This is a genomic window from Bradyrhizobium forestalis (assembly GCF_002795245.1).
GTDB classification, from domain to species: Bacteria; Pseudomonadota; Alphaproteobacteria; order Rhizobiales; family Xanthobacteraceae; genus Bradyrhizobium; species Bradyrhizobium forestalis.
On sequence record NZ_PGVG01000015.1, the window covers coordinates 57,672 to 169,127 of the forward strand.

The following is a 111,456-nucleotide window of genomic DNA, read 5'->3' on the forward strand; positions in this document are numbered from 1 at the left end:
GCCGGGACGGTGGCTTCCGGGAGGATCTCGGCAGGAGACGAGATCGTTGTCGCCGCGTCGGGACGGACCACGCGCATCAAGCGGATCGTGACCCACGATGGCGACCTTGTCGGCGCCGAAGCCGGCGATGCGGTTACCATTACACTGGAAGATGAAATCGATATCGGCCGTGGCGACATTCTGTCGCGACCGGACGACCGACCGAAGGTCGCCGGCCAGTTCGCCGCTTATGTGATCTGGATGGACAAGGAGCCGCTCGCTCCTGGACGCAATTACGTCCTGCGGATTGGATCGCAGACGATTACCGGCAGCATTTCCGCAATTAGGCATCGGATCGACGTCAACACCTGTGAGCATCTGGCCGCCGGGATGCTTTCCCTCAACGAGATCGCCTTCTGCGATGTTGCAACCGCAATGCCCGCAGTATTCGATCCTTACGACCTCAATCGAAAGACCGGATCATTTATCTTCATCGATCATTACACGAATCGTACGGTCGGGGCTGGCATGATCGCCTTTCCGCTACGGCGGGACACCAATATTGCTAGGCAAGCGCTATCCGTGGACAGGAGGGAGCGCGCCGCGCTCAAGAATCAGAAGCCTTGCGTCATCTGGTTCACCGGCCTGTCTGGCGCGGGAAAGACGACGATTGCCAACCTGGTTGATCAAAAGCTGTGTGGCATGTCGCGGCATGCCATGCTGCTGGATGGCGACAACCTCCGGCACGGATTAAACGCGGACCTCGGCTTCTCGGAGACGGACCGCGTGGAGAACATTCGGCGGGTCGCTGAAGTTGCCAAGTTGATGGCGGACAGCGGCTTGATCGTGATCTGCTCGTTCATCTCGCCCTCTAGGGCCGAACGGGACAGGGTGCGCGGCCTGGTTGGCAAGGAAGAGTTCATAGAAGTCTTTGTCGATACGCCGATCGAGGAATGCGCGCGGCGAGACCCAAAAGGCCTGTATTCAAAAGTGAAATCCGGCAAGATCAAGAACTTCACCGGAATCGATTCGTGCTACGAAGCACCAACAACACCGGATGTTCATCTCAGGACCATGGAGCAGACCCTAGAGCATTCAGCGGAAGCGGTAGTGGATGTCTTGATGGCGCGCTCAATTCTTGATGGTTAGATGTCCCTCGCATCGCACCATCGATTCGCAGCAATATCCTGCTGGCCCGGCCAAGGCGATGCGGCTCAGGCGGGCCCGCGGTCGGACTTTTCGCTCTAAAGGAACAAAATGGTCGCCCCCATTCCTTGACTGCCCGCTTCCGGTTACGTGCTCGAAGTGGATGGTCAATTCAAGACCGAGTACGCGAGCAGAGATGGAGCATGGGCGGCAGCGGAGGAGCTCAAGAAGCGCCCTTCCATGCTCCAGATCAGAATCTACGACGCCATGACAAAGGCCAGAGAAAGTCCGAATCCCAGTAGGTTGAGTTTCGCTTAGCGCTTCTTGCTACGCGTGCGGCCAGCGACATGCCGAGGTCCCATAAAGCCGAGCCAGGCAGCGTCTCGGCCGGCATCGATCTTTCGCGCAGCAAGAGGGGTCGGGCCTGGGTTTTCCGAGCCTTGCCGCATCCAGCGAGCGGGCGCTTGCTTCAGTATATTGACCAATCCGAACTTAGCAGTGGGCCACGACTCCCTCCTGTCGCGACCGTGCCAGCTTTCGGAAGCTTGCCATGCTTAGGGTTCTGCTCCGTTCCGCCTGCCGCCGTTGATCGCCATGAAGCCGGCGATGGGCGCGGCCGAAAAGGCAAGGGAGTTCGTCCAAGGCAAGCGACAAGGACGATGTCTTGATGATCCGCTCTGGTCAACCGTCAACCTATTCGACCGCGCGGTAGACCGCGTCGAACGCGAGCTCGCCATCAACGAGCAGGCGCTGCAGAGGAGCCAACGCGAGCAGATGGGCTCGGAGGTGCGATCCGTCCAACCAGAGCGCCTCACGGCCGAGGTACTTGCGCTCATTGAGTGCGGCGACGCGATGGAACTCCGGCTCACCTCGGGCCTCACGCGTTGGACCAACCGTCGACCACGGCACGCTCACAAACCGATGATTGATCCGTAAGACGTTCTCGCCGCGAAGGGGCGTACAAAACCGAGAGATGCCACCAGCCTAGCGACTGCTCGCAGAGAGGACACGTGCCACTCATCTGGAGTCGGCTCGACGTAGTCCTAGCAAAGCAGGATGAGATGTTCTGCTTCACGGCGACTCGCCGAAAGGTGTCGAACTGATCGTTGCTAAACGGCCAGCGATCCAAGGTCGCCCAATTGTCTTCGACCCGGGCTCGACCACAGCCTGGCAAGGCCGCTCCATTCAAGCGCAACGACGTGATACCGACAGTCATCTGCGACGAGGGCATACACTTTCCAGGCACCACCATGCAGGGGGATCTCGCCGGTACGGCGGAGAAACACGTACTCCATCTGGGGGTATGGCGAGGATTGTACGTGAACGGGAAGATTGGGCCATCACTTACCTGCAGGTATCGCGCTTGCAGGCGGAATGCCGACGGTCCTGAGGTCGAACTCTCAAATTATTCTACCTCGCTGTGAATCTCCGCACTTTGCTACCTTCGGCTTGTCGCCGCCAGATGGGGGTACGTCAGGAAAAATTCACGCGAGAAAATCCGCGAGAGGGTTGAAACGCCCCTAACGTCAAGTTGTACGATCTCGAAATGGACAACGACAGTCATCGGCGTCACAAACCCTCCAACGAGCGACGGAGTGCGAATGCACCAAGTCTTGAGCCCATGCATCAGACTCCCGCTGCGAACGACGATCATCAAGTGTGCCATGCCTTGATCTGCATTCGGGCGCGATGATCCGACTGCATCGTTCCCCACCGTCAAGTTTGCCTGAATGGCGCAGGTTCACACGCGTAAGTCGGTCGGCCAACCTGCCGCTTCGTGATGGCAGGATAAGAGCGCGCGTGGGCGCCACTTGCGTTCGAGCGCGCGCTCGCAAAGCCAATTTCTGAGAGGTGTGAATGGTATCGGTGAGGAGCTTTGCGAAAGATCGCTGTGCATCTGCGATGAGATATGGAGGCTTGCCATCCGGCAGGCTTTTCGGACGCCGACCCGAAACGCGGCCGCGATCTATTGCGTTTGACCGAAGAAGTCGACGCTCGCCATAGGGCCTCCCTGGGTGGGGTGGGCATACTCCGGATCTATTGACGACTACAATCTGAGGAGGAATGGTTTGACAAGACAGCGCTCTTTGCTGACGCCTGGTCCATTGTCGTTATCGCTGGCAGTCAGAAGCCAGATGCAGCTTGATCTCGCATCCCGCGATTGCGAGTTCAAGGAAGTGACCGCCTGCATGAGGCGGCTGATGCTCAGCTTGCTGGGAAATGCTGAAGACTATTCGGTGGTGCCTATTCAGGGAGGTGGCTCCTTTGCAATGGAAGCTGCTCTCTCTTCATTTGTGTCCCGAGCCGACAGGCCGCTCGTCTGCATAAACGGCATCTATGGCGAGCGCATTTTCCGAATGTTGCAGCTGTGGGGCGTCGAAGCACTGAAGCTTGTCAAGCGAGCGACCGATCCTTTGGATCCTCAAGAAATTGGCGAACATCTGAGCCGAAATCCTGGCGTTACGCACCTGTGTTTCGTGCATTGTGAGACGACAACCGGAATCGTCAATCCGCTGGACGCGATCGTTGAAGAGGCGAGGCGACGTGGCGTAAAGACCATCATCGATGGGATGAGTTCTTTCGGCGCCCTTAATATTGATCTGAGCCCGCGTGGACCTGACGTCCTGGTCACCTCGGGCAACAAGTGCATAGAGGGCCCGCCGGGAGTAGCGTTTGTCATCGCGTCTCGCGAGCTGCTGGAGAATGCGGTTCAAGAACCGAGGTCGTTTGTGCTCGACGTGAGAGATCAATGGCTCTCGCTCGAGCGCACGGGTGAGTGGCGATCGACCCCTCCCACACACATCGTTCAGGCAACGACAAAGGCCCTGGAGATTCTACACGAGGAGGGCATTGATGCCAGGCGCTGCAGGTATGAGAAGGTCAGGGACGATCTCGTCAAAGAACTCGAAGGTGTGGTGTCTCCGGTGCTGCCCACGGAGTTGCAGTCGCCGGTCTGCGTCGCGTTCAGTGCGCCATCCGGAATCGTGGACCAAGCAGGATTCGATGGGCTGTATCGCCACTTGGCGGCCCACAACCTTTACGTCTACTCGAAGCTGCATCTTGCGACGCGGAGCTTCCGCGTCGGTTGTATTGGGGAAATTCAATCCAGCTGGATCGAGCAGTTAGGCTGCGCTTTTCGTACATATTTCCGGTCCGGTCAGGCTCGGTCAGCGGCGCCGATGTCGGCCCAAGAGTCATGCGGGGCTCGCGTAACGATGCCGGCGCGAGCGGCTGGGGACTGGCAGCTGCCGTTTTCGGCCGAGACTGCTGTTCTGCATGCGGGCTATCGCCGTGACGTAGCAACGAAAGCTGTCGCAGTGCCGATTTACCAGAATACAGCTTATGAACTCGATGGCGATCTAAACCACATTGCCGACGTCTACAACGTCAAGGCCGATGGGTTCACCTACACTAGGATCATCAATCCAACGACGCGCGCGCTGGAAAGGCGCTACGCCGCCGTCGATATGGGAAGGGACGCGCTCGCCGTTGCGTCAGGTCAAGCAGCGACGTTCCTTGCTATCGTCAACCTGTCAAGTGGCGAAGTGGGGGACAATGTCGTCGCTTCTCCGTATCTATATGGCAATACCTGGAACCTGCTCCACAACACCTTGAAGCGTCTTGGGATCAGCGTGAGGACGGCCGATCCTCGAAGGCCAGAGACGTTTGAACGTGCCATTGATGATCGCACGATATGCCTGTTCGGAGAGGTGATTTCGAATCCTTGTCTGATTCCGCTCCCCGTCAAACAGCTGGCCGAGATCGGCCGAAAGTACGGCGTGCCTTTGGTCGTGGACAATACGACGACGCCACTGGTATGCCGGCCGTCAGATCTCGGCGCTGCTATTACGACGTACTCCGCAACGAAATATATATGCGGCCATGGCACGACGCTCGGTGGACTGATCGTTGACAACGGCGAGTTTAGCTACCGGGGAGCCTCTCGCTTTCCCTTGTTTAACCGTCCCGACGATGCGCATGGCGGAATTGTTTGGCATAACGCGGTGCGCGATGTCGACGATCTAGGAAAGAGCGAGTTTCTTCTCAAGGCTCGCATGACCTGGTTGCGCGATACCGGCGCGGCCATCGCTCCGTTTGCGAGCTTTCAACTGATCCAAGGGCTTGAAACGCTGCCACTTCGTATGAAGCAGCACTGCGCGAATGCCACGATCGTGGCCGACGTTCTCAAGGAGCATCCAAAAGTACGCCGTGTGTTCTACCCGGGGCTCTTTGAAGGCGCCGATCGGGAAATCGTCGACCAGACACTCAGTGCTGCATACGGCCACGGGGCGATGGTCATGTTCGAAGTAGAGGACGAACAAGCCGGGCGAAAGTTCATCCAGAACGTCGACTTGATGTATCACGTTTCGAATGTAGGCGATGCCCGCACGCTCGTGACCCATCCCGTCTCGACGACCCACACCACCGTCCCGCGGGAAAAGCGCGAAGCCGCCGGCATATTTGGCGGCTCGATCCGACTTTGCGTCGGCATCGAAGATGTGAACGACATCCTGCGCGATCTGGATAAGGCGCTTTCCGCAATCTGACAACCTGCAAGGCAATCAGGAGGAGGTTCTCATGAATCAGGCAGATGCTTGGAAATTGAGGTCATCACGCTATGAGGCCGTACAATTCAGCCGGGAAATCAATAGGCAGCTCTCCGAGCTGAGGCCCGACAACATAACGGGAGCGGCTTATATTGCCAAAGATTACGCTGTCATCACAGCGTGCACGCTCGCCACTGTGTCGGTCTCATGGTGGCTCTACCCGCTGGCGGTCCTTCTGATTGGTGCCTATCAGCGCGGCTTGACAACCATCGCTCATGATGCGGCCCACCGTACGCTCGCGAAGAACACGACCTGGAACTACGTCCTGGGCATTCTGTTCGCTTCCTATCCCTTGTTCCAGCGCCATTGGGCCTACCGGATCTCGCACGTCTATTTGCATCATCCCTACCTCGGAGACCCGGACAAGGATCCCGACCTGAAGTTCTTCCTGGCCAGCGGCGTTTACGACGTGCAGCCTCCGGACCGGTACGCTTTCAACATGATCTGGAAGCCGATCTTCGGCGGCGCGACAGTAGCGTATCTGAAGTATCTTTGGACCAATCGATTTTCGATCACAGATGCCGAGGATCAGAGCCGCTCAAGCATACTTATCGACAAGTATGGCTTCTATCTCTTCTGGATCAGCATCCTGGCCGGGTCATATGCTGTTGGGCTGCTCCATATCGTCGTCCTGTTTTGGATCGTGCCCTATCTCACCACGTTTCAGGTCCTCGGCTGGTTTATCGAGCTAGCCGAGCACTCACCTATGTGCGAAACCGAGACGCAGAACGTCTATCTCACCAGGAATCGGAAAGGAAATTTCCTCGAGCGGGCCATCCTCGGGCAGAATCTGGATGAGTACCACCTTGAGCATCACCTTTCGCCGGGTATCCCGTTTTGGCTGTTACGCAAAGCTCAGAAAATCCGAATGCAGGATCCCAACTATGCGAAGGTTGCCGCGACCTGGGGCGGACTCTTTGTCAAGGGGCCTCAAGGCCAACCTAGCGTCATAGGTCAGTTAAAGGAGCGGAATCGACGCTTGTATGAGCAGTCTGTTGCCGAGATTCGCTCGCGAGGGCAGGTCGCGTGACGTTGCTACGGCCAGAGAGCACCCGAGCCGTGGTCGGCGTCACTTCGAACCGTGTTCTGGTCGATGGTGTGCATCGCGACTGGTTGCGGCGCAAGTACTTGCAGGCACTTCATCGTCATGCGGGAGTGGCTTGCGTCATATTGCCGACGGTCGACGCCGAAGAAGCTAGGGAGGAGGTCGCACCGGCGATCATGAGCCGGCTCGACGGCCTGGTGTTGACAGGTGATGAATCGAACATCGACCCCGCCGTCCTGAGAGCGCCTGCGTCCCTGACGGAGGCTGATCGGCAGGACGTTGAGGTTGGGATCCTTGACCGTCCGCGGGACAGGCTCTCTGCCGTAACTATAGAGAGCGCCATCGCGCTCGGAATGCCTATTCTGGGCATCTGCCGTGGGCTTCAGGAGCTCAACGTCTATTTCGGCGGCACGCTCCGCTCATCGCTTGCGGAGTGGAGGCCGGAAAGTGGCGCGATGCATGCCGAGAAGCCAGATCGTCCAAGAGACCGTCAGTACGACGCCGCGCACAGCGTCAGAATATGTTCCGATGGCGCGCTCTTTCCAATCGCGCGGACGATCGAAGCGCAAGTCAACTCGCTGCACAATCAAGGAATCGAGGCGCTGGCGCCGGCGCTGAGGCGGGAGGCGTGGGCGCCTGACGGTTTGGTCGAGGCGGCTTCGGTCATTGGCGCCCCGACGCTGCAAATCGGTGTGCAATGGCACCCTGAATGGCACGTCTCAACCGATCTCCTCAGCAAGCAACTGTTCAAGGCATTTGGAGAGGCGTGTGTTGGATACTACCGAACTAAGAAGAACTAGAGGCTGATTGTGACATTTCGAACCAAACGTGGTCCGTGTACGTCGAAAGGACACTTCCTCGGAGCCGACGCACGCGTCCGGCCCTGCGAGGGACGTGCGCCGCCTCGTGGGCAAAGGAAGACTGGACGATTGGCGAATCGCTTCGCTCTGGGAGTTTTCTTTGTGGCGCTTTATGTCGTGGTGAGCGCGGCAGGCGAGGTCTATGCGGCGTCGTATTTTCAGCAAGCGGATGTGTTCGTCGCGCTCCTGCTGTCCTTCGCTGTGGTTTGTCTGATGTTCAATCTCCTGGCTCGCCACGAGGGAGCCGGGGCAACGGTGGCGAAATGGTCGCTCCTGGTCTTCGTCGCGCTCAATGTTGTGACAGCAATCAGCTGGATCGGCTTATTTGTCGGACTGAAATACGCAGAACCCGCGATCGTCGTCGCCTTCATGGTGGCGCTGGGGCCTACCGCAACAGTGTGGTTAAACGCGCTGATCAGGCGCCAGGGTGCCCCTCCAGCATCCGATATTGTCGTGAGCGTTACGATCGCAACGATCGGAACTTACATGATTTGGATCTCGGCCAGCGGCAACGCGGGCGTGGAGTGGGGGGCTCGATCGTCCTTTGGCATCGTCTTGGCAATCGTGGCCGGCCTATCGCTGGCCCTTACAAATATACTTGTCAAACTGCTCTTCGACCGTGGGTTTTCCGGCCGACAAGTCCTGGCGCATCGCTTTTATGGAACGATTCTCTTGCTGCTGGGACTGGTCGATCATTCATCTATCTTGCCTGAGATCTCGCAGCATTGGTTTGCGATCGCAGCAATTGGGCTGTCGACGATCCTTATTCCTTTGCTCTTGATCCAGCAGGGCATTCGGCACGTTGAGCCCTTCACCGTCAACATGGTCCTGTCCACCGCCCCTATCATCACCTTCCTGTTCCAGTACTTCGATTCTCGCATCGTGCCTTCGTCACATACGTTCATTGGAAATGTTCTCATTACGGCTGTTGCTGTCGGCAACATCTACTTGCAGTATCGGAGGTCCGCATGAAAGAACGGAACTGTGTAATCGTAGACGCATACTCTACCGGCCGATACCTACCGGAAGAGTTCAAGCGCTATGGAATTGGAACGGTGCATGTGATGTCGGCTGCACAGATTCCGCCCATATTCCAATCGCATTTCAATGCGGATCTGTATGATGAAGTCATTCGCCCCAGCGAGGGCATGGGGTATGACGACATCGTTGAATATCAGCTTCAGGCTCTCCATGGCCGGGAATTGGAGTTCGTTATCGCGGGCTGCGAGACCGGAGTTGAACTCGCTGATTCTCTGTCGGAGCGGCTTGGCTTACCATCAAATGGGACCGCGCTATCCGCTGCTCGGCGTGACAAAGCGCGATTGTCTTGCGCGCTGACCTTTGCCGGCGTGCGAGCGATCAGACAAGTCGTGTCCGACAGTCCTGTAGAGATCGCGAGCTGGAAGCGTGAAGCGAAGTACGATCAAATCGTGATCAAGCCTCTGAACAGTACGGGTACCGAAGATGTATTCTTTTGCTCGACAGAGGCTGATATTCAGCGGGCGCTAAGCGTAATTGTCGGGAAGACGAACCGCGTCGGAGCGTTGAATCGTTTTGCCCTTGGGCAAGAAAAAATAAACGGCCAGCAATACACGGTAAATGCCGTCTCGATCGACGGGGAAGCCTTCGTTACGGAGGCCTGGACCTATGACACGGTTCCTATTGAGAGGGCATCATCGGTCTGCTCGCTTGAGAGATTGTTGGACGGCAGCGAACCAATCGTTCAGGAACTGTCCGACTACTTGGTGCGCGCATTGAAGGCACTACAGATCGTCGACGGACCGGCTCACGCTGAGATCATCGTCGATGATCGGGGACCGGTTCTGGTGGACTTCGGAGCGAGGCTTCAAGGGACCATGTCGGCAAAAGCACGAACGATGGCGTTGGGGCACAACCATATGACCCTGACGGCCTGGCGTTACGCAGATCCCAAGGGCTTTAGTGAACATATGAGGCTGCGCGGGCCCTACAAGCGGCAGGCTCACGCACTTTGCGTCTCGCTCATCTCAGATATGGGCGGTGTCGTTGCCGGTTACCCGGGACTCGAAGCAATCCGCAAGCTCCCGAGCTTCGCGGATGCCATTGCATTCGTTCCGATTGGTCAAGAGCTAGTTCCCACGATCGACTTGGCGTCCACACCAGGCATCGTTTATCTCGTGAATAGCGACTTGACTCAGCTTGAGAATGACTATCGCAAGTTGCGAGCAATGCGGATGGACCAGGTGTTCGATTTAGTGATGCAGGACCGCGACTAATGCCAACTGATCCCAGGTTGACCGGAGCGAATTCAGCCCGCGCGGCGATGGTCGGCGTAAGCGACTTCGATGGCGTTCTGCGAGGCAAACACGTCTTGGGTGAAGATCTCTCGGATGGAGATAAAGTTATCAAGTTCTCTGAAGCGGTGCTGGCGTGGGATTGCACGGACCGAGTCATTCCAGCCAGTTTCACGCAAAAGCCGTTATCAGCGTTCGGAGATGCTGACCTGCGTATTCTGTCAGGCACCGGCCGTTCGGTGTCTCATCTCGGCGATCAATATCTCTACCTCGCGGAATTCACGGGCGCACATGAGAACATCTGCCCGCGCGGTGTTCTGCGTAAGGTTCTGCGAAGGGCTGCTGAACACGGATACGACTGCACTGCCGGGTTCGAGTTTGAATTCATGCTGTTTAAGGAGAACGCAGACACGATTGAAGAAAAGCCGTTCGGCGAATGGGCTCCTTTAACTCGCGGCCCGTTCGGCTACTCAATTGCGCGCTCTGTCGCGCAACATGAGCTGTTTGATGAGATATTGGCGCTTTGTGACAAGGCTAAAATACCTCTCAGCGGACTGCACTTTGAAACGGGACCGGGCGTGGTCGAAGCGTCACTTCGTCATTGTGACGCGCTGGAAGCTGCCGATCGAGCAACCATATTCAAGTCGATGATAAAGGCCTGGGCGCAAACGCGAGGCATGATGGCTACATTTATGGCCAAGGTTTCCGAGGAATGGCCCGGCCAGTCCGGGCATATTCACATTTCGATGTCCTCGGATAGTCAGAATGCGTTTTACGACAATGATGCGTTCGGCAACGTCTCGAAGCTTATGAGGCAATTCATCGCCGGACAACTAGAATATATGAATGAGTTCTGCGTGCTCGCTGCGCCGAACTTCAACAGCTACAAGAGATTGGTACCTGGCTGCTGGGCACCAATCTGTCCAACCTGGGGAGTTGACAACCGCTCCTGCGCGGTTCGCGTCATTCCGGGAGAGCCATCTGCCCATCGCCTGGAGTATAGGCTGCCTGGCGCAGACCTGAACCCATATCTCGCGCTCGCATGTGCGATTGGTTCGGGAATATTGGGTGTCGAGACAGGCCCGGCACTACCGGCTTCGATCGTCGGTGATGCAAGCGCGGAAATGTGTCGGCCGTCCGCGAGACTGCCTCAAAGCCTATCAGAGGCAACTTCTCGGTTTTCAGAGTCTGCAGCGGCAAGTGATGTCTTCGGAGAAAGGTTTGTTGACGCGTTTTCTTGCTCGCGCCGTTGGGAGTGGGAAGCCGTTCAACATCGGGTCACCGACTTTGAACGTCGGAGATACTTCGAGATCATTTAGCTTGAGCTCTTCGACAGTTCCGAACTTCATTCCTCTGGCCGGTGTCGGTCGCATTATTGCGGCTGCCTGTTCCGCTGATGCTGGACTTCATACAGAGCAAATGTGCGTTACTCGTTAAGTGAGGACCTCGGGAACGCTGAGGAGGTCTGCTGTTATCTGCTCTGTGGCAGCAATCGCGATTGCTACGTTGGGATGCTAGATTATATCTAACGTCCGGTCCTTTTCGTGAGCTTTACATCGGCAAGCAGATGGTGGAGCTCAAGCATGCGCCCGGTTGGCACCTATCCCTCGCAAGCCGTCCAGCGTGCGCGCGCTTGCCTGGGTTGGTCCCAAAGCGGCAAGACAAGCGCTGCGGTCCGTCAGCCGGAAACTCACTCCGGCTGAAGTGAGCGAGCTGAAGTCCTTCGCCTCTTCGTCGCCAACTTGGCTTGCCAGACCGGTAAGCGAACTGTAAGCGTAGCTCTGCGGCCCTTTTGATGATTGATGCTTGACATCTATTTGAGCCGCGTGCCGCCACGCCGCGGCTTCCAAATCTTGGACAATGCGCTGACGGCGGCCTCGAGCGTCTTCGGGCCGTCGACGTTGGGATCGAACTGTGCGGGCCCCAAAGGCGCATATTTTCATGTTCCAGATGAGTAGGGTCGCCGCTGGCATCGAGGTATTCCGCTTAGCCGGGCACACCGCCGACGTCCTCGAGCAGGAGGGAAGTCCCTCTATCGTCGTGGTGTCGAACCGTTTTTCGAGTTTGATCACTTGGTCTCAGCTGTCACCGAAGTCATAGAGATAATGGATCGTCGTCGCGCCGGTCTCCTGAACGATTTTTGAAGAGCCGAGTCTTGCGATGCATCGATGGGCTGATTGCCAAAATGTCCTTCGGGACCAGATACCACGACGTCCTTCGCCGGCCAGGAGCTCGAAGAGATGGCTGTTCGTCCAGCCAAACGCCGCCTGAAGCGTCAGATGCAGCCGATCAAGGCGCAGCGTGAGCGGCACGACCAGGCATCGCGTCACCTCCGGTTTCACATCCTTGAGGTCACCTTGATCCGGACCGCGGTCGTGTTCAGGCTCATGCCGCCAGCCTCGGATCATGTGCATGCATCGTGTAGATCGACGGCCGAGCTGTCCAAGGCAGCCAGGAGATGCAGTCCATTGATTGGAAACCACCTTGATAGCGCTTTCGATACGTCAGGCGATGAGTTCAGCATTGAAGATTGAGCGGTTGGCGCCATTTTCTTTGGAGTAGCGCTTTCGCAGCGTTGATTGCCTCAAAGCAGTTTGGAAAGGCCGGCGGGGACCTGACAACGCTTTTGTCGATGTTTCTGCTGATACCATTCGGCGGTATCCTTCTCGTCTTCGGATATGCACTGGGATACATGCAGCTCGAAATTATCTGCATATCGCGATATCGTGGGAGCAATTGTGGTGGTGGAACCGATTCTCACGCTTCTGCTGTTTCGAGACGGGCCGACGGTAGGTTCGCCGATATCGGATTGGCGGTCGGCGTGCTTGGCACGCTCACTGCGCTGTTATTCCAAGTGCACTTAACTGGGCAACATCCTCAGCGAGGTCCTATTCTGAAAAAGACTTGCGCAACGTAGGTTCTGCTCCTCGAACGCGAGAAGAAGAGGGAGTCTTGACGGAACGTTCCACATCGAGCCAGATCTACGCATTGTTGATCCGAAACCCTTTGGTCGAACAATAGCATCTCCTCCCGGTAAGTAAGAGCTTTGCTGCTGCCGAAAGTCTGAAAATCGACCCTGCGGTTCGCCATGCTCGACGGCTTTCGGTATTTGGGAATGACTTTGGCAGGGCTATTTCTGGCAGCGCACATTTCCATACTGGTCACGGTGAGGCAACGGAATGCGGACAGGCGCTACAATCGACGATCCCGCACCATCCCATATTGCTGCCTCAGCACCACAACAGCTTCCATGAAATTGGAACTCGGACAGCGGGTTGAGCATCCGGAGAGCATCCTTCGTCAGCCAACCGTCAGCCAGGCGGCCTATCCAGGGACGCTGCGCATTGTTGACCGTAGGAGGATAGAACATGACGGGCATTGGCCGACCTGGCGAACCGCACGTTGGGGCTGCAGGAGCCGACAGCACGTCGGGATCGAGCAGTGCGCATTCGGAACCAAATTCTGTCCCTGCGGAAGGCCACCGAGTTTTCAACTCCGTCTTGGAGCGAATGTGCTTAGCGCCTGAAGATAGAATGGCGACGCTCGCGAGCGTGCCCTCAGGTTCGGGTGTGGCTGTCCCCATTTCCTCAAGCGGTGAGGGGATCAATGCAGCGAAACAAAATATGGACGGCCTACTTGAGGAACTTGATGCTTGCCACAGTGCTGCCATGGGCGCTCAGAGCTCGTCTGAGGCGCAAGAGCTGATCGATCAGGTTGTCAAAGCAGGCGCAGCAGTTCTGGACTACTACGCGAGCCTGTCTCCAGATGTGGCGCGCAGCATTCTGTCCGAAAATCAGGCTCGCCGAATTCGTGACCGGACTCTGGGTGCGGGGAACGAATGCAACGCGCTGGCCGAACCGACTATCTACGCCTTGGAGAAGAGTAGGGAGCATGCGGGAAAGATACTCGAGCGGATGCGCCAATCCAATGCTCCGCCCGACCAGCTGATCCGAGCGGCTTCCAGTGTGGCGAAACACTATTTGGCCTGCACGGAGTGGTGGGAAAAGAAGGCATTGCGCTCTGAACGGATGCAGTCCGTCTGCGCAGCCACTGCCAGCTTGCCAAGTGCAACGGCCGAAATGCAACAGACCGAACAGGCGACACTACGGCTGCATACCGGCTGGGCACTGAATACGAGGTGCGTGCATCTGCAATCGCAGGTCCTTCTCGCGCGGGTCATGATTGAGTCGCATGCGAGCAGGCTCGACCCGGCTGTCAGGCAAATCCTCTTGGATGAGAACGGTCGGGCACGTCTACTCGGAACCTTCATGGGCGATGTTGTTCCGGCATTCCTCTCAACGGGCGACGCTGTTCTGCACAGCAAAGGACAAGCCCTCGACGCAGAGCACTGCGCCGTTCTGGAAGGGGTCATGGAGCGGCTATCGGAATTTGCGTCGGCGTTGCCCAACATGGTTGCCGAGCTAAGGCATAAGGGAGCAAGTCCCGAGCTTCCGTTGGATCTGTTGGATCAGATCGTGGAAGGAGCGTGGGTCACTGCCCATGAGGTCATGCGCCTCCTAGCAGTGCAGCCGAAGACACCAGCCATCATTGCCGCGCCAACGGAGGCTGCCCTTGCGTTGCCGGCCGACGCTGCCGGCAAGGACCCGGTGGCCGAAGGCAGTCCAACGCGCAGGAAAGGGAAGGGCAAGCGGGGGCAGGCCGGAGGTGCGGGGAGTTCGGCCGCCGGGCAGCCCGAGCCGCAGCTCGCTAGGCCCGAAGCCGACACGGCTCGAACCACCAAGGTTATTGTGCTCTCGGATCTGGGCACGAAGAAACTCGCGAGCGCGGAAGAGGCGCATACGAGGATGTCATCGTCGGCGAGGGAACACTTGGCAATATGGCAGGCTCCGCCATCGAAGGAGACACTGACGCGCCTGCTCGCGCGATTGGACGAACTCTTGCAATTCGATCTGCGCAGCGAGCAAAGAGCCATTTCGCAAGCGCGCCACATGAAGCCCGAAGATGCCGACCACGTCGTGGATATCGTGGTTGAGCGGCTGCAGAGCCAATCTGCGGAGATTGAGGCCTGCGTAGCCGCGCTGGACGAACCTCGCCGACGCGGCCTACTCACGCCTATGCAACTGCCCGAAGTGCACGACAAAATAGTCCGCCTCAAGGCGATGTTGTCGGAGGTTCAGGGGCAGGCACATGCTTGGAAGGCGCGAAAGGCTTCGATCGAGATCGATTGCATGAAGACTTATGCGTTTCCCTCGCAGAAGTACCTCGAACGGTTGCAGGCGGCCGAGGAGTTGGCTCCCTTGGAGTCACCGCGCGCGTTGAAGGGCGAGCCAGGAACGCTGTTCGAGATCAAGCTGCAGCCTACGCCACTGCGCAATGGTACGGTGAATCCGATGTGGGTGCACATCCATACGAAGCGGCCGGTCTATGCGTGGCAGTTAACGACATTGGATGACGCCGAATTCGCCGCTTGCCACGTGAAATCCAACGAACAGCGCGGCTACAACCGCCTCTGGCAGAACGCTCGAGCTGCAACGGGTCACGAAAACGTCGTGATCCATCGCGGCAAGCTCACGCCTGCGTTCTGCAAGTCCCTGTTAGGTTCTTCTTTTAGCGGCTATCCAGGGCATCCGTTTGCCGGAGCGGAGCGCGGGGCGCGCAGGTGACTCGATACGAGACTAGTTAAACGACACGATAGAGTGCCGCTTGTGGTACGGCATCGGTCTTCTTCGCATCCGGATCCAGTGGCCGAATGAACCGCACCTTGGGCTCCACAGGCTCCAACTCCTGAGTTAAGAAGCCGGATTGAGCTGTATTGGAGTGGCAAGCGTTCGCTATTAGCAACTCCAGGAAGAGGCCCAAGAGTTCTTGAGCCAGGCGAGGTGCGTCGGAAGTTGTGGCCGACGGCTGAGAGGACGACATTGGCGGCGTCGCCGGCGCGGCCTTTAGAGGTAGCCGCGGCGGAAGTCGCCTTCGGCCTTCATGTGCCCGATGATGGGCTCGATGGCAGAGCGACGGCGCAGCTCGCGCTTGATGACAGCGAAGACGCTGCGCTTCTGGCGGGAGATGAAGACGCGACGGTGAGTTTGGGCATCGTGGCCGCGGTACCCCTTGTCGACATAGGCCCGCTCGATCGGACAGCCGGTGAGCGTCTCGGTGCGCTCGATGACTCCCGCAGGGGGGCGCCATCATACGGATTGTCGGGCATTGCGCTCGCGTGCAGCACGAACAGGCCGCCCGGAGCGCGGCGATTGTTGGTGACGACGGAGGCCTTCACATCTATGGACCACGCCCGCGTTGCAAGAGGAATCGACAAAGGGATGAAGCGGTTTGCGCCAATCTATCCGGCTTCACTTTGGGGCTGTTGCCCCGAGCCATCATGGATATCCGCCCACTTCTGTCCTCAATAACTCGCCGGCCTCAAGAAGGGCCATGGAGTCGAACCAGGCTTCAGAAGTGTCGGTGGAACCGTTTCTCCGTTCGTCCTTTCCGTCTCGCAAACCTCGGCGGGTTATTGTGCCTTCCGACCGGACCTTGGATCTTCCTTTCCGGCCCTGTTTCTCATGCGCTGCGGCCCAAGAGGCTGGCGTCGTAGTCACGGCCCTTTGTGAGCATGCTCCAGGCCATGCGCGCGAGTTTTGCGGCTAGGGCAACAACCAAGACATTAGAGTGGAGCCGCTTGGACGCTGCCTCCAACCAGGCTCCGAAGCCATGCCGCGGCCAACTCTGACGCTGCAGAAGTACGGCTCTGGCACCTTGAATGAACAGCGTCCGCAGGTACCGATTACCGCGCCTCGATATGCGCCCGAGGATGGTTCACCGGTCGAGATTTGCTTCGGTACCAGACCAAGCCATGCGGCAAAGTCCCGGCCCTTATGGAAGGCATCACCGGTTCCGATGGCGGCGACCATCGCGCTTGAGATGATCGGCCCGACGCCGGGCGCACTCATTAAGCGGCGACAGTGTGGATCTCGATCAGCGAGTTCGTCGATTTCGTTCGTCATTGACGCGACCCGTCGGTCGAGATAGCGCCAGTCCTCGGCCAAGTCTTGAATTAGCTGGATCACTCGAGGTGATAAGTTATCTTTTGGCGCTGAGAGAATCTGAGGAAGTGCCAATCGGAGCGCTGCCGCTCCTTGTCGGACCGGCAGCCCTCGCTCAAGCAAAAAACCTCTGATTTGATTGATGACCGCGGTTCTTTGCGTCACCAATCGACTGCGAACTCTGTGCAGCGCCTGCAAATCCAGTTGTTCGGCCGATTTCAACGGGACAAAGCGCATGGTCGGGCGCTGAACGGCCTCGGCAATGGCTTCGGCATCACGGAAGTCATTCTTGTGGCCTTTGAGATATGGCTTCACATACTGTGCCGGCAAGAGCCGTGCTTGATGGCCTATCTTCTCCAGCTTGCGCCCCAGGTGGCGTGCTCCTGCACAAGCCTCCATTCCGATCAGGCAGGCCGGAACATTCGCCAGCGACTGCTCAAGCTGATTTCTCGATTGCTTCTTGCGTAGGATAATTGCACCCGTGGTATCAAATCCCACCACATGGAATGTGTTCTTGCCCAGGTCGATACCGATCGTGACAATGTTCGTATGGGACGTGGTTTGCGCTCCTCTTGCTGTGGCTCTACCTTGCCGCTGAGAGCGGGCGTGGTCCATGCCATTAACTCGTAAGGCGCGGCGGCCTTGGCTTTGCCGATGCACTCCACCTCCGGATCATGGAAGGAATAAAGCTTCCAGCCGCGCTGGCGCTGCTGCGAACGAATCTGCGCGGCCCGGCCGAGCGGAAGGGCGAAGGCCTCCTCCAGTGCCGGCTGGCCCTCGATGTTGCGGGGGATGTCGCGAATGATCCGGCCGAGCCTGCTACGCAGGATGCGCAACTGTTGCTGATGCCGCCTGAACTGTTTGGCGTGAGCGTAGCGGGAAGCCATCATCGCGGCGGCCTTGTCCACGCGAGCATAGGATTGCCGGAGCCTGACCCCGTGCCTTCTCGCCAGGCGATTGAGGCCTTTGACGGCCGCATGCAGCAGCTCGGCATCGGTCGGAAAGGTGATGGGCTTCGGCTGCACCGTGGTATGTGCGCCATGACGGCGCGAAGCAGGAGGTTGAGTATGTAGACCATCTTCCGAGCAGCCTTGCTGCGCAAGAGATGAGGGCAGACCCCTCGGACTCGGATTGCAGGATCGGAGTCCAAACCGCCACAAGAAAATCGCAAGGTTTGTCGGACTTGAGCTCCAAATCCTTGCAATCTCAAACGCCCACTCGGCCGAAAAACAGACTCCCGCTCAATCGCTTAAACCCTTGTTCACGAACGACTAGGTAATGCTAGCAACGAACGGCACCATTTCCATTCGCACTAATGACTTCTTCAAGAGGGAGGGCAAAGTTGAGTATGCTCAGAAGGACGGGCCGAAGAGGTCCGTGATGCGCGACGCTGTAGCCGAGCCGCGGAGCCACGCAGGACGCGAGGCGCAGCATCAATGGGGGCAGCGCGACCAGACGATGGCTTAGCCGCCGCCGCCAAGACGAGGATGGCGTAGATCGGTGCTGACTAGTACGCGGTTCGCACGCCGCTCTGAATGCCGCCAGGGAAGAGGTCCCAATCACCTTGGGTCCATTAATTTCATGAGAGAGCGAGAAATGCGGCGCTCGCGGCGATGCGAAAAGGATTGCCCTCAAGCCGCACGACCTCATCGCGCAGAACCGTCCTCGGGATATCGTGCGGAATGCGAGTGTACAAAGCATCTACCACTGATTTTGTTAAATCATGATTGTCGAGAATTAGTGGGAGGTGTTTTGCGGCCGACCTAAGTTTGGCAGTTCGTCTAGGAACTGCCGAGTGCATCCTCCGGAATAGCCTTAAGCCGCGCTACTCCCTTACCAGCTCGCGATCCAGGTCCGCTTTGATGGCTACGGCATAATAGTTGCCGAACTCTACGGCGTGGCCCGAATCGTTGTGGTCCAGCGTTCCTGCGGGCAGGAGCTGATAGACTCTTATACCCAGGGCGTGCGTATCGTTCGCGCAAGCAGCAACTCGTGCTTCATCATAGGGCGGGGCTTCGACTGTCGGCAGCAGATCGGCATCCAGCGCATCAGTTTAACTCCCCCACGAATACGCCTCGAGATCGACCAGAGAGTCCTCACACATGCTGTGGAATGTCGGCGCGCGGGTATATGACGTGCCGTCGGATCGCTTCGCGTGCAAGATGACATGCAGTTTGCTAACCGCCTTGATCGCCGTTATGTTCGCTTGCGTGCAACGCTGCTCCAAGTCCCCAGCCAGATGGACAACGAGCTTCAGAGCGCGCAACCTTCTTCCTCAGAGCGCGAATTGTCTTTGAGGATCGCAATCGCCGCCGGAAGACCGTCGAGGATCCAAGTTCCCTGGTCGTGTTTATCCTTGCAATCAAGAGCGACGTCATATATCGGCCGCTCGATGTCGATGTCGACGAAATGCCAGCGGTAGGTGTCCTTTCGTCCGAAGTTGAACTTATAGTCGTCCGCCCAGTTTGAGATGGTGGCCAGCGAAGTGTGGCGATCGGCTCCGTGAGCTTGGGCCTGCGCTGCCGGACTTAAGTGCCGCTACGCCAGTTCCGCAATGACAGAATGACGTGGCTGTCCCCGCCCTAGGGCGGAAGATGTGCTGCCTACAGCAGCGGTGCAGATCGCAAGTATGGGTCTGAGTGGTTGCCCAATGAAGTGCGAGTCGTTTGCGGACAGAGGCAGGTGCCTGGGTTACGGCACGTCGACCAGGGGCATGGATGCCGTCGGGCGTGGCACGAAGCCATTTTGGCGCCGGTCACGTGCCGCCAACATGATCGTAAAAGCCGCGAGGAGGATTAGGAGAACGCGCATGCAACAAGGATTACTCGAAACGATATATCGCAAATATGAAACGGCTCACATCCTGTGCCTTGGAGGAGGGGCGGCTCTTACGGGGCATCTCACGGCCTATTGGCCAGCAAACACCTCACAAAGTTTGATGCTCGTTCGTTCTCGCCGGCAGCCGCCGAACAGCGGGACGATTGCGCTTAAAAAAAGCATTTTCTCTTGCAGACTGCAGGAATAGTGCAGCCAATTTGAGTAGTAATCTGGTGATTGGCTATTCACCACGAAGGCAGCCGCCCGCTCGTGCTGCTTCCGGGCGCCATGAGGGACGGTTCATGCGCAATCATGACATGGTGTCCGGCAGCCTGTTGGCCCTGACCGCCGCTGGCCTTGCGCTGCTTTGCTCTAGCCTGCTTGCATTTGCGTTCATTTAGATCCCGTGGTCGACCTTTGACGCGCTAGGATCTCTACAAGACCTCACGCAAATACGTACGCAGCCGGACAGGGACGTTGGTATGGTTTTCCACAAACGGAGGCCCGGCGGTTGCAGATGATCTGCTCAGGCATCCGTAGGGATCCCCTTCCTCGAACCGCTTCGTTTTCGCATAGTGCCGGTGTTTCTGAACGGCCGACCTGATCTCCTGGCTGGGCTTCGTGCAGTTGCCCACTAACAACGCAAGTCCCCCTCCATCGAACGTTATAGTTAGTCTTACGGTTGGGCTCGCATCACGCGCTTCTTGCATGGGTTGCGCAGCATTTTTGCGCCAAAGTCAACGTGCCCAGCCTTTCGGTGAGGCGGCCCTCTCTAGAGCAAGCAGGCATGAATGTGCTTCACGGGTAATGCCCTCTACCGGCCCTTATTATTTACCTGCGTTGCTCGTAAAAACCCTGACGCGATCAAGTCCCGGCTTTGGGGACAACATTGCTGAAAATGATGCAGCGGGGCTTGCGGCTCGCGGCAGCTCTTGACCATCTTCTGCTATCGCGGCAACGAAAACAACCAAAGCAGATCGAGATGATGAGAGCGGGGTGTGGCTGTGACGGATCAATCCCAAGCATCTGAGTTGCCGCCGGTCCTGCAGAGACCGTCGAAAGGCTTTCGGTGGATCTTTGCTCTTCTAGCCGTATTGCTCGTTCTTTGCGCCGGAGGAGTCTATTTTTGGGCGAATATCGAAACGTTTGCTGAGGCGCCGTCGGCGCATCAAGTCGTGCCTCCGACGCTTGGCTTGTCACCTGAAGATAGGGACGTCCTTTTAGGGATCCAATCGGGGCAGCAGAAGACAGCCGATGAAATTGCCGAGCTCATTCGCAACGTCGGTGCGCAGCAAGCCGAGGTAAAGCGGATCTCGGATCAGATCGCAGCCCTGACCCAAAGAATCGAGCAGTTGCAGAATCCGGCGCTTGTTGCTTCTCCTGCTCCTGCTGCTTCTTCGCCATCGGTGCGCACCACATCCAAGCCGGCCAAGAGAGACGTCCGGCCCTTGAAACCGCAAGGTCCGATTTCTGTCGGAGGCGCGCCGCTAACTGCGGAGCCGAGCACGGAACAGCGCTGATTGCCACAAAATGCCTGCCATATGCCGCTGCGCCTTCCAACCAAGTCGGAAACCAACGGTCCACCATCTTGATGGGCAAGCCGAGCCTCTCATTGCTCCGCGTGGCTTCGGAAATGCTCTGTCAGTCGCAAGAAGTTCATAAGCAGGACGTGCCCCTGTGAGGTAAGGATCGACTCCGGATGGAACTGGACCCCATACGTGGGATAATAGCCGTGAGTGAGGGCCATGATCTCGCCTTCCTCCGAACGCGCTGTCACTATGAGGTTCTGCGCACATGACTGATCAAGCTCGACGATGAGAGAATGGTAGCGTCCGACGTCAAGCGGGGTTGGCAGTCCCTTGAATAACCCTCGGCCGTCATGCGCAACGGATGAGCGCCGTCCGTGCATGGGCCGTTGCGCGCGCGCCACCCGTCCTCCGAAAACGCTCCCAATACACTGATGTCCAAGGCAGATGCCGAGAATTGGTACGCGTCCTGAAAGTTCGCGGACCACTGCTGTCGATATTCCTGCCTCAGTTGGGGTGCAGGGGCCGGGCGATATCACCACCGCGCGCGGTTTGAGACCAACGAGCTCGCTGGTGCTGATAGCGTCGTTTCGGATCACTTCCGTTGCTTCACCGAGCTTGTGGAAATAGCGGGCAATGTTGAAAACGAAGGAATCGTAATTATCGATGATGATAATCAAAAAGCACCGGCTGGTTCACAACCAAATGCATCAAAGATTCGCTCTGCCTTGGCGAGCGTTTCTTCGTATTCGGCTTCGGGCTCCGACAGGGCCGTTATACCACCGCCCGCATGAAACAAAGCCAGGTCGCCATCGATCGTGACAGTGCGGATCGCAATACTCGTGTCCATGTGCCCGTTGAAGCCGATGAAGCCGATCGCCCCGCAATAGACCTCTCGCGCTATGCGCTCGATTTCTGTAATAATTTCCATCGACCGCAGCTTTGGCGCTCCCGTAATGGAGCCACCGGGAAAGCAAGCACGGAGCAGGCTAACGGCGTCTTCCTCTCCGGCAAGTGTCCCCGTAACGATCGACACGAGATGGTGCACCGAGGCATAGGACTCGAGATTGCACAGGGCCGGAACCTCGACCGAATGGGCAGTGCAAACGCGTGACAGATCGTTACGCAAAAGGTCGACAATCATCGTGTTCTCGGCATGATCCTTCTCGGAAGCGAGGAGAACAGCCGCACGGCGGTGGTCTTCCTTGGAATCAGGCGAACGCGCGATCGTGCCCTTGATCGGTCGTGTCTCGACTTGTCGCCCCTCAAGCTTCAGGAATCGTTCCGGCGAGCTTGATGCGATGGTCAGCTTTCCCCATCGCAGCAGGGCCGCAAAAGGCGCCGGATTCAATGATCGTAGCTGGCAATAGAAGGCGAGCGGATCAAACGAGGTCGACAGGCGGGCACTGAAACGCTGCGCAATATTCGTCTGGAACACGTCACCCGCCAGGATTAAGTCGATCACGCGTTGTACCGCCGCAATGTAGCCCTCGCGGCTGAAGTTCGAGCGCCATGCGCCCGCTTTGCTGGGACAACCCTTCTGTGGCGCCTTTGGGCCGGCAAGCAATGCTGCAAACTCGTCGGCTCGACGACGCGCTCGTTCGCTCCGTCGCACGCGATCCTGCTCCGGCCACCCGGTCGAGACGATCCAGCATTTGTTATCCCGGCGGTCGAAGCTGATGACCACGTCGTAGAAATGCAGGATGGACTGGGGCAAACCCAAACCGGCATTTGCCGGCGCAGACAATCGCTCCAATGTTCTGTTCATGTCGTAGGCAAAGTAGCCTGCCGCTCCTCCCTGGAACGGTGGGAGATCGGGACAGTCCTCTTGCGGGTACTTCGCGAGTAGCATGCGAAGGACCTTCCATGGATCGGCCTCGAGAGTCAGTCCGTTCCAACTGGCTTGGCCGTTCGCGACCCTGTAGGTGCCGAACGGGTCGCACGTTAGATATGAGTAGCGCCCAAGCAGCTCGTGCCTTGCTGCGCTATCGAGAAACGTGAGATGCGATCGATGCCCAAGATGTCGCATCGCTGTGACAGGTTCGAGCCACTGCAACTCGCGAACGTACATCGGGTTATCGGTCACCGGCGGCTGACGTCGTAAGAGTGCTGTACCATCTGTTGCCCCAGCCGATGAGAATGACGCTTGTCTGCGATGGCCCGAAACTTGAGGTCCATTGCCAAGTTAACCCGGCGCTGGACGTTTTGCTGCGCGGCATCACCTGGATCATCCTGCCGTGGAGGCGAAAGGGGTATCTATTGATACATTGTAGTCGGCCGCAAACCGCAGCTCGCGGAGAGGTCGGACCAGTTTAATCGATTCCTGGTAGAGATCGTGCGCTTTGTACGCTGCGAGCTCCGCCTCGCTGTCGAACTCACCATAGACCACGATGTCGATATCGTTGCCGAGTTGATCGGTCTTGCGGTTGCGGGCAACCTCAAGCCGGCGCGCATGTGGTATCGTGGTGAGAAGCGAAAGACCTTCGATGATCTGATCGACATGCGCCTCGTCCTTGGCGCTGAAGAAGACGATGTGACGAATCATGGCCGTCCGTGGAGATGTCGCTAGCGGGGTGGCATAACTATCTGGGAATAGAGTGCGTTGCAATGAGGCTCGTCGCTTGCGGCATGATCGTCGCTTGCGATCGTCGGCGATCCGCAATGAAGCTTGCCAGATTTGCTTAGGACGCCGGAAGGGTAAGGCGCTCAATGGTTTGAATGTGCCGCGTAAGCAGGTTACAGGCTTGATCGATGTTGCGCGTTCGCAAGGCTTGCAGAATCAGGCGGTGATCTTGATTGGAGCGCGGTCGCCAGCCCACCGTTCGCGCCATCGCGAACACCAATCGAGAATTGGCAAGCTGCAGTCCATCGAGGCTCGCGAGCAGACGCGGCATTCCACACGGCGCGACCAAGGCTTGGTGAAAGGCGCGGTTGGCCGTCTCAAACTCCTCGATCGTCTTTGCATTGTCTCCTTCGATCAAGGCGAGCTCGATCCGAGCCAAATGAGCTGTCGTGAGCCTTGGCGCCGAATGGCGCAATGCCACCACTTCGAGCGCGGCGCGCATTTCGGCGATCTCCTTCACTGAACGGGTATCGAGCGGGGCAACCCGAACACCGCGACGCGGCACAGCGACAACAAGATGTTGTGCCTGCAACTGCCGAAAGGCCTCGCGCACGGGGACGTGGCTGGAATTGAATTCTCGTGCAACGTGATCCTGACGGAGTGGCGCGCCTGGCTCTAAGGCGCCGCTGATAATGCGCTCAGCGATTGAGTCCGCGATGCGCGCCACCGTCGTAACGTTGTCAGCAGTGATCATAGATTATCTACCGCAATAACCGGTGCATTTGCGAGGCAGCTCGATTAGCATCTCTTCGAGAGTAATGACTATAGATAATTCACGCGATTATCTACAATTGCACGGGGTTGGGTTATGGATGCTGCGGCGCAAGTCCAGCGGAAGGAAGCAAGCAACGGGGCGCAGGTTCGTAACAATTGGAACGTCGAAGAGGCTAAGGCGCTCTACGACCTTCCTTTTGCCGACCTGATGCTTCAGGCGCAGCGCGCTCATCGCAAGAACTTCGATCCAAACCACGTCGAAACCGCGAGCCTGCTCAGCATCAAGACCGGCGGCTGTCCGGAAGACTGCGGCTACTGCTCGCAAAGCGCGTATTACGAGACCGGCCTGAAAGCCACCCGTCTGATGCGTTGCCCAGATGTGATTGCGATTGCGCAGCGCGCGAAGGATGCCGGCGCCACGCGCTTCTGCATGGCCGCGGCCTGGCGCACGCCAAAAGATCGCGATCTTGATTCCGTCTGCGACATGGTCAACGCGGTCAAAGGACTCGGCATGGAAACGTGCGTCACGCTGGGCATGCTGACGCCGAAGCAGGCCGCGCGCCTCGCCGAGGCCGGCCTTGACTTCTACAATCACAACGTCGACACATCGCCCGAGTTTTACAGCAAGATCATCACCACCCGCAGCCTGCAGGACCGCATCGATACGCTGGCGCATGTGCGCGATGCCGGCATTAAGATCTGCTGCGGCGGGATTATCGGGATGGGCGAGCGCGTCGAGGACCGCCTAGGTATGCTCGTGCTGCTCGCCAACCTTCCCAGCCATCCCGAAAGTGTGCCGATCAACCTGTGGAACAAGATCGAGGGCGTGCCGGTGGAAGACACCGCGGAGCCTCCCGATCCGATCGCGCTGGTCCGGCTGCTGGCGACCGCGCGGATCATGATGCCGAGGAGTGTGGTTCGCTTGTCCGCCGGGCGGCAATACATGACCGATGAATTGCAGGCGCTTTGCTTCTTGGCCGGCGCAAATTCAATATTCATCGGCGATGTGCTCTTGACCACCAAAAACCCGAAAGTTGATCGCGATGCGGATCTGCTGGCTCGGCTCGGCATCACGTCCGGGCTCGCCTGACGAAAGCAGTGCGCGCAATATGTTGCCCTACATCCAGCCTAGGTGAGAAATGCAGATAACTTTGATGAAGGGCAAAATCCATCGCGCCTCAGTGACCGAAGCTGACCTGCACTATGAAGGCTCGATCTCGATAGATCGTGCGCTCCTGGAGGCAGCGGGAATGGTGATCAACGAGCGCGTCGAAATCTACAATGTCGAAACAGGAGCGCGCTTTGCCACCTACGTGATCGAGGCGCCGCCGAGGTCTGGAACGATAAGCCTGAACGGTGCGGCCGCACGGCTGGCGATGCCCGGAGACAAGATCATCATCGTTGCATATGCCTCATTCGACGAGGCCGAAGCAAAGATATTCAAGCCACGCATTGTGCGTGTGGACGGAGACAATCGCATCCTGGCAAGTTGAACCTAACGGGCCATCCTTCCTTCTTAAACGGCCAACGCATTTTCTGCGTAATTTCATGCGATCGGTGGGAGTGGTGAATGCGGTCAATCGAAACAGCTAGACTTAGTCCCTACGTCGCAGCGTTGAATGGCTTGAACGAAGATAAACGGCTGCGCTGCCTCAAGCCGCGCGTGGGGATCGATTTCGCATCCAACGACTATCTCGCACTCGGGAGCGACCCGCGCATCAAAAAGGCGGTGATCGCCGCGCTCGAGGCGGGCACTCCGGTTGGAGCCGGCGGGTCGCGGCTGCTGCGCGGCAATTGCGAGGAGCATGAAGGGCTCGAAACGGAAGCGGCTCAGTTCTTTGGCGCGGAGGCCGCCCTTTTCTTTGGAGGCGGCTATATCGCAAATTTTGCCCTCCTGACAACGCTGCCGCAGCGCGGCGATCTGCTGGTTCTCGATTCGCTCGTGCACGCTAGTATTCACGAGGGGGCGCGGGCCGGCCGCGCAGAGTGTCGAATTCACGCGCACAATGATCCCCAGTCGGTCGAAGACGCAATTCGCGACTGGCGAACCAAAGGTGGGGCGGGCCGCGTCTGGATTGTGGCGGAAAGTCTCTACAGTATGGATGGCGACTTCGCTCCACTCGAAGAGCTGGTGGCAACCGCCGATCGCCAAGACGCGTTTCTGATCGTGGATGAGGCTCATGCCACAGGCGCTTACGGGCATCAGGGACGAGGGCTCACGGCCCCTTATGACAGGCGTGAAAATCTGATCGTCGTTCATACCTGCGGCAAAGCGCTCGGTGCGGCGGGTGCACTTGTTACGGCCTCCGGCATCTTGCGCGATTTCATGGTCAACCGCTGCCGTCCGTTTATTTTTGCCACCGCTCCATCACCATTGATGGCGGTTGCCGTTCGAGAGGCACTCCTCGTCCTGCAGAAAGAGCCGGAGCGGCAGCGACGGCTGGCCAAACTCGTCTCGTTTGCGCATCGGGAGATCACCTCGCTCGGTTTGCGCACACCATCGACCTCTCAGATCGTGCCGTACATCGTAGGTGACAATGCTCATGCAATGCGACTTGCCTCTGCTCTGCAGGCGCGCGGCTTCGATATCCGCGGAATTCGGCCGCCAACCGTCCCTGCAGGCACTGCCCGCTTGCGAATTTCGTTGACACTCAATGTCGGGGAAGCGGACGTGCGCGCAATGCTCGATGCGCTGGTTGAGGTGACGAGGGGCTCATTTTAATGAATAAGCGGATCGTCGTGACTGGTACGGACACCGGGGTCGGCAAAACGGTATTTTCCGCAGGGCTCGCCGGCCTTCTCGGCGCGAATTACTGGAAGCCGGTCCAGGCTGGACTCGAACAAGAGACCGACTCCGAGTGCGTCCGTCGCCTTGGCGGCCTCTCGTCCGATCGCATTGTCCCCGAGCTCTATCGACTTCGGACGCCTGCGTCGCCCCATTACTCTGCGGAGATCGACGGCATTCGCGTAGATACAGAGACGCTTCGACTGCCGGACAGCGGCGAACGGCAACTCGTAATCGAGGGCGCCGGCGGACTCATGGTGCCGCTGACAGCGCGCACTCTTTACATCGACATTTTCGAGCGCTGGCAGCTTCCCGTCGTGCTTTGCGCAAGGACGGGACTGGGCACAATCAATCACTCCCTGCTCTCCATAGAGGCACTGCGGAAGCGTCAGATTCGAATCCTTGGAATTGCGTTCATTGGCGAAAGAAACGCCGAAACTGAAAGCGCGATTTGCGAGATGGGGAGAGTGCGTTGGTTGGGACGGCTCCCGTGGCTTGTTCCCCTCACGGACGAAAGGCTGCAGGCCGCTTTCAAGGACTCCTTTGTTAGCAGTGATTTCCTGAACCTATGAAGATAGCGAAGAGGTCGCCGATCTGGCACCCGTTCACGCAACATGCTCTACAGCGGGACATGACGAAGGTGCTGCGGGGGGAGGGGGCTTATCTCTACACCGAAGATGGCCGACGCCTTATCGATGCAATCTCTTCCTGGTGGGTCGTGACCCACGGCCATTGCCATCCATGCATCGTGAACGCGATTCGGGAACAAGCAGGCAAGCTCGATCAGGTCATCTTCGCCGGATACACTCACGATCCGGCTGAGCAAGTCGCGACGGAACTATTGAAGGTCACCTCCCCGGCGCTGGAGCATGTGTTCTTCTCCGATAGCGGGTCGACCAGCGTCGAAGTCGCGCTGAAAATGGCGCTCGGCTACTGGCACAACACCGGAAGACAGCGAACCCAAATTGTGGTGATGCAGCACTCGTACCATGGCGACACGATCGGGGCGATGTCGGTAGGTAGCCGTGGCGTCTTCAATGCGGCCTACGGGGCGCTGATGTTCGAGGTGACCTCGATTCCGTTCCCGGCAAGAGATCGTGAGCAAACAACGCTCGATGCGCTTGAAAACGCGTGCCGAAACGAACATCCCGCAGCCTTTATCGTGGAGCCCCTGATATTGGGCGCCGGTGGAATGCTGATGTATCCTCCCTCGGTGCTAAGAGAGATGAAGCGGATCTGCGAAGCCTTCGACGTCCTGTTCATTGCGGACGAGGTCATGACCGGGTGGGGCCGGACGGGTACCTTGTTTGCGTGTGAGCAGGCCGGTGTCACGCCCGATATTGCCTGCTATTCGAAAGGCCTCACGGCTGGGGCGCTGCCGCTCGCCGTCACACTCTGTCGTGCCGATATTTTTGATGCGCATTATTCTGAAGATCGCACGCGTACGTTTTTTCATTCGAGCTCATATACAGCCAATCCAGTGGCTTGTGCCGCCGCCAAGGCAAATCTGGAGCTGTGGCAGGACGAGGAATATCGCCGGCGGCTGGCATCCTTGGCCAGCATGCAAGAACAGGCACTCGCGCCATTCCGCACCGATTCACGGTTCGCAAACGTCCGACGCACAGGAACAGTCACAGCGCTTGAACTCAGCACGAGCGATGCTGGCTATCTGGCGGACATCGGGCTGAAGCTTTTGGCTTTCTTCCAAGCGCGGAATCTGCTGTTACGCCCACTCGGTAACACGATCTATGTAATGCCGCCTTACTGCGTTACGGCCGCCGACCTTGATGAGATCTATGCTGCAATACGTGACGCTGCTGACTTGCTGATGTGAGCTGCATCAGAGTGTGCAATCGTCTGCAGTGAGAGGATCATGCAAGACAAAATGTCCGTATTGCTGCCGCCTGATAGTGCAACGAGGATGCAGCACGCTCGGCTCGCAGGCTGATCGTGCTTTAAGCACTTGCTTTAAGCGCTCCCGATCCGGCTGGCGCAGCAATCCTGCGGGCTAGCCAAGGAAAGCGCAGCATTTGACCAAAATGTCGAGCGAATTGCGTTAATCACGATTAGAGAAATCCATTATTTTGAGCAAATTCTCAGCGAGGCTTTCTGCGGAAAGTAATGCTTCGCGAGGCAGTCGCACATCAGTCACTTGATGGCTGCAAGCACCAGGAAGACGGGCCGCCGGAAGACCGCACCGTTGGTGCGGGCGTAGTGCCGTGGTCAGAGGGCAGCAGGGCTTCCAAATTAAATGTCTGACAGGAGGCGAGAATGCACATTGGCTTCCGTAATTCCCTCGACCATTCAGCCACATGCTGTGCGGTATGCGGCGGAAAGTTTGGGCTGATCCGCCATTACTGCTGGCGGACCGCCCTTTGCTCCAAGAAATGCGTCAACCGCTTCAAGGCTCGGCGGGAGGCCGATCAGAAATGGCTCCGATGGCGGAGAGCGGCTTAGGAATGGACTGAGTTGTGACGGTACGGTCCTGGTCGAGAATTCGAGTGGGCCCTCTAAAGCGCGTGGAAATCAAGTGACAGAAACATCGGCAAAAATAATTGACTTCAGGGCCTACAGGGCCGGCAGGCTGGCTCGGTCTGAGCGCCTTCGCGACGACGTCTACTCGACCGCGGCTCTCGATGCGCTCGCAGCCGCCTGTCACCTTTGGACGTTCCTGGCCTGCCATCCGTTCGCTTTGCTCGGCGCGCCAGCGCCGAAGCAGGAGCCTCACGAGTACCGCTAGGGGCAGGCACGGAGGTGTGCCCTAAAGACGGAGTCCCCACTGCGCGCATCTCCAGCTCGGTCCGGTCGAGCCGTCACCGTTTGAAGAGACTGCAATCAGCCCAGAAACGCGTGCAGATGGTGGCTCGTCACGAGCGCCGCTCCTCGATCGAGGCTTCGGCCGGCATAGTCGCGGAAACTGTAGGGGAAGACGAGCCATGGGGTGGTGAAATCGCGATGAGAAAGATCTTGGCTCATGGTTGCGCGGCCATTGGACTGTTTTTGCGATGTTCTCCAGTTCTAGAGAACTGGGATCTCCATCCTCATTGCCATTGACAGGTTTCTCCCGCGTTCTCTAGGAAGCGCCGACGGTGTGTGGGGAGCGGGTCCAATATGAGCCACAATTCAGAGCAGCCTCTAGAGCGTGTCACGATTCCGGCATTGCAGCAGTGGAAAGATAAAGGCCGGCGTGTCGTGATGACCACCGCCTACGATGCGGTTGCGGCGCGCATCGCGGATCCCATTGTCGACATCATCCTGGTCGGCGATAGTGTTGGAAACGTCTGCCTGGGATTCGACAACACGCTGCCCGTCAGCGTGGCCATGATGAATCATCACCTGGAGGCCGTTGCGCGCACGAGGCCTCATGCCCTGCTTGTGGCCGACATGCCCTTTCTAAGCTTTCATGTCGGTTCTGAAGATACGATTCGCAATGCCGGAGGTTTCCTGCAGCGTGGCGCCGATGCTGTGAAACTCGAGGGGGGCGCCAAACGCATCGAGATGGTACGCGCCTTGGTCGATTGCGAAATTCCTGTGATGGGACATCTCGGTCTGACCCCGCAAAGCGTCAACGTCATGGGTGGATTCAAGGTGCAGGGACGGACAACGGACACCGCCTTGCGGCTGCTCGATGACGCGCACCGTCTGCAGGAAGCCGGCTGCTTCGCGCTGGTCCTGGAGGGCATTCCTGCCGAGCTCGCGGCGCGAGCGACCGAATTTCTCACGATACCTACCATCGGGATCGGAGCAGGACCCGATTGCTCGGGCCAAGTGCTCGTATTTCATGATGTCTTGGGGCTGACCGAAGGCCATCGCCCCAAATTCGTTCGTACCTATGCAAATGGATTCCAGCTGTTCCAGGAGGCGCTGTCGCGCTGGGCTGCCGATATCCGCAAAGGTGCATTCCCAGGCTCAGAGGAGTGCTATCGGCTTCCTGATCAGCTTCGGCATGCCGTCGCCAACTGGGCGCCCTCCAATTCAACCACAAGGTAAGATATGCAAGTAATTACGAACGTCGCTGAGCTGCGTCGCGCCCTTGCAGATGTTCGCAATGCCGATAAGCGCATCGGATTCGTTCCGACGATGGGGTACCTGCACGACGGCCACCTGGCCCTGATCTCGGCTAGCCGGGGACACTGTGACGTGACTGTCGTCAGCATCTTCGTCAACCCTACTCAGTTCGGCCCAAATGAGGATCTCAGCAAGTACCCTCGCGACTTCGCGCGCGATGAAGCGTTGTGCCGCAGTGCCGGGGTCTCCATCATCTTCGCACCCAGTGCAGAGGAGATCTATCCGGCTCAGTTTAAGAGCTTTGTCGAGCCGGGCGAACTCGCAAAACCGCTCTGCGGAGCCTTCAGGCCTGGGCATTTTCGCGGTGTAGCGACTGTCGTCTGCAAGCTATTCAATATGGTGCAGCCGGACGTCGCGTACTTTGGACAGAAGGATTTTCAGCAATGCGCTGTGATACGCCGGATGACGGTTGATCTGAATCTTCCGATCGAGATTGTCACTGTGCCAACCGTGCGGGAGCCAGATGGGCTGGCAATGAGCAGTCGCAACCGTTATCTCAGCCCGGAAGAACGTGGTCGGAGCCTTGCGATCAGCCGTGGCTTGTTCGCCGCAGCGCAAGAGTTTGCCTCAGGGGAGCGCGACGCGGCAACGCTGATTGCGCTTGCGAGAAAGCATTTCGGAAGGGTCGATCGACTGCAGTACCTTGAGCTTGTCGACACTGGGACCCTAAGGGTTATCGAGAGCCCTCTGCGCTCTCCGGCGGTGCTCTGTGTCGCAGCGTACGTCGGCTCGACTCGGTTGATCGACAATGTAGTCCTGTCCTGGTCGCCATCGTAGCCAGATCCGCAAGTGATTGCGCTCAGAAGCAGTCGAACCGGATAGGTTGGCCCTGAATCCTCGACATCCCGGAAGAACTCTCGAAGGCGATCTGGAACTGCCCTTTGCGTGCTGAACAACCGCCTCATGCTCGAGCTCATGATGTCGGTTGGAGATTGGCTCTGCCGCTGACGGGGTGGAGCGATGCGGGACCGCTCCCACGCTGCCGAGAGCAGCCAAGTGCGAGTTCGCTTTCCTTATTATGACTTCGGAGGCTCGCTCAGACCCTCCGGGATATTCCGGCCGCTTTGCGCACTCTGTACGACGTGGCGCAAAACAATTTCAGAAAGACCTACAACCAGCTGTTTGAGGTGCGCAATCTCCTGCCTGCAGCGCTCCAGCTCGTGCTGTTCCTCTGTCATCACAGATGTTGTGCGACGATGGCTGCTGCCGAGATGATTCATGTAGCCTCTGCTCAGTTGCAGTAATGGCCCCAACAATGTGGCCGCGGAATATGCCGCCCTCGCGCTGCATGTGATTGCTCTGGGCGGAGATTGTAACAAAAATGGCAATATCGATCAATGCAACGAGCGGCGCTCTCGCGCTCAAATCCTGCATTACCGCAGCGCTCCCGATGAATTTTCACGCGACGTTCGCGCGTCCGTGCTGGGGTCCTTCAGCTACAGCAGGCTTCTGTGCCAAAAAGGCAAGTCGCTATCGAGATCATCCACCTGCAAGCGGGCATTGCCGGAGGTTCGCTCAAAGTCGTGTGCTGCCAATACGTGCGATTATAGATCAATAACCACGCGCCCATGACCATGAAATTACTTCACGATTGCGCAGACGACCTCTTTAACCTGCATAAAGCCGAAGTTCCTCGAGAGAGGCCGGGGCAGCGAGCCAAGGGGCACTGAGCGCGTGCGCCGGTGGCCCGATTCCGTCGCCAGGCGTGGGGCGGGCGCTGGTTTTTAAGGCAAAGATATGCTTCATCGCAAGAATTTATCGCGATGTCCCTCTACAGTGCAGGATGCGAAGCGCTCGGGTATTAGCGCCGATAGGTGCCGTGTTGTGAAACGACATCTGAGTAGGGCAGTGGCGAGCGATCTCTACCAACTCCATCTGGGCAGGTATGCCGAAGGCATTGGTTGGACGCAGCAGGCGCGATAAACGGCAAGTTATCTAGCGGCAATTGAACCTCATATGCGCGCAAGTACGAGCATGCCGTACATAATCGCAGAGCATGATCGCAGGACGTCACATTCGCAAGCCGAGGCGTCCAACGAGAAAACAAAAGCAGGCCGATCAGGCGAGCTGCCGCAATGGATCAGCGATCGCAGAGATGCTGGACATTGCGCCGCGCTGCAAATCGGCTGACCGGCAGTCGCGGAGGCATACGATCTGATGTACTTGGGTTGCAGTCGACCAAATGCCCATTATCTTTGTCGCTGGTATGAGGGAGATCTCCGAATGCTGGACGGCGCCACGACCGCGCTTCTGCGGACGATCCTGGATGAAGTCTACGAGAGCGTCCCACCGTATGATGCGGGCGTCCGCGCCTACGTTGCGTCCACAATCCTGGACGCCGCCATCAGAGGTGAGACGCGCCCCCGATCTGCTTAAACAGATCGGTCAGGAAGCTCTTTCCAGAGCACCAACGATGTGGCGATAGATCTAGGGCATGGCTTGTCATTGAGGTGAATTTCCAAGTCACAGTGCTGAAGATCCTGTCCTGCTATCCATGTTCGCGCGCGCCGTCGCGTCGCCTACGGCATAGCGATCCGGCCAGTTCGCAGAGGTGTATCGTGGTCGCAAATCGATGGCGGCCTAACGTCACCGAAGACGCGGCGTTATCAGATGTGAATCGGTTGGCGCGTTGCTCGCTGCGAGGCCGATCGTTGAAACGAAAAGAGTAGCTCGCACAACGGGCAGCGCATCCAAGCCTTGGCGCACTACCCTTGCGCGCCACGATGCCGGTGAGGCATCGCGCTAATTACCTTCGTCCGGAAGCGAGGGGCGAACTCAGTGTTCGGCGCCGGAGCGCAGTCAACTCACGCGAGCCGGTGCGCCGTTGCTGCTTACTCCTGCGGGAGCGCCGCAAGCGCCCTTTCGATCACTGTGATGTCTTGACTGACCTGAGCGATCGCTGGCTTCGGATCAACTCCAGTAACGCAGTTCAATTGCTGCAGTAGCTCCCGCCGATGCACCAGAAGGTTCTCCAGCGCGCTGCGGTTGTTTAGTTTCACATAGCCGTCGACAATCAATCCAATCGAAAGGGACATCGAAACTCTCAAACAAAGCTGTTCTCAACTAAGATGCGTATAGCACATCGACAAACGATGTTCAGCTCGTCGGGAGAGAATACTGGCGGGCTAGCTTGTCAGCGACAGGCGTCCGGCGCCGCGGGTGTGACCGACTATTCCTTGCGCCTTACAACCGTCCAGCTCTGTTTGAAGGACTAACCGTGCAGAAAGACGGCGTATGGCGAGCCAAAAACGCTGCGGATCGTCGCCATGGAAAGGCTAGGCTAGGTGAACTAATGATATCACGAACTGCCATGGTCCTTATCCGCCTGCCGAATGGCTTCCGAGGTGCGATGACAGGCGGCGCGTTGATTGACGACATGCTCGCCTGAATATCTCTTCGTAGAGATTGCGACGACCTCAGGAGCGTCCAGGATGCTCGATGAATATTTGGCCCGCATTCGTGCTCACCGCAACAACATCCACCGCTATCGTCGCCTGCTGAAGTCGAACCTGTCGGACGTCGAACGTCAGTTCATCGAAGAACGCCTCACCGAAGAGCGGACCGCGCTGGAGTCTCTTTCGGACGAGACCTTCCCGCTCGCGTTTAGCCTTCGGAAGGCGGCGGACATACCGGCGAGCTAGGCGCGGAGCCGCGAACGACGCGCGCATTTGGGACTACGCGATTTCTCGCCGGCGGCATCATCATGAGTTCGCGACCTGGCAAATAATCGATGATATCCGCCCGCTGTTGGCCTAGTCCCGAAGACCTGATCTGCTGACCTGCACGTGAGTTCATTCGGCTCGCGTATCAGGTGCTCAATCTATATCGGCATTAGCCCATAGCGGATTAAAAAGCAGCGCTGTTCGATCGGTCCTCGCTCGCGGACCTGTTTGTATTCGGCCATATCCTCGGCAGTTTGTTAGATTGGCTACACTCCCAGCCAAATCGTTCTCAGTCGCTAGCCAGCTGAGACAGCCACAACTTCATCTTTTCATCGGTCTGCGACCACGGCATGAGATTTGCTCTACTAGCTGAGACGCTGCGGAACCATATTCGCGGCGAGAGGCAGAGCAAGGAAGGAAACGACTTGCCAAATCTGCGACTGGAGACAGTTTACGACGCCGGCAATATCTCCAGCAGCATTCTGGGGAATATAAAGGTGAGCGGCGGCGCCACGCGAAAGGTGGAACATCAAGTTGGTGCGCGCCGATCGGGCTCGCCTGCGAAATACCCTCGCGCCGATATTTTCACTAGTCGCCGGGCAAATGGAAGGCCTTTTGCGTGTAGCCGATCCCATAGGCCTACTGCACAGGCTCTCGGCGACCGACGGTTGGTTGTTTCGACGGAGATCGCAGTTCGGCCGAGCGACAGGGAAGTCGCAGTTCCCTGGCAGAACAACGGTCTCCAGCTTTTGGATCAATCACGTCAGCCTGCACCGGGCAATCCAACACTATGATTGTGCGCAGCCTGTACGACGTCGAAGCAACCGATCACTTCGTCGATTGGGGCAATGGTACCAGCCACCGCCTTCTAACGGATAAGGACGGCATGGGTTTTAGTATCTGCCACACCGTGGTGCGCGCTAACACCGTTTCTCTTCTGCAATACCGGAATCATCTCGAGGCCTGCTACTGCATCGGCGGAGAGGGCGAGGTCGAGGACATGGACGGCAATGTCTTTCCCATTCGCAAGGGTGACATGTATGTGCTTGACAAGCATGACAAGCATTTCCTGCGCGGGGGACGAAACAACGACATGATCCTCGTTAGCATCTTCAACCCGCCCCTCACCGGAACCGAGCGCCACAAGCTCGACGACCCGGCAGGTTCCACATATTGAGGGATGCGAAGAAACGCCAATTCCAACATGACTGCCGTTAATTGCGAGAAACATTTACTCGAGCGATCCAGCACTGCCTCGTATCGCACGCACGGACCTTAGAAAAAGTGTTTGTCCCGGTTGTACTAAAGGCGCACGCGATGCGCTTCGGCTGAGCTGACAAATTACTTTGGTATTCCGGGTCCCTTTTTCCTTGTCGGGAAGACCGGGCGGGCGAAGGCTTGTGCCGATTGATAGCGCGCTCAGTTGTACGATGTCTGGCGACGCTGTTGGATAGCTGACATAGCACCGCTGTGGCTATCGCATTGATTGCACCCGATTTCACCTTTGGCACGATACATGCGTAATCCTCTAAAGAGTGCCATAGAGGAGAAGTCGGTCGATGCGAACGCTTACCAGAACTCTGACGCGGTCGAGTGGCAGCTGCGATACCGCCTGCATCATTTTTGGTGATGCGGAAGGTTGGCAGGAAAATTGAGTGATCTGCTTCGGCCGGTCTCGCCACATCAATGCAGACCAGCCTAAGCCCCAAAACAGATTCGAACGTGTGAGCGATTTGCGTGAATCAAGGAAGTCGCCTTCCGAACTTGAGCGATGAACAAGTGCACAGCATATCTGCCGCACATGAACTCCTGGCGCGAGGGGAGGAGTTTTGGCGACGGCGGCTCGAACAGTTTAGAAGATTGCATCCTCCTTTCGTGTCATCGTCCGTGGCTGCGGCGCCTTCTCGATGGCAGTCGAGTTCGTGGTGTAGCCCAAGCGCTTTGGCTAAACTTTCCCCACAAGATCGGTTGGAATATCTGGTAACGGCTTGGCTGATCTATCTCGCTCGGATGACGGGGGAAACCGAATTTCAACTGGGATGGAAGCCTGCATGGGATGGATTGCAAACTGCCTGTAAACTCGTCGAGGCGTTAATCGCCTCTGTCGTGCCGATGGATGTTTGCATTGAGCTTGCTCTCGATTTTGAAGAAGTGCGCAAAACCGTAGCGGCGGAAGTCGCGCAGCTGAGGACGCACGCTAGCTATACTCGGGATCTTATCGCGCGCTGGCCGACATTGCGAAGTGTAGAGGCGCTACGGGCACGCCAGCCTTGGCCGATCGGCATTGCAATCACGAAAGAGAGCTGTTCCGCCGCCGACGAGCTGTCGACGAGCCACAAGGCTGGCCAAGCCTTATGCGGCGATTTGCTGACCTTTGAGGTTCGCGCTCTGGATGGGAGCTTCCGCTGGCATTTTGATGCCGCTCGATTAGCGCCCAAGCAGATCGACCGCATGACGCAGCATTTGCAAGCTTTGTTACGCGGCGTGATGGACGATGCGGGGCAGCCTGTCGGCCGAATCGGCATTCTGCCGACTGACGAGCGCGCGTATCTACTGGAGGAGTTGAATCGGACGGCGGCGCCTTGTTCGTATGAGCGATGTATCCATGAGCTGTTCGAGGCGCAGGTGCAAAAGGCGCCGGAAGCGGTGGCGGTGGTCCATGAGAAGGAGAGACTGAGCTATGGCGAACTCAATGCGCGGGCCAACGGGCTGGCGCATCATCTGATCGAGCTTGGGGTCAAGCCGGACCAGCCGGTGGCGATCTGCCTGGAACGCAGCCTAGCGATGGTGGTTGGTGTCTTGGCGATCATGAAGGCTGGCGGCGCCTATCTGCCGCTAGATCCGGCTTATCCGTCAGCGCGGCTGCGGCAGGTCGTCGACGACGCAAAACCGAAACTGCTGCTTTGTGATGTCGCCGGTCGAACCGCATTGGGCGCCGAAGCCGTGGCCGATGTGACGGTGGTCGATCTGGAGACGGCGATCCCGCCTTGGGCCGACGGGCCGGCTTCGAACCCGGACCCGGGCACGCTTGGCCTCACCTCGCGCCATCTTGCCTATGTCATCTATACTTCCGGCTCAACCGGAATCCCCAAGGGCGTTGAAATGTCCCATGGCGCGCTTATGAATTCGCTTGCGGGGATTGGCACATCAAAGCTGCGCACACTTCAATTCGCGACCCTGAACTTCGATGTGTCCTGTCAGGAATTGTTCATTTGTTGGAAGGACGGCGGAGCGCTTGTGCTCCTGCGGGAAGAGACCCGGAGGCGATTCTCCGACCTATTGGAATTTGTAGAGCGGGAGGCGATCGAGCGGCTTTTCCTCCCGTTCGTGGCATTGAATCATTTTGCGGAAGTCTGGAGCACCCAGCGCGTGCAACTGCCCTCTTTAAAAGAGCTTTATACAGCCGGCGAGCGATTGCAGGCCACTCCACTGCTTAGGGAGTTCTTCGAAGCACACCCGAACGCGAGATTGATCAATCAATATGGCTCCACGGAAATCAGCGTCATTTCCGAGCACCACCTTGCAGCTGATCCGTCATGTTGGCCCCCGATGCCTCACGTCGGGCGTCCAATCGCCAACACGCGGGTGTACCTGCTTGATGGCCATGGCGCGCCCGTGCCGTTCGGCGCGGTGGGCGAGCTGTACATTGGCGGGGCGGGGGTGGCACGGGGCTACCTGAACCGCCCTGAACTGACAGAGGAGCGGTTCATCGCCAGTCCCTTTGTCGAGGGCGATCGGCTGTACCGGACCGGCGACCTTGCACGTTATCTGCCGGACGGCAATCTTGAGTTCCTGGGCCGCAACGACGATCAGGTGAAGATCCGCGGCTATCGCATCGAGCCGGGCGAGATCGTCGCGCGGCTTTGCGAGCACGCCTGGGTGCGCGAGGCGGTGGTGGTGGCACGCCAGAACGGCGCCGGCGACAAGCATCTGATCGCCTATGTGGTCTGCGCGCCCGAGGCCGGCTCGGACGAGGGCGATGGAGGCGGGCTTGCGGGCGCCTTGCGGGCGCACTTAAGTGCGCGGCTGCCGGATTACATGGTGCCGAGTGCGTTCGTGCGGCTGGCGGCGCTTCCGCTGACGGTGAACGGCAAGCTCGATCGGAACGCGCTGCCGGCGCCGGCCGATCAGGCCTATGCGCTGGCGGCCTACCAGTCGCCGCAAGGTGCAGTCGAGACGGCGCTGGCGCGGATCTGGGCCGAACTCCTGGGTGTCGAGCGCATCGGGCGCAACGACCACTTCTTCGAACTGGGCGGCCACTCGCTCTTGGCCGTGCAGATGTCGAGCCGGCTGTCACAGGCTGTCGGGGTCGAACTGCCGCTGTCGACGCTGTTCGCAAGGCCAGTGCTGACTGATCTGGCGGCAAGCATCGTCGAGCTGTTGAGCCGCTCCGGTCCGCAAGAGCTGCCGTCGATTGCAGCCGTGTCGCGTCATGAGCCGCTTGTACTGTCGTTTGCCCAGCAGCGGCTATGGTTTTTGGCGCAGCTGAACGAAGGCAGCACGAACTATCACATTCCGCTGGCCTTGCGACTGCGCGGGATGCTCGACCACAGCGCCTGGCAGCGCAGCCTTGACCGTCTGTTTGCGCGTCATGAGGCGCTGCGCAGTGTCTTTGTCGCGACCCAGGGCAAGCCCCGGGTTGAGGTTCTGCCGCCGGATGCGGGTCTGCCGATAGTTGAGCACGATCTGCGGGAGAGATCGGATGCAGAAGCGGCACTTTTGGATCTGTGCCATGAAGAGGGCCACACGCCATTCGATCTTGCGCACGGTCCGCTGATCCGCGGGCGTCTGGTGCGGATGTCGGATAAGGAACACGTCTTTCTGCTGACCCAGCATCACATCGTCTCGGACGGCTGGTCGATGGGCGTGCTGCTGCGTGAACTTAGCCAGCTCTACCGGGCATTCGAGGCTGGGCAGGACGATCCTCTGCCGCCGCTTGCGATCCAGTATCCGGATTATGCCGCCTGGCAACGCCAATGGCTGTCGGGAGATCGGCTGCAGAAGCAGGCGCAGTATTGGCGCAGCGCCCTGGCAGGCGCGACCCGTCTTGTCTTGCCGCCGGACCATGCACGGCCTGCCCAGCAGTCGTTTGCCGCGGCGACGGTCCCGATCATCGTCGATGCGGATTTGACGCGGGAGCTGAAGCGGCTGAGCCTGCAGCATGGCACGACGTTGTTCATGACGGTGCTGGCGGCCTGGGCGGCGGTGCTGTCGCGTCTGTCGGGGCAGGACGATCTTGTGATTGGCGTGCCGAGCGCCAATCGGGGGCACCGCGAGATCGAAGAGCTGATCGGGTTCTTCGTCAACACCCTTGCGCTTCGGATGGACCTGTCCGGCAAGCCGCGCGTGTCGGAGCTTCTGGAGCGGACGCGGTGCACGGTGCTGGCTGCGCAGGAGCATCAGGACCTGCCGTTCGAGCAGGTGGTGGAGATCGTGCAGCCGCCTCGGGCTCTTGATCACACGCCATTGTTCCAGGTGATGCTGGCCTGGGAGAACAATGCGGTTGGATCATTGGACCTGCCGGGGCTGAGTGTCGAAGCTGCCGGGGAGGTGCTTGATCAGGTCGAGTTCGATCTGGAGCTGAGCTTTGGCGAGCATGGCGAGGAGATCGCCGGAACGCTGGGGTATGCCACGGCGCTGTTTGATCAGGCGACGATCGAGCGGCAGCGTGGTTATCTGCTGGCGCTGCTGCGGGCGATGGCTGCCGATGCGCAGCAAGAGGTCCACCGGATCGAGCTGCTGTCGACTGCCGAGCGCACGTATCTGCTGGACGAGCTGAACCGGACGGCGGCGCCGTACCCTGCGGAGCGGTGCATCCACGAGCTGTTCGAGGCGCAGGTGCACAAGGCGCCGGATGCAGTGGCGGTGGTCTGCGATGATGAGCGGCTGAGCTATGGCGAGCTCAATGCCCGGGCCAACCGCCTGGCGCATCACCTGATCGCCCTCGGGGTCAGGCCGGACCAGCCGGTTGCGATCTGCGTCGAGCGCAGTCCGATGATGGTGGTGGCGCTTTTGGCAATCTTGAAGGCCGGCGGGGCGTATATGCCGCTGGACCCGGCCTATCCGTCGGCGCGGCTGCATCAGGTACTCGACGATGCGGCGCCGCGGCTGCTGCTGGCCGATGTGGCCGGCCGTGCCGCCTTCGGCGCGGATGTGCCGGGAAATGTGAGCGTGGTGAAGCTCGATGCTGCGGCGCCGGCCTGGGCCAGCCTGCCGGAAGCGGACCCTGACCCGCGCGCGCTCAGCCTGAGCTCCCGCAATCTCGCCTATGTGATCTACACCTCGGGATCCACGGGCACGCCAAAAGGGGCACAGAACGAGCATCGGGCTATCGTTAATCGCCTGATCTGGATGCAGAACGCCTATGGTCTGAAGGCAACAGACGTCGTGTTGCAGAAGACGCCATTTAGCTTCGATGTCTCGGCTTGGGAGTTCTTTTGGACTTTGCTTGAAGGGGCAACGCTGGTCGTGGCGCCGCCCGGTGCGCACAGAGAACCCGATGCATTGGTCGACTTGATCGTCAGCCAGCGCATCACGACAGTTCACTTCGTGCCATCCATGCTGGTCAGCTTTTTGGATGCGAAGAGTGTTGACCGCTGCACATCGCTGCGGCGGGTTTTATGGAGCGGCGAGGCGCTCCCTGCCGCCAGTGTGCATAGGGTTCGGCGCGTATTGCCCTGGACGGCCCTGCACAATCTCTACGGTCCGACTGAGGCCGCGATCGACGTTACATCCTGGAGCTGCCCGGCTGGATTTGATGAGGCTATCGTCCCGATTGGTCGCCCTATTGCCAACACGCGGGTCTACTTGCTGGATGGTCATGGCGGGCTGGTGCCGTTCGGTGCGGTGGGCGAGCTCTGCATTGGCGGGGCGGGGGTGGCGCGGGGCTACTTGAATCGCCCTGAGCTGACAGCGGAGCGGTTCATCCCCAGCCCCTTTGTCGAGGGCGACCGGCTGTACCGGACCGGCGACCTTGCACGTTATCTGCCGGACGGCAATATTGAGTTCCTGGGCCGCAACGACGATCAGGTGAAGATCCGCGGCTTCCGAATCGAACCGGGCGAGATCGTCGCGCGGCTTTGCGGCCACGCCTGCGTGCGCGAGGCGGTGGTGGTCGCGCGCGAGGATGGTCGCGGCGAGCAGCGCCTCGTTGCGTATGTCGTTGCCGCCGAAGCTGAGGAATCTGATCTTGCCGGCGATTTGCGGGCGCATGTGAGTGCGGGGCTGCCGGACCACATGGTGCCGAGTGCGTTCGTGCGGCTGGCGGCGCTTCCGCTGACGCTGAACGGGAAGCTCGATCGAAACGCGCTGCCCGCCCCGGGCGACGAAGCTTATGCGCGCCGGACCTACGCGCCGCCACAGGGCGAGATGGAGACGGTGCTGGCGCAGATTTGGGCCGAGCTGCTGGGGCTGGAGCGGATCGGACGGAACGACAACTTCTTCGAACTGGGAGGGCACTCGCTCTTGGCGGTGCAGATGATCGAGCGTCTACGGCGGCGGTCACTGCGCATCGAGGTGCGCACCTTGTTCGTCAACCCGGTGCTGGCGGATCTGGCTGCAAGTCTGGGCCGCCATCACGAGGTGGCGGTCCCAGCCAACCTGATCACCGAGCGGAGTGCGGCGATCACGCCGCAGATGTTGCCGCTGATCGAGCTAGCGCAGGACGAGATTGACCGGATCATCGCCACGATACCCGGCGGGGTTTGCAACATCCAGGACATCTACGGCCTGTCGCCGCTGCAGGACGGCATCCTGTTCCATCATTTGCTAGCGGCAAAGGGCGATCCATACCTACTGGTGTCGCAGATGGCGTTTGCCGAGCGTGGGCTGCTCGATCGCTATCTTGCCGCGGTCCAGCGGGTGGTGGATCGGCATGACATCCTGCGTACCTCGTTTGTCTGGGAGGGATTGTCGCGGCCGGCCCAGGTGGTTTGGCGGCAGGCGCAACTGGAGGTGATCGAGGTCCAGCTGGATGGCGCTCATGGCACTGGAGCCGAGCAGCTCAGGCAGCAGTTTGACCCACGTCGGCACCGCATCGAGCTTGGCCGGGCGCCACTGCTGCGGTTTGTGATAGCGCGCGAGCCCCGCAGCCCGCGCTGGCTGCTGCTGGAGCTGCAGCATCATCTGATCGGAGATCACACGACGCGGGACGTGATGCATGCTGAGGTCCGGGCCGAGCTGGAGGGGCGCCAGCATGAGCTGACCGCGCCGCAGCCATTCCGCAATCTGGTGGCGCAGGCGCATCTGCGCCGTGATGCCAAGGCCGATGAAGCGTTCTTCCGGGAGCTGCTGGCCGACATCGACGAGCCGACCACGCCCTTCGACTTGAGCGAGGTGCGTGGCGACGGCGGCGGGGTTCGAGAGGCGCATCGGATGCTGCCGTCAGCGCTCCATGCGAGGCTGCGCGAACAGGCGCGGCGGCTGGGCGTGAGTCTGGCGAGCCTCTGCCATCTGGCGTGGGGACAGGTGGTGGCGCGCAGCAGCGGCCGCGAGCAGGTGGTGTTCGGCACGGTGCTGTTAGGCCGGCTGCAGGGCAGCGCTGGCGCCGACCGCGCCGTGGGGCTGTTCATCAACACCCTTCCGCTGCGGCTTGATCTCGATGACACCGCCGTCGAGGCGAGCGTGCGGATGACGCACGCCCGGCTGGCCGACCTGCTGGCACATGAGCATGCCTCGCTGGCGCTCGCACAGCGCTGCAGCGCTGTTGCGGCGTCGGCACCGCTGTTCAGCACACTGTTGAACTACCGTCACAACACGGCGCCGGCTGTGCCCGGCTCCGGGACGGATGATGTGTTGTCGGGCATGGAATGGCTGGGTGGGGAGGAACGCACCAACTATCCCCTGACTCTGTCGGTGGAGGATTTTGGCGAGGCGCTGGGCCTCACTGTGCAGGTGGCGGAACCGATCTCGGCGGATCGGATCTGCGGCTACATGCAGCGGGTGCTCGAGCAGCTGGCAAAGTCGCTGGAGCATGCCCCGGATACGCCGGTACGCGAGCTGGACATCTTGCCGGCTGAGGAGCGCACCTATCTGCTGGAGGATCTGAACCGGACGGCGGAGGCCTATCCATCGGACCGGTGCGTCCATGAGCTGTTCGAGGCGCAGGTGCAAAAGGCGCCGGAGGCGGTGGCGCTGGTCTGCGAAAACGAGCGGCTGAGCTATGGCGAGCTCAATGCGAAGGCCAACCGCCTGGCGCACCACCTGATCGCGCTCGGGGTCAAGCCGGACCAGCCGGTTGCGATCTGCCTCGAACGCAGTCCGGCGATGGTGGTTGGTGTCTTGGCGATCCTCAAGGCTGGCGGTGCCTATCTGCCGCTGGACCCAGCCTATCCCAGCCAGCGGCTGTATCAGGTTGTCGACGATGCCGCGCCGCGGCTGCTGCTTTGCGACGTCGTCGGTCGCGCAGCACTCGGCCCTGAGGTGCTGACCGATGTGACGGTTATCGATGTGGAGACGGCCACGCCCGCCTGGGCCGACCGGGCGGCTTCAAACCCTGACCCGCGCACGCTTGGCCTCACATCGGGCCATCTCGCTTATGTGATCTACACCTCAGGCTCAACCGGAACCCCAAAGGGGGTCATGGTCCAGCATCAGGGCTTGGTCAATCTGCTGTCGGCTCAGGTCGGCCTCTTTGGCGCTTCTTCCAACAGCCGCGTCGTGCAGTTTGCCTCCATTGCTTTTGATGCAAGCGCTTGGGAGCTTGTCATGGCGTTTGGCTCCGGAGCCGCTCTGCACTTGCCTGCGGAAGAGATCCGTCAAGCGAGTAGCAAGCTATCGGATTATCTGCAAAGCGAATCCATCACCCACGCGACATTACCCCCAGCGTTGCTTCAGACAAGCAAGGATCCGGAAGATTTGGCTGTGCAAGTTCTCATTCTTGCTGGAGAGCTGCCGAAGCCAGAACTCATGCGAAGTCTGGCCCCAGCATCAATTGCCAATGCTTACGGCCCGACCGAGGCAACAGTCTGTGCGACGATCTGGACTTGCCCGGCTGATTTCAATGGGTCGTTGGTCCCGATCGGGCGTCCAATCGCCAACACGCGGGTGTACTTGCTTGATGGCCATGGCGCGCCCGTGCCGTTCGGCGCGGTGGGCGAGCTTTACATTGGCGGGGCGGGGGTGGCACGGGGCTACCTGAACCGCCCTGAACTGACAGCCGAGCGGTTCGTCGCTAGTCCCTTTGTCGAGGGCGATCGGCTGTACCGGACCGGCGACCTTGCACGTTATCTGCCGGACGGCAATATTGAATTCCTGGGCCGCAACGACGATCAGGTGAAGATCCGCGGCTATCGCATCGAGCCGGGCGAGATCGTCGCGCGGCTTTGCGAGCACGCCTGGGTGCGCGAGGCGGTGGTGGTGGCACGCCAGAACGGCGCCGGCGACAAGCATCTGATCGCCTATGTGGTCTGCGCGCCCGAGGCCGGCTCGGACGAGGGCGATGGAGGCGGGCTTGCGGGCGCCTTGCGGGCGCACTTAAGTGCGCGGCTGCCGGATTACATGGTGCCGAGTGCGTTCGTGCGGCTGGCTGCGCTTCCGCTGACGGTGAACGGCAAGCTCGATCGGAACGCGCTGCCGGCGCCGGCCGATCAGGCCTATGCGCTGGCGGCCTACCAGTCGCCGCAAGGTGCAGTCGAGACGGCGCTGGCGCGAATTTGGGCCGAGCTCCTGGGTGTCGAGCGCATCGGGCGCAACGACCACTTCTTCGAACTTGGCGGCCACTCGCTCTTGGCCGTGCAGATGCTCAGTCGCGCATTAAAGCTTGGCCTGAGTTTTAGCGCCACCGACCTCTTCCGAGCCCCAGTTCTGAAGGAGCTTGCATCGAAGATTCGTTTGCAGGTGCAGCCCAGTAACACGGCGGTGATTCCCGTTCGACCGACCGGCTCGCAGCCACCTCTGTTCTTTGTCCCGACAGGTTTTGGGGATTGTTCGTATGTCCTCGGTTTGGCAGCGGAAATGGATGCAGACTGCTCGGTCTACGCTCTGCCATGGCCTCCTTTCGATGACGTTCGTCCACCGACTATTGAGGCAATAGCCGCAGAGGTGATTCTTGCAATTAAACAGATCCAGCCACGTGGCCCATACCGCTTTGCTGGATACTCATCAGGTGCAATCCTGGCTTATGCAATTGCCGAGCAGTTACTGAGTGTTGATGAAGTTGTATCATTCATGGCGTTCATCGATGTTAGTCTAGCTGCGGCTTCTTCAAAGGGATCACTGAAGAATTTGGCACGAGAATTTGTCTTGGATCGTTGTGGAATCTTGCGCGATGAGTATCACGAGGTTTTGGAACGCGACACCGAACAATGTTCCATCTCTGAGTTGTTTGAAAAGGCGCAGCAAACAGGAGCGTTAGCTCCAGATCACGATCTTCACAGTGACGTTTCGATGTACCAAAGAGCCGCGACATTTCACCGCGCGCTACAATCGTATCGCGTTCCGCCGCTCGCGATTGAAATACATCAGTTCTATGCGAGTGAGCCTCGCATCAGTCGTTGGGTACCACCTGACAAACAACCCAGTAGCGGCTTGCCAAACCAAGGGTGGGACCGGGTCGTGAATGCTGGGTCTCTTCGTGCCGTACCGGTTCCAGGCAACCACGTGACAATGGTGAGCAATCCAGAAAACCGCCGAGTTCTGGCTCGAGCCATTTCAACAGCCTTGATCGGCACTGTTGAATAGACCGAGAGAACTTTCTCCGAAAGCTGAGGGTTCGAAGGTTCGTCTCGAGCTCCGGCGCTGCCCGAGTCGACAGCTTCAGCACGAAAGCGGCGGCCGACTGGTCTGCCTATTCAGCGCGGTATGACCACTTGTGCTCGTACAGGTGCATAGACAGGAATACGAGATGGCCTGGAAAGCAGCTCCTGATGTGGCTGAGTATATCCTCAATCTCATTCGCATGAAATTTGGCTACCATCACATGGACGATGTCCGTGTTGGGAACGGGTTCATTTGGGAGACTTCTCAGGTTCGATTTTATTTCGATAAGGTTGGCTCGCCGAATGTTAGCCTTTCAAGCGGACCACGGGCGAGTCATCTTGATGATCGTTGGGCCAATCTATTTGATGATGACTTCAGCCCGGACGGGATCTACTCGCATAGCTTGGCGATGCGGATGGTGTCGGGGGACGATCCATCATCGCCTATCCTTGAACGTCTGCGCTACGCAAACGCGCTTATCGCAGAGGCGTTTAGTGAGCCACATGATCGAATTCGCCTCGTTCGCCTGGTGGCGGCGCTGGAGGCACTTGCCGTGCTGCCGCGCGAGGAGAAATCTGAAGGCCTCGCCGAACGGTGCGCATTTGCGGGCGGCTGACCAAAGCGACCTGAGATGTAGCCTGTCATTCTCAGTCCGGAGAGAGATATCGTGTGCCGGCTTATCCATGATCTGGAAAGCGGGTACTGTCCCGAATGTTTCGCACTTTTGATCAGGCGACGGCTCCGGTTTCAGAGAGTTGTAGCTGATAGAGCGGTCGCCGGCAAAGCCGAGCCAATCTGTCGGCTTGGGAGGTTCGGCCGCCAAGGTGAATGGCATGCCGAAATTAAGACAACAAGGATCGTGGCAAACACCAATATTGCGATCGGTGTCAGGCCGGGAAGATTATTAGAATTCATCGCTTTGCCGCAGTTGGATCAAAATGGCCTGCAAATGCGGTGCTCTTCCATTCCGCTTGGCCGGAGTGCGCCATGCCAACACGACTGTGCGAGCATCGATAGGCAGCTGGGCGAAATGCCCATAATCCACACGGAGTAGCAGACGCGCCGAGGCGCCCCCGGGAGGGGATGGATCCTATTTGTGACCTAATGCGCTAAGGAGTCCGATCGCAACGGGTATCAGGGCGACGCAAGCCCACAAAGGTGGCGAGCCAGAGTTTAGACCGGCAATGAATATCCCGATGCCAAATCCAACGATAAAGACCGAGATCGCATAGGCAACTACTGCGTCCATCAGTCGATCCACAAGCAACAGGATCGATGGCCTTAAGGACTCGCCGCAGTACAAAACGTTCCAGCGCACCGAAAACGTTAGCCGGCGACGAGACGGTGCGCACGGTGTTGTATGAAGCCGCCAACGTTCTGCTATCGCGTTCGCGGACCGGACCCAAATCATAAATGCGTGCTCTGGGCACGATGGGTGCATCTGGTTCTTCCGGCCCCGTCTCACCGACTGTTGCGCCATATTTTCCTTCGACCGACTACACCTGCGACGACCTCAGGCCCGCCAGGCTCACGCCTTGGCTGCGACCGGAGCCCTGTAATTCTCCTGCTTGACAAGTAGCGCCCAGACGATCGGCGCTATCTTGTTGGCGAGCGCGACCGTTACCAGCATGCGCGGTTGCAAGCCAGCATCTGTTCGAGCCAAGACCCCTTTGGCGCGCCGCGTTTGCTCGCCTGTTGCACGACGGCGCTGCTGCCGATGATCAGGAGGCGTCTGAGCGTGCGCTCGCCCATTTTGGATGTCGCGCCAAGCTTCTGTTTGCCACCCCTCGATCTTTGAAGGGGCGTGAGGTCCAGCCAGGCGGCAAAGTCGCGGCCCTTGGCGAAGGTCTCGACCGGCGGTGCTAAGGCGGCGATCGCGGTGGCGGAGACTGGGCCAGTACCGGGAACGGTCATCAGCCTGCGCGATACTTCATCCTTTCGTGCACGCCGTGCGATTTCTTTTCGAGATCTGCGATCTGGCTGTTGAGGCCGGCGAGCAGGTCTAACATCAATCGGAACATGGTGTGGGCCGCTTCGGGAAGCGAGCTGGCCATCGCTTCTTCGTCGATCAGGTCGGCAAGCATCGCCACATGCGACGGACCTTTGGGTGCGATCCAACCATATTCGGTGAGGTGTCCTCGGATCACGTTGATCAGCTGGGTTCGCCGCCGCACCAACAGATCACGGGTTCCGAACAGCAGACCCGCCGCCTGCTGCTCTTCGCTCTTCATGGCCACGAATCGCATGCTCGGCCGCTGCGCCGCTTCGCAAACCGGTTCGGCATCGATCGCATCGTTCTTTTGCCGCTTCACGAACGGTTTTACGTAGGCGGGCGGGATCAGCCGAACTTCATGGCCAAGCTGAGTCAGCTGACGAGCCCAGTGATGTGCTCCACCACATGCCTCCAGCGCCACCGTGCAACTCGCTGCGCCGCGAAGAAATCCAGCAGCTTTCCTCGGCTGATCCGCTTGCTGAACATGCTCGACCCCGCACATCCGCTCCCTGCGCGGTGCTTGGCGATATCCAGACCGATTGTGATAACTTCTGACACGGACGCCTCCTTAAGTGGTGCTCAACACCTCCACTTTGGCACATCGATGCCGTCGGGCGGGGCGTCCACATGGGGTAATCGCAGGAGCGAGCTGCCCTACAACCAATCACGAGCCTTGGAGGGCGGCTGTTTCCCGATCGGATGGAAATACGGGCTCACGACTGGACCCCGGGCCCAAGCATCGAATGGAGAACAGCGATGGACGAGTATATTGGTTTCGACGTGTCGATGAAAGAGACGGCAATCCGTCGAGCGGGTGAACGAATCTGGCGCGGCGAGTGCGCATCGGATCCCAGATCACCGAACTCATCCGCAAGCGTGCGCCGGCCGTGAAACGAGTGGTGTTCGGCGGCACTCGATATGGCGGCGAACAAGACGGACGCGAACGATGCCGATGGGTTGACCAGCTGGCGGAAGTCGGGTTCTTTCGTGAGGTGCGCGTGAAGGGATTCGACAGTATGCTGACCCGCACGCTTGTGGCGGCGCGCACGCGGCTCGTCCGAATCGCTACCGAGCTTTCCAACCAGATCCGCGGTGTCATGAAAAGCTTCGGTCGGGTCGTTCCAGCCGGAAAGGGAAGCACCTTCGAGAAGAACGTCCGGAGCCTTCTTGCCGATCAAGACGGACTTGCATCGATCGTGCTTCCGATGCTGGAAGCCTGGCGTGGCATTCGCATCGCGCTGCCGAACTCGGACGCCAGTCGGTCCGCGACGCCCGACAGAGTCAGGCTTGCCGCATCCTTGTCCATTCCCGGCATCGGTGTGATCACCGCAACCACCTTCCACGGCCATTGAGGAGCCGGACAACTTTAAGAAATCACTCTGTTGGTGCGTGGATCGGCCTGACGACGCGCCGCTATCAATCCGGAGAAGTCGATTATGACGGCCATATATCCCGACGTGGCGACCGTCATTTGCGAGGGCTTTTGTACGAAGCAGCGACGGTCATTCTCACGCTCAGCTCAAGCGAAAGCACGTTGCGCACGTGGGGTTTGCAGCTCCGGGAAAGAATCGGCTTCAAAAGAGCTGCCGTGGCTGTGGCGAGCAAGCTGGCAGTGATAATGCATACAATGCTTAAGACTGGCGAGCTGTTCAATCCGACAGCCGGAGCCATCGCATGAATCCGATTAGCGTTCTGAAGCTGAACGCTTGAGGTGTCCCTTGCCGGGACATGAGCCGAGCCATTCCGCTGATGGGGTTGCACCGCTGACTCAGCAAAGTGCGTCGTCCACATTGAAGGGCTCGTCCCGCGAAGCTCCATCATGCGGCGGCTACTGTCGACCGCGAAGACAACCGTGCACCCGGCAAGCACTTCAACAACATTATATGCTTGACCTTTCAGCAACCATTAGACAACCCCATCATAAACGGGATGGTGCGGGTCAGAGCCCGTTTAGGGATCAAGAGCGTCATCCTGCATCGGCGCTCGAAGTCGAGCGATAATTTCGCCTGCTCGCGTACCGTCCTTAGCGATAGTACTAAGTGCTCGCCGGGCTTCTTCCAGATCTGGCGGTTGAGTGCCCAACCAGTTTAAGGCGGCCTCTGCATTGAGAATCGCGGCTGTGAGCGCGTCGACGACAGCACTATAGGTGCGCACAACCTCTGCTGAGGTCTGCAATGGCGCTTCGCCCTTCGCCTTGCGCGGATTTCCTTTTGGTTCGCTGAACCGGCTGCGATGCACCTTGCGCCGCCTTAGGTGCAGAAGGGCGTTTGCAGCCTTGCGGATCAGATCGAGTACCAGGTCGGGCTGGGCCCGCTTGGGTACGCGGCGGCCGTCGATCTTAAAGACAGTCGAGCGTTTTGTGACAAGACATTGAAGGGCCGGTTGCACGATGCTGGCCTTGCCGCCCAAGATGTACCAACTCGGCTTCCACTTCCAGGACATAGCGCGCTCCTCTAGTGGGTCATGAGAACGCCTCGGCGCTGTCGGCCGGGGAACCGTTTCAACGTCGATGCAACGAACCAACGCCTTCCGGCCAGCTCATTGTGAGTTTGTGAATATATGCTCATAAGCCACAATACCGGGCGTCAGGTCAGTTGTCCGCGCAGTTCCGGTTCAGGTGATCCAGCGGGTTTGCGGCGCAACCATCCCTTCATTTTGAGACCGTCCCGCATGTTGAGAGCAAGAAGTGTAATGTTTGTTGCGCCCGCGACGAGCTCGATCGCCTGCACAGCATAGAACGTGGCATCGAATTCTGCCGCCTGAGCCTTGGAAGCAAGGAAGAGCGCAGACGGAATAAGAATCAGGATTCCGTTTCCTGCAATGAATGGCATGCGCTTGAATTTGGCCCCGATCAGTCCGGCCCGGCGCCCCTTTGCCAAGATGACACCTGTACCACCGGTCGCAGCGAGCGCCGGAATCAGCAACAAGAAACCCCACGGTATGGTGCTCTTAACCGTTGCAACTGTGGCATGGGACGCGAACAGCTCGCTGAGTACCGTCGAAAGCCAAAATGTGCCTATCGTTGCGATAGCCAAGGCGCCAGCGACAGGATGGATTAACTTGATCATGAGTATCTTCCCTTCCTAAAAACAGCAGGGCTCGGCAACGCAGATGCCGGGCACGGCAACTTTCTGGAACAGATGAGGGGAAGCTATCGCCGAGGCCGGATAGGTGGCGATTTTTGCTAGAAAGTCAGGATGGGTGAAGGCCGCGCGGAACTGTGCGGTGGATTCCCAGACGGCGTAGTTCAGATAGGTCGAACTGTCGCCGAGAGCTCTGTGCAGCTGAGTGGAAATGAAGCCCGGCTGTCGCTTCATGAACGCTGCGTCGTCCTGCCAGGTTTTGAGAAAAGCCGCCTCATCGGCTTTGTCGAGAGTGAATAAGTTCACCAGGACGACCGAATTTGCCTCGATAGCAATCTGGCGGTCGATCGGGAAGGAAGGGTCCAGTGGGCGTAGCAACGACATGAGTGCCTCCATCGCTATTTAATATGTGATGCCTAATTGGTATTATGATTACATAGCAGATTGACATTATGGTGTCAATATAAAGCAATGGTGACAAATGAAAAAAGCCGAGCGAACCCCCGAGGGTGACGCCCTGACCGACCTTGTTCTCGATCTATTCAGGCTCGACAGCCTACTTCTGACGGCCGGCGACCGTCTGGTCGCCCCGCTTGGCCTAACAAGCGCACGCTGGCAGGTGCTTGGCGCCATTGTGTCCGCCGAACGTCCCCAACCGGTCGCTTGGCTCGCACGCGACCTCGGCGGCAATCGTCAAAACGTGCAGCGGATTATCAATGATCTGCACAGGGAGGGCCTCGTATCTTTTGAGGTCAACCCGCATCACCGACGGGCGCAGCTCGTCGTGCTCACTGAGAATGGACAGCGTGCCTTCGAAGCCGCAATGGAATTGCAGGCTCCCTGGATCAACGATCTTTCAGAAGGGCTATCGGTCAAGGATATACGGATTGTCCATCGCGTGATCACGGCCTTGCGAGATAAGCTTGAGGGCGCGGGCGGCTGTGCCACCAGTTTCTCGAAATAGAACGCTGCCGGGCTCGAAATACATGTCCCGGCAGCGTTTCATTCTCAAACTGAGCCCTGAAATCCCAGTTAGCGCTACCCTAGCAATGGCCGTGCCACAGGTTCGTGACAGGAAACAACAAAACGGCCTCAAGCATTTTCCGGGGCTGGCTCGGACGCTGAGGCCGTATGGCCAGCGAGGAACGAGCAAGCAAAAAGACGACGACCGGCACCAATTTCTGAAGATCACTAGCCAGAACAAGGCTCGCCAGCGCGGAGACCGGCAGCCAATTGAGGCGACCTTACCGGCTCGCCCGGTCTGCTGCCTCCGGACCCCAGCTCGTCCCACGCGAGCTGGGGCATCATTTGCGTCGATTCACAAATGTGAATCCCGAGGGGGTGATTTTTTGGGATTAAGGTGCGTTTGCCGCGACCAGATAGCGGCAGACCTCTCGGTCCCAGCTCGTTTTTCGATCCGGAAAAACCTCCAGGCTGGGGCCGGTTGGTCTACGTTGTCAGCACCTTTCCCGGCTCCAGCAAACGCACGAAAGTCCTGCTCTCGTGTAGCTCGAGCCAGCCCTTCTAAACAGCGTGCTTGCCAGCTCCGAACTCCGGCCCGCTGGCCTTGAGCGTGTAGAGAAATCGCGCATTGATCCGCTCGATGTAGATGCGGCCATCCTGGACCGGCTCAATGCTGGCTGCCAATCCGACAAGCTTGCGCGCGGCGCTTCAGGGCTGGCGTAAGATCGTTCAGCCTAACGCCCGGTCCCACCCCCGTGGCGGAGCTTCACGGAATGTCATCATCCAGGTCACGGCTGCGAGTCCATTCGAGGTATCGGTCGGGGGAATTTCGGAACAGCATGGCCCCTCCGGTTTTCGGATTACGTCACTGGAGGCTAGTAGCGAGCACCTGGAGCCACGGCGAGTAATTGATTTTCCGCGCGGCTTTAATCCGTGCCCGTGCAACACCGAAGCAGACGTACCAGAAATCCGGGAGGCGTTGACAACTGCACCGGCAACTGTTGGACACGCCGTCGCGGCGTTGAAAGCACAGCGCGAGATTACCAGTCGAGATTAGAAGGACGGCCGGACTCCGTGTTGGGTGGGGGGCTTTGCACAACTGACGACAATTTCCAATGGCGGCATCTCTACGCGGATCATTCATCGTTGGTCTGATGATGTCGTCGGGCAGAAGGTGGCTGCGCGTTGATGACTCGCGAGCCAAGTATGAAAATCAATCTCGGCAACTTGCCCTGGCGTCTTCGCTTTCGTTGACATCGACGACAACACGCGAGCGATGCAGCGCCAGGCGCTGAGAACGCTCATACGCGTGGGCTCGGATTCAATCCCTTCCTGGCGCACATCTCGGTAATCACTTGGCGCGCGCCTACATTCGAAGGCGAGGCGCGCAGGCCGCCTATAGCGGGGCGTCCTATTCTTGGACAGGAAGGATTCAAGCGACGCGAGTAAGCTGGAGTCGGCGAATGATAACTCATTCTTCAAGCTCGTCGAGCAAGGCGTTGCGCTTGTCCTGGCGCTCGCAAAGGTATTCAGCAACCGAACGCTGCGTCTTCTGCCACTCGATGCGATCTTCCGCGGTCCAAAGGAAGCACTCACGTTCGAAGCGAGTTTTCTCGCGGTCGTGGAATTCCTCGTAGAGTTTGATATCACGCTCCACTCCATCAAGTTGTTCGCGAATAGTATTAGGCATGGCGGTCCCTTGGGGCGTTGCCTCCAGCCGATGCCGGTCATCGGCTCAATACCAGCGGTTAGCAACAGTGGTTTGACCGATCCATGGTTTGTTCACAAAAGATATTACGCGAGATTCTAAGCAGGCCCGCAGCGTGACGGCGATCTATAGCCGCCCGCCTTGTCAGCTTTCGGAAAGGTAGTCCGCGTAAAACGCCTTTGAAGTTGGTGGCGAGTGGCAGGGACAGCGCAATGGCACCAGAACGGTCGGCGCCGAGTCATGTTCCAGCTAACTTCAAATGGTAGCGCGGGCGGGGCAGGGACAGCGTTTGATCCAACGCAACCGAACAGCGCCGAGTCTCGCCCGCACTACCTGCGACCTGAGACTGATCGCCAAGTCACCGCCCTGTCTTGGTAGTTGCTCTAGGGCAGTCGTCCGGAGAATACACCGCTGTCAGCTTCTTGCCCTCGCTTGAAGCTGATAAGTTAGCGGCACGTGGCAGGGACAGCGCTTTATCGGTCCACTTCAAAGCGCCGAGTCACGTGGCCGCTAACGTTCCCGCTGTTTAGGTCTCGCGGCTGCCACCGTGAGCCCGGTGTGATCCTTGAGGCTATCGATTACCTTGAGCGCGGCTTCGAGTTCATCTCGAGACGCTTCGTAATCCGCAGAATGCCGCTCGCGAGCTCCTCTCGGCTGATTTCTGCACCGTGAGCAACTTTTTATTCGAGGTCTTATAGCTTCGCACTTGCGTAGCGAGATGTGCTAAGCATCATCCGGCTCCGTCCTGATTAAGGGTCCGGCATCCGCCGAAAATGTCCCCTATATCCCTAGAATCTACGCATTCTTTAGGGATTTGGCCCCATGTCTCAGTTCAACGCGCCCCATTTCCAGACCCACGAAGCCGCCCGCGCTTACCTCGAAAAGCTGCGCTGGGGCGACGAGCGCGTTTGCCCGCACTGCGGCGTGCAAGAGGCCGCCACGCAAAGCAGCCTCAAAGCGCTTCTGCGCTTCCTGTTCATCGTATTCGCTTTCGCCGCGAGGCTTTTTAGACATGTCAGAGCCAACGGATTGTGAAATTGAGCTGATGACTCAGCTTTTAGCTTGCCTGAAGAAAGAACAGGATAGAGCCATATTCACCGCTATCGGCATCGCTCTATCTGGCTTCGCTCGACTAGAAGAAAACTTGGTCACGGTTGCAGCCACACTGCTGGGCGTCAACAAACGCAAAGTTGGCCTAATCTTGTATTCCATCATCAACTTCCAAACCTGGCTCTCGATTATAGACCAACTGTTTGCCGAAGATGAGATTTATGGCGCCCTAGCGCCGCAATGGACAAAGATCAGCTCAGGAATCCGCGCGATCAAGGACGACAGAGATCGATTTGCTCACCACTCCGCACTAGGAGCGGCATCGCATACGGGAAACTAACCCCGTCTCGGTGGGACCCTCGAACAAAATCAGTAAAGCAAGGGCAGATGTCCACAGACGAGGTTTATGAGTTCATTACCAAGGTTACGCGTCTGGCAGGAAAACTGACCAACCTAATCGACGCCATGACGGCGATTGCGAGAGCATCGCGAGGTAGACCCGCGTAACCGCGTCACGATCAGCAAGAACGCAAGGGTTCTCGACGGCGCCAGTTTCCCATAGCACACCGACGCCCGCGTCGATCATATCGGGCGTCAGTTCAACATCGGGCGCGCCAGCCCCCGGCTTTCGCCGGTGACGGGCTCGTACCTCTGAGCGCCTCGAATTCGTATAAGGTCGAAAGAGGGCAATCCGCGAGATGGGGACAGATGTTCCCGCAACGCCACGGGAATTATACGCCACCGCGTCCATTTCTGAGCCGATAACTTCAGCCCGGGATCGCCAATCGGCCAGCTGTTCTTCAGTTCGCTGTGGCCCTACGTGTCTTCTGCCGGTGTATGGCTTGGCCTACGGACGTAGTCCGTGAATGCTTGGATTGCCGCTACCACTTCCGTCCTAGGCACGGCGTTACTCCTATGAGCGGAGCCAGCTCGAACAGTTGCAGGCCAAGGGTTTTAATATGACAGGCACGCCGGGAAGGCGGCAACCCACTGGTGCGGGTAGGTGCCCTCCGGTAATTTTTCGACGATTTGCTTTGGTGGCCCCTTGGGAATTTAAGCCTCTCGGGAGCGAGGGCGCGGTCAGCTTTGCTACCAGACGGAACGCTGGCCGTGTTGAAGTTAACGGTGCGTGGCAGAGACAGCGCTCATCGGTCCACTTTCAAGCGCCGAGTCACGTCGCCGCTAACTTCACTGGCAGCGCGGGCGTGGCGGGGACAGCGTCCGATCCCTCCCAGCTGACCGGCGTCGAGTCGCGCCCGCGCTGCCTACGGTCACTGAGATTGAGATCATTCGGGGCACTCGGCTAGGAGCGGGAGAACATTGTCTGGTTGAATGTCGTCGGCCGTTGTCTTGATGTACTTGTGCCCGTTGTGCGTGGCCCCAACCACACTAACCCTGCGTCCATTTTCTTCGACATAGAACTCCCATTCGGCGCTCTCGATATCTTTGACAACCTGGTCGATGGACCGCTTCCACGGCTTTCCATCGGGGTTTACTCCGCCGACATGTGTTATTCTTTCGTGAGGATTCTTTCTGTCCGTCTTATTGGCGTAACGAATGCGTGCGCGTTTGGCCATTTGAGTCTCTCCCAAATCTGCAAGCCTGAGGCACTAGCTTAGACCGGAGCAGTCAATTCGACCGGCTGCCAATTCAGGTAGGTGCTTCCAGTCCTTCTCAGCGATACTCCTTGATCGCACCCCTTGGGAAATTGAGCCTCTCGGGAGCAAAGGTGGCCAGCCTCACTCTTCGAGGACGGGCTGGCCACCGAAGTTAGCGGCTCAAATCCATGGGCGCAGTACGGGCTAACGGATGCACATATTCGAGCGGCACATCACGTCCCTGCGGTCGCAAGCGCTTGCGGCCAATCAGGCCCACGCGGTCGATCCGTCTCTGAGCCCATCAGATCGCCAAGTCGCGACATCTAAGGCCGCTGAGGCTCAGGCAATGGGGGACATACTCGATTACGTGAAACCCAATCTTGGGTCGAAGGAGGCACAGAAGATCACTGCACGCATACGCGCTCTTCTAGGGGCGCCGCGTGAGTGCCAACCGGTTCGGGTGGGATGCCTGTGAGACTTTCGCCAGCGCGCCGCGCCCGCACTGCTCCCGGTGTGCGGGTTAGTCATAAAAGGCACTGGGTGCGCTCGCGATAGCTGACGAAAGGCTGGCGGACTGTCTTGCTTCAATCACGACCGACAGTCTGCCAGGACTTCAAGTCGTCCCCGAATGAGGTGCCCCAGCGCAGGTAGCATGCCGGGGCGAGAGTTGGGCTGCGGTAAGCCAGAAATCGAGCCACGACTCGATCATCATGACCGAGTGAATGTAGAGCAGCATCACGCACCGCTCAAAATCGCAGCGCGTTGCAAATCTACGTCATACTCCCTGCAGCGGCGGTAGGATACTCGTTCGCGCTTTGAGGTGCAGTCCAAGCACGCAAGAAAACGGCAGTTGCCAACCGCGCATAGGTGCGTCCCGCTCTGATATGAGCGCATGACCGTCGCGGTGGAAAGCTCTCCTATGCAACGCTACTACTTCCCGATCATTCGCGCCGGGCGCCTACAGCCAGACGAGGAGGGTGAAATGTTCGGCTCGGCAGATTTCGCCAGTCAATATGGCGCTCTGCGTTGGCCAACCTCACACCTGGCCCATCGACGATAGATTGGCCGTCGTTGAGGAAGATGACGCCTGCAGATTCGAGGGCGCGCTTCGGCACATCAAGGGTAGCGTGCTGCGGAGTGGATTTACTGCCCTCGAAATTTCTGATCGTCGCGTTGCCGACTTTGGACGCATCGGCCAATTGCTGTTGTGACCACCTCTGATTATAACGGTTTGATCAAATCTAGCTAGTCCTAGCGGTTGCCGCTTGCATTGATGCCCGCTATCGCTAGCGATATCGAAAATCGCTATATCGCTGAATGCCGCAGACCGCCGAACGCCCCACCACGCTCTCCCAATATCTTTCCACCCACGAAAAGGTGCGAAACCTGGCCCGTGGCCTGCTTCCCGACGCCGTCGTTGAAGAGATGACGCACACAGCGTGCGGGATCGCCGAAAGGGTGCTCGATGCGCCCGCGCAGACTGGCGCGAACTGAGCCGGAAGGTCCTGGTGCTGAATGATGAGTTGCCCTATGAGCCTGAGTGGCTTGATCGTAGCTGTGAGAGCCTCCGGGAGGACGCCGCACGCCTGCCGCTGACGGGATGTTCGCACAGGCGGCTGAATAGCCGGAAGCGGATTAACGAGAAAACGGGCCGACACAAAAGTGCCGACGGGGGCGTTTTTCTTGCCTATTTGCCGCCCAGCGCTAACGCTCTAAGGACCGCGTAAGGGGATACGGTGAGCAAGGCACGCGAGTTTATAGATTTCTGGACCGAGAACAGTATCCACGCTGTCGAGCAGTATCGAACTGCCGGCGCCTCGCAGGATGTGGCGGAACTCTCGCGGCGTCTAGTCGAGGCTGCCAAGGGGCAGGATATTTCAGAAGCGGATTTGCAGGCTGAGATTGGCGAAATCTCGGACTACATTAGAGACCGGCTCAAGGCCGCGAACAAGGCTGAAAGCGAAAGGTGGAAGCCTTCTTAGGCCTTGTCCAGAATATCCCCGGGTTCCAGGTTAAGCTCCTCAAACGTGCGCTGCTGCTTGGTGTCAGGTCGACACTCAATACTTCCGCAGTCCATCCTTCAGGAACGGCGGAGAGGACCAGCGTCAGCGCTTGGCTGGGCTTGCTACGGCGAGCCAAACCTGCGTTTCATCGTCATCACCGGTCGCCTCAACGACCGTGAAGACTTGCCAAAGGACTGTCCCACGACAGCCAATCCTGTCAGCGACGGTTGAATGGCAAACTGCCGTCTTAATCTGGCGGCCTCAAGCCCCGCGAGTGGAGCCACTCGCTTATATTATGGGAGCCAGTGTTGAGCGCCGATGCGTCCGACTAGCCAGCCTCGGGAAGGCTACCATTCAAGTGCATATTCGGTGGACAGCCGACACGAGAGTTTCGACCTCCTGGAATGTATTGTAGTAGTGCGGCGATGCGCGGACGATATCAGGAAGGTCTCTGCGCGTTGAGTCTAACGGGGTGCTTGTTGGTGGTGAGACTGACACATTGATTTTCCCTGCTGCCAACCGACGCATGACCTCGCGTGCACCCACATTGCGAATGGTGAAGGAGACGATTGAAGCGGGACGATCTCCGAGATCGTGCAGCGACACTCCCGGGATTGCGCCGAGTGCTGCGCGCAATTCGTTCGCAAGCAGGCGGCAACGTCGTTCGATTCTATCGATGCCGATTGAAAGTGCGTAATCGACAGCGACCCCAAGTCCAACCCGGGCCGCATAGTTCGCTTCCCACGTCTCGAATCGTCGTGCGTCCGATCTAAGTTCGTAGCGCTCAGGTCCAACCCAAGGTGCGCCGAACAGATCTATCATGGCCGGTTCAATGTCCTTTAGGAAATCGTCGCGCATGTAGAGGAAGCCGGTTCCGCGCGGACCACGCAAGAATTTCCGACCTGTTGCCGTCAGCATGTCGCAACCAAGTGCGCGGACGTCGACGGGGATCTGGCCAACAGCCTGGCACGCATCCAGCAGGTAGGGAACACTATGAGTGCGCGCAATGCGTCCCACGGTTTCCGCTGGGTTCACCAAGCCGCCGTTGGTCGGTATCCACGTGATGGCGATCAGCCTTACGCGCTCATCAATCATTCGCTCGAGCGCCTCCGGGTCCATAACCTGATCGGCGTCGTCGGGTATAACCTCGACCCGTGCGCCCGTACGGCGGGCGACCTGCAAGAACGCAACATAGTTTGCCGCAAACTCTGCGGAGGTGGTCAGAATTCGGTCGCCAGGGCCAAAGCGGAGCGAATAGAAGGCGCGTTGCCATGCCAGAGTGGCATTCTCAGTCAGCGCAATTTCTTCGCGCTTTGAGCCGACTAGTCGAGCAATGCTATCGTATACGCCCTCCAAACGCGCCGTGCTTTCAGCACTCGCTTCGTAGCCGCCGATTGTGGCTTCGCGCCGGAGGTATGCGACCATGCCATCGACGACGGGGCTCGGCATCAACGCAGCGCCGGCATTATTGAAGTGGATTCGGTGTGCAACGCCGGGCGTATCCGCTCGCAAGCGAACGACGTCGGCATCGGAAAGATCGCTGATCGAGCTTGCAGTTTGCTTTCGAATATTATGCACCCGAAGTCCCTTCTTCGCGACGCGGTAGATGGACAGATTCGCAGGCACTACCGGTCTTCGATCAACATCTCTGGAAACATGCCTGACAGAAGAGCCCAAACCCGCCATTTTAAGGCCCACAATGCCAAAATCCGTCATTTGCGGCTTCATAGATTGCGCCAAACGGCCTCACGGGTTGGCAAAGTACGGTCCGAGAGGATCGTACTTGCTTGCCAGGAGGATGACCTTGGTACCCACCTCAAAGCCCGCGGGAACTCCGTCGGAAACGCTTGCCAATCATCGGCCCTTTCTGCTGCGCAATCGTTCACCCGGCTTAAAACAGGCTCCTTGGTGGTGCGACCGCAACGCAGGAAATGAGCCCCTCCGCCTCCTTCAGGCCTGCCCGCGCTATGCACCGACCAGCCTGATTTCTCTGCCGCGTACCGCCGAAAAGCTGGGGCTCGGCGAAATCTGGATCAAGGATGAGACACAGCGGCTTGGCATAGGCAGCTTCAAGGGGCTCGGCGGAGCCTACGCAGTGCTGAAACTCGCAATGAAGCACGTTGAGAGGCGGACTGGACGCTCGATTCTGCCTGCAGAATTGGCGGAGCCGGGCGTGCGATCTATGCTTTCAGGGCTCACATTTTCATGTGCTTCGGACGGCAACCATGGCCGTTCGGTTTCGGCCGGAGCGAGGCTCATCGGAGCGCGGGCGGTCGTATATCTCCACGCCGGCGTGAGCGACGAGCGGGCCGCTCATATCTCGCGGCTCGGCGCTGCAATCGTGCGCGTGGCCGGAGACTATAACGACTCGGTCGAGGCTGCGGCCAAGGCTGCCTCGCAGGACGGTTGGATCGCTGTCCCGGATACGGTCGGCCCCGGGGAGGACGACACCGCTTGCACGTTTGTGGTCCAGGGGTATGCGATACTGATCGATGAAATCATTGCGGCCACGGCAGGACAGTCAAAGCCGTTTACGCATGTTCTGGTTCAGGCTGGTGTTGGAGGTCTTGCAGCTAGCGTGTTCGGCCATGGCTCGGCACGGGGTCTATTCGGCCGCGATACCCATCTTTGGATCGTCGAGCCAGAACGGTCGGCATGCCTTTACGAAAGCGCCCGAGCCAAGATGCCCGTGCGGCTTCCGCCTGGGCCTGCGACGAACATGTCGATGCTTGAATGCCAAAGCCCATCGTTATTGGTCTGGCCGATCATCGAAGAGTTGACCAGCGGCTACATCACGGTAACGGATGAAGAGGCCGCGGACGCGGTACGTTTGCTTAATGAGGGCGTTTCAGGCGATCAGCGTCTTCGCGTTGGAGAGTCGGGAGCGGCGGGATTGGCGGGCCTCTTAAGGGCAGCCGAAGTGAAGGACAGAAAGAGACTTGGCCTCGATCAGTCCGCCAAGGTTCTGCTCTTTGCCACGGAAGGGCCCACCGACCTATCGGTTTGGAGCGGAAACGAAAAGGCATGAACAGGGCCCGGCCAGTCAGGATACGTCAAGATTGATGCGGGTGGTGAACTTGACCGTCTGCATCGACACATATGTGTTGAATGACTTGATGTTCTTGTCGGGAAAGAATGCTCGCTCAGTGAAAGCCCCATATTCCTCCATAGAGGCAGTGTTGACGACCAGAATGAAATCAGCCGAACCCGTTACGTAGTAGCACTGCGTAACCTCAGGATAGGCGCTCATTCGATTTTTAAAGGTGTGCAGAAGGTCGAGCTGCTCTTGCTCGAGCGCAACAAGCACGATCGACGTGACCCGTTTGCCGGCGACCGAAGGCGATATGATCGAGACGTCGGACATGATCGCCCCGTTTTCGCGCAATCGCCTGAGTCGACGCAGGCAAGAAGTCGGCGAAAGTCCCACGCGTTCTGCCAATTCCTCAGAGGTCTGCAGATTATTCTCCTGCAGCAGCATGAGAAGCTTCAGATCGAGGCGATCGAGGTCAGTGCGCGTGACAGCCATTTAATATTTCAATTTGCAGTTTTCTGGCATTTTGAGGGGCAGAACGGCGGATTCAGCCACCCGCTTGTCGGATTATATGCGCAAAACCGGATCGAGCAAGGCATTAGCCGCACACAACGGAGTGGAGCATGGTGGATATCGTCAGACGCAAGCTGCTTCAGGGCACCGCCTTGGCCGGGGGACTAGCGGCCGCGCGCTCGCTGTTTCCCGCCCCCGCGATTGCGCAAATCCCGAAGGGCACCGGTGAGGTCGTGGTCTACGACGGCGGCGGATCTTGGGGCGAGGCCAAGCGGATCGCCTATTTCGAGCCGTTCGAGAAAGAGACCGGCATCAAGGTCATAGCTCAACCGCGGACCGACACGGGAGCCGTGCGAGCGAGCGTGTTGGCCGGCGCTCCCCGATATGACGTGACGATTCTTCCTGGCGGCAAGGCCCCGACTTTCGAGCGGGACAATCTTCTGCTTCCGATCGACTATGGCTACTTCGAAAAGGCAGACCTCGGCGCGTTCAGTCCGGTCAAGGTCGGCAAGTTCACTGTGCCCGCGATCATCTATTCGCTGTTCATTGCGTATGACGCGTCGAAGTTTGCCTCCGATGCTCCGAACTCTTGGGCGGATGTCTGGGACGCCCAAAAATTTGCGGGACGGCGTTCACTCATGGCAGGAACCTGGGCCTCGGACGGCGGCACGTTTGAAGCAGCTCTGATGGCGGACGGTGTTGATCCGTCGAAGCTCTATCCACTTGATTGGGATCGCGCGTTCAAGAGTCTCAGCCGGGTCAAGCCGAGCATCTTGAAATGGTGGAACACCGGCGCGGAAGCTCCGCAGATGATCATTGATAAGTTGATCACGGCCGGTAGCGCCTGGAACGGCCGGGTTTCGGCAGCCAACGAGCAGGGGGCCAAGATCGGCTACACCTGGAATCAGGGAATGCTGCAGTACGACACCTGGGTGGTCCTGAAAGGCACGAAGAATGCGGACAATGCATTCAAGTTTCTTGCGTTCTCAGCGCGAGCCGAAAATCAGGCGAAATTCGCCCAGCACATTCTCTATGCGCCACCGAACTCGCGTGCATTCGAGCATGTGCCGTCTGAACGGGCAAAGCTCCTGCCGACCTCCCCCGAAGCACGGAAGCTGCAGTTCGTCCAGGACTACGAGTTCTGGAACACTGTGAGCTCCAACGGCAAGGCCAACAATGAAATTGCCGTTGCTCAATGGGAGCGTTGGATTTCCGGCGTACGGTAGCTCAAAATGGTGGATGCGAGTCTGGCTATGCCGCATAGGAGAGACACCTCAGGATGGGCGCGCTTGGTGCCCATCCTCCTTCTCTTGCCGATCGTGATCCTGTTCTCGGTCGGCTACGTCGTGCCGCTCGCGCAACTCGTGCTCAAGAGCCTGCAGCACGATGGTGCCTGGTCGCTCAACAGCTACATCGAGATCGCCAACTCGCCGGCGTTTCTATGGATCGTCCTCAGGACAATCGCCCTAGCAGCGACCGTGACGATCGTCTGTTTGCTCATTGCTTATCCTCTCGCTTACGCCATATCGAAATGTTCTCCGCGCGCGGCGTCACTTCTTCTGCTTATTGTCACGCTTCCATATTTAACGAGTGTCTTGATCAGAACCTACGCATGGATCGTCCTGCTCAGCCCCAACGGGCCTATCAACCAGCTGTTTTTGCGCCTCGGCCTCATCTCCGAGCCGCTGCAAATGGTGTTCAATTCAGTCGGCGTCTATGTCGGCATGGTGCAGGTCCAGCTGCCGCTCATGGTATTTCCTCTCTACGCTGTCTTGGCACGGGTTGATCCAAGCCTTGCAAAAGCGGCACAAAGTCTCGGAAGTCCTCCTACCGACGCCTTCTTGAGGGTCACGCTGCCCGCCTCGATCCCCGGCGTGATTAGCGGCTGCACGCTCGTGTTTCTGTCCAGTCTCGGCTTCTATATTACGCCAGAGCTTCTTGGTGGACCGGATAGCTATCTGATCGCTCAGGGCATTAGTCTGCGCGTGCTGATCCTCGGAAATTTCGATGAAGCCGCAGCCCAATCATCGATCTTGATGTTCGCTGTCATCGCGGTCTTCCTGATATTTCGTCAGCGGATTGCGGAAGAGCTGGACGATCGACCACATAACAACATTTCCCTGGTCGGCAAGTCGACATCCGGTCTCTCCGCGCGGTGGCCGATCCTGGTGCGACTGACGGCGGTTTTGCATGGCCCGTCAACGAGGCTGCATGAGGCCTTGACGGTCGCGCGCCGACCCGCGTTGTACGTTAGTGCAGGGCTGACGCTGCTTTTTCTGGTGCTGCCCTTCGTGGTCGTAATTCCTCTTGCATTCAGCGATGCACCATACCTCACCTTTCCGCCGCCCGCCTACTCATTGCGGTGGTTCTCAAGTTTGCTCAAGAATACGCAATGGCTCGATGCCCTAAGCTTCAGCCTGAGATGGGCAGGACTGTCCGCTCTCCTGAGCGTGGCCATTGGTGTGCCCGCCGCCTTCGCTCTCGTGCGGTACCGGTTCTCTGCGCGCGTGCCTGTCTATCTTCTCCTGATTTCCCCGCTGATTGTTCCTCATGTCGTAATCGCAGTTTCCCTGTTCTTCGCTCTCGCCGGATCCTCGCTGATCGGCAATCCGCTGGCATTTGCTCTCAGCTATACGATCATTGGCGCACCATATACGGTCGTTGTCATGATCGCGGGGCTCAAGCGCTTCAATCGCACCCTGGAGCTCGCTGCCGCGAGCCTAGGCTCGAGCCCTCTCGTGACGCTGAGAACGGTGACGCTTCCATTGCTGTTGCCGACGCTAGCGAGCGCGGCGCTCTTCGCGTTCATCGTGGGGTTCGATGATGTTGTGTTCGGTCTGTTCCTGAGCGGGCCCACCGCGACGCCGTTGCCCATGAGAATGTGGGACAACATCCGCCTGGAAATCAGCCCCCAGATCGCCGTCATCGCCGTTCTGTTTCTCATCGTACTTGCGCTTCTAATGCTTCTGCGGCTCTTCGTGGGCGCTGTCGTTCAAGGTCGTCGCCCGCAGGAAAGCCTCCATCGTTGAGCAGATCGATGGATTGCGCCTGTGCATTGCTCATCCTACGAGGAAGCCAATGGCGCCTTTACTGAAGCAATCCTCTCGACCCAATCTGGGCCGAGGTCCCGCAGTCGTAACGGAGCATCGACCATGAGCCGCGACCTCACTTTCTCCGTCGAGGAGTACAAGCGGCGATGTGACGCCGTCCGAAAACTGATGGCAGAGCGTCGTCTTGACTGTCTCATCTTTGACGAGCCCGAGATGATGTCCTGGCTCTCTGGCTATACAGTCTCCGAAAATCTCTGGCGAGCGTGCATCGTGCCGGCATCGTCCGAGCCGTTCCTGCTGGTGCGCAAGCTTGATATGCCACCAGCGCGGCAGCGCACGTGGATGGATAACATCGTGGGGTTTGGCGATTGGGACCATCCGCTGGCGGTGCTGGCGAGCACCTTCCGGGAAAGTGGTTCGGTGCCCGCCCGGATCGGCGCTGAATTTCAATCGAATTCGTTCACGATCCACAGACTCCAAGCGCTTCGCAAGCTCTTGCCGGATACCGAGTTCTTTGACCTTGAGCGTTCGGGATGGGATCTCAGGCGATGCAAGTCGCCGGAAGAGATCGCGCATATGTCCCGGGCTGGTTCACTTTTGGATGCGGCCTTCGATGCGACTGTCAAGGAGGTGGCGAGTGGCAAGAGCCAACGTGATATCGCTGCAGCTGCCGCTGCGGCCTACTATCGGCTTGGGTTCGACGATGGCTTTGTTGGGCCTCTCAATGTCGGATCGGGCTGGGATTCGCTGCATGGGTTCCTCGCAGAGCGACCGCTGGTCGATGGCGATATCGTTCATATCGAGCTCTTGCCGCGGTTACGCTTCTATACGGTCCGGATCATGCGGTCGGTCATCGTAGGACGGGCAACCGAGGAGCAGCGAGCTGCGGCTCAGGCTCTTATCGCGTTACAAGATCGCCAAATCGCCGCGCTTCGGCCTGGCGCGATTGCCGCTGACGTCGACCGCATCGTGCGGGACGGCGTTGTCGCGGCCGGGTTGCGCGAGACCTACGATAACATCACCGGGTATACGCTTGGTACCGCTCCGCTCGTTTCCCAGCACACGAGTGACCTATATCGCTGTTTCACGCCTCGTGCGGATTGGGCCATCGAGGAAGGAATGGTCTTTCACATGTACACATCCGCTGCTGGCCTTGCCGTCAGCGAGTCCGTCGTGGTGACCAGTTCGGGTGGGAAGCGATTGACCTCAATACCGCGCAAGATATTCGAGACGAGGCCGAAATGAGCGTCAGCACAGCAATGGTGAGCGAAAAGGCGACGGCAGGTGTAGCTACGTCGCAAAGTCAACGTGGCTCCGTCTCGGTCAACTCGTTGACCAAGATGTTTGGTCCGGTCAAAGCGGTCGACGACGTCTCACTGTCGATCGAGCCAGGAGAGTTCGTCGCCTTGCTCGGATCGAGCGGGTCAGGAAAATCTACTCTGCTGATGATGATCGCCGGGTTCGAGGTGTCCTCCTCTGGCGATATCATGCTCGACGGCGTGCGGATCAATGATGTTCCGAGCCATCGTCGCGGCTTCGGCATGGTGTTCCAGAGCTACGCGTTGTTCCCCCATATGACCATCGCTGAGAACATCGCCTATCCGCTGCGGCGCCGGGGCTTGCGTGGCGGAGACGTCGAACGTGAGGTCACAAAAGCTCTGAAGCTCGTTGCACTTGACGGATATGGCGCGCGACTTCCAAGCCAGTTATCGGGTGGGCAGCAGCAGCGTGTCGCTCTGGCTCGCGCTCTTGTCTTCCGTCCACCTCTGTTGCTCATGGACGAGCCGCTCGGGGCACTCGATCGCAAGCTCAGGCAGCAGCTCCAAATGGAGATCAAGCTGATCCATAAGGAAGTCGGTAGCACCATCATTTTCGTTACCCACGACCAGGAGGAAGCTCTGTCCATGGCCGATCGCGTTGCCGTTCTCGAGCGAGGCCGCTTGCAGCAGTGTGGGACACCGCGTGAGCTATATGAGCAGCCGGCGACTGCATTTGTCGCGGATTTCATCGGTGAGATGAACTTTCTGCCGGTCGAGTTGCGGCGATCTGGAGGCGAGGTCTGTGCCCGCAGCGCCGATGTCGGCCTTGAGGTTATACAGGAGGCCAGTCAGGTGCTGACGTCAGGCGACCGAGGGTTGCTGGCGGTTCGCCCGGAGTATATCGGCCTGACACCGGACGAGCGCGCTACCGCGACCGTTTTGGAATCGGCTTACACGGGCACGAACCAGAGCGTGCTTGTGCAGGTGGGGTCCATTCGATTGACCGCCCGGACTTCGGTGAGCCCCGGACGGCCGCTGTTCCAATCCGGTCAACGCGTCCGCATCGAGATCGAGGCGGCGCATACCCGCGTGTTTCCCGGCGCCCGTTGACCTGCCTTTGGCGTGCGAGGAGCTGCCCGTAATGAGCCGGAACGCCGCAATCTCGCGCGCGAGAAGCCATCTGGATTCTGGAGACTTCGAGACGGTGCTCTCGCGGCTCGTCGCTATTCCTTCCGAGAGTCAGAACCCGAAGCGAAAACCTCAGCTTGCCGAGTATCTCGACCAGCTCCGCTGCATGCTTGAAGAGTTCGGCTGCGGTTGCCAGGTTTTGGCCGCTGCAGGCGCGCAATTCCTTTATGCAGAACGTATAGAAGATCCATCATTGCTGACAGTGCTCGGATATGGGCATGGCGACGTAGTTCGGGGAATGGACGGATCGTGGGCCGCAGGAAGGTCCCCTTGGCATCTCACAAAGCGCAATGATCGCTGGTACGGACGCGGTGTCGCCGACAACAAGGGGCAGCACGTCATCAACATTGCCGGCCTCCGTGCTGTGCTCGAAACGAGAGGTCGGCTGGGTTTCAACCTGAAATACCTGATCGAAATGGGTGAAGAGGTCGATTCGCCTGGCCTCCGCGAACTATGTACGACACACAAGAAGCTCCTGTGCGCAGATATCTTCGTTGCGTCGGACGGACCGCGCTTGTCCGAGGATCGGCCGACAGTATTCCTGGGCTCGCGGGGATGTGTTACATTCGATATCTCAATTAATGCGCGCCAGAGCCCATATCATTCGGGCAATTGGGGCGGTCTGCTTTCCGATCCCGCAATCCAGATCGCGCACGCCCTGGCTACGATCGTCTCCCCGACCGGCCGCATACTGATTCCAGAATGGCTTCCAAGTGAGCTGCCCGACGCCGTCCGGCGAGTGCTTGCCGATTGTGTCGTTGACGGGGGACCTGGCGGACCTGACATCGATCCGGCCTGGGGCGAGCCGGGGCTGACTCCGGCAGAGCAGGTATATGGCTGGTGCTCGTTTGATGTCCTCGCCATCAGTTGCGGAAATCCGCAAGCGCCGGTCAATGCCATTCCCGCGAGCGCCTGGGCGCGCTGTCAGCTCCGCTTCGTGGTCGGCGTTGATTGCGAGGACATCGTGCCGGCGCTGCGGCGACATCTCGCGAGGACCGGTCTCGACATGGTCCAGGTGACGCCCAGCCCTGACGATGGTGTCTTTCTCGCCACGCGCCTCGATCCTGAGGATCCCTGGGCCAAATGGGCCCAAGACTCGATCGTTCGGACGACGCGGAAATCGCCGGCGATCTTGCCCAATTTCGCTGGCTCGCTTCCGAACGACATTTTTGCCAACCTGCTAAATTTGCCCACCTTGTGGGTGCCCCATGCCTATCCTGGATGCCAGCAACATGCACCCGACGAGCACTTGCCGGTCGAGCTCGCGCGTGAGGCCCTGGAGATGATGGCGGGCCTGTATTGGGATCTGGGCGAGCTCGATACCCTTCCGCCGGTGCGACGAGACTGAACTGATCGGGTGCGGTTTGCCGGTGGTCGGGTGATCGCTTTTCTGCGAAGGCCCTTGCGCATTTTCAAAGTACCGCTTCCCGACTGATACGCCAAGCTCCGTCAAGGCAGCGACGGGCGCCATGTTTGAAACCGGACGCTGGAACGGGGGCAGGGCACATGACTGACGCATCGGATGATCATGGCTTCGGCGGCAAGCGTTGCCGCTGTTGCGAGCCCGGTCCAGCCCAGCCAGGCTTCGAGGCCGCCATCTCGGACCAGGTCGAGCAGGCGCTGCTGCATGGTCTGTTCCCCCAACCCGTCTTGCGACGTGAAGTGCTGCGCAAGGTCGGAGCAAGTGCGATCATCGGGGCGCTGTCGAGCATTCTGCCGATCGAGACGCTGAAGGCGATTGCCCAGGAGCGCAAGCCCCTTGAGAAGACGAAGCTTGCCGTCGGCTTTTTGCCGATTACTTGCGCCGTTCCGCTGATCTACGGCGAGAAGCTTGGAAGCTACAGCAAGGAAGGCCTCGAGGTCAGCCTGCAGAAGATCGCCGGAATAGCTTTGATCCGAGACAAGATGCTCAACGGAGAACTGGACGTCTCGCAGCAGGTGATGCCCGTGCGTCTGACGATGACCGCAGGGCTTGGGGGCAATGTCCAGTCAATCAAAGTGCTTACCATCCTGAATCAAAACGGAAACTCTCTCGTGCTCGCCAACAAGCACAGGGAAAACCGCGATCCGAAGAACTGGAAGGGCTTTACCTTTGCCGTTCCGTTCGAGCAGAGCCACCAGACCCTGCAGCTTCGGAACTATTTGGCTGCGGCTGGCCTCGATCCGGACCAGGACGTCAAATACCGGATCGTCCCGCCGACCGAGTACGTCGCGAGCCTTCGCGTCGGAAGCATCGATGGTTTCTTCGGTGGTGAGCCGGGGGGCCAGCGCGCGGTTTACGAGGGAGCCGGCTTCATCCACCTCATTTCGAAGGAGATATGGGACGGTCACCCGTGCTGCTCGGTCACTGCCTCCGAGAGCTGAATTCAGCAGAATCCGAACACGTTTATGGCCTTCTACCGCGCCATCATCGCCGCCAGCCTTCACGTTTCAAAACCGGAAAACCGCGTCGGCATGGCGAAGGTGCTGTCGGAGCCGCAATATCTCAATGCTCCTGAAGTCGTCATCGAGCAGGTGCTGGGAGGCACCTACGCTGATGGCCTCGGTAGCATCAAGAAAGATCCTCGGCGGGTCGACTATCAGCCATTTCCGCAATATTCAGCCGCCGTCTGGCTGATGACGCAGCTCAGGCGCTGGAACATGCTGAAGGAGGATGTCGATTACAAGGTGCTCGCTGAAAAGGTGATGCTGGCAACCGACGCTGCGCGCATCATGCGCGAGCAGGGCGCGTCTGCCCCCGTCGTCGGTTTCGGCAGCGAGAGGATTCTTGGGAAGGACTTCGATTCCAACAAGCCGCAGGAATACCTGGCTTCTGTCAGGAAGCCAGGTTGACGCCATGTTGCATCGGCTGCAGCAGCCCTGGTTGGCCTCAATTGCGATATTCGTCGTGTTCCTCTGCATCTGGACGTGGCTCACGACGCCGCCGTCGGGACCTGTCAGCGCCGCCGATGCTGAGTATGCGCGGCTCGCTGGCCAAAGCGCATCGGGGCAGCAGGCCAGTGCAATTCCGTCCCCATGGGCCGTCGCACTGCGCGGCTATGAGCTGGTCGCACACGCGTTGGACCGAGATAACCCCAACAATCTGGGTATTGCCTGGCACCTCGTCTATTCCATGGGACGAGTGGCTCTTGGATTCTCGTTGGCTCTGGTCGTCGCCGTTCCGTTGGGATTCATGCTCGGACTGTGGCCGGCATGCTATCGGGCCCTCGACCCTTTCATTCAGGTTCTTCGGCCGGTATCGCCGCTCGCGTGGATGCCGCTTGCTCTCTATACCTTTCGCGACAGCACGATCTCGACGATCTTCATTATTTTCATCTGCGCCGTGTGGCCGATGTTGATCAGCACTGCGACGGGAACGGCGTCAGTGCGTGCGGAGTGGCTGAACGTGTCGCGTGTGTTCGGGGTACCCAAACTCGAGCACGTGACGCGAGTCGTCTTCCCCGCCAGCGTGCCCATGATCTTGTCGGGAATGCGTATTTCCATCGGCATAGCGTGGTTCGTCATCGTCGCTGCGGAAATGGTCGGTGGGCAAAGCGGGATTGGGTATTTCATCTGGAACGAATGGAACAACCTGCAGATCGCCAGCATGATCGTCGCCATCATTCTCGTTGGTAGTATCGGCCTGGCGCTCGACGTCATCCTGAAACGAATCGGCGAGCGCCTCAGCTTTCGGGAATAGAACGATGGCCGATCTAGACATCAACGACGTTTCGATGTCGTTTGCTGACCGCTCCGGCAAGCAGCTGCTCGCGCTCGACCGGATATCGCTCGCAATCGAACATAGCGAGTTCGTCTGCCTGATCGGCCACTCCGGATGCGGGAAGAGTACGTTGCTCAACATCGTAGCAGGGCTTCTGAACGCCCACGTCAGGTACAATCCGCTGCGCCGGTGCGGGCGTTACTGGTCCCGGGCCGGAGAGGGCGATGGTCTTTCAGAGCCATGCCTTGCTCCCCTGGATGACCTGCGTCGAAAACGTCTATCTTGCCGTGAAGCAGGCGTTTCGGGGAGCGCCGAGGTCCGAGCTGATGGATCGGGCCGAACAGGCGCTGAAGCTCGTGCACCTGGAGCACGCGATAGGCAAATACCCTTTTGAAATCTCTGGGGGCATGAAGCAGCGCGTCGGTATCGCGCGGGCGTTCGCCGTTCAGCCGAAGGTCCTCCTATTGGATGAGCCCTTCGGTGCGCTCGATGCATTGACGAGATCGAGCCTTCAGGACGAACTCGTGCGCATCGTCGAGACGACGAAAACGACCGTCGTGATGGTCACTCACGACATCGACGAAGCGATCTTTCTCAGCGACAGGATTGTAGCACTCTCCAACGGACCGGCTGCCCGTATCGGTCGCATCTGGAAAGTCGAGACGCCTCGGCCACGCGATCGGCTAAAGCTGACGACCGATTTCGAGGGTATCAAATATCGAAAGGAGATCCTCGAGTTCTTGTACAAGAAGGAGCCGTTCCCGCAATCGGCCAGCTAACGCCATCGCAGAGGTGAGCTCTCGGATCGCGTGACCGCGGGCCAACCATCAGGCGGGGAGCATAGCGAAAATGCGCAAGTCTTCTCTCGCATATTCTCAGTGGGCAATGATTCAAGGTCTCTCGAAACTGTCACAAACAATTCAGGAGTAGCAGATGACTGTATCTTCAAAGGCGCTGGAAAGAGGAATGGTCGCACTGGCGCGATCGAGATTGACGGTTGCGGCGTCGTTGAGCTTTGCGATGATCGCGATCTATTTCGGTTTCATGGGGCTGTTCGCGTTCGGCAAGCCTGTTCTAGGCGCGATGCTCGCCCCCGGCCTGTCGCTTTGCATTGTGCTCGGCCCGTTGGTCATCATCAGCTCGTTTCTTCTCTGCCTGCTCTACGTGTACTGGGCAAATACGATCTTCGACCGCAACGTGAAGTCCACGCTGGAGCAAGCGTGATGCAGTCGCAGAGCAGCAACATCTCCATCGCATTCTTCTTTGCGTTCATGGCCTTGACGCTCGCGATAACCTATTGGGCGGCCAAACGGACCAAGACGACCGAGACGTTCTTTGCGGCAGGTGGTGAAATCACCGCGTGGCAAAATGGCTGGGCCCTCGCCGGAGACTTTCTTTCTGCGGCGGCGCTTCTAGGCATCGCCGGTATTGTCACTTCTAACGGCTTCGATGGCATGGTGTATTCGATCGGGTGGCTCGTCGGCTGGCCGATCATTCTTTTTCTCATCGTCGAGCCACTCCGAAATGTGGGCAAATTCACCTTTGCCGATGTGGTGGCGTATCGTCTGTCGCAAAAGCCGGTTCGCTCTGCCGCCGCGATCGGAACGCTGGCCGTGATTTCGTTCTATCTCATCGCGCAGATGGTTGCGACAGGGGCGCTCATCAAGCTGCTATTCGGCATCCCGTATTCCTGGTCAGTCATCATCGTCGGGACCGCCATGCTGATCTACGTGCTCTTTGGAGGTATGCTCGCTACGACCTGGGTTCAGGTCGTCAAAGCGGCGCTCCTGATGGCAGGTGGGGCATTCCTCTGCATCCTGGTTCTTGCCCAATTTCAGATGAATCCGGTACGGCTATTCGCGGCCGCGGCTGAACGATACGGCGCGAAAGTGCTTCAGCCGGGTTCGCGCGTCGTTTCCGGTCAATGGGACGCGATTTCTCTTGGGCTGGGTCTCATGTTCGGTACGGCGGCGATGCCGCATATCCTCATGCGCGTCTACACGGTCAAGGACGTCAAGGCGGCGCGGCTCTCCATTCTCTATGCGACCGGCCTGATCGGAGCATTTCATCTCATGGTCTTCGTCATCGGCTTTGGGGCCATGGTGATCGTCGGACCACAGGCCGTACTCAAAGCCGGAGGCGGCGGCAACATGGCCGCGCCCTTACTGGCTCAAGCGGTCGGAGGCAACGCCTTCTTCGGCTTCATTTGCGCCGTAGCGTTCGCGACCATGCTTGCAGTCGTTGCTGGATTGACCCTTTCGGGGGTTGCCACCCTGTGCCATGACCTCTGGACCAATCGTCATAAGGGCGGGGAAGGCGACAGAGTCTGAGCAGTTGAAGGTTGCGCGTGTCGCCACGATCATCATTGCCGTCGTCGCAGTCGTCTTGGGAATCCTATTCGAGGGCCAGAATGTGGCCTTCATGGCGGGACTTGCGTTCTCCGTAGCTTGCGCAGCAAACTTTCCTTCGCTGGTACTCGCAATCAGTTGGAAGCGTTTCACCACGCAGGGGGCGGTGGCGAGTATCCTCGTCGGCACTGTTGGCTCGATTGTTCTGATCTGCTTGTCGCCGACCATTCAAGTCGACGTACTTGGGAAATCACTGGCGGACATTGCCGGCGCCTGGTGGTTTGTCCCATTGAAGAATCCGGCAATTGTCGCCATGCCGCTTTTGTTTGCGGTAGCCATTGCGGTATCCGTTGCCACCCCTGAGATGGATGCCGACCGCACCTTCCGAGAGATGCAACGAAGGATCTTGATGGGCCCATCCGATCCGGCGCGAGCCGGGGCTGGTTCACGTGAGGAGGGATAGTTGGAGATGATTTCAGAACTAAGTGGCTGATTTCCCGATTGGAATAAGTACATCTCCCTGCAGGCCCGCTGCTACGGCTAATGGTTCATATGCGTCCTGGGGATGCTGGCAATCTCTTGAGACTAGTGCGAAATTCGCTGGAGTCTTCGAGGGGCAGAGCGGAGCGAATGTTCGACTGGAACGATCTTAAATTTTTTCTAGAGCTCGCAAGGCAGGGCCGATTGATGCCAGCCGCTCGGCGCCTCAAGGTCGATCATACGACCGTCAGTCGGCGGATATCGGAGCTCGAAAGAGATCTTGCGATCAAGATATTCGACAGAAAACCGGATGGTTTCGTCCTGACTGAGGACGGCCACAAGCTCTACCAGGCCGCCGAGAAGATCGAAGCTGCCGCATTGGTGGTTTCAGAGGATTTCCGTTCAGCGCCAACTGAGCCCACCGGCCGGGTCCGGCTCACGAGCATGGAAGGTATTGCCGCCTTCTACCTCGCCGAGAAACTGGTGCAGTTCAACGAGAAACATCCAGGTGTTCTCGTTGAGCTGGTTACCGAGCGGCATCTGATCAACCTCACGAAGCGTGAGGCGGACGTCTGCGTCAGTTTCGTACCGCTGGCGGGTCCTAAGCTATCGGTCAAGAAAGCTGGAGAGTTTAAGCTCGGATTATTCGCGTCATCGAAATACATCGTAAACAGGGGCGCCCCCGGTTCGATGGAAGAACTGAAGGGCCATGACTTCATTGACTACGTGGACGACCTCGTGGCGATTCAGCCGGTGCAGTGGCTGCATGATGTGCTGGTCCCGGAGAACGTTGTGTTCCGCTCGACAAGTATGGCTGCTCAGCAGAATGCAATCGGGGCGGGGCGCGGTATCGGCCTATTGCCGTTCTTTTCGGCGAAGAAGGACCCTCGCCTTGTTCGCATCATGAAGGACGTCGTCGTCACGAGGTCATTGTTTGTCTCGGTGCATGAAGATATCGAATACATGGGACGGGTTCGCACATTGCTGCGTTTCCTTAATGAGATATTCAAGGCTGATAAGGCTTTCTTGAACGAATTCGATTGATCGAGTTCGCGCAAGCGGTCCTGCGGATTTTTGGTCAAGCGCTTCCCTGAGATCAAGTTTTGCGGCTGCCAAGGAGCGCTGTGATGTCTGACAAATTCACATACAGGAGTCGCGGGTTTTTTGGCCGAATTCCATCCGAGCCTCATGACCTGACGGACCGTATCACGCCGGTCGAGGCCTGCATCGTCCTGTGCCATCTCGGCGTTCTGGAGGTCCCCGCCGCCGAGGATTGGAAGCTGGAAGTCGGCGGGTTGGTGGAGAGGCCCGTCGTTCTAACACTTCGCGAGCTCAAGAACTTTCCAAGGCGTGAAATCGTTTCGGTGCATCAATGCGCAGGAAGTCCGCTCGCGCCCGACAAGCCGACAAGGCGAGTCTGCAACGTATCATGGGCAGGGTTTCGTCTGGACCACCTATTGGAAATGGTCGGAGTTGAACGGACAGCACGCTTCGTCTGGTCGCACGGCGCGGATTCTGGCGAGTTCGGCGGCATCGAGTGCGGTCACTATTTAAAAGACCTGCCGCTCTCGAGGGCGGCCAGCGATGTTCTGGTGGCTTACCAGATGAACGGCGCCGACCTGCTCCCAGAGCATGGATATCCGCTGCGCCTTGTCGTTCCGGGGTATTACGGCACGAACAGCGTCAAGTGGCTGCGCAAGATCGAGCTTCGTTCGGAACGAGCACCCGGTGTTTTCACGACCAAATGGTACAACGATCCCGAGCCGGACGGGTCCACCCGACCAGTCTGGGGAATTGCACCCCAGTCGATCATCGTCTGGCCGAAACCAGACAGCCAGCTGCGCCGCGGCGACCTGGTGCAGGTGTGGGGATGGGCTTGGGGGGATGCGGATCTGGATATAGTCGAGTTTAGCTCTGATGAGGGGGCCTCTTGGCAGGAATGTCGTCTGGAGCGCATAGCTGGCTGGTCGTGGACCAAGTTCGTGTGGAACTGGTCCGTTAGGGAGGGCTGCACCGGGTTGTTGTCGCGAGCCAGATCCCGATCGGGTGAACTTCAGCCAGAAGCGGGACGGCGCAACGCCATCTATCGTGTCCCGATCTCGGTGCTTTGAAGACGTGCAACAAGCCGTGCAGATTTTCGCATTCGCGCGCATCCCGTGAGGGACTAACCTCTATTGGCCAACACCGGGAGGTAGTCTCAAATGGTTTCCACTTTGCCGCGCTTCAAGGCCGCCGCATGCCACACGTCTTCAGTCTTTCTCGATGCCGCCAAGACTGCTGAAAAGGCGTGTGATCTCATCGCGGAGGCGGCGCGCAACGGCGCCTCTCTGGTCGCCTTTCCCGAGTCTTTCATTCCGGGTTTTCCGGTCTGGGCAGCACTACAGGCGCCCATCATGTCCCACGATTTCTTCGGAGCCTTATCGGCGCAGGCGCTTTTGCTCGATAGCCCTGAACTGACGAGGATCAGAATGGCCGCCAAGCGCCACGGTGTCGTGGTCTCGGTCGGCTTCACTGAAGGGACCGTCGTTAGCCTGGGCTGCATCTGGAATTCCAATCTCCTGGTCGGCGAAGACGGATCGATCCTCAATCATCACCGCAAGCTCGTGCCAACATTTTATGAGAAGCTGGTCTGGGCAGCCGGAGACGCACGAGGCTTGCGGGTGGTCCAGACGAAGGTAGGCCGCGTGGGCATGCTGATATGTGGCGAAAACACAAATCCGCTGGCCCGCTATTCGCTGATGGCTCAGGGCGAACAGGTGCACATCTCGACCTACCCGCCGATCTGGCCCACCCGTCCATCTCAACAGAAGGGGGGGTATGACCTGCGCAAAGCAATCGAAATACGGGCTGGCGCCCACTCATTCGAAGCGAAGTGCTTTAACATCGTTTCGTCAGCCTGCGTCGACGTCGGAATGAGGGACGCACTCGCCCAGGCAAATCCGGCGATGCTCGATCTGATCAAAGGGACGCCTCATGCCGTCTCGATGATCCTCGATCCAGCCGGACAGGTCATTAGCGAGGTGCTTTCCGAGAGCGAAGGCATCGCTTATGCCGACATCGACGTCGCTCGTTGTGTCGAGCCGAAGCAATTTCATGACGTTGTTGGCTACTACAACCGGTTCGACGTGTTCTCACTCACAGTCGACAGGTCGCAGCGGGATCCGGCGGTCTTCGTCGAGGTGGAAGGACAAGAGCTGGTGGACCGGTCGGGACAGTCTAAGCGCCGCGAGATGCCGGAGCCGCCAGCCAGCGAATTTGAACGCCTGGTTGCGAACTGATCCACTTTCGAAGCGATGGATGAGCACGTCTTCGGCGAGTTCCTTGGAAGTGGTGAAGAATAGCCGCCCTTAACTGCGAACCGCGTCAAGTGCACAATCGTCCGATGCAGAGGGTCGTGGAGCGTCCACGCCCCTCTGCTGATGCGCATCAGCTCATCGTCGGCATCACGAACTCGGCGCCGGCGCGGATGCCGGTCGGCCACCGTGTGGTGATCGTCTTCAGCTTGGTATAGAACCGAACGCCCTCGGGTCCGTGCATGTGGTGATCGCCGAACAGGGACGCCTTCCAGCCGCCGAAGGAGTGGAACGCCATCGGCACGGGTATCGGCACATTGATGCCGATCATGCCGACCTGGATCTGATGGGCGAATTCCCGGGCCGCATCGCCATCCCTCGTGAAGATGGCGGTACCATTGCCGAACTCATGCTTGTTGATCATGTCGGCGGCTTCATCGTACGATTTGGCGCGTGCCACCGCGAGCACCGGACCGAAGATCTCCTCGCGGTAGATCTTCATGTCGGTGGTTACGCGATCGAACAGTGTACCGCCGAGGAAATAGCCTTTCTCGTAGCCCTGCCGACGGAAGTCCCGTCCATCGACGATAAGCTTGGCACCTTCTTCGACGCCAGCGTTGATGTAGCTGTGGACCTTGTCGAGATGCTGCTTCGTCACCAGCGGACCCATTTCCGCTTCTGGATCGGTGCCCGGGCCGATATTGAGAGCCCGAACCTTGGGCGCCAGCTTCTCGATCAACCGGTCCGCCGTGGTTTCTCCAATCGGGACCGCCACCGAGATCGCCATGCAGCGTTCGCCGGCGGAGCCGTAAGCCGCGCCCATCAACGCGTCGACCGCCTGATCCATGTCCGCATCGGGCATGACGATCATGTGGTTCTTGGCACCTCCGAGCGCCTGGCATCGCTTGCCATGGCGCGTGGCGGTCTCATAGATGTAGCGGGCTATCGGGGTCGAGCCGACGAAGCTGACAGCGACGATGTCCGGGTCGGTCAAAATGGCATCGACGGCCTCCTTGTCACCATGCACGACGTTGAAGACGCCGTCGGGCAATCCGGCTTCTTTGAGCCACCGCGCGAGCGTGAGCGAGGCGGATGGGTCCCGCTCGGACGGCTTCAGGACGAACGTGTTGCCGGAGGCGAGGGCAACCGGGAACATCCACATGGGCACCATGGCCGGGAAGTTGAACGGCGTGATTCCGGCCACGACGCCAAGCGGCTGACGCAGCGAGTGGCTGTCGACCCGGGTGCCGACGTTCTCTGTGATCTCTCCCTTGAGAAGCTGCGGTGCAGCGGTCGCGAACTCTACCACTTCCATGCCGCGCTGGATTTCGCCCTTGGCGTCCGAGAGCACCTTCCCATGCTCCGCCGTGATCACCGCGGCGAGCTCGTCGATCCGATCTTCGAGGATCCGCAGGAAACGGTTGAGGATGCGCGCGCGGCGGAGAGGAGTAGTATTGGCCCAGGCGGGAAACGCCTTCCTCGCTGCCGCAACCGCCGATTGGACCTCCTGTGTCGTTGCCAATCCGAGCGTTCCCGATTGCTCGCCGGTCGCTGGATTGTAGACGGGCGATGTGCGAGCGCTCCGGCTCGGTACCAGCTCGCCGTCGATAAAATTCGGAATAGTCGCGGTCATGGGGCTCCTCTCCTCCAATGAAGCTTGATCGCACTCGATATGATCGCATAAAAACGCTTATCAACGGCCGGTTTTGCGGCTCCGTTGTGCAGAAAGTGTAGTCAATGGATTGGGAGCGGGTTCGGATATTCCTTGAGGTCGCGCGGGCGGGGCAGATTCTGAAGGCGTCGAAACATCTGCGCTTGAATCATGCCACGGTGGCACGCCAGCTCACGGCATTGGAGCGCAGCCTGAACGCCAAGCTGCTCGAACGTCATACTTCCGGCTGCACGTTGACGGCGGCAGGCGAGGCCCTGCTCGCTGCCGCGGAGCGCGCAGAGAGCGAGTTTCTCAAGGTTGGCTCAAGCATCGGAGGCTCGACCGAGGCAATCACTGGCACTGTACGCGTGGGGGCACCCGACGGGCTCGGCAACTACTTCTTGGCCGATCAGCTTGGCTCGCTTGCGGCGAGAAATCCAGGCCTCATCGTCCAGCTCGTGCCGCTGCCGCGAACTTTCTCCCTGTCGCGGCGCGAGGCAGACATCGCGATCACGCTGGATCGGCCGAAGCAGGGCCGTCTGATGTTGTCAAAGCTGACCGACTACACCCTCAGCGTCTATGCGGCAGCGAGTTACCTCGCGCGCGAGGGGCCCATACGCGATCAAGCCGACCTTGCCGGCCGCCTGTTTGTCACGCATGTCGAGGATTTCGTTTACAGCCGCGCGCTGGACTATGCGTCAGTGCTGGGCCGGCTCATGTCCCGGCGCTACGAATGTGGCAGCGTTGTCGCTCAGATGGAGGCGGTTCGGAGCGGCCACGGTGTCGGCATCCTGCACGACTACGCTGCCGGACGCTATCCGGAGTTGAAGCGCCTGCTGCCTGACGTCCGTTTTGTTCGGAACTACTGGTTGACGTCGCATCCTGACACGCATGAAACCCGTCGCGTTCAGGAGGTTCATCGATTCATCACGACCGCTGTGAAGACCGCGAGATCATCTTTCGAGGCGGACTAGCGGCATTCACCACCGCGGTGGTCGCAGGCACGTCAGCAGACGAGATCGATCCCGCGCATTCGATCAATGCTCGCAATGCGGACGAAACGAATGCATCTTTGCGATGGACGAACAGTGTGGTGGCTCTGCCCGTTCCATTCGGCAGCGGATGAATTCGAATCAGGCCCTGCAGTGCCGCGGGCTCAGCAACCACGTGCGGGACCAACGAAAGGCCGACCGAAGCTGCGACACAGCCGATGATGCCGTCGAGCGTTCCCATTTCCATCCAGCGCAGGTCCACGAAACCGCGGTGGGCGAGATATTCCGACAAGCGTTGCCGATAGGAGCAACCCGCACGGAAAACAATCACTTTGCGGCCGCTTCCGGTTGCGAGAAACTTGTTGATCTGCTCGGGGGACGTAACCATCGGCGGCGTGACAAGGACCAGCTCCTCTTCCACGATCGGCTTGCTGGCCAATTCGCCATGCGTCACCGGCGCGGAGACAAAGGCGCCATCGAGCTTCCGCGACAATACGGCGTCCACAAGACTTGCCGTTGGTCCCGTTTCGATCTGAACGTCGACATCCGGATAGGCAATTGCGTAATGCGTCAGCAAGGGCGGCAAGCGCAAGGCCGCCGTCGTTTCCATCGACCCGATCCGCAATTCGCCACTGGGAGAGGCCTCGTCCTTTACCGCGCGCTGCGCTTCCGCCAAGAGTTCGCTGATCCGCTTGGCATAGGGAAGCAGCCTGTTTCCCATTGAGGTGAGCGTCACCCCCTTCTTGGACCGGTGAAAGAGCTGGACGCCAAGCTGAGCCTCCAGAGCCCGAATTCGTTGTGTGACATTGGACTGCACTGTGTGGAGATCGTTCGCAGCCCGGCCGATTCCACCAGCCATCGCCACGGCGGCAAAGAAATTGAGGTCGGTGCTATCCATGGGGTCATCTCCAATAATGATGGTATCGATCAAAAATAATCACTTTTCCGTTGTCAATGGTCAATCTAGCCTTCCCGCATCGAAGGGCAGATCGCCTGAGGGGATGGACTATGGCTATCAAGACGAGACTGACCGAATTCTTCGGACTTGAGCATCCGATCGTGCTCGCGCCGATGGATCCAGCCTCCGGTGGTGAACTCGCGTCGGCTGTGTCCGCAGCCGGGGCGCTAGGCTTGCTCGGTGGGGGGTACGCAAACAGGGCTTGGTTCGAAGAGCAATCCGCCAAGGTTAGCCGCCCCGACGTCGGTTGTGGTTTCATCAGTTGGGCGCTAGCGAGCGATCCGGGTCTGCTCGACCTTGCTCTGCAACGGCATAGCAGAGCACTCATGTTGTCGTTCTCCGATCCCGCGCCTTATGCGCCGAAAGTGAAGCAGGCGGGCATTCCGCTGATCTGCCAGGTGCACACCCTCGAACACGTCAAGCGGGCAATCGACGTAGGTGCCGACGTCATAGTCGCGCAAGGCACCGAGGCGGGCGGGCACGGGCTAACGGCACGCTCCACGATGCCGTTCGTTCCGGCGGCTGCTGATCTGATCTCACGGCGAGCGCCCCGGGTTCTCTTGCTTGCCGCCGGAGGCATTGCGGACGGCCGCGGCCTCGCCGCGGCGCTCATGCTCGGCGCCGACGGTGTATTGATGGGAACGCGTTTCTGGGCCGCGCAGGAATCTGTGATCCACCGCAATGCTAAGGAAAAAGTGGTCACCGCCTCGGGCGATGAAACAATCCGCACTCGTGTCTACGATGTCGTTCGCAAGAAGGCTTGGCCTACCGAATATACCGGCCGTCTGATGAAAAACGGCTTTATCGAGAAGTGGCACGGTCGCGAAGATGAGCTGCGCACTCTCCAGGAAGCGGAGTTGCAACGTGTCGAGCAAGCCTGGACGTCGGGCGACTACGACACGGCCAACGTCACTGTCGGAGAGGGCATCGGCCTCATTAACGACATCCCAACTGCCGGCGACCTCGTGAAGCGCATTTCGGCTGAAGCGAGCGCCTGCCTTTCGCGCTACGCTGCTGCGCGGAGTTCGATCGCGGCCTGAGCGACTTCCCTCACCTTCTATATATTGCCGGGCGAAAACGAGCGCGTGCGCCACGGCGCCCGCGATTGAGAGAACGCGTGCCCTAGAGATCGAAAGAGAGATGTTGATGAGCGAACCGAGATTGGATGCCCGGGCTCCGGGAATATGGACTGTCGTACTTGCCTCAAGTGCAGGTACGATTATCGAGTGGTACGATTTTTATCTGTACGGCAGCCTCGCCGTATTTTTTTCGACACTCTTTTATCCGGCCAATGATCCGACCGCGGCGGTCCTGATCAGCGTTGCGACCTTTGCTACTGGATTCGTTATTCGTCCCTTTGGCGCTATCGTCTTTGGCAGTCTCGGCGACCGGCTAGGACGGAAACACACGTTCCTGCTCACCCTGATCCTGATGGGCATTTCGACCACCATGGTCGGATTTCTGCCGACATACTCAAGCATCGGATTTGTAGCTCCCGTCGCGCTTGTGCTGCTGCGCCTGGTCCAAGGGTTGGCCATTGGTGGAGAGTACGGCGGCGCCGCCGTTTACGTGGCGGAACATGCTCCGGAGAACCGTCGCGGCTTCTTCACAAGTTTCATACAAACCACCGCGACCGTCGGTTTCTTTGTAGCCATCCTCGTCGTGCTTGCGTGTCGCTTGTCCCTCGGCGAAGAGGCATTTCGCGCGTGGGGATGGCGCATTCCGTTCCTGTTGTCGGCCGTTCTCGTCTTGCTCTCGATCTATCTCCGCCTGAAGCTTAGTGAGTCGCCCGTCTTCGAGCAGATGCGTCAAGCCGGAAAAGTCTCACGTGCGCCCGTGCGAGAAAGCTTCGGCAGTGGGCAGGGACTGCGATATGCCTTGTATGCCCTATTCGGTGCAACGGCCGGACTTGGTTGCGTATGGTACACGGGGCAATTCTACGCGCTGTATTTTCTACAGAGCGTTCTGAAGGTGGACTTTCTCACGGCGAACATTTGTGTCGCTGTGGCGCTGGCCATCGGAACGCCTTTGATCGTGGTAAGTGGCGCCCTTTCTGATCGCATCGGGCGTCGGCCTCTAATCGTAACGGGACTACTGCTCGCGGCTGCTCTGTATGTGCCGATCTACATGGGAATGGCCGCGGCGACAGCGGTTCAAAACTATGTTGCAGTGACGGCCCTCATCTTGGCCCAGCTCATCTTCGCCGCACTGGTCTATGGGCCGAACGCCGCTTTCCTCGTCGAGCTTTTTCCGGCGCGGTTGCGGTATACTTCCCTGTCTCTTCCCTATCACATCGGGACGGGCATATTTGGCGGCTTCGTCCCGCTAATCAGCCTCTCGCTTGTCAGCTACACGGGCAACATCTATTCGGGTTTAATCTATCCAATAGCGGTCTCGGTTTTGACGGCGATTGTCAATGTGTTTTGCCTGCCGAAGGCTGCGCCAGCCGCGGCGTCAGGCGAGCGCGAGGCAGAACCTACGGCGGAGCGGCAGCTTGCGTGAGAAACGTAGGCCGCCTGATCCAGGTGCTCTTTGCGCGAATACTCGTCTGAACCTAGCTATCGCTGTGATACACTGTCGGCCTGGAAGTTCCGATGACGCGCCCACCATTGTCGTTCCTGCAATGAGTTTCTCCCTAGACTTGTCGCTAGATGTTCTGCGACCCCGCTGCTCGTAGCAGCGGGGCGTTTCTCGAAGGGCAGATCGCATCCTAAGCATGGACATCTTAAAGCGCAGACCCACGACGGAGCGTCATATGAATTTTCGGGCTTTGGACCGGATCAACCCGCTACGCAAACCAAGGGGGGCGAGCCTGTAGTGCAACGTTGGTCCGTCGGTTTTCCGCGCAAATTCGGTTCATTGTGTGTGGCATTTCACGGCGTTCAGGGCACAGACGCGGAGACAGTCCACAATTCTGGCTTTATTCCTTGGCTGTCGGAGGCAATCCACCTGCCCAGCGGACCGGACGTGGTCGATCACGCCTGGTTTGTTGACCAGAACGGCCTCTACACGCATGTGGTAGCGACCTATTGGGTCGAATAGATGCGTCGGGATAGCTGGCTTGATGATGCTCACGTTGCGAATTGGTGGAACAATCCAGCGAGAAATTCGGAGCGCACCGGCTACTCTCAAGAAAGTTGGACGATTCCGATCGAGCGCATCGAGACGCTGTATTGGGAAGACTATCAGGTTGGCCTCAGTCGTTCCAAGGACGTTGCGCTCTATCCTACGCCGTATTGTGGATATTACGGTGCAATGCGTGACCGCATTCCTCTAGCTGCAGTCGATCCGCTGGCGTCGGCGCTCAATGAGCTTCAACCCGCAACTCGACGTTAGACAAGGTTTCATCGCTGGCGTATTGCCGCTCCACAGAATCTCGCAGTCATACGCTCTGGCGCGTTTTGGGGACGCTGTGATCCAGAGCAAACCGAGGACTACATGCGTGACCTGCGTGCGCCTCTTGAGCAAGGAATGGAGTTTCTGCGCGAAAGCCCCGAGGCGACTGGCTGCTGCTCGTCACGCTTCCAACAAACTTGCGATGCAGCCGGCGCACCCGAGCTTGAGACCCATGCGCTCGGATATTTCCTGTCGCTCAACCACATGGAAGAGCGGGCTGAACATCATCCTTCGCATGGAGCCATTTTCTGTGCAGCGATGGCCAGATACCGCAGATTCGGCAAGAAAAACCAGCTGCGAACCTGGCACGAAGTCTTCGTATTGCCAGCGCAAGATCAGGCTTTCGAGTACGTCAACTGTGCGCCGGGTACCGGCTTGGTGAACTATTTTGAAGGGCACCGACTATCATAGCGGCCCGCTTCGATTCCGGCTTAGATCCGAGCAGGTCGAACAAAGCCTTCATGGCGCTCGACACATAGGCGTCATGACGACGGACGAACACCGTTTCTACCATTGCGCGGGAAGGGGGAAGCTTATGCACGGCAACTTGGCCGTTCTTAAGAGCGGGAGCAATGACGCCCCTTGGCAGCAGAGTGACGCCAACGCCGGCGGAGACGCAACTGACGATCGCATCGAGAGATCCGAACTCGAGAGGCTGGGCCACTGCAATGCCCATTTCGGCCAAAGCGGCCTCCAGCTTTTGACGATATGAGCAGCCGATCTGGAAGACGATCGTTTTTAGATCATTGATTGTTCCCTAAGCACGAAGGCTGCATGAGCATCGTCGATACGCGAGACGATGCCGCTCCGTCGGGTCGATGGCCGCATCACGCACGGTAATCATCGGAACATGAGAGGCCCGACCGGGTCCGCTGGATTGGTCTCCAGCGGGGGACAGCGGCAAGGCACTGCCAGAGCCGTTGTTCGAGCTGAGGTCGGGAGTCGGACTGGTCCATACTACCTGTGAAGTCGTCGAAGGTAACGAGACGCATGGAGGGAAGGGACCAGCCCGAGGGGAGCCTGCGCGAGGAGGCCAGGGTCCGGACACAGAGCCGGGTTACCTTCTCTCCCGTGGGCGGCTGGTCAACTGCAGAATGACCAGCTTCTCGGTACGCTCGAAACCAAGACCAGTGTCGAACGCAGCTACGCAAGACCGCGGATGAAGATGCACGACCTGATAGCGGTCACGGGCCGGCACGTGCAGCGTCTCAACCAGCACTTCATGAGTGAGGTCCAGCAACTTCCGGAGCTCACCATCGCTCCATCCCTCGATCAGATCTGCCACGTGAAAACGCGCAATACCGGTTGCAACTTTTTCATCAGGTGACGCATTCGAAATTCCGATGATCATGATCACGGCTTCAGATGACGCGAACTCTCCACGGTTTAAATCTCCGAGGCAGAGCCGACGAAGGCATGCTGCAGGCACCAGCGATCGCCCAATTCGCCGAGCACGCTGGCGGAAAAAGGTGAAAAAATGTACGCCAAGATAGACGCGCACCATCATTGCGATTTTTGCAACAATATGTTGCCGGGCGGCGGCATTCCCGGCTAATCCGATCAGAACTACTAGGAAGCCAAAACAGGAGAAGAGTTCGATGAACCAGCAAATTCGGCTCTACGGTGGCAAGTTGTCGGGTCACAGCCATCGTGTGGAGTTGTTTCTCAGGCTTCTCGATTTGCCGTTCGAGTTTGCCGCTACGCCGCCACCTGATCGCAAGACGCCGACGTTTCTGGCGATGAACGCATTCGGCGAGATTCCAGTCATCGACGACAATGGCATCATCATCGCTGACTCGAATGCGATTCTTGTCTATCTCGCCACTCGCTACGACGCGTCCAGGACCTGGCTTCCTGTGGAGGCCGTTGAACTCGCGCAGGTTCAGCGATGGCTCTCCGTCGCTGCCGGCCCCCTCGCCTTCGGACCAGCAACCGCTCGCCTCGGCGCCGTGTTCGGACGATCGATCGATCGTGAGCGGTCAAGCGAGATCGCGGATCGGCTCTTCAAGGTGATGAACGAGCATCTGGCACAGAGAGAGTTCGTCGCCACCGACGTGCCGACAGTTGCTGACGTCGCATGCTACAGTTACACGCGCGCCGCACCGGAAGGTGGCGTGGCGCTGCAGCCTTACCCGAACATCGTTCGATGGCTCGAGCGTATCGAAGCATTGCCAAGATTCGAGCCAATGCCGCCCGCACCTCGATAGATGCCTTCTGGAGCGGTAAATCATGATATCGGAACGCGGTTCGTCTCCGTTTCACCCAGGTGAGCTCGAGGTCCAGCACCGGGCGGGTGTCGGCGACGGCATCCGGAGGCGTGCGCAGGTGGCAATAAGAAAGGAGATGCCCGAACAGCACCGGGATTTTTTCGCTAACTTGGGCTACGTCTTTGTTGGATCCGCTGATCGGGACGGCTTGCCGAGCGCATCGGTTTTGACCGGGCCGACAGGCTTCTTGTCGTCGCCAGACCCGGGGCGCCTGCTGGTCAGGGCTTGCCCCTCTAAGGACGATCCCTTGAGCGATAATCTAGTAGTTGGCGCCCACTTGGGGTTGCTAGGTCTAGACCTGACGAACCGACGGCGAAATCGACTCAACGGACGAGTTGCAAGCGCGGACGCTGAGGGATTTGAGGTGCATGTGCATCAAAGCTTTGGCAATTGTCCGAAATACATTCAGGTTCGCCAAAACATAACCTCGGATCAGTTTTCGTCTCATCAAAGGCCGAGAGTCGAATTCAAGCAGCTCGACGAGGCGCTTAAGCGGGTCATTCAAAACGCGGACACGTTTTTCGTGGCATCCTGCATTCGCACGCAGAATGGGGAGCCAGACACCTATGACTGCGATATATCTCATCGTGGGGGCCGACCCGGTTTCGTACTGGTCGGCGATCGCGAGATCACTGTTCCAGACTTTTCTGGCAACCTCTATTACAACACGCTAGGCAACTTTTCAGTTCATCCATATGCCGCTCTGCTCATCATCGATTTTCTGACCGGCGATTTGGTACACATTCGCGGGCGCGTTGAAATTCTTTGGAGCGACCCTCGTGTTGCCTCGTATTCTGGCGCCCAATGGGCTTGGCGCGTATATATCGAGGATGGATACTTCGCGCCGAGCGCCTCCATTCGATCTGGCCCTGAAGTCGAGTTCTCGCCGTTTACGAGCACGACAGGGCTTTGGCGAAATGAGTAGGCTCAGCTAGACCATCGCATCAGTCGCCCAACACTCAAAATCGGCCCCATGTCAGAACGGAGAACTCCCTTGTATGTGCCTCCCGCGTTCAGAGACGATGACGCGGACGACTTCGTCATGGGCTTCGAGAGCAAGGCCGATGCGCAGGAAATGCTCTTGGCTCTCAAGGTGCGGCTGGCCAGCTTCGGCCTGACGCTCCATGAGAACAAGATCGAGTTTGGCCGGTTCGCGGCCCTCTCGCGTCAGCGGCGGGGCGAGCGGCGGCCAGAGACCTTCGCCTTCCTCGGCTTTACCCACTACTGCGGGCGGACACGAGATGGCCGGTTCATCGTGAAGCACAAGACGGAAGCGAAACGCCTGACGCGCAAGCTGACGGCGTTGCGCCAGGAGGCCTGGCGGCTCATGCATGCGCCACTGGCCACGCAGTACGAGTGGTTCGCCGCCGTTCTGCGCGGGCACTATGGCTACTATGGCAGGCCGCACAACTATCCAGCGCTCAACGGCTTCTACCGCGAAGTGCGTCGAACCTGGCTGCGTTGTCTGAGACGGCGCAGCCAGAAAAGTCGGCGCATGAGCTGGCCAGAGTTCGAGACCCTGACGGCACGCTTCCGCCTGCCAACTCCACGCATCACTCGCACATGGGCGCAGGCGCGGATATGACGCGGGTTACCCTCGGGAAGAGCCGGGTGCGGGGTGTGCTGCAGGTGCACACGGGAGGGGGTTTGCGATGAACAACTGACCGTGGGGATAAGCTGCGCGAAAGATGAGGGCGGGCCCCTCGGGATCGGCTTTCAGGAGCAGGTCCCAAACCAGTCCAAGCTGCTGCGTTCAAAAGGCGCGGTGGTGAGCGTTGGATCAAAAGTCCGAATGAAATTCGGGCAGGTGAGCATTCGAGAGACGAGCGTGAGCAAACCCTCGGTGACGCGCCGAAAGGCTTTAGACACTGCTAAAACCGGAGGCGCTCGCATCCTCTGGGACAAATCTGTCGGTTACCTGGGTACTGGGCAGATAGCGGTCGGCGTATAGGGGGCGTGAAGCGGATGCAGGCTTTCGTGTGGAACTGCAGGAACCAGTCCCTGGATGCCAAGGGAGAAGCTGAAGCGGCTAAAACTGCGAGGCGAGAGTACCGAAGCCAGGGACTGGGGCGGACCGACCCGTACGAGCGGTGAAGGCCCCGTAATCGGGCCGGAGCAAAGGGGTCGGGTCAGGACAAATCGTATTGACGTACCAACTGGAAACAGGATGACGACGACGATCACGACAAACAAGCCGTTTCATATCGATAAGAAACGTGTGTACGAGGCTTACAAAGCGGTCAAATCCAATGCGGGTTCGGCCGGTGTGGATGAACAGACGATCGAGCAGTTCGACTCCGACTTGCAGAACAATCTCTACAAGCTTTGGAATCGGATGAGCTCGGGAAGCTACTTTCCACCACCGGTGCGCGCCGTCTCCATTCCCAAAAAGGCTGGAGGCCAGCGGATTTTAGGTGTGCCAACCGTAGCGGATCGAGTGGCCCAGATGGTTGTCAAACAACTCATTGAGCCGGACTTGGACCCAATATTTTTGGCAGACTCCTATGGCTATCGGCCGAGAAAATCGGCGCTCGATGCTATCGGCGTCACGCGCAAGCGGTGCTGGAAATACGACTGGGTTCTCGAATTCGACATCAAAGGTCTGTTCGACAACATCGACCATGAACTTTTGCTACGGGCTGTCCGGAAGCACGTGACGTGCAAGTGGGCGCTGCTCTACATCGAACGATGGCTGACGGCACCTATGGACAAGGATGGAATAATTATCGAGCGAACCCGCGGCACCCCTCAGGGTGGCGTGATTAGCCCGATATTATCCAACCTTTTCTTGCACTACACTTTCGACCTCTGGATGGGACGGGCGCACCCCGACCTCCCATGGTGTAGGTATGCAGACGATGGCCTAGTGCACTGCCGGAGCGAGCAAGAAGCGGAAGCCTTAAAGGCCGAGCTACAAACTCGTCTGGCGGAATGCGGGCTTGAGATGCACCCCACCAAAACCAGGATTGTCTACTGTAAGGACAGCCGGCGGAAGGGCAGCTATTCGAACGTCAAGTTTGACTTCCTTGGCTACTGCTTCCGGCCGCGACGGGCAAAGAACTCGCAAGACGCCTCGGTGTTCTGCAGTTTTCTGCCTGGGGTCAGCGCTTCGGCGCTGAAGTCTATGCGGGCGGCAATCCGGGATTTGAACCTCCGAAGACGGACCCATGTGTCAATGGCTGACATCGCTCGGCAGCTCAATCCACTCCTGCGGGGGTGGATTGAGTATTACGGTCGATTCACGCGGGCGGCTCTGGGGCCAATCCTTCGATACGTCAATCAGACAATCGAGGCTTGGATGATGCGGAAGTTCAAACGCTTTATGGGTCGCAAGGCCAAGCCCGGCCGCGTTCTCGAACGACTATCTCGAGAACGTCCCGGGTTGTTCGCACACTGGAAGATCGGCATACGCGGCTCGTTCGCCTGATGGGAGCCCAGTGAGGCGAGAGTCTCACGCTGGGATCTATGAGAGGCCGGCGGTGAGATTCCACCGGCCTACTCGCCAAAGCCGCCTGCCCGGATCTGTGAGGGCAAAGCCAAATGGCCGAGCTACTCGACCACGATCCCTGCGCCCACCGGCTCTCGCGTACTTGGAACTCGAGATTGCGCCCCCAGTGTGATCGTGAAGCTTGTGGGGTAACGGTCGAAGACATGAATTAGACTGTACAACCTGACCCCACGCAGGCCTTAAGCTCTTTCAGGTGCCGGTCATGGCGAGGCTGATTGAGGTATGTGCACGCGTCGAGCCTCAAGTTAATGATCCTCTGCGGATTCCGACGAAAGAAGCGCGAGGCGGACCCGCTTTCTCGACACTTGCACATACCTCAATCAGCCTCGCCACAGCCGTCAAGGCTTGATTCGTACGTGGCGTGAGGTTGTAACCTGAGACCGAGCGCGCGGCCAATTTCCAAATTGAAGCCGGAGCTGGACGGGTTGTTTGAGATGAAAGCGGACGTCTTGCGTCTATACGGGCCAGGTTCAAACCCGACGTGCCGCACCGCTCTTTCAAAGGAGGATGCGGGTAATGAGCGAACAGAGAGAAGGGGGAGGACTGTCGTTCTTTGGCTTTGTTGCGGTCGTCGACCTGAGCGAACGGCTTAGCTCCGGGTCAGCTATGAAGATTTACCTCATCTAGGGAGAGTGATGTGGAGTCCAACTATAACGAATGGTTCATTACGGACGCTTGGATGCATCAATACGCTGCTTTGCAAGAGCAGCAGCGGGCGAGGCAAGAGTCGGATCATATTCCTGCGGATCGTCGGATTATCGCGCCAATCTCATCAGGGTGACGGCACAGCGCGCGGTGGCAGGGATGGCGTGATCATGGGTTTCTTTTTCGCCGAGCACTTGCAGCGCACTCGGTGAGTTCTCCCCCACTGCGAGGACCTCGTGTCCTCGCGACCTTTTGCGCCGCATTCATCTAGCCAGGAGCAAATCGATATGAGCTGGAAAGCCCCAAAAATCGTCGAATTACCGGTCGGTCTCGAAATCAACATGTATGCGTGCGCCGCTCGCAAGGAGGTTACCAGAAAGCTGGGAGCTTGAAGACAGATCCTATCCTTGCGGTCAACGATCGAAGTGAGCACTACCCTGGCAAACAACACCACACCTTAGGCAATCTCAAGGAGGAGACAAGATGTCGATCACGATGACTCATAACGCCAAGTCTGCCGCTGAGGACCGTACTCAGCCGTTGGCGAATTTCAAACTTGCAGCAGGAGTCACTCTGGCGGTGCTAGCGCTGATGGTGTTCTGGCGCATCTTTCAGCAGGTCTATGCTTGGAGTGCCGGCCTGGATTCGACTGAGCCCGCGTTCGATGTCGCCTGGATGACGTTGCTGAAGGTTGAGCTTAGCGTCATCCCTTTGCTCTGGGTGGTGACCTGGGCGTATCTATGGTTCACGCGAGACCGCAATCTTGGCGCGCTCAAACCGCGGGAAGAGCTCCGGCGTTACTTCAATCTGGTCCTGTTCATCTTCATCTATGCCCTTTGCGTCTGGTTCGCTACCAGCTTCTTTGCCGAGCAGGACGCCTCATGGCATCAGGTTGTGGTCCGGGATACAAGCTTCACGCCGAGTCACATCGTGCTGTTCTACGGCACCATGCCACTCTACGTCCTGTTTGGCGTGGGATCATTTCTGTACGCGATGACGAGGCTGCCGAAGTTCGCAACGCAGATCTCAATTCCATTCGTGCTCGCGGTTGTAGGTCCGTTTCTAATATTGCCGAACTTGGGCTACAACGAGTGGGGCCATGCCTTCTTCCTGATGGAAGAGGTGTTCTCCTATCCCTTGCACTGGGGCTTCGTCGTGATGGGCTGGAGTGTGCTGGCCTTGGGTGGGCTCCTGATCCAGATCGCGATGCACATGCTTGAAGTGATCGGGCGGCTTTCCCAAGAGGACGAAGTTTCGGTCGCCACCCAGCGCTGAAACCGCTTATGAACCATTGATCGCTGACAGCCCGGCATGTGCAAAGCATGCCGTCTTGTAATCATGTCGGGCGTCGGTTTCCAGGAAGGTCGATCTCAACTCGGTAAAAGCAATTAGGAGGAAGCCATGCAAGGAGGAACGTCTGTGAGACTGTATGGGCTCGAATGGCCTAAAGAGTCAGCAAGAATCTCAAGAGTGTTAGACCTTCTCGTCGCCGCCATCCTTTTTCTGGCCGTCTCCGGCGCATTCCACCTACATTACATGCTGACCGCAGGGGACTGGGATATGTGGATCGATTGGAAAGACAGACAGTGGTGGGTCACTTTGTCTCCAATTATGGCCATAACATTCCCTGCAGCTTTGCAGTATGTGTTTTGGACGAAATTTAGACTTCCAATCGCCGCTACATTTGCGGTCGTTTGTCTCCTGTTCGGTCAGTGGATAAATCGATATTTCGGTTTCCACCTTTGGTCGTACTTTCCGATGAGCGAGGTCATTCCAGCGCTGCTGATACCTGGCGCACTAGTCCTCGATGTCGCTCTTTTGCTGACCGGGAATTTTTTGTTCACGGCCATGTCCGGCGCCTTTGCATTCGCACTGCTTTTCTACCCGACTAACTGGTTTTGGCTGGCGCCATATCGGCTACCCGTAGAAGTGATGGGGCAGCTTGTTTCCGTGGGCGATTACATCAGCTATGCCTTCACCCGCACCGCCCTGCCTGAGTATATCCGGCTGATAGAGCGGGGCACGCTTCGAACTTTTGGTGGCCACTCAGCCATTATCGCGTCCTTTTTCTCGGCGTTCGTATCCATACTGATGTATTTGGCGTGGTGGCATATCGGAATGCTCCTCGCTCGTGTGGTAACGACGCCAAACACCCTGAAAAATTTTATGGGGCTCACCGATAAGGATGAGCCAGCTGAGGCAGCCCAAAAAGCCATAGACGGCACCAGCCTGCAAGGGCGCTTCGTCGCAGCCGAATGATCCTGCTGGGACTGTGGAGGACTCCAAATGAGAACATTCTGTTTCCGCAAAAGCTCACGCTTGCTTGTAATCTTATCGGCAGCGGCGGCGATCATGCAGATCGGAATACTGACCTTCGTCCCAGATGCTGCTCTGGCGCATGGTGAGCGCAATCAGGAGCCGTTTCTGCGGATGCGAACGGCTCATTTTTACGATGTGAACTGGAGCACGAACGAAATTCCCGTGAACGGTGAAATCGTTGTCACCGGCAAGTTCCGACTCTTCCCGATCTGGCCAGTCAACCTACCCCTTCCCGAAGCGGCCTTTCTGGGAAACGGGACGCCGGGCCCGGTGCTAGCCCGAACCGAGAGCTACATTAATGGTGTCCCAGCAATTCAGTCCACCAAACTGGAGTTGAACCGGGACTATGAATTCAAAACAGTGCTCAAAGGACGAGTGCCAGGCCACCATCACGTCCATCCGATGATCAACGTGATGGGAGCCGGGCCGCTGCTCGGACCGGGAAACTGGCTGACGGTGACGGGGAACGAAAGCGACTTCAAGCTTCCAATCAAAACTCTCAGTGGCGAGACTATCGATAATCTCGAAACCTGGGGCCTTGGCAGGGTGTTCTTCTGGCATGGCTTGTGGGTTGCGATCGCCATCGTGTGGCTTGTCTGGTGGTTGCGCCGGCCGCTCCTGCTGCCTCGTTTTCGCGCGTTGACGGAAAAAGGCGGCGATCGATCTCAGCTCGTTACCAGCACCGATCGCCTATTTGGGGCCGGTTTGCTCGTGGCGACGATTCTCATCGTATTCTTCGGCTTTCAGGCGACCGACATCGCTTATCCAAGGACCGTGCCGCTGCAGGGGTCCCGCGCAACCGTCGAGCCCCTACCGGAAGTGCCTGAGCAGGTCAAAGTTGTGGTCAACAAGTCAAACTATGACGTCCCTGGCCGCTCGCTTCGTATGAACGTGACACTGACGAACAATGGGAGCACGTCAGCACAGCTTGGCGAGTTCTTAACTTCCAATCAGCGCTTCATCAACCATGAGGTTAGCCAGGCAATGGCGGCGGTGGATCCGAATTACCCCAAGGAATTGCTTCCTCCGAATGGGCTTAAGGTGAGCGACAGCCGACCGCTCAAGCCGGGTGAAACGAAGACAGTCGATATCGAAGCGGCCGACGCGGCATGGGAGACGGAGCGCTTGAGTAGCCTGATCAACGATCCGGACAACACGTTGGGAGGACTGTTGTTCTTCTATGACGAGCACGGCAAACGGACAATCTCAAACGTCAGCGGCCCCATGGTCCCTGTATTCACCGATCCCGACAACCGCACGGCTGAGAATCCGAAAGGAGGTCCGGGTTGAACATCGTAAAAGCCGCAGTGCTTGGAATTCCATCTTTGCTCCTCATCCTAGACTGCGGTGGGGCGCGGCCAGCGATTGCACACGGGGGAGTATCGATGGAGAAAGACGTGTGCAAGCTTCGCGCTGGGCCCTATATGATGCATTTTACCGGATACCAGCCGGCCAAGCAGGGGAATCAGGAATTTTGCGAGGACATTCCGGAAATCGGCCGCACGGTCATCGTCTTGGATGCCGTCGGCGATGTGCTACGTGATCTGCCCATCGAGGTGCGGTTGTTGCGAGACGCCGGCAACGACGTAGACAGCGAGGCCGTCCTTCGAATCCCGCCAAAACAATATCCGACAGGCTCACTATCGTTTCAGTACACGTTCCCCGAATCCGGGCGCTTTGTGGGCCTCGTGATAGTCGGCGACGGACCGAAATACGTATCGAGATTTCCGTTTTCGGTTGGTTACGGCAACGGGATTTGGGTCCGATATAGGGACAGTTTCGCAATCGTTCTAGGAACGCTGGCAGCCGGGGCCGCCCTGTTTTGGTACTCCACGTTGCGCAAGGAAAGCTAGGCTAGCACTTTGTCGGCCGCTGTCCGGCAATAAGGGTCACACTCATGTCTCACGAAAAACACGGAAACAAGAGCGATTATATCCGAGTAGCGACGGGGCCGTCACTCGATCATGCTGGCACGCCAAACTTGACCGCCGGCACCGGCAGGGCGCGAACTAGGCTGATTCAAGGGACGGTAAAAGAACTCTCCTCCGCAAGCAGGCGTCCGGTATCAGCGCTTGGCATCACGTTGCTGTGCGTTGGCCTCGTGTGCCTGCCGACGGCCGCCTCTGCACATGCCGCTCTCGTGAAGTCCGATCCCGCGAGCCGGGCAGTGTTAGCTCATTCGCCGCAGCAGATCGAACTGTGCTTCAACGAACGCATAGAGCTCAAGTTTTCGAAAGTGGAGCTCAAGAACGCCAATGGTCAGTCGCTAACGCTCGGCGATTTGAAAGCAGGCAATGATCCGAAGTGCATGGTAACGGCAGTATCTGACATGAGACCGGGGAGCTATTCGGTTCATTACCGCGTGCTCTCGCAAGACGGGCATGTGGTGGACTACGGCTATCAGTTCACCGTCGAGCAACGTTAGGCATGCGGAATGACGGTATTGTTTCCAGCTCTGTGTAAGGCCATCGCTGACATTGCGCTTGCATGGGTCATAGGCGGAGTACTCTTTCTGTTGCTGGCAGCGCCGTCTTCCGATCCGTTACTTGCCGCTTGGCAAAGACGAGTGCAGGTGAGCTTTCTCTGGGCGGCCGGCATTCACCTCTTCGCTACCGCTGGGTTATTTATCGCTCAAGTCGCGATTGCGACAGATATGGCACTATCGGAGATAGTCGCGGCTGGCCAGACGCTGGAAAGCTTCGGATTTGACACACATTACGGTCGGATCACGCTTGCAAGGTTAGCGCTCTCTCTTCTTTTGCTGCTGCCGACAGCGATCCTAATTCGCGGCTGGTCGAGGGAGCAGCAACGTTTAGCCTCAATCGTGACAGCCTGGACAGCAGCACTGATCGCGCTGATTGGTCCACTTGCTGGACACGCCGCCGGGGAAGACGACAGCCGTTGGCTCGTTCCGACCCATCAACTTCACGTGCTCGCGGTTTCGGCTTGGCTTGGGGCCTTACCGGCTTGGATCTGGCTGGTGGCTTCGGTCGCTGTCACCCCCACGGAGACTCGGCGCGTCTATGTCGCAGCGACGCTGCGACGTTTCTCCCAACTAGCAATCGGTTTCGTGGTCGCCGTCGTCGCGTCAGGTTTGGTGCTCGCGTTTAGCTCCGCTAGTTCGGCTGGCGAGTGGCTTGGCACGACCTACGGTCAACTAATTATAACGAAGCTTGCTCTACTTGCATGCATCCTGTTGGTGGCCAATCGGATTCGCACGCGCTTCCTACCCGTCATGGAAACCGTAGGAGCAAAACCCGCGGCTTTTCTTGCAGGAGCTGGATGGGCAGCAACTGAATTCTTTTGCGGTGTTCTGATCGTCGGCTGCGCAGCCGCGCTCTCAACAGTCATACCAGCACGACATGATCAGCCCATCTGGCGGCTGCCGTTTCGCTTTTCGATCGAAGCCACGTGGCCGGCGTGGCCGACGCCTGTTATCGCGGCGGGCGCCTTCTCACTAGCACTATTGTCACTCTTCTGGGGCCTACTCGTTTGTTTGAGAAAGCCGCAAAAGGCAAAAGCAGTTGCAGCAGGCGCCGCCGCCGTTATTTCGGTCGCAGGCGGTCTGTGGCAGATATCCGTGCAAGCCTATCCCGATACTTACCGCCGCCCGTCGGTTGCCTATTCGACGATATCAATAACCAATGGAAAGCGTCTATTTGCCCAGAATTGTGCGGCTTGCCACGGCAGCGGAGGGCTTGGCGATGGTCCGGCGGCATCGACCCTTCCCAAGCCGCCCGCGAATTTGAGCGAACCGCATACTGTGCTGCACACGGCCGGCGACATGTTTTGGTGGCTTAGCCATGGAATTCCAAAAAGCGGCATGCCCGGATTTGCTGATGTATTGGACGAACAGGCCCGTTGGGATGTGATCAACTTCCTGCGGACGTTTTCAGAGGGATTTCAGGCGCGCATCCTGTCGCCTGAAATCGTACCCGATCATCCGTGGCTGGGGGCTCCAAACTTTTTCTTAGAGGACGAGAATGGGGCGGAGAGGGAGCTGAAGGACTTCCGTGAGCAAAGCAATGTGCTGCTCGTGTTTCCCGAAAAGTCCGACGCAATGCGCGTTGAACAGCTACGCCTTGAGCAGAAAAGATTCCGGAAAGAACGATTGTGGGCGATTATCGTGTCGCCGGACGCAACGCTGGCGGCGGGCGTCCCAAATGTCCGGCATGGAGCACAAGAGGTTAGAGAAAGTTACGATCTGCTCTCCCGGAGCACTACAAATCGTGGAGATCCCAAGCGTTTGGAAATGGGAAGACATTCCATGGAATTCCTAATCGACAGGTTCGGATACATCCGTGCGCGCTGGTTGCAAGCGGAGGACGAATGTGGTTGGCAAAATTCCGACGAGCTGATCTCGCAGGTCCGAGTTCTCAATAGAGAGTCCAAAATTCTCCCGCCACCCGCGCAACATGTGCACTGAATTAGTGGAAATCTTTCAGGGCTCGCAAACAAAGGAGGAAAGCATGCAAATATCATCCCGTCCCAACCGGTTTGGCGATCGATTCGAACAGTTCATTTGGTGCATGATTCTTGTGGCTGGCGCTCTGGTCGCGGCTCCAGCCCACGCACAACACCATGAGCCGGGCATGCACCATATGCACGGGTCTGACGGTGCGCCTGTTGCGAGATCGGGAAATACCGGCGAGCTGCCCGCATTGAAGATCCTCCTGCCGCAATCGGGTAATACCATCGGCGAGCGTGTTGCTTTCGTTTTCCAAGCCGACGATAACATCGCAGAAATGACCATGAGCTCTGCCAATGCGAGCGTTCATCTGCATGTTGCGATGGACGAAACCGAGCTCATGCCAATGGCAGACCAGCTGATCCAGCTTGGTGATGGCCGCTATCTCTATGTTTTTGATCTCCCTGCCAAGCCTGGTCGGCACACAATAAGACTCTATTGGGCGGATCCGCAGCATCACACAATCTCCGAGACGGTACAGACCCTCAACGTGGTTGTGAAGGAATCAAAATGAGCAAGCCGTCAATCATTGGGGGCTTAGGTGTGAGCCATTATCAGGAAAGTCTTGCGCGTGCGCTAGCTGATCCGGAGGGATTGTGGGCGGAAGCTGCGAAAGAGGTTGATTGGATCGAGTGGCCGAGAAAGATCTTCGATCCATCAATGGGCATCTACGGCCGTTGGTGCGCCGGCGGAGCGGTCAACACTTGCTACAACACGCTCGATCGCCATGTCGCACATGGCAGCTGCGCGGCGGCCGGATCACGCGGTTCTTCGCCGCGCAGTTCCTCGGCGGCTTCAATGGGCGCCTCCTGCAATGCGGCGCGTGACGAGCGCTGATCTGACGTGAGTTGCGGCGTATCCCTCCGCCAAAGCTTTCAATTACCCACAAATGCTTGATTCGATGGCGGTAGTCCTGATCGAAAAATCTTGAATCGGATGAATCGCTTGTGATTCATTGTCGGGCACCTGAAACGCGATTGGCCCGACGCCCGGCGCACTCATCAGGCGGCGACAATGTGCATCTTGCTCCGCGATCTCGTTGATCTCCTTGGTGACTAACGCGACGCGACGGTCGAGATAGCGCCAGTCCTCGGCCAAGTCCTGGATGAGCCGAACCACCCGAGGTGACAGGCTTTCCGAAGGCATCGAGAGGATTTGGGGGAGCGCCAATCGGAGTGCTGCCGCTCCCTGCCGCACTGGTAGCCCTCGCTCAAGCAAAAAGCCCCGGATTTGATTGATGACCGCCGTTCTCTGCGTCACCAATCGACTGCGAACTCTGTGGAGTGCCTGCAAATTGAGTTGTTTGGCCGACTTCACTGGGACGAACCGCATTGTCGGCCGCTGAACGGCCTCGGCGATCGCTTCAGCATCCCGAAAATCATTCTTGTGACCTTTGAGGTATGGCTTGACGTACTGTGCCGGCAAGAGCCGGACTTGATGGCCAAATTTCTCGAGCTTGCGCCCTAGATGATGTGCGCCTGCACACGCCTCCATTCCGATCAGACAACGCGGAACATTGGCCAGCGACTGGTCAAGCTGATTTCTCGACCGCTTCTTGCGTAGCGTGATTGCGCCTGTGGCATCGAGACCAACGACATGGAATGTGTTCTTCCCGAGATCGATACCGATCGTGACAATGTTCGTATTCGACATGGCTTGCGCTCCTGCTGCTGCCCCGCCGGGCTCCACGTTGCCGCTGAGAGCGGGCGTGGTCCATGCCATTAACTCATGAGAACTTTCTCGTCGGAGCTCACGCTTCTCGAATGCTCAAGCGCTTCGGGGGCGTGAAATATCGATATTTTCCGGTGAGCGTACCGTTAACGAACTGAAGACCGTGATCGCCATAGATGATATCCTCGCGCAAGTAGCCGTCGGCTATGGCCTCTTGATTGTTGCCACCGACTGTCTTGCGGCTAGTCGCGACCCCATGGCGGGCTGACGGCGAGCCGAATATTTCAATTATGGATTCGCGTGGTGTGCCCAGTTTCAAGGCATCAAATTGTTTGGCAGGAATCATTCCTGATGCCTCGATGGACTCAGCTCTCATTGGTGGGAGGTCTTCAGATCCAATTGGCCTACGAGCCACAACTTTCTCGATGCAGTGCGAATGTATTGGAATGCCAGGATGCGAGTCCCATTTAATGTAATGATCAGACCGTAGAATCTCCCAGTCTGCTTCCGCATAGATGGCCTCCAGCTCTCCACGCGAGAACGACTTCTTGTGACCGGACACCAAACTCTCCTTCGAAATAGGATGGTCTGGTTGATCGAGAGTATTGGTGAAGCAATGAAATCCTCCCGGCCGAGTCCTATCGATGAAGGCCGTGACGAGCGGTTTCCAGACGCTCCGTTCCGTGAAATGCAATACGGAATGCGCTATAAGGACGTCGAGGTAAGCAGGCGGCCGGAAATCTTCAACGCGAACAACTCCGCTCGTAATGTTCACGCCAAGATCGCCTGCGAGCCGGTTCAGCTTGGAGATAGCGGCTTCAGAGATGTCAGTCGCGATCACCTGATGATCAAAATGGGCCAGATAGAGAGCATTGCGCCCCTCGCCGCAACCCAGCTCGACAACCACGCTCTTCGCGCGGAGAGCTGGCGCGATCTCGAAGATTTCGGGGCTAGGACCACCCATAGACGAAACGTTGTGGTCGGCGTAGCCCGAATCCCACCAACAAGGTGAATTCGCCACCTCTTTCATACTGAACCTCACGCCGCCTGATATTGCTCCTCAAGGCGAACCATCGTGTCGGAGTAAAACATCCGAGCTATAATGCTTGAATATTTGAACCCCTTTTGAGTGAGCTGACAAACATCATCATCTGCCAAATTGACGAGTTGCAAAGACTCGAGCGCCTTGAGTTCTTCACCAAAATCATTTGCTAGTGCTCGTCCGGATATGGCAGCGTACTTCTTTCTGCTTAAAGCTGACAATGTGAGGCCAAGCAGCGCGTAACGACGCGCAACATCTTCCGACGTCAGTTTAATTCCGTGTGATGCTATCGCCCCAGAATCGAACGGTCGATCCGAGAATGCGCTGATGATGCGCGAAGCCGCGCGCCCGTCTACGGCATAATCAGTGCTATAGTGATATTGGCCGAGGTAGCTTCTAGCACCAGCTCCTAATCCTAGCAGGGGTGTCCCCTCGAAGTCCGACATCTCCTGCCGGTAGGCATGGTCGCCAGTCATCCTCGTGAAACGTGTGAAGGATTCTTGACGGTAGCCTTTGGACGCCATCAGAGCAACGTTCTGATCGTAGACTTCATACTTTTCCGCTTCAGAGAAAAATAGCTCAGGATCGCACATTTTCGAGGTAATGACGTTCGTCATCGGACGAATAACAACGGGATAGAGAGAAATTGTCTGCGGCTCATAGTCGAGCACGCGGCCAAGCGAAAGGATCCAAGAGTTGAGGGTTTGGCCACGCAGGCCGTAAATCAGATCAAGATTGACGTGAGAAAAGCGCTTGATGAGGGCTTCGATTGCCGCTTTTGCGATCTCGATCGAATATGGCCGACCACAGTGCGCAAGCTCGCCGGGCTCCATACTTTGGATGCCCATGCTCATTCTGTTGACGCCAAGTGCCTGCAAGCAATCCATAAGGTTGTTGTCGAAAGAGTCCGGTGCGCCCTCGACCGTAATCTCGCATCGCCGGCTTCGTTTTGGAAATGCAGTATCGAGGGCGGCGAATATCTCGCTAAATTGATGCTTCGTTAGCAGCGTCGGAGTGCCGCCGCCGAAATAGATACTGACAACCTCTTGATCTCCAAAGTACTCTCCATAACGAGCGATGTGCTCTACCAACCGACCAACATAAGACTCCTGGGTTCCGTGCCTATTGCGCGTTGTAAGGAGAGTGCAATAGGTGCAGCGGTAACGACAGAACGGAATGTGGACATAGATGTTGATTTGCTTTGAGCGATTAACCTGCTCAATAACATCAGCGATGCGGAGTGGTTGCCGGAAAGCCCTATACGCGCGCTTCGAAGGATAGCCATAAACATATGTTGGCAGCTCCTTCTTCTCTATCTTCGTCCGAAGAAATTCCAGACGATCCATGACTTAACCCCTCGGTCGTCGTGCGTGACCCGGAGGTCATGGACTCCGCTCGGCCGCTCTTGCCGCCGCGCAAAGAGGGACACTCAAGAGTCGTGCCAAGCCCGCGAAGTGTCCCAGAGAAGGTCGTTCTGCGTTCTATTCAATGGCTTAACTGCGAGCGCGGGACAGCACGTCGCGCGAACATCACTGTGTCTCAGGAGCGACAAACCCGACAACAGGGGCAACGTACCTAAGCCCAGTATGTCCTTTGGCGCCAGCATAGCGGCGCCACCGGTCTCCGTCACAGTCGAGCCGCCGTCGCGTATGAAGGCGCGGCGGCTCGACATCGGAGAGCGCAGATGCCGTAGGTTCTTTACGTGGGGCTCGACGTTCACAAAGCCAGCATTTCGGTGACTGTGGCGGAGGATGGACGGAACAGGACGGTGGGTTTCATCGGCTTTCAATTACCCATAACTTTGACCACTCGGGCTGATCCGCTGATCGGCGAAATCTTGAATCGAAAGAATTACTTGTGATTCCTTGCTGAGCACCTGAGTCGCGAAGGGGTGCTCTATGGGGCTGACATTAAGGGATCGATCGGCAAAAGGCTGTTTGCGGTCCTTGGGAGGCGATTGTTGGATTGATCGAGAGAGTAGTGGATGCGAGTTTAGGGACGCGCGGCTCGGCGACAGATTCCGCAAACTGCTCACGCAGATTGGAACCGCCATGGGACAAAGCATTCCGCTCGTCTGCCAGGATTGGGCGAATGCCAAGGCAGCCTACCGCTTCTTCTCCAATGACCGGGTCAGTCGAAGCGGACATTCTGGCCGGCCATTTCCAATCGACACGTGATCGTGCCGCCGCCGCTGAAGGTCTCGCTCTTGTGCTGCACGATACAACCGAGTTCAGCTATCAACGCGAGAAGTCAGAAGCGATCGGCGTCACCAAGAGCATAAACAGTGGACGGGATAAGGCAGGTCGCCTCAGATCGAACACGGTTTGCGGCATCCTGATGCATTCCAGCCTCGCGGTGACAATCGAGGGGGCGCCGCTGGGGTTGGCGGCCGTTAAGTTCTGGACCCGGAAGAAATTCAAGGGACGGCAGCGCTTAAAAAGAAGATCAATCCTGAAGTGGACCCCGGGAGGAGGACCACTGACGCCGCCTTCTTAGTTGGAAGTCTCGCCGCTCCGATTTTCTGATATCAGGCCGCGAGGGCCTCTGTCTGCGTCTGTTGTTGAGGTTGTGGGCATGTGGGCAACGCCTCTTCGGCGTTGTCCACCATGTCCACAGCCTTTGCCGTAGCGCCGGCGCGCCAGACCGCCATCGGGGTGCGATAGCCGTGTGCCTGGTGCGGGCGCTCCTCGTTGTACAACAAGGCTTGAGAACGCCCACGGGACCGTATGCCGTGAGGTTCTGTACCGGTTTCACCCTTGGGCAGGCCGCGAGGTTTTCGTCCATGCTGTGATCGACAAGGCGGACGGCGTTGTTTTCCGCTGCACGCTGGATGGATCGGAGACGCAGCGTTTTCTGAAGATCCCATCCTGGATGTTCGACCGCGCCATGTGCTCGGGGTTGCAGCCTAACGGCAGAGCCCTTTGTCAGCCTGGAAGCGCTCAACGCGTTGTCGTCGCTTCTCGATTCAGTGGTCAAGAGCGCGGCTTCATCATTGAATGAACTGCTTTCCGGTGCATGCGGAGTCTCTCACGACCAGAATCGGGGAGAGGCTCATGGCAAGCAGGACGGCGATATCGGCGAAGCCGGTTCGGTGCAACCGGCGGTTCGGCATGCATCAGATGGGCCTGTTCGCGGGTGGCATCGCGCACAGCGCCGTTGGGGTTCCAGAGTGGCGGGAGCTGCCGAAAGAGGCGCAGGATGCGCTGGTGAACCTGATGACGCAGCTGGTGCTGGACCATGCGCGGCTGAGCGCAACGCTCGCGAAGAGGGAAGACGGTCATGATCAGTGACAAGGTCCGCCCTCACCACCTTGAGCGCAAGGCGATCCTCTATGTGCGCCAGTCCTCCGCCCATCAGGTGCTGCACAATCGTGAGAGCAGCGCGTTGCAATACGCGATGCGCGACCGATTGACGGCGCTGGGGTGGTCCAAGATCGAGGTGATCGACGATGATCTTGGACGTTCCGCTGCCGGCGGCGTCCAGCGCGCGGGCTTTGAGCGGATGGTGGCCGAAGTCTGCCTCGGCAAGGTCGGCGCAGTCTGTGCGCGGGAGGTCTCGCGCTTCGCCCGCAATAGCCGGGATTGGCAACAGCTGATCGAGATGTGTCGCGTCGTCGACACGGTGCTGGTTGACCAGGAAGCTGTCTATGCTCCGCGGCATGGCAACGACCGACTGCTTCTGTGGCTGAAGGGTAGCCTCAACGAGTATGAGCTGGACCTTTTGCGACAACGCTCGCTCTCGGCACGCTACGAGAGGGCCCGCCGCGGCGAACTGGTTGTGTCGACGCCGGTCGGTTTTGTGAAGGTCGGTGATCGCTACGAGAAGGATCCGGACCGACGTGTGCAGGAGCCATTACGCTCGTCTTCGACAAGATCGAGGAACTCGGGACCGCGCGGCAGGCGCTGCTATGGTTCCATGAGCACGGCCTCGACCTACCGGTGAAGCAGCCGAACGGCCACACAGCCTGGCGGCGGCCCAGCTACGCGACCCTCCACAGGATGGTCGAGAACCCGGTCTACGGCGGAGCCTACGCCTATGGTAGAACAGCCGTAGCGACGGGGTACGGCGTCCATGGCGCAGGCGCAAAGATCCGCCGGAAGGCGCGCGCGGAGTGGCTCGCCCTCAAGCCGGACGCCACGAAGGCTATGTGAACTGGGAGAGGTTCGAAGCGATCCGTACAATGGTCTCCAGTAACGTGCCCACGAGCCGGCATCATGGCGAGGCGCTGCTCGCTGGGCTCATCCGCTGCCGGCGTTGAGCCGCAAGCTGACGCTGCGCTACAGCGGTATGAACAATCACATCCCACGTTACAGCTGCTCGCGCGGCTGGATGGACAACGGCGAACCGCGCTGCATCGCGTTCGGTGGCTTGCGCGTCGATGACGCGATCGAAGAGGCACTGCTCGGCGTTGTCGACCCCGGCGCCGTCGCGGCGGCTACGGCCGCCGCAGCCCAGGCCACACATCAGAGGGATCAAGTTCGCGAAGCGCTCGGCCGTGATCGCGAAGCGGCCCGTTACGCCTCCGATCGCGCCTTCCGGCAATATGACGCCGCTGATCCGGCAAACCGCCTGGTTGCCGCAGAGCTTGAGGCGCGCTGGAATCGCTCGCTTGCCCGCGTCGCGGAGGTAGAGAGCAAGATTGCCGCACATGACGCGGCGACCGCACCGACAGCGATCGATCCAAAGCTGCTCAGCGTTCTGGCCTCAAACCTCAAGTCAGTCTGGTCAGGGCCGACCATCGATGCCCGGCTGAAGAAGCGCATCGTCCGTACGCTGATACACGAGGTCGTTGCCGATATCGATGACGAAGCGTCCGAGATCGTTCTCGTCGTGCATTGGGCAGGCGGCGCTCACAGCGAGATGCGGCTATCGAAGCGTCGACGTGGGCAGCGTTACAGCACCTCCGACGACATCATCGCAGCCATCCGGCAACCGGTGCTGATCGCCAGCGACGACCTGATTGCGGGCCTGCTCAACCGCAACGGCCTCAAGACGGGCAACGGCAACCGTTGGACCCGCGAGCGCGTCACAACCACGCGATCTTATCATCGGATACCCGTCTTCCGGCGGGCCGAGGATAGCGTCGAGCCATGGCTCAATCTCTCCGACGCCGCCAGGCTTCTCAAGGTCGCATCCAAGACGCTGCGCTTGGCCGCAGAAGCTGGTCAGATCGAAGCCGTCCACCCTCTACCGGATGGGCCATGGATCTTCGCGCGCGCGGCCTTGACCACGGATGCCGCCACATCCATCACCGAACGTGTGCGGCAGAACCCAAGATACCCCGCAGGATCGCATCCCAATCAGCAAAATCTCTTCTCTTCAACAACATAGACAAATGGGTGTTCTGATGCGCGGTTGTACAACGAAGAGCGGCCCCATGGAGCCATCGGCAATCGGCCGCCGATTTTGCTGCAAAATCACGCCGGCGCCACCAGTCCGCCAACGTGATCAGAGCGCAAAACTCTAGTTCTGGGTGGTCCAAAGTTCGGTCTCGCTACAAAGAAGCGCAAAACTCTAGTTCTGGGTGGTCCAAACTTCGGTCTCGCTGCAAAAACCCCGAGACTCTAACTGCCGCTGGATGAAAAGCAATGGCAGGTCACTCCTTCGTCAGGCTAATCGCTGTCGCTCAGGGATGCTGCTCATGCACCCTTGAAGCAAGACTCAACTTTCAGGAAAAGTGGGGACTACGCTAGGCCAATGCCACGGCTATCCTTCGAGTGCCGGGTAGCGATGTCCAATTGTTCACCGCATGCGCCCAAGTTAGGTTGTTCAGAATAACAAGATCCCCTGGTTTTAGCTTGAGAATAATCTCGTCACAAAAAAGTTTCTCGTAATCGGCGCCTGAACACCAGCTCCGTCCTGCATTAACGGGGTCCAGTTGGTGCAACTCAAAACCGTCCGGCGGGAGCTTGAGAAGTTCGCGCTCCTGCAACATCCGAACGAAAAAGTGAAGACAGCTTTGGTCAACACTACCAATGTTATCCCAAAGGACATTCACATCGCGCCCTAGGAGAAGGGAAAAGTTTCTTTTCGGCCTTGCCATAACAATCGCCAGCAAAAGGCCCGGGATCTCGGATTTAACTTCGGCTACTATTTGGTCATCTGGTACCAAATAGTCATCCGGCGAGCTCAGACGATAAAGTGCTTTTGCACGAGTGATCATGCCCCGAGACAATGGTTTTGATCCAGGCAATATTTTTGTCGTTTTTTCTCGTAAAAGTCCCCATGCCTCACTTGTGTCGTCGATGTTCAATAGGATTGTTTCTCCTCCGTCTTTACTATTCTCGAAACAATAAAAGCACGACAACTGCATATTAGATATTCTATCTCCTTCGGAATGCGGGGTGACAAGCTGATAATCATCTCGGGAATTAACGCTCATGAAGTATTTGTTGATCCGCCGTCGGTGACCAAGAAAATCGGAAAAGCCGGCCTCCAGCTCTAGCTTTTTTTGCAATCCCAGTTCACCGGCAATTTGATGTACGAGGCCGTCCGCCTCGCTCGGTGAGACATTACGAATCAAAATGACACAGTCTCGACTGAGTGCCTCGATCACGCAAGTCACGTCCAAGCCGCTGCACCCAAGGGCCAACAGTATGCGCCGATGTGAGAGATCAGGAGTCAGTTGTGGTTGCGACATTCGCCGTGGACCCGTTCTTCGTCGCTTTCGTCGCCTTACGAGCAAGGGCCGTGCCACAGACGTCAGCGGGCATTAAGCGAAAACGCTACTTAGTGCCGAGCCCCGGCCAATCTACGAAAACGCGATGCGTGGCGAACTTTGTAACATCGAGCGGAATCCCTGCCGCAGGACCCTCTCTCACTCGACGAGCAGACCACCTGGAGAAAGCAGCGGCGAGCATTTTGGCTCGCAAAGGCAATTCGGGCAAGGGGCGGGCGCCCGATCTTGAGTGGTCGTCGCTGTTGACGGCGCGTGCTGTTGTGTTGAGCTCTGTTCGGTTCAAGGCGTTAATGTCCCAAGCCCGACGGCAACCGGCGAGAAGCGAATTGTTTTCTTCAGAATGAGCTCGCAGAAGGTCATTGGCGCGTCCGTTACTTAACGTGAGCGCAAGGAGATTCTGCTGTACGCGCGGTGATGACGGCGGCTGTTGCAGAGCTTCCGACGACTTTGCGGACCGCCCATGCGGTGATCGTCGCCAATGACGTCCGTATTGTTGTGCTGAGCTGTGTCTGGTTCAGGACGTCGATGTCCCAAGTCCGACGGCGGCATTTCGAGCGAGGCGCGTTGTTTCTTCAGGAAACGCTCGCAGTACCTCATTGGTATGTCGATTGCTTGAAATGCGGGGTGATCCGTTACGGGCCTTCATCGTAACCCCTGTCTAAGAGTTCAGATGAAACTTGCTACACCGGTTGGCTCTTGCATCTTTGTTGGTGGTGGTACGCTAGCTGTTAGATGTGCTCAGCTAGTGATGGAGATGGGCCACGTGATCCGGGCGGCGCTGTGTGCCGACGCCATATTCCGCGATTGGGCCGCTCTCGCCGATATCTTGTGTGTGACGAGCATTGAAGAGCTATCTGAGCTGCTCAACGCCGAGCCAGTCGAGTGGATATTTTCCGTTGCCAATCCGTTCATATTGCCAGCAGATGTGTTTGGGAAAGCGCGTAGAGGCGCTTTCAATTACCACGACGGTCCGTTGCCGCGATATGCCGGAACTCATGCGACGTCTTGGGCGCTTCTTGCCCGTGAGACCGAACATGGCATCACGTGGCATCGTATCGATCACGGTGTTGGTACTGGTGAGCTGGTCGTCCAACGCCAAGTGTTGATTGCGACGAGCGATACTGCGCTGACACTGAATCTCAAATGTTATGAGGCTGCTATCGATGGCTTCCGCGAGCTTCTAACTGGCTTAACAAATGGAGAGCTTAGTGCTCGTCCGCAAGCGCTAGCGGACCGAAGCTTTTTTCCGAAAGGTCGACGCCCAGATGCTGCGGGCTGTCTGCGATGGGATCGATCCGCGCAAGATCTGGAAGCGATGACGCGCGCCTTAGACTTTGGCCCGTATCATACCAATCCATTGGGGTTGTCCAAGGCTCTCGTAGGAGATGACGTTGTCGTCGTCAGGCGCTTGGAGGTCACGGCTCGGCGCTCTGGTTTTGCTGCGGGGGCTTTAGTTGAGATCCACCCCAGCCACTGGCGTGTGGCGACAGGGACAGAGGATGTTGATGTTTGGCTTAACAGCTTGGATGGTAAGGCTCTGGATGCGCGGGTACTCGCGAGGCGTTCTGATTCCCATGTAGGCGACCGCCTCCCGATTCTGAGCGATGACGAGGCGCGCAGCATAACGGCTGCGCATGAAATGTTGGCGCCTCGTGAGGGTTTTTGGCGACGGCGGCTTGAACAGTTCAAAACATCCCAGCTTTCCTTTTTGTCCTCTTCAGTAGCTTTGGCTGCACCTCAATGGCAGTTGAGTTCATGGCGAATTCCAGGTGCTTTGGCTGAGCTGTCTCCCAGTAATCGCACGGAATTCTTGCTAACGGCTTGGCTGATCTACCTCGCCCGCATCACGGGAGAATTAGAGCTTCAATTGGGATGGACTCCCGCGCCGAGTGGATCGCGAGCGGGCTTGAAAGCGCTCGAGGTGCTTGTCGCTTCTGTTGTGCCGATGGCAATTACCATCGATCTCGACAATGATTTTGCAGAGGCGCGCACGGTGGTGGCGGCCGAATTCGCTCAGCTGAAGGAGCAGGATAGCTTCGCGCGAGATCTTATTGCGCGCTGCCCAACGTTGCTCGGTATGGAGGCGTTACGATTGCGCCGGCCATGGCCCGTTGGCGTTATGCTTACTGTAAGTGGCGAGTCTGCCGCTGGTGACCTAGCTTCGAGCCCGACTTCTGAGGCAGCCCTGCCCGGTGAGGCGTTAACATTTGAGGTTTGCGCTCTAGATGGGAGCTTTCGATGGCACTTTGATGCAAGTCGCTTGGAGCCCAAGCATATCGACCGTATGACCCAGCATTTGCAAAATTTGCTATGTGCTGTGAAGGCAGATCCGCGGCAGCCGGTGGGGCGGATTGAACTCTTGTCATCCGCTGAGCGTGCGTATCTGCTGGAGGAGCTGAACCGGACGGCATCGGCCTATCCGTCGGACATGTGCATCCACGAGCTGTTCGAGGCACAGGTTCGCCGTGCGCCGGACGCGGTGGCGGTGGTCCATGAGGAGGAGCGGCTAAGCTATGGCGAGCTGAATGCGCGGGCCAACCGCCTGGCGCATCATCTGATCGGGCTCGGGGTGAAGCCGGACCAGCCGGTGGCGATCTGCGTTGCGCGCAACGTGGCGATGGTGGTCGGGCTTTTGGCGATCCTCAAGGCGGGCGGGGCGTACCTGCCGCTGGACCCGGCCTATCCACCGGCGCGGCTGCGGCAGGTTCTCGACGATGCGGCGCCGCGGCTCCTGCTGGCCGATGCGGCCGGCCGATCCGCGCTGGGCGCCGGTGCGTTGGCCGATGTGAGCGTGGTGGATCTGGAGACGGCCATGCCGGCGTGGGCAAACCTGCCGGCGTCGGATCCGGACCCGCGCGCGCTTGGCCTCACCTCACGCCATCTCGCCTATGTGATTTACACCTCCGGATCAACAGGCGCCCCCAAGGGGGTCATGGTCGAGCATCGCGGAGTGGTGCGTCTGGTGGCGGAGAATGATTTCGTCGAGATCTCGCCGCAGGACGTTTTTCTCAACGCTTCCTCGCCGACATTCGATGCGACCACGTTCGAAGTTTGGGGAGCCTTGGCGAACGGCGCCAGTGTTGTGCTCTATCCTGAACGCTATCTCTCGACGGCAACGCTGGCCCGGATCATCCAAGACCAAGGCATCACTATCGCTTGGATGACTGCGCGGTTGTTCGACGTCTATGTCGGGGAGGGGCGGAGCACCAGTGGGCTGCAGCAACTGCTGGTCGGGGGCGAAGAGGTCTCGGCCACTTCCATCAGAGCATGTCAGAAGCGACATCCGACGCTGCGAATCTCAAATGGCTACGGCCCGACCGAGAACACCACCTTCAGTCTCTGCTACCCGGTGCCTGCTGGCTTCGATGGCCAGCAGCGGGTGCCACTGGGACGACCAATCCGGAATTCGGTGGTCTATCTGCTGGACGGTCATGGTGCGCCGGTTCCGTTCGGCGCGGTCGGGGAGCTCTACGTCGGCGGGGCGGGGGTGGCGCGCGGTTATCTGAACCGGCCCGAGCTGACCGCGGAGCGGTTCATCGCCAGTCCCTTTGTGGACGGCGACCGGCTGTACCGCACCGGCGATCTGGCGCGCTATCTGCCGGACGGCAATCTTGAGTTTTTGGGCCGCAACGACGACCAGGTGAAGATCCGCGGCTTCCGCATCGAGCCCGGTGAGATCGCGACGCGGGTCGCCGAGCATCCGTTTGTGCGCGAGGCGGTGGTGGTGGTGCAGCAGGACGGTGCCGGCGAGCAGCGGCTGGTGGCCTATGTGGTGTGTGCGCATGAAGCTCAATCGG

81 protein-coding genes and 13 pseudogenes (1 of these 94 cut by a window edge) are annotated in these 111,456 nt (G+C 58.4%); 67 read left to right on the forward strand and 27 right to left on the reverse strand.

Annotated features, from left to right (window positions below):
- The 8 genes and pseudogenes from cysN to CVM73_RS19210 all read left to right on the forward strand — a co-directional run.
- Nucleotides 1–1,128, forward strand: the 3' portion of a protein-coding gene (gene cysN / locus CVM73_RS19170) for a sulfate adenylyltransferase subunit CysN (RefSeq protein WP_100233461.1). It extends 756 nt beyond the left edge of the window; 1,128 of the gene's 1,884 nt are visible here — the last part of the coding sequence; its start codon lies off the left edge, out of view; it ends in the stop codon at nucleotides 1,126–1,128.
- A 660-nt stretch (nucleotides 1,129–1,788) separates the two neighbouring features.
- Nucleotides 1,789–2,013, forward strand: a pseudogene (locus CVM73_RS19175) (hypothetical protein); the annotation flags it as partial.
- Between the two features lie 1,247 nt (nucleotides 2,014–3,260).
- Nucleotides 3,261–5,672, forward strand: a complete 2,412-nt coding sequence (locus tag CVM73_RS41640; RefSeq protein ID WP_430641310.1) for a 2-aminoethylphosphonate--pyruvate transaminase — start codon at nucleotides 3,261–3,263, stop codon at nucleotides 5,670–5,672.
- Nucleotides 5,673–5,703: 31 nt separating this feature from the next.
- A complete protein-coding gene (gene rtxC / locus CVM73_RS19190) occupies nucleotides 5,704–6,762 on the forward strand; it encodes a dhydrorhizobitoxine desaturase (protein WP_100233464.1) in 1,059 nt (352 codons plus the stop codon).
- A gap of 29 nt (nucleotides 6,763–6,791) precedes the next feature.
- Nucleotides 6,792–7,577 carry a gamma-glutamyl-gamma-aminobutyrate hydrolase family protein gene (locus CVM73_RS19195; RefSeq protein WP_245452356.1) on the forward strand — a complete coding sequence of 262 codons (786 nt, stop codon included), beginning with the start codon at nucleotides 6,792–6,794 and terminating at the stop codon, nucleotides 7,575–7,577.
- A 129-nt stretch (nucleotides 7,578–7,706) separates the two neighbouring features.
- Nucleotides 7,707–8,609 (forward strand): DMT family transporter, encoded by a 903-nt coding sequence (locus CVM73_RS19200; RefSeq protein WP_100233466.1) that lies wholly within the window; start codon nucleotides 7,707–7,709, stop codon nucleotides 8,607–8,609.
- On the forward strand, nucleotides 8,606–9,892 hold the full coding sequence (locus CVM73_RS19205; protein WP_100233467.1) for an ATP-grasp domain-containing protein: 1,287 nt from the start codon (nucleotides 8,606–8,608) through the stop codon (nucleotides 9,890–9,892). The genes CVM73_RS19200 and CVM73_RS19205 overlap by 4 nt, the downstream gene beginning before the upstream one ends.
- Entirely contained in the window at nucleotides 9,892–11,229 is a 1,338-nt protein-coding gene (locus CVM73_RS19210) for a glutamine synthetase (RefSeq protein ID WP_100233468.1), read from the forward strand. Before CVM73_RS19205 ends, CVM73_RS19210 begins: the two co-directional genes overlap by 1 nt.
- A gap of 759 nt (nucleotides 11,230–11,988) precedes the next feature.
- On the opposite strand, the gene CVM73_RS19220 is transcribed toward CVM73_RS19210, so the two are convergent.
- Entirely contained in the window at nucleotides 11,989–12,318 is a 330-nt protein-coding gene (locus CVM73_RS19220; RefSeq protein ID WP_158237586.1) for an IS1096 element passenger TnpR family protein, read from the reverse strand.
- A 960-nt stretch (nucleotides 12,319–13,278) separates the two neighbouring features.
- Between CVM73_RS19220 and CVM73_RS19230 the strand changes: the two genes are divergently transcribed.
- Nucleotides 13,279–15,534, forward strand: a complete 2,256-nt coding sequence (locus CVM73_RS19230) for a hypothetical protein (protein ID WP_100233470.1) — start codon at nucleotides 13,279–13,281, stop codon at nucleotides 15,532–15,534.
- Nucleotides 15,535–15,660: 126 nt separating this feature from the next.
- On the opposite strand, the pseudogene CVM73_RS19235 reads toward CVM73_RS19230, so the two are convergent.
- The 4 pseudogenes from CVM73_RS19235 to CVM73_RS41775 form a co-directional block, all read right to left on the reverse strand.
- Nucleotides 15,661–16,148 (reverse strand): annotated as a pseudogene (locus CVM73_RS19235) (transposase); the annotation flags it as partial.
- A 281-nt stretch (nucleotides 16,149–16,429) separates the two neighbouring features.
- Nucleotides 16,430–17,526, reverse strand: a pseudogene (locus CVM73_RS19240) (IS110 family RNA-guided transposase).
- 8 nt (nucleotides 17,527–17,534) lie between these two features.
- A pseudogene (locus tag CVM73_RS19245) lies at nucleotides 17,535–17,948 on the reverse strand (IS5/IS1182 family transposase); the annotation flags it as partial.
- A gap of 1,216 nt (nucleotides 17,949–19,164) precedes the next feature.
- Nucleotides 19,165–19,434: pseudogene (locus CVM73_RS41775) on the reverse strand (S1/P1 nuclease); the annotation flags it as partial.
- Nucleotides 19,435–20,726: 1,292 nt separating this feature from the next.
- Here CVM73_RS41775 and CVM73_RS19265 point away from each other — a divergent pair.
- The gene (locus CVM73_RS19265) at nucleotides 20,727–21,248 is read left to right on the forward strand and encodes a hypothetical protein (RefSeq protein WP_167406924.1); all 522 of its coding nucleotides are present in this window, start codon (nucleotides 20,727–20,729) and stop codon (nucleotides 21,246–21,248) included.
- A gap of 89 nt (nucleotides 21,249–21,337) precedes the next feature.
- Here the strand turns inward: CVM73_RS19265 and CVM73_RS19270 are convergent, their stop codons facing one another.
- The 4 genes from CVM73_RS19270 to CVM73_RS19285 form a co-directional block, all read right to left on the reverse strand.
- Nucleotides 21,338–21,934, reverse strand: coding sequence for an anthranilate synthase component II (locus CVM73_RS19270; RefSeq protein WP_167406925.1), 597 nt, complete (start codon nucleotides 21,932–21,934; stop codon nucleotides 21,338–21,340).
- Nucleotides 21,931–23,325 carry an aminodeoxychorismate synthase component I gene (gene pabB, locus CVM73_RS19275; protein WP_167406926.1) on the reverse strand — a complete coding sequence of 465 codons (1,395 nt, stop codon included), beginning with the start codon at nucleotides 23,323–23,325 and terminating at the stop codon, nucleotides 21,931–21,933. Before pabB ends, CVM73_RS19270 begins: the two co-directional genes overlap by 4 nt.
- A 156-nt stretch (nucleotides 23,326–23,481) precedes the next feature.
- Nucleotides 23,482–23,799, reverse strand: coding sequence for a Dabb family protein (locus tag CVM73_RS19280; RefSeq protein WP_100233474.1), 318 nt, complete (start codon nucleotides 23,797–23,799; stop codon nucleotides 23,482–23,484).
- A gap of 136 nt (nucleotides 23,800–23,935) precedes the next feature.
- Entirely contained in the window at nucleotides 23,936–24,571 is a 636-nt protein-coding gene (locus CVM73_RS19285) for a GntR family transcriptional regulator (protein ID WP_100233475.1), read from the reverse strand.
- A gap of 114 nt (nucleotides 24,572–24,685) precedes the next feature.
- Between CVM73_RS19285 and bioB the strand changes: the two genes are divergently transcribed.
- The 8 genes and pseudogenes from bioB (at nucleotide 24,686) to CVM73_RS41060 (ending at nucleotide 33,869) form a co-directional block, all read left to right on the forward strand.
- Complete coding sequence (gene bioB / locus CVM73_RS19290; RefSeq protein WP_100233476.1) at nucleotides 24,686–25,681, forward strand: biotin synthase BioB; 996 nt, start codon at nucleotides 24,686–24,688, stop codon at nucleotides 25,679–25,681.
- Nucleotides 25,682–25,730: 49 nt separating this feature from the next.
- Entirely contained in the window at nucleotides 25,731–26,084 is a 354-nt protein-coding gene (panD, locus tag CVM73_RS19295) for an aspartate 1-decarboxylase (RefSeq protein WP_100233477.1), read from the forward strand.
- Between the two features lie 77 nt (nucleotides 26,085–26,161).
- Entirely contained in the window at nucleotides 26,162–27,313 is a 1,152-nt protein-coding gene (locus CVM73_RS19300) for an 8-amino-7-oxononanoate synthase (RefSeq protein WP_100233478.1), read from the forward strand.
- Nucleotides 27,313–27,948 (forward strand): dethiobiotin synthase, encoded by a 636-nt coding sequence (gene bioD, locus CVM73_RS19305; RefSeq protein WP_100233479.1) that lies wholly within the window; start codon nucleotides 27,313–27,315, stop codon nucleotides 27,946–27,948. Before CVM73_RS19300 ends, bioD begins: the two co-directional genes overlap by 1 nt.
- Nucleotides 27,945–29,210 (forward strand): adenosylmethionine--8-amino-7-oxononanoate transaminase, encoded by a 1,266-nt coding sequence (locus CVM73_RS19310; protein WP_100233480.1) that lies wholly within the window; start codon nucleotides 27,945–27,947, stop codon nucleotides 29,208–29,210. The genes bioD and CVM73_RS19310 overlap by 4 nt, the downstream gene beginning before the upstream one ends.
- Nucleotides 29,211–30,487: 1,277 nt before the next feature.
- On the forward strand, nucleotides 30,488–31,366 hold the full coding sequence (gene panB, locus CVM73_RS19330; protein ID WP_157329405.1) for a 3-methyl-2-oxobutanoate hydroxymethyltransferase: 879 nt from the start codon (nucleotides 30,488–30,490) through the stop codon (nucleotides 31,364–31,366).
- Between the two features lie 3 nt (nucleotides 31,367–31,369).
- Entirely contained in the window at nucleotides 31,370–32,221 is an 852-nt protein-coding gene (gene panC / locus CVM73_RS19335; protein WP_100233484.1) for a pantoate--beta-alanine ligase, read from the forward strand.
- A 1,446-nt stretch (nucleotides 32,222–33,667) separates the two neighbouring features.
- A pseudogene (locus CVM73_RS41060) lies at nucleotides 33,668–33,869 on the forward strand (hypothetical protein).
- Between the two features lie 406 nt (nucleotides 33,870–34,275).
- Here CVM73_RS41060 and CVM73_RS19360 read toward each other — a convergent pair.
- Nucleotides 34,276–34,479: a hypothetical protein gene (locus CVM73_RS19360; RefSeq protein ID WP_100233486.1), complete on the reverse strand. Its 204-nt coding sequence runs from the start codon at nucleotides 34,477–34,479 to the stop codon at nucleotides 34,276–34,278.
- Between the two features lie 396 nt (nucleotides 34,480–34,875).
- Between CVM73_RS19360 and CVM73_RS19365 the strand changes: the two genes are divergently transcribed.
- The 4 genes from CVM73_RS19365 (at nucleotide 34,876) to CVM73_RS39265 (ending at nucleotide 47,419) form a co-directional block, all read left to right on the forward strand.
- A complete protein-coding gene (locus CVM73_RS19365) occupies nucleotides 34,876–35,085 on the forward strand; it encodes a hypothetical protein (RefSeq protein WP_100233487.1) in 210 nt (69 codons plus the stop codon).
- A gap of 811 nt (nucleotides 35,086–35,896) precedes the next feature.
- Nucleotides 35,897–36,283, forward strand: a complete 387-nt coding sequence (locus CVM73_RS19370) for an ectoine synthase (protein ID WP_100233488.1) — start codon at nucleotides 35,897–35,899, stop codon at nucleotides 36,281–36,283.
- A 560-nt stretch (nucleotides 36,284–36,843) separates the two neighbouring features.
- Nucleotides 36,844–46,785: a non-ribosomal peptide synthetase gene (locus CVM73_RS19380; protein WP_100233489.1), complete on the forward strand. Its 9,942-nt coding sequence runs from the start codon at nucleotides 36,844–36,846 to the stop codon at nucleotides 46,783–46,785.
- 163 nt (nucleotides 46,786–46,948) lie between these two features.
- On the forward strand, nucleotides 46,949–47,419 hold the full coding sequence (locus tag CVM73_RS39265; protein WP_146006625.1) for a hypothetical protein: 471 nt from the start codon (nucleotides 46,949–46,951) through the stop codon (nucleotides 47,417–47,419).
- Nucleotides 47,420–48,331: 912 nt separating this feature from the next.
- Here CVM73_RS39265 and CVM73_RS19390 read toward each other — a convergent pair.
- A pseudogene (locus tag CVM73_RS19390) lies at nucleotides 48,332–49,354 on the reverse strand (IS110 family RNA-guided transposase).
- A 198-nt stretch (nucleotides 49,355–49,552) separates the two neighbouring features.
- Here CVM73_RS19390 and CVM73_RS19395 point away from each other — a divergent pair.
- A pseudogene (locus CVM73_RS19395) lies at nucleotides 49,553–50,474 on the forward strand (IS110 family RNA-guided transposase).
- Nucleotides 50,475–50,746: 272 nt separating this feature from the next.
- On the opposite strand, the gene CVM73_RS19400 reads toward CVM73_RS19395, so the two are convergent.
- From CVM73_RS19400 to CVM73_RS19410, 3 genes are all read right to left on the reverse strand, one after another.
- The gene (locus CVM73_RS19400; protein ID WP_100233491.1) at nucleotides 50,747–51,238 is read right to left on the reverse strand and encodes a hypothetical protein; all 492 of its coding nucleotides are present in this window, start codon (nucleotides 51,236–51,238) and stop codon (nucleotides 50,747–50,749) included.
- A gap of 143 nt (nucleotides 51,239–51,381) precedes the next feature.
- Nucleotides 51,382–51,864, reverse strand: a complete 483-nt coding sequence (locus tag CVM73_RS19405) for a hypothetical protein (protein ID WP_100233492.1) — start codon at nucleotides 51,862–51,864, stop codon at nucleotides 51,382–51,384.
- Between the two features lie 15 nt (nucleotides 51,865–51,879).
- Nucleotides 51,880–52,263: an antibiotic biosynthesis monooxygenase family protein gene (locus CVM73_RS19410; protein ID WP_245452358.1), complete on the reverse strand. Its 384-nt coding sequence runs from the start codon at nucleotides 52,261–52,263 to the stop codon at nucleotides 51,880–51,882.
- A 97-nt stretch (nucleotides 52,264–52,360) separates the two neighbouring features.
- Here CVM73_RS19410 and CVM73_RS19415 point away from each other — a divergent pair, with 97 nt between their 5' ends.
- The gene (locus CVM73_RS19415) at nucleotides 52,361–52,843 is read left to right on the forward strand and encodes a MarR family winged helix-turn-helix transcriptional regulator (protein ID WP_100233494.1); all 483 of its coding nucleotides are present in this window, start codon (nucleotides 52,361–52,363) and stop codon (nucleotides 52,841–52,843) included.
- Between the two features lie 560 nt (nucleotides 52,844–53,403).
- Here the strand turns inward: CVM73_RS19415 and CVM73_RS41645 are convergent.
- Both CVM73_RS41645 and CVM73_RS19425 read right to left on the reverse strand, forming a co-directional pair.
- On the reverse strand, nucleotides 53,404–53,526 hold the full coding sequence (locus CVM73_RS41645; protein ID WP_347338461.1) for a hypothetical protein: 123 nt from the start codon (nucleotides 53,524–53,526) through the stop codon (nucleotides 53,404–53,406).
- Between the two features lie 787 nt (nucleotides 53,527–54,313).
- Complete coding sequence (locus tag CVM73_RS19425; RefSeq protein WP_100233495.1) at nucleotides 54,314–54,532, reverse strand: hypothetical protein; 219 nt, start codon at nucleotides 54,530–54,532, stop codon at nucleotides 54,314–54,316.
- An 840-nt stretch (nucleotides 54,533–55,372) separates the two neighbouring features.
- Between CVM73_RS19425 and CVM73_RS41780 the strand changes: the two are divergent.
- Together CVM73_RS41780 and CVM73_RS19440 are read left to right on the forward strand one after the other, a co-directional pair.
- Nucleotides 55,373–55,507, forward strand: a pseudogene (locus tag CVM73_RS41780) (transposase); the annotation flags it as partial.
- A gap of 55 nt (nucleotides 55,508–55,562) precedes the next feature.
- Nucleotides 55,563–55,940 carry a hypothetical protein gene (locus CVM73_RS19440; protein WP_146006626.1) on the forward strand — a complete coding sequence of 126 codons (378 nt, stop codon included), beginning with the start codon at nucleotides 55,563–55,565 and terminating at the stop codon, nucleotides 55,938–55,940.
- Nucleotides 55,941–56,886: 946 nt separating this feature from the next.
- On the opposite strand, the gene CVM73_RS19445 is transcribed toward CVM73_RS19440, so the two are convergent.
- Nucleotides 56,887–57,177 carry a DUF3892 domain-containing protein gene (locus CVM73_RS19445; protein ID WP_100233497.1) on the reverse strand — a complete coding sequence of 97 codons (291 nt, stop codon included), beginning with the start codon at nucleotides 57,175–57,177 and terminating at the stop codon, nucleotides 56,887–56,889.
- Between the two features lie 1,338 nt (nucleotides 57,178–58,515).
- Here CVM73_RS19445 and CVM73_RS19465 point away from each other — a divergent pair.
- Both CVM73_RS19465 and CVM73_RS19470 read left to right on the forward strand, forming a co-directional pair.
- On the forward strand, nucleotides 58,516–58,692 hold the full coding sequence (locus CVM73_RS19465; protein ID WP_205751234.1) for a hypothetical protein: 177 nt from the start codon (nucleotides 58,516–58,518) through the stop codon (nucleotides 58,690–58,692).
- A 242-nt stretch (nucleotides 58,693–58,934) separates the two neighbouring features.
- Entirely contained in the window at nucleotides 58,935–59,180 is a 246-nt protein-coding gene (locus CVM73_RS19470) for a hypothetical protein (protein WP_100233499.1), read from the forward strand.
- A 375-nt stretch (nucleotides 59,181–59,555) separates the two neighbouring features.
- On the opposite strand, the gene CVM73_RS19480 is transcribed toward CVM73_RS19470, so the two are convergent.
- The gene (locus CVM73_RS19480; protein WP_430641311.1) at nucleotides 59,556–60,917 is read right to left on the reverse strand and encodes an aminotransferase class V-fold PLP-dependent enzyme; all 1,362 of its coding nucleotides are present in this window, start codon (nucleotides 60,915–60,917) and stop codon (nucleotides 59,556–59,558) included.
- Nucleotides 60,918–61,005: 88 nt separating this feature from the next.
- On the opposite strand from CVM73_RS19480, the gene CVM73_RS19485 reads away from it, so the two are divergent.
- Nucleotides 61,006–62,229 carry a diaminopropionate ammonia-lyase gene (locus CVM73_RS19485; RefSeq protein WP_208639225.1) on the forward strand — a complete coding sequence of 408 codons (1,224 nt, stop codon included), beginning with the start codon at nucleotides 61,006–61,008 and terminating at the stop codon, nucleotides 62,227–62,229.
- 15 nt (nucleotides 62,230–62,244) lie between these two features.
- Here CVM73_RS19485 and CVM73_RS19490 read toward each other — a convergent pair whose 3' ends face one another.
- Nucleotides 62,245–62,727, reverse strand: coding sequence for an Lrp/AsnC family transcriptional regulator (locus CVM73_RS19490; RefSeq protein ID WP_091966391.1), 483 nt, complete (start codon nucleotides 62,725–62,727; stop codon nucleotides 62,245–62,247).
- A gap of 128 nt (nucleotides 62,728–62,855) precedes the next feature.
- On the opposite strand from CVM73_RS19490, the gene CVM73_RS19495 reads away from it, so the two are divergent.
- From CVM73_RS19495 to CVM73_RS19555, 14 genes and pseudogenes are all read left to right on the forward strand, one after another.
- The gene (locus CVM73_RS19495) at nucleotides 62,856–63,971 is read left to right on the forward strand and encodes an ABC transporter substrate-binding protein (protein ID WP_100233501.1); all 1,116 of its coding nucleotides are present in this window, start codon (nucleotides 62,856–62,858) and stop codon (nucleotides 63,969–63,971) included.
- 66 nt (nucleotides 63,972–64,037) lie between these two features.
- Nucleotides 64,038–65,774, forward strand: a complete 1,737-nt coding sequence (locus CVM73_RS19500; RefSeq protein ID WP_245452373.1) for an ABC transporter permease subunit — start codon at nucleotides 64,038–64,040, stop codon at nucleotides 65,772–65,774.
- A gap of 123 nt (nucleotides 65,775–65,897) precedes the next feature.
- A complete protein-coding gene (locus CVM73_RS19505; RefSeq protein ID WP_100233503.1) occupies nucleotides 65,898–67,040 on the forward strand; it encodes a M24 family metallopeptidase in 1,143 nt (380 codons plus the stop codon).
- Nucleotides 67,037–68,164, forward strand: coding sequence for an ABC transporter ATP-binding protein (locus tag CVM73_RS19510; protein WP_100233504.1), 1,128 nt, complete (start codon nucleotides 67,037–67,039; stop codon nucleotides 68,162–68,164). Before CVM73_RS19505 ends, CVM73_RS19510 begins: the two co-directional genes overlap by 4 nt.
- 31 nt (nucleotides 68,165–68,195) lie before the next feature.
- Nucleotides 68,196–69,590, forward strand: coding sequence for a M20 family metallopeptidase (locus CVM73_RS19515; RefSeq protein ID WP_100233541.1), 1,395 nt, complete (start codon nucleotides 68,196–68,198; stop codon nucleotides 69,588–69,590).
- Between the two features lie 158 nt (nucleotides 69,591–69,748).
- Complete coding sequence (locus CVM73_RS41075; protein ID WP_245452361.1) at nucleotides 69,749–70,606, forward strand: ABC transporter substrate-binding protein; 858 nt, start codon at nucleotides 69,749–69,751, stop codon at nucleotides 70,604–70,606.
- A 90-nt stretch (nucleotides 70,607–70,696) separates the two neighbouring features.
- On the forward strand, nucleotides 70,697–71,074 hold the full coding sequence (locus CVM73_RS41080) for a hypothetical protein (protein ID WP_245452362.1): 378 nt from the start codon (nucleotides 70,697–70,699) through the stop codon (nucleotides 71,072–71,074).
- A 4-nt stretch (nucleotides 71,075–71,078) separates the two neighbouring features.
- Nucleotides 71,079–71,921: an ABC transporter permease gene (locus CVM73_RS19525; RefSeq protein WP_100233505.1), complete on the forward strand. Its 843-nt coding sequence runs from the start codon at nucleotides 71,079–71,081 to the stop codon at nucleotides 71,919–71,921.
- A 4-nt stretch (nucleotides 71,922–71,925) separates the two neighbouring features.
- Nucleotides 71,926–72,721: pseudogene (locus CVM73_RS19530) on the forward strand (ABC transporter ATP-binding protein).
- A gap of 187 nt (nucleotides 72,722–72,908) precedes the next feature.
- On the forward strand, nucleotides 72,909–73,166 hold the full coding sequence (locus CVM73_RS19535) for a DUF485 domain-containing protein (RefSeq protein WP_245452363.1): 258 nt from the start codon (nucleotides 72,909–72,911) through the stop codon (nucleotides 73,164–73,166).
- Nucleotides 73,166–74,753, forward strand: a pseudogene (locus CVM73_RS19540) (sodium:solute symporter family transporter). The gene CVM73_RS19535 and the pseudogene CVM73_RS19540 overlap by 1 nt, the downstream one beginning before the upstream one ends.
- Before the next feature lie 167 nt (nucleotides 74,754–74,920).
- Nucleotides 74,921–75,814, forward strand: a complete 894-nt coding sequence (locus CVM73_RS19545; protein ID WP_100233507.1) for a LysR family transcriptional regulator — start codon at nucleotides 74,921–74,923, stop codon at nucleotides 75,812–75,814.
- A gap of 83 nt (nucleotides 75,815–75,897) precedes the next feature.
- Nucleotides 75,898–76,881: a molybdopterin-dependent oxidoreductase gene (locus CVM73_RS19550; protein ID WP_100233508.1), complete on the forward strand. Its 984-nt coding sequence runs from the start codon at nucleotides 75,898–75,900 to the stop codon at nucleotides 76,879–76,881.
- Nucleotides 76,882–76,971: 90 nt separating this feature from the next.
- Nucleotides 76,972–78,048, forward strand: coding sequence for a carbon-nitrogen hydrolase family protein (locus CVM73_RS19555; RefSeq protein ID WP_100233509.1), 1,077 nt, complete (start codon nucleotides 76,972–76,974; stop codon nucleotides 78,046–78,048).
- Nucleotides 78,049–78,196: 148 nt separating this feature from the next.
- Here CVM73_RS19555 and CVM73_RS19560 read toward each other — a convergent pair whose 3' ends face one another.
- A complete protein-coding gene (locus CVM73_RS19560) occupies nucleotides 78,197–79,696 on the reverse strand; it encodes a CoA-acylating methylmalonate-semialdehyde dehydrogenase (protein WP_100233510.1) in 1,500 nt (499 codons plus the stop codon).
- Nucleotides 79,697–79,800: 104 nt separating this feature from the next.
- Between CVM73_RS19560 and CVM73_RS19565 the strand changes: the two genes are divergently transcribed.
- Nucleotides 79,801–80,688 carry a LysR family transcriptional regulator gene (locus CVM73_RS19565; protein WP_100233511.1) on the forward strand — a complete coding sequence of 296 codons (888 nt, stop codon included), beginning with the start codon at nucleotides 79,801–79,803 and terminating at the stop codon, nucleotides 80,686–80,688.
- Here CVM73_RS19565 and CVM73_RS19570 read toward each other — a convergent pair.
- Nucleotides 80,642–81,604, reverse strand: coding sequence for a LysR family transcriptional regulator (locus CVM73_RS19570; protein ID WP_100233542.1), 963 nt, complete (start codon nucleotides 81,602–81,604; stop codon nucleotides 80,642–80,644). The genes CVM73_RS19565 and CVM73_RS19570 overlap by 47 nt on opposite strands.
- A 110-nt stretch (nucleotides 81,605–81,714) precedes the next feature.
- Here CVM73_RS19570 and CVM73_RS19575 point away from each other — a divergent pair, with 110 nt between their 5' ends.
- From CVM73_RS19575 to CVM73_RS19585, 3 genes and pseudogenes are all read left to right on the forward strand, one after another.
- Nucleotides 81,715–82,704, forward strand: coding sequence for an NAD(P)H-dependent flavin oxidoreductase (locus CVM73_RS19575; RefSeq protein WP_100233512.1), 990 nt, complete (start codon nucleotides 81,715–81,717; stop codon nucleotides 82,702–82,704).
- Nucleotides 82,705–82,810: 106 nt separating this feature from the next.
- Nucleotides 82,811–84,166, forward strand: coding sequence for an MFS transporter (locus CVM73_RS19580; RefSeq protein WP_245452364.1), 1,356 nt, complete (start codon nucleotides 82,811–82,813; stop codon nucleotides 84,164–84,166).
- A 540-nt stretch (nucleotides 84,167–84,706) separates the two neighbouring features.
- Nucleotides 84,707–85,471: pseudogene (locus tag CVM73_RS19585) on the forward strand (phenylacetaldoxime dehydratase family protein).
- Here CVM73_RS19585 and CVM73_RS19590 read toward each other — a convergent pair.
- Together CVM73_RS19590 and CVM73_RS39270 are read right to left on the reverse strand one after the other, a co-directional pair.
- Nucleotides 85,413–85,811, reverse strand: coding sequence for a LysR substrate-binding domain-containing protein (locus tag CVM73_RS19590; protein WP_100233514.1), 399 nt, complete (start codon nucleotides 85,809–85,811; stop codon nucleotides 85,413–85,415). The pseudogene CVM73_RS19585 and the gene CVM73_RS19590 sit on opposite strands and share 59 nt — an antisense overlap.
- 306 nt (nucleotides 85,812–86,117) lie before the next feature.
- Nucleotides 86,118–86,567, reverse strand: a complete 450-nt coding sequence (locus tag CVM73_RS39270; protein WP_146006627.1) for a tautomerase family protein — start codon at nucleotides 86,565–86,567, stop codon at nucleotides 86,118–86,120.
- Nucleotides 86,568–86,658: 91 nt separating this feature from the next.
- On the opposite strand from CVM73_RS39270, the gene CVM73_RS19600 reads away from it, so the two are divergent.
- The 13 genes from CVM73_RS19600 (at nucleotide 86,659) to CVM73_RS19665 (ending at nucleotide 99,104) form a co-directional block, all read left to right on the forward strand.
- Nucleotides 86,659–87,267, forward strand: a complete 609-nt coding sequence (locus CVM73_RS19600) for a glutathione S-transferase (protein WP_100233515.1) — start codon at nucleotides 86,659–86,661, stop codon at nucleotides 87,265–87,267.
- Between the two features lie 136 nt (nucleotides 87,268–87,403).
- Complete coding sequence (locus tag CVM73_RS19605; RefSeq protein ID WP_158237589.1) at nucleotides 87,404–88,252, forward strand: pyridoxamine 5'-phosphate oxidase family protein; 849 nt, start codon at nucleotides 87,404–87,406, stop codon at nucleotides 88,250–88,252.
- A 69-nt stretch (nucleotides 88,253–88,321) separates the two neighbouring features.
- Entirely contained in the window at nucleotides 88,322–88,912 is a 591-nt protein-coding gene (locus tag CVM73_RS19610) for an RNA-dependent RNA polymerase family protein (RefSeq protein ID WP_100233517.1), read from the forward strand.
- Nucleotides 88,913–89,494: 582 nt separating this feature from the next.
- Nucleotides 89,495–90,754 (forward strand): group II intron reverse transcriptase/maturase, encoded by a 1,260-nt coding sequence (gene ltrA / locus CVM73_RS19620; RefSeq protein ID WP_100233518.1) that lies wholly within the window; start codon nucleotides 89,495–89,497, stop codon nucleotides 90,752–90,754.
- A gap of 1,013 nt (nucleotides 90,755–91,767) precedes the next feature.
- Entirely contained in the window at nucleotides 91,768–91,872 is a 105-nt protein-coding gene (gene pqqA, locus CVM73_RS19625) for a pyrroloquinoline quinone precursor peptide PqqA (protein WP_100233519.1), read from the forward strand.
- 91 nt (nucleotides 91,873–91,963) lie between these two features.
- The gene (gene amoC / locus CVM73_RS19630; RefSeq protein ID WP_100233520.1) at nucleotides 91,964–92,755 is read left to right on the forward strand and encodes a bacterial ammonia monooxygenase, subunit AmoC; all 792 of its coding nucleotides are present in this window, start codon (nucleotides 91,964–91,966) and stop codon (nucleotides 92,753–92,755) included.
- Nucleotides 92,756–92,881: 126 nt separating this feature from the next.
- A complete protein-coding gene (gene amoA / locus CVM73_RS19635; RefSeq protein WP_100233521.1) occupies nucleotides 92,882–93,739 on the forward strand; it encodes a bacterial ammonia monooxygenase, subunit AmoA in 858 nt (285 codons plus the stop codon).
- 27 nt (nucleotides 93,740–93,766) lie between these two features.
- Entirely contained in the window at nucleotides 93,767–95,089 is a 1,323-nt protein-coding gene (gene amoB / locus CVM73_RS19640) for a bacterial ammonia monooxygenase, subunit AmoB (RefSeq protein WP_100233522.1), read from the forward strand.
- Between the two features lie 95 nt (nucleotides 95,090–95,184).
- On the forward strand, nucleotides 95,185–95,652 hold the full coding sequence (locus CVM73_RS19645; protein ID WP_100233523.1) for a hypothetical protein: 468 nt from the start codon (nucleotides 95,185–95,187) through the stop codon (nucleotides 95,650–95,652).
- Nucleotides 95,653–95,696: 44 nt separating this feature from the next.
- Entirely contained in the window at nucleotides 95,697–96,224 is a 528-nt protein-coding gene (locus CVM73_RS19650) for a copper resistance CopC family protein (RefSeq protein ID WP_100233524.1), read from the forward strand.
- A 9-nt stretch (nucleotides 96,225–96,233) separates the two neighbouring features.
- Nucleotides 96,234–98,225, forward strand: coding sequence for a c-type cytochrome (locus CVM73_RS19655; RefSeq protein ID WP_100233525.1), 1,992 nt, complete (start codon nucleotides 96,234–96,236; stop codon nucleotides 98,223–98,225).
- A gap of 43 nt (nucleotides 98,226–98,268) precedes the next feature.
- Complete coding sequence (locus CVM73_RS19660; RefSeq protein ID WP_146006628.1) at nucleotides 98,269–98,781, forward strand: hypothetical protein; 513 nt, start codon at nucleotides 98,269–98,271, stop codon at nucleotides 98,779–98,781.
- On the forward strand, nucleotides 98,778–99,104 hold the full coding sequence (locus tag CVM73_RS19665) for an acetyl-coenzyme A synthetase N-terminal domain-containing protein (protein WP_100233527.1): 327 nt from the start codon (nucleotides 98,778–98,780) through the stop codon (nucleotides 99,102–99,104). Before CVM73_RS19660 ends, CVM73_RS19665 begins: the two co-directional genes overlap by 4 nt.
- A 138-nt stretch (nucleotides 99,105–99,242) precedes the next feature.
- On the opposite strand, the pseudogene CVM73_RS19670 reads toward CVM73_RS19665, so the two are convergent.
- From CVM73_RS19670 to CVM73_RS19680, 3 genes and pseudogenes are all read right to left on the reverse strand, one after another.
- Nucleotides 99,243–99,920 (reverse strand): annotated as a pseudogene (locus CVM73_RS19670) (IS110 family RNA-guided transposase); the annotation flags it as partial.
- 97 nt (nucleotides 99,921–100,017) lie between these two features.
- Complete coding sequence (locus tag CVM73_RS19675) at nucleotides 100,018–100,968, reverse strand: class I SAM-dependent methyltransferase (protein WP_100233528.1); 951 nt, start codon at nucleotides 100,966–100,968, stop codon at nucleotides 100,018–100,020.
- Between the two features lie 8 nt (nucleotides 100,969–100,976).
- Nucleotides 100,977–102,326: a coproporphyrinogen-III oxidase family protein gene (locus CVM73_RS19680; protein ID WP_100233529.1), complete on the reverse strand. Its 1,350-nt coding sequence runs from the start codon at nucleotides 102,324–102,326 to the stop codon at nucleotides 100,977–100,979.
- Nucleotides 102,327–102,878: 552 nt separating this feature from the next.
- Here CVM73_RS19680 and CVM73_RS41085 point away from each other — a divergent pair.
- The 6 genes from CVM73_RS41085 to CVM73_RS41105 all read left to right on the forward strand — a co-directional run bounded on the left by CVM73_RS41085 (nucleotide 102,879) and on the right by CVM73_RS41105 (nucleotide 106,311).
- Nucleotides 102,879–103,157 carry an IS4/Tn5 family transposase DNA-binding protein gene (locus tag CVM73_RS41085; protein ID WP_245452367.1) on the forward strand — a complete coding sequence of 93 codons (279 nt, stop codon included), beginning with the start codon at nucleotides 102,879–102,881 and terminating at the stop codon, nucleotides 103,155–103,157.
- Complete coding sequence (locus CVM73_RS41090) at nucleotides 103,072–103,476, forward strand: hypothetical protein (protein ID WP_245452375.1); 405 nt, start codon at nucleotides 103,072–103,074, stop codon at nucleotides 103,474–103,476. The genes CVM73_RS41085 and CVM73_RS41090 overlap by 86 nt, the downstream gene beginning before the upstream one ends.
- 614 nt (nucleotides 103,477–104,090) lie before the next feature.
- The gene (locus CVM73_RS19690; protein WP_208639226.1) at nucleotides 104,091–104,270 is read left to right on the forward strand and encodes a hypothetical protein; all 180 of its coding nucleotides are present in this window, start codon (nucleotides 104,091–104,093) and stop codon (nucleotides 104,268–104,270) included.
- Complete coding sequence (locus CVM73_RS41095; protein WP_245452368.1) at nucleotides 104,260–104,922, forward strand: recombinase family protein; 663 nt, start codon at nucleotides 104,260–104,262, stop codon at nucleotides 104,920–104,922. Before CVM73_RS19690 ends, CVM73_RS41095 begins: the two co-directional genes overlap by 11 nt.
- Complete coding sequence (locus CVM73_RS41100) at nucleotides 104,883–105,131, forward strand: recombinase family protein (RefSeq protein ID WP_245452374.1); 249 nt, start codon at nucleotides 104,883–104,885, stop codon at nucleotides 105,129–105,131. The genes CVM73_RS41095 and CVM73_RS41100 overlap by 40 nt, the downstream gene beginning before the upstream one ends.
- 103 nt (nucleotides 105,132–105,234) lie before the next feature.
- Nucleotides 105,235–106,311: a MerR family transcriptional regulator gene (locus tag CVM73_RS41105; protein ID WP_245452369.1), complete on the forward strand. Its 1,077-nt coding sequence runs from the start codon at nucleotides 105,235–105,237 to the stop codon at nucleotides 106,309–106,311.
- Nucleotides 106,312–106,669: 358 nt separating this feature from the next.
- Here the strand turns inward: CVM73_RS41105 and CVM73_RS39280 are convergent, their stop codons facing one another.
- The gene (locus tag CVM73_RS39280) at nucleotides 106,670–107,536 is read right to left on the reverse strand and encodes a hypothetical protein (protein WP_146006630.1); all 867 of its coding nucleotides are present in this window, start codon (nucleotides 107,534–107,536) and stop codon (nucleotides 106,670–106,672) included.
- A gap of 877 nt (nucleotides 107,537–108,413) precedes the next feature.
- Between CVM73_RS39280 and CVM73_RS19710 the strand changes: the two genes are divergently transcribed.
- A partial coding sequence (locus tag CVM73_RS19710) for an amino acid adenylation domain-containing protein (RefSeq protein WP_158237590.1) occupies nucleotides 108,414–111,456 on the forward strand: 3,043 nt, incomplete at its 3' end.

Excerpts from the sequence above, each read along its gene's own strand:
- CVM73_RS41640 (WP_430641310.1), top strand. The coding sequence starts at position 3,261 with ATGCAGCTTGATCTCGCATCCCGCGATTGCGAGTTCAAGGAAGTGACC.
- rtxC (WP_100233464.1), top strand. The coding sequence starts at position 5,704 with ATGAATCAGGCAGATGCTTGGAAATTGAGGTCATCACGCTATGAGGCC.
- CVM73_RS19205 (WP_100233467.1), top strand. The coding sequence starts at position 8,606 with ATGAAAGAACGGAACTGTGTAATCGTAGACGCATACTCTACCGGCCGA.
- CVM73_RS19210 (WP_100233468.1), top strand. The coding sequence starts at position 9,892 with ATGCCAACTGATCCCAGGTTGACCGGAGCGAATTCAGCCCGCGCGGCG.
- CVM73_RS19220 (WP_158237586.1), bottom strand. The coding sequence starts at position 12,318 with ATGATCCGAGGCTGGCGGCATGAGCCTGAACACGACCGCGGTCCGGAT.
- CVM73_RS19230 (WP_100233470.1), top strand. The coding sequence starts at position 13,279 with ATGACGGGCATTGGCCGACCTGGCGAACCGCACGTTGGGGCTGCAGGA.
- pabB (WP_167406926.1), bottom strand. The coding sequence starts at position 23,325 with ATGTACGTTCGCGAGTTGCAGTGGCTCGAACCTGTCACAGCGATGCGA.
- CVM73_RS19280 (WP_100233474.1), bottom strand. The coding sequence starts at position 23,799 with ATGATTCGTCACATCGTCTTCTTCAGCGCCAAGGACGAGGCGCATGTC.
- CVM73_RS19285 (WP_100233475.1), bottom strand. The coding sequence starts at position 24,571 with ATGATCACTGCTGACAACGTTACGACGGTGGCGCGCATCGCGGACTCA.
- bioB (WP_100233476.1), top strand. The coding sequence starts at position 24,686 with ATGGATGCTGCGGCGCAAGTCCAGCGGAAGGAAGCAAGCAACGGGGCG.
- panD (WP_100233477.1), top strand. The coding sequence starts at position 25,731 with ATGCAGATAACTTTGATGAAGGGCAAAATCCATCGCGCCTCAGTGACC.
- CVM73_RS19300 (WP_100233478.1), top strand. The coding sequence starts at position 26,162 with ATGCGGTCAATCGAAACAGCTAGACTTAGTCCCTACGTCGCAGCGTTG.
- bioD (WP_100233479.1), top strand. The coding sequence starts at position 27,313 with ATGAATAAGCGGATCGTCGTGACTGGTACGGACACCGGGGTCGGCAAA.
- CVM73_RS19310 (WP_100233480.1), top strand. The coding sequence starts at position 27,945 with ATGAAGATAGCGAAGAGGTCGCCGATCTGGCACCCGTTCACGCAACAT.
- panB (WP_157329405.1), top strand. The coding sequence starts at position 30,488 with ATGAGCCACAATTCAGAGCAGCCTCTAGAGCGTGTCACGATTCCGGCA.
- panC (WP_100233484.1), top strand. The coding sequence starts at position 31,370 with ATGCAAGTAATTACGAACGTCGCTGAGCTGCGTCGCGCCCTTGCAGAT.
- CVM73_RS19360 (WP_100233486.1), bottom strand. The coding sequence starts at position 34,479 with ATGTCCCTTTCGATTGGATTGATTGTCGACGGCTATGTGAAACTAAAC.
- CVM73_RS19365 (WP_100233487.1), top strand. The coding sequence starts at position 34,876 with ATGCTCGATGAATATTTGGCCCGCATTCGTGCTCACCGCAACAACATC.
- CVM73_RS19370 (WP_100233488.1), top strand. The coding sequence starts at position 35,897 with ATGATTGTGCGCAGCCTGTACGACGTCGAAGCAACCGATCACTTCGTC.
- CVM73_RS39265 (WP_146006625.1), top strand. The coding sequence starts at position 46,949 with ATGGCCTGGAAAGCAGCTCCTGATGTGGCTGAGTATATCCTCAATCTC.
- CVM73_RS19400 (WP_100233491.1), bottom strand. The coding sequence starts at position 51,238 with ATGTCCTGGAAGTGGAAGCCGAGTTGGTACATCTTGGGCGGCAAGGCC.
- CVM73_RS19405 (WP_100233492.1), bottom strand. The coding sequence starts at position 51,864 with ATGATCAAGTTAATCCATCCTGTCGCTGGCGCCTTGGCTATCGCAACG.
- CVM73_RS19410 (WP_245452358.1), bottom strand. The coding sequence starts at position 52,263 with ATGTCGTTGCTACGCCCACTGGACCCTTCCTTCCCGATCGACCGCCAG.
- CVM73_RS19415 (WP_100233494.1), top strand. The coding sequence starts at position 52,361 with ATGAAAAAAGCCGAGCGAACCCCCGAGGGTGACGCCCTGACCGACCTT.
- CVM73_RS19425 (WP_100233495.1), bottom strand. The coding sequence starts at position 54,532 with ATGCCTAATACTATTCGCGAACAACTTGATGGAGTGGAGCGTGATATC.
- CVM73_RS19440 (WP_146006626.1), top strand. The coding sequence starts at position 55,563 with ATGTCAGAGCCAACGGATTGTGAAATTGAGCTGATGACTCAGCTTTTA.
- CVM73_RS19445 (WP_100233497.1), bottom strand. The coding sequence starts at position 57,177 with ATGGCCAAACGCGCACGCATTCGTTACGCCAATAAGACGGACAGAAAG.
- CVM73_RS19465 (WP_205751234.1), top strand. The coding sequence starts at position 58,516 with ATGCCGCAGACCGCCGAACGCCCCACCACGCTCTCCCAATATCTTTCC.
- CVM73_RS19480 (WP_430641311.1), bottom strand. The coding sequence starts at position 60,917 with ATGACGGATTTTGGCATTGTGGGCCTTAAAATGGCGGGTTTGGGCTCT.
- CVM73_RS19490 (WP_091966391.1), bottom strand. The coding sequence starts at position 62,727 with ATGGCTGTCACGCGCACTGACCTCGATCGCCTCGATCTGAAGCTTCTC.
- CVM73_RS19495 (WP_100233501.1), top strand. The coding sequence starts at position 62,856 with ATGGTGGATATCGTCAGACGCAAGCTGCTTCAGGGCACCGCCTTGGCC.
- CVM73_RS19505 (WP_100233503.1), top strand. The coding sequence starts at position 65,898 with ATGAGCCGCGACCTCACTTTCTCCGTCGAGGAGTACAAGCGGCGATGT.
- CVM73_RS19510 (WP_100233504.1), top strand. The coding sequence starts at position 67,037 with ATGAGCGTCAGCACAGCAATGGTGAGCGAAAAGGCGACGGCAGGTGTA.
- CVM73_RS19515 (WP_100233541.1), top strand. The coding sequence starts at position 68,196 with ATGAGCCGGAACGCCGCAATCTCGCGCGCGAGAAGCCATCTGGATTCT.
- CVM73_RS41075 (WP_245452361.1), top strand. The coding sequence starts at position 69,749 with ATGACTGACGCATCGGATGATCATGGCTTCGGCGGCAAGCGTTGCCGC.
- CVM73_RS41080 (WP_245452362.1), top strand. The coding sequence starts at position 70,697 with ATGGCGAAGGTGCTGTCGGAGCCGCAATATCTCAATGCTCCTGAAGTC.
- CVM73_RS19525 (WP_100233505.1), top strand. The coding sequence starts at position 71,079 with ATGTTGCATCGGCTGCAGCAGCCCTGGTTGGCCTCAATTGCGATATTC.
- CVM73_RS19535 (WP_245452363.1), top strand. The coding sequence starts at position 72,909 with ATGGTCGCACTGGCGCGATCGAGATTGACGGTTGCGGCGTCGTTGAGC.
- CVM73_RS19545 (WP_100233507.1), top strand. The coding sequence starts at position 74,921 with ATGTTCGACTGGAACGATCTTAAATTTTTTCTAGAGCTCGCAAGGCAG.
- CVM73_RS19550 (WP_100233508.1), top strand. The coding sequence starts at position 75,898 with ATGTCTGACAAATTCACATACAGGAGTCGCGGGTTTTTTGGCCGAATT.
- CVM73_RS19555 (WP_100233509.1), top strand. The coding sequence starts at position 76,972 with ATGGTTTCCACTTTGCCGCGCTTCAAGGCCGCCGCATGCCACACGTCT.
- CVM73_RS19560 (WP_100233510.1), bottom strand. The coding sequence starts at position 79,696 with ATGACCGCGACTATTCCGAATTTTATCGACGGCGAGCTGGTACCGAGC.
- CVM73_RS19565 (WP_100233511.1), top strand. The coding sequence starts at position 79,801 with ATGGATTGGGAGCGGGTTCGGATATTCCTTGAGGTCGCGCGGGCGGGG.
- CVM73_RS19570 (WP_100233542.1), bottom strand. The coding sequence starts at position 81,604 with ATGGATAGCACCGACCTCAATTTCTTTGCCGCCGTGGCGATGGCTGGT.
- CVM73_RS19575 (WP_100233512.1), top strand. The coding sequence starts at position 81,715 with ATGGCTATCAAGACGAGACTGACCGAATTCTTCGGACTTGAGCATCCG.
- CVM73_RS19580 (WP_245452364.1), top strand. The coding sequence starts at position 82,811 with ATGAGCGAACCGAGATTGGATGCCCGGGCTCCGGGAATATGGACTGTC.
- CVM73_RS39270 (WP_146006627.1), bottom strand. The coding sequence starts at position 86,567 with ATGATGGTGCGCGTCTATCTTGGCGTACATTTTTTCACCTTTTTCCGC.
- CVM73_RS19600 (WP_100233515.1), top strand. The coding sequence starts at position 86,659 with ATGAACCAGCAAATTCGGCTCTACGGTGGCAAGTTGTCGGGTCACAGC.
- CVM73_RS19605 (WP_158237589.1), top strand. The coding sequence starts at position 87,404 with ATGCCCGAACAGCACCGGGATTTTTTCGCTAACTTGGGCTACGTCTTT.
- ltrA (WP_100233518.1), top strand. The coding sequence starts at position 89,495 with ATGACGACGACGATCACGACAAACAAGCCGTTTCATATCGATAAGAAA.
- pqqA (WP_100233519.1), top strand. The coding sequence starts at position 91,768 with ATGAGCTGGAAAGCCCCAAAAATCGTCGAATTACCGGTCGGTCTCGAA.
- amoC (WP_100233520.1), top strand. The coding sequence starts at position 91,964 with ATGTCGATCACGATGACTCATAACGCCAAGTCTGCCGCTGAGGACCGT.
- amoA (WP_100233521.1), top strand. The coding sequence starts at position 92,882 with ATGCAAGGAGGAACGTCTGTGAGACTGTATGGGCTCGAATGGCCTAAA.
- amoB (WP_100233522.1), top strand. The coding sequence starts at position 93,767 with ATGAGAACATTCTGTTTCCGCAAAAGCTCACGCTTGCTTGTAATCTTA.
- CVM73_RS19645 (WP_100233523.1), top strand. The coding sequence starts at position 95,185 with ATGGAGAAAGACGTGTGCAAGCTTCGCGCTGGGCCCTATATGATGCAT.
- CVM73_RS19650 (WP_100233524.1), top strand. The coding sequence starts at position 95,697 with ATGTCTCACGAAAAACACGGAAACAAGAGCGATTATATCCGAGTAGCG.
- CVM73_RS19655 (WP_100233525.1), top strand. The coding sequence starts at position 96,234 with ATGACGGTATTGTTTCCAGCTCTGTGTAAGGCCATCGCTGACATTGCG.
- CVM73_RS19660 (WP_146006628.1), top strand. The coding sequence starts at position 98,269 with ATGCAAATATCATCCCGTCCCAACCGGTTTGGCGATCGATTCGAACAG.
- CVM73_RS19665 (WP_100233527.1), top strand. The coding sequence starts at position 98,778 with ATGAGCAAGCCGTCAATCATTGGGGGCTTAGGTGTGAGCCATTATCAG.
- CVM73_RS19675 (WP_100233528.1), bottom strand. The coding sequence starts at position 100,968 with ATGAAAGAGGTGGCGAATTCACCTTGTTGGTGGGATTCGGGCTACGCC.
- CVM73_RS19680 (WP_100233529.1), bottom strand. The coding sequence starts at position 102,326 with ATGGATCGTCTGGAATTTCTTCGGACGAAGATAGAGAAGAAGGAGCTG.
- CVM73_RS41085 (WP_245452367.1), top strand. The coding sequence starts at position 102,879 with ATGGGGCTGACATTAAGGGATCGATCGGCAAAAGGCTGTTTGCGGTCC.
- CVM73_RS41090 (WP_245452375.1), top strand. The coding sequence starts at position 103,072 with ATGCCAAGGCAGCCTACCGCTTCTTCTCCAATGACCGGGTCAGTCGAA.
- CVM73_RS19690 (WP_208639226.1), top strand. The coding sequence starts at position 104,091 with ATGCATCAGATGGGCCTGTTCGCGGGTGGCATCGCGCACAGCGCCGTT.
- CVM73_RS41095 (WP_245452368.1), top strand. The coding sequence starts at position 104,260 with ATGATCAGTGACAAGGTCCGCCCTCACCACCTTGAGCGCAAGGCGATC.